The organism is Chryseobacterium scophthalmum, from assembly GCF_900143185.1.
Classification (GTDB): Bacteria; Bacteroidota; Bacteroidia; order Flavobacteriales; family Weeksellaceae; genus Chryseobacterium; species Chryseobacterium scophthalmum.
In genome coordinates, this window is the sequence record NZ_FSRQ01000004.1 from 1 (window position 1) to 115,343 (window position 115,343).

The window sequence follows — 115,343 nt, forward strand, 5'->3', positions numbered from 1 at the left end:
ATTCCGAACACAGAAGTTAAGCCCTCTAGCGCCGATGGTACTGCGAAAGCGGGAGAGTAGGTCGCCGCCAGTTTTTTTTAAAGTCTCATAGATTTATTTCTATGAGACTTTTTTTTGTTATAAACTCAGAAAATCAACAATATAGATCAATGATAATTGATAAATGATCATTGATCACTAATAAACAATAGGTAATGAATAATAAATAATAGATAATAAGGAATTTTGCCTATTGCCTATTGCCTATTGCCTATTGCCTATTGCCTATTGCCTATTGCTAATGGTTTAGGTTCGCTCCGGAGGAGCGATACGTATTAATTCTAGAATTGTAATAAGTAAAGAGATTAAAGTTGATAGAATAAACAAACTAAAGCTGAATAAATTTATTTGTCTCAATTAAACGAAAACTAATATTGAATGACTACAATTCTAGCCCGGATAGAAGCGATTACCCCGCAACATGAGATGGAGAGTTGGAGGAATTTAGAGATGGAGAAACAATGGCGTGAGGAGTAATAGTGGATAGCCGGAAATAGCTCCTGAAAATTATAGTTATTATGCTCAATGTTGTTTAATTATATTAAATATATTTAAGAATCACCATAATAGATATTATTAAATTGTTTAAAGTTTAGAAATTCGTAAATTTGCACCATGATTAAAATTGGCAATATAGAACTGCCGGAATTTCCGCTTTTGTTGGCTCCGATGGAAGATGTGAGTGACCCTCCATACAGACGTTTATGCAAATTGCATGGAGCAGATTTGATGTATTCGGAGTTTATTTCTTCTGAAGGCTTAATTCGTGATGCGATGAAGAGCAGAAAAAAGCTGGATATTTTCGATTATGAAAGACCGGTTGGAATTCAGATTTTTGGTGGTGATGAAGAGGCAATGGCGATGTCTGCAAGAATTGTAGAAACTGTAAATCCTGATTTGGTAGATATTAATTTCGGATGTCCTGTAAAAAAAGTGGTTTGTAAAGGAGCCGGTGCAGGTGTTTTGAAGGATGTTGACATGATGGTTCGTTTAACGAAAGCGGTAGTGAGTTCTACAAGTCTTCCAGTAACGGTGAAAACCCGTCTGGGATGGGACAGCAATTCTATCAATATTGATGAAGTTGCCGAACGTCTTCAGGAAACAGGAATCAAAGCTTTAACCATCCATGCGAGAACGCGTGGACAAATGTATAAAGGTGAAGCAGATTGGGAACATATTTCCAGAATTAAGCAAAATCCTAATATTGAGATTCCTATTTTCGGTAACGGAGATATAGATTCTCCCGAAAAAGCTTTAGAATATAAAAATAAATATGCGTGTGACGGTATTATGATCGGTCGTGCTGCAATTGGATATCCGTGGATTTTTAATGAAATAAAGCATTTCTTTAAAACAGGTGAAAACTTGGCTGCTCCAACTATTTCAGACAGATTATTAGCCGTTCGTCAACATGCTGAATGGAGTGCTGAATGGAAAGGTGAAAAGTTGGGATTAATTGAAATGAGACAACATTATAGCAATTATTTCCGTGGAATTCCACATTTTAAAGATTTCAGAAGAAAATTCTTAGAAGTATATACTTTGGAAGAAATGGATGCTGTTATTCATGAAACTCAGGAGTTTTACGAAGAATATCAAGCTCAACAGGCATAAAATTAAAACCCATCAGATTTTGATGGGTTTTGTTATTTTTTAAAGTTTTGTTTGAATTAATATCCTCCTTCTGAAGAAGAATCATTTTTTATAAGAGCCAATGCAGAAGAAGTTCCAATCCTTTTAACGCCTAGTTTAATCATCTTTTCTGCATCTTCTGGAGTTCTTACCCCACCTGCTGCTTTTACGGGAAGTTTACCCGCATTATCAAGCATTATTTTGATTCCTTCGAAGGTTGCTCCGTTTGGTTTTCCGTTTTCTGTTTGATAAAAACCTGTTGAAGATTTAACGAAAATATTTTCTAAATCTTTTTCATTAAAATTCTCTTCTGCCCAAGTTGAAATATTATTGGTAAGGTCTGCAATTTTTGCATCTGTCAAAGCTGCAATTTCAATAATCCATTTTGCAATTTTTTGATTCTGAATGCATAGTTGCGTGCATCTTAAAAATTCGTCTTTTACAAGCTCTAAATTTCCATTAAGATAAGCTTCGTAATTAATTACAAAATCCAATTCATCTGCTCCGTCATTGATCGCCTTGGTTGCTTGAGCCAGCTTTTCATCAAGAGAATATGTTCCTTCATGAAAACCAATTACCGTTCCTACAATTACATTAGATTTCTTTTCATTTAAAAAACTTTTAATTTCAGCAACATAATCAGGACGAATCATTACGGCAAAAATGTGATAATCTATTGCTTCCTGAGCCAAATCTTTCACAATCTGCAATGTTTCTTCCTCAGAAATTCCTGATTGCTGTGGAGTTTTTAAATAAGTTGAATCTAAATATTGAGCAATGTTCATCATAATTATACTTTCAGTTGTCTGTAAATACCTTGTTCCAAAGATATGAAAGTTTCGGTTCTTGTAACGCCTTTCAGCTTCTGAAGTTTGCTTAAAATCAGCATTAAATGATCATTGTCTTTGCATAAGACTTTCAGAAAAATAGTATAATTTCCTGTGGTGTAATGTGCTTCTACCACTTCATTTACTTCTTTCAAAGATTTTACAACCTCAGGATAGTGACTTGGCTGGTCAAGAAACATTCCGATGTATGATACTACTTTGTATCCTATTTTTCTTGGGTTCAAAAATGAGATAGAATTCTCTATAACTCCCGCTACCTCAAGCTTTTTAATTCTTTGATGCACGGCAGTGGTAGATATCCCTACTTGTTTAGATATATACGCCAAAGAACTTTTAGAATTGTCCATCAGCATATATATGATCTCTTTGTCTAGCTGATCCAATTGATAGCTCGTATTATCTTCTGTGTTTCTCATTTTTAATATTTTGTTACTTCAATTCAATTTTTTTTGAAAGCTACTAAAACAGGAAAATGGTCGCTAAAGCCACCAAGATACCTTGTTCCTGCATATGTTCTGAAAGGTCTGCCTTCAAAACCTTTATTTCTAGTACTCATACTTTCAGGATTAAAAACCTTTGCCTCCTGAAAAGATAATGTTGCATCAGCTTTAAAAAAAGAATCTGATAGCATGATCTGGTCAAAAAGTAGTCCGGATTTGTAATGAAAAGTAGAATATTTCTTAGTTGAAAACAGCTTTTGAAAAGGGTTGTGTAAAACCCTGTTCTGTGTACTGTCATAAAGAATTTTTATTAAATTCTCATCGTCCGGGTTTTGATTAAAATCTCCGCACAAAATGACATGTTCCTGATCTTTATTGATGATATTTAAAATCCTGTTGTGAATTTCATTCATAATAAAGTTTCTTTTGGGTTGATTAATGTCTTTTTCTCTCTTCGAAGGAAGGTGAGCTACAAAAACATTCATTATTTCCTCTTTGAATTTTACTTTTGCAAAGAGTACATCCCTTGTCGTGTCATAATTATCGGGTCTGTTGTCTACGATTTCAAAAAAGAAAGTGATAGCTTCAGAATCTAAGATTTCAACTTTAGACTTGTCATATAAAAGAGCAACGTCTACTTTTCGCTCATCAAGGGAATTATAATGTACAATTCCGTATTGAGAGCTGAAAGGATCAAGTTTTACCAGATCTTCTAATACCTTTTTTCCGGAAACTTCACAAAGACCGATAAGGGCAGGTAAAATTCCGTTTTCTTCCTTCATTAAACGAAAAACATGAGCAATTTTTGAAAGCTTAGTTCTGTACTTTCTGTCGTCCCAGTTTCGTAATCCTGATCTTGTAGGATCGAGTTTATGAATCTGCGGCGGATCGGGCAAAAATAAATTTTCAACATTGTAAAAAGCAAAAAGCTCCATCAACATATTTTTCTAAATTGTGACAAAATTTTAATCAAACTTATCATTAAATATATCAAGAATTTTGATGATTATAAAATCTTAAATCAAATTAATTTTTAAAATCTTAATATGTTATTACAATGATAAATAATGGGCAAATTTACAATATAAATTTCAAACAAACCCATGTATGATTCAATAAAAAATAATCCATTTAAAAGTGATATAAATGGGGTGAAAAATGTAATGAAAGGTATTATAAATGTAAAATTTTCAGTAAAAACTATTTCTCACATAAGTTTTTTTACTTATTCTAAAAGGTCGGGGCGCTTTTCTGTAGTGATTTTTACAGCTTGTTCGTGTCTCCATTCCTCTATTTTAGCGAAATTTCCACTTAAAAGTATTTTTGGAACTTCCAATCCTTTATAAGATTCAGGTCTTGTATAAATGGGAGGAGAAAGTAAATCGTCCTGAAAACTGTCTGTTAAAGCACTTTGTTCGTCATTCAAAACTCCGGGAACAAGACGGATGATAGAATCTGCCAAAACACAAGCTGCCAATTCACCACCAGTCAAAACAAAATCTCCGATTGATATTTCTTTGGTAATATGCAAATCTCTTACACGCTGATCGATTCCTTTGTAGTGACCGCACAAAAAGATCAGATTGTTTTTAATCGATAAAGTATTGGCGATTTTTTGGTTTAAAGTTTCTCCATCGGGCGTTAAATAAATGATTTCATCATATTCTCTCTGAGATTTAAGTTCAGAAATACATTTATCTATAGGCTCAATCATCATTACCATTCCAGCGCCACCACCGTAAGGTTCGTCGTCAATCTGGCGGTGTTTGTTGATTGACCAGTCTCTCAACTGATGAAAATGTACTTCTACAATACCTTTATCAACTGCTCTTTTCAAAATAGAAGTTTGAAACGGGCTTTCCATTAATTCTGGAAGCACGCTTATAATGTCAATTCTCATTGCTGCGTATTATTTTTTTGAGATGGCGAAATAATCAGACGTAAGGAAGAATCTTTATTAAAATAGCTCCACATCCAATTAAAAAATATCGCCAGTTTATTTCGGACGCTCAAAATAAGCATTAAATGTAAGAACATCCAAAAATACCAGGCTAAAAATCCCTGAAATTTTATAAATGGTAAATCTACAACGGCTCTGTGTTTTCCGATGGTTGCTAATGAACCTTGGTCTTTATACTCATATTCAACCCATTCGTTCTTGTTTTTCCTCAGAAAGTTTTTGCCTAAATTTTTTGCCTGATTGATGGCAACATTCGCAACTTGAGGATGACCTTGAGGATATTTCGGAGTTTCCATGTACGCAATATCTCCAACAGCATAAATGTTGTCGTAGCCTTTTACTTTATTAAAACGGTCGACGATATATCGATTTCTGACTAAATTTTCTGAAGGAAAACCGTCAATGACGTTTCCTGTAACTCCTGCAGCCCAGATTACATTATTCGACGGGATTTCTTTGCCACTTTTCATGTAGACTTTATTTCCGTCATAATCGGTTACGACTTCACCACTGAGGAAGTTTACTCCTAATTCTTTTAAATATTTTTCAGATTTTTCCTGAGCTTCAGGGCTCATTACGGCAAGTGGTTTTTCGGTAGAACTTACAAGAATAATTTGAAGGTGATCAAAATTCATGTAAGGATAATCTCGCGGAAGAATTTCTTTTTTCATTTCTGAAAAAGCGCCGGCTAATTCTACTCCGGTTGGCCCGCTTCCTACGATAACGATATTCCAGTTTCCATCGTCACTTCGGCTTTTTTCAAGAATCAGTTTTTCGAAAGTCATTAAAACATGATTTCTGATACTGATAGCTTCTTGTGTATTTTTCATCCCAAAAGCTTTACTTTCGAGATCTTTATTTCCGAAAAAATTGGTTTTACAACCGGTGGCGATAATTAATTTGTCGTATGTGAATTCTGCTTCGTCTGTAATGACCTTATTATTGCCCGGATCAATAGATTTTACATCCGTTAAACGAAATTGTGTATTTCTGGATTGCTGAAAGATTTTTCTGAAAGGAAAAGAAATATTGGAAGGCTCGATTCGTCCGCATGCAACCTGATAAAAAAGGGGTTGAAACATGTGGTGATTTACTCTGTCGAGAACAATTACCTTTTTATTTTTATTGTTCAGCGTTTTTGCAAGCTGCAATCCCGCAAAACCTCCTCCAATGATGATAACCTTTTCGCGTGTTTCCATAATACACAAATTTACTTATTTTATTTAGTATTTTTAGGTCTTAAAAAGTTAGTTTTGCAAAACTTTATGAGCCCTAAAAAGTACACCAAAAAAACTGCCAAAAACATCCACAAATCAAGACGAAAGAATTATTTTTTGCGTCGGAAAATTGTATTGCTCATCTTGGTGATTGCACTTATCGGAACAGGTTTATATCTAAAGCAATCAATCAGTTACTATTATGCTTTATATTTTAATAAATTCGCTCATAAGAAGCTAAAAAACAGCGAATCTGAAACTCTAAGAATTCAGAAAATTATTTCAAATAATTTGGATAAAACTTATGGTTTTGACATTTCCCATTACCAAAATAAAGAAGATATAAAATGGGATAGCTTAAGCATCGGGAATAAAACAATTCCGCTTGAATTTGTAGTGATGAGAGCAACAATGGGAAACCGAAATGCTGATAAAAATTTTGATGAATTTTGGTCTTCCGCAAAAGAGCATAACCTAATCCGTGGAGCGTATCATTTTTACAGAGCTGATGAAGATCCGGTAATCCAGGCAAACAATTTTTTGGATAATGTAAAGCTTGAAAGTGGGGATTTGCCGCCAGTTTTAGATATTGAAAAGATTCCAAAAAGTAAGTCGAAAGAAAAGTTGATTGAGGACTTAAAAATTTGGTGTAAAATTGTAGAAGAAACTTATGGTGAAAAACCTATTATTTACACCTATTATCATTATTACAAAGATTTTCTGAGAGGCGAATTTGATGGTTACCCGATCTGGCTTGCCAATTACAACGATGTTCCCGAACCTTCCCCTGAAGATCAGTGGAATTTCTGGCAATTTACAGAAAACGGAATTGTGTACGGAATCAATTCTAAAATAGATTTAAATATTTACAATGGTGGAGTTTGGTCGTTGAAAAACTTAACCTTAGATTAATTAATCTTTTCTTAATTTTTGTTAATAATTCTTAAAAAATTATTCTATAAAATCATTTTTGCGTTAAAAAATTACAGATATTTGTATTAACTAATACCTGAAAACTCGACTGCCAATATCTTGGTAGTTGCTTTTTCTGCTTTTTATAAAACTAACCATAAAAACAAAGTAACCATGAGAACAAAAATTTTATTGCTGTTTCTACTCGGATGTGTGGGAATGGTATCTGCGCAAAAAGAGACTCCCAAGCTTCATTATGATTTAAGTTTTGATAAAGATACCATTAGGGTGTCTGATTTATTAGCTAAAAAAAGTCAGATTATTCAAATAGATGTAACAGGGAAATATTTTTCAAATGGAATAAAACAAATAAAAATTTTAAAAAAACAAAATGAATTATCGGAGAATGAAGCTACTTTGAATTTTTCTCAAAAAGATATAAGTAGAATTAAAATAGATTCTTCAGATATAAAATTTAAAGAAAGTTTATATTTATCAATAAAACTAGATTCATTAAGAAAAACTGATAAAAAAATAGTTTATGGAATTGTTGGTTTAGGAAAATCTGGAGAAGAAATAAATAATAATACAGGTAATTTACAACAAATCGTAATAATTATTAAAAAAGCAAATGAAATAAAAAAAACAGAGATTGATAATGCTAAAGATACTAATGTTTATATGTATTTTGGTGAAAATAAAGTGTTGAAGGAAGATATTTTTAAGAATAAAAATGATGAAGCATCTCAAATTCTGAGAAGTGTCATCAATAATAAAGGTAAGGAGAGTTATTTTGGAGATATTATAGTTCCGAAACATAAAGAAGAATTTTATTTCTATAAATATATTGAACGAAAAGACATTAAAAAAATTAAAGAAGAATTTAAAAAGGAGCAGCATAATTTTAATAAAAGTAAAGATAGTACCAATATTAAAGAGTTTTTGAAGACAAATAAATTTATGGTTGAAAAAAAATATGACTGTGGAGATTATATATTGCAACCAAAATTAATGTATAAATTCAAAAAATTAGATGTCGAAATTAAAGATGGGTACTTTTGTGATATAAGAGTTTTTGTAGAGGATGATGAAGGAAATGAACATGTTTTTACAAATCAGATTGGGATAAGTGTTTTATTCTTTTCAAGTTTTGGTACGAGAAAGATGATGAATTATAAGAACTCTATAAGAAAAGTATCATACGATGCATATAAGGAGTACACTGATGAAAAAATGAAGTATTTATTCATTAGCTTATCTGATGTTATGAATTATAATTATAAAGTTGGGAACCATTACATTCCTCATGATATAGCTTTAGAGCTTCCTACAAAACCTGAAGAAAATCAAACTGGAAATGCTGTTTATCAAATAAAACAAGAGACTTATTTAGAAAAAATATTAGAATTAAGGGCTTATACAGATTTTCTTACTCTTTTCGGAGATTCACAAAATGGTGTGGCACAAGTTGAAGGTCGAGCTAAATTTTACTTATTTCCTTATCCTTTCCGATTTTTAGGAAGTAAAAAAACTTTAGGACAGATTGAATATTTTCCAGCTGTTTCTCCTTCTGTAAATTATTCTCGTTTTGAAAAAGATTCACGGTATGTGCAGACAAAATTAGACAGTACCAATACAAATTATGTGGTAAAAAATGATATAGATTTAGTTTAAAAACGATATTTGGTTATGGGGTTGGATTTGGAAGTTTTAAAATGGCAGAACAAGAATGCCCCGGTAAGCCTTAGCTTGTATGGTTTACTAAACTACAATATTTCTGAAATGAATATTCATACTGTAAATGATACTATTACTAAAAGTGTTAAAGCAATGGGATTTGGTGGCGGTTTGCATTTGTCTACAAAAAGGTTTAATAATTTCGGGTTTGATTACAAAGCAGAGTTTTCGTGGTATGATTTTCAGAATTTTAATACTTATCAAAGTGAAAAGATTATGTTACCACCCATTATTCCTATTTTTAGAAATGAAGCGGAAGTTTTTTATCATCCGAATGGAAATCCGAATCAGGCGATATTTGCGCGTTTAATTACTTATAATTATTTAGGAAGTTCAAATAATCAGGCATTTTATCAGTTTCAATTTGGATATAAATTTGCGATTGGCAATCGAACTGCAAGCGGAAAAGATTAATGATATAAAAAAAAACCTTCCATCCGGAAGGTTTTTTTTATATCATAAAAGATTAATCAATTACAAAGAAGAAGAATGAACCAACATATCAACCAATTTGTTTGAGTAACCCATTTCGTTGTCATACCAAGAAACAAGTTTCACAAAGTTTGGAGAAAGCATGATACCAGCATCTTTATCGAAGATAGAAGTTCTCTTATCTCCTACGAAATCCTGAGAAACTACAGCATCTTCAGTGTATCCTAAAATACCTTTCAATTCACCTTCAGAAGCAGCTTTAATTACTGCACAGATCTCTTCGTAAGAAGCACCTTTTTCAATTCTCACTGTTAAATCTACTACAGAAACGTCAACAGTTGGTACTCTGAAAGACATACCTGTTAATTTTCCGTTCAATGAAGGGATTACTTTTCCTACTGCTTTTGCAGCACCTGTAGAAGAAGGGATAATGTTATTTAGAGCAGCTCTACCACCTCTCCAGTCTTTCATTGAAGGACCGTCAACAGTTTTTTGAGTAGCCGTTGTAGCGTGTACAGTTGTCATTAAACCTTCTACGATCCCGAAGTTATCGTGAATTACTTTAGCCAAAGGAGCTAAACAGTTTGTAGTACAAGAAGCATTTGAGAAGATCTTTACATCATCTGTAAGCTCAGTGTGGTTTACACCCATTACGAACATTGGAGTATCATCTTTAGAAGGAGCAGAAAGGATTACTTTCTTAGCACCTGCAGCAATATGTTTTGCAGCACTTTCTTTATCTAAAAATAAACCAGTAGATTCTACTACATAGTCAGCACCAATTGCATCCCACTTAAGGTTGCTTGGGTCTTTCTCTGCAGTAACTCTGATTTTTTTACCGTTTACCACAAGGTCATTCCCTTCTACAGAAACTTCACCTGGGAAAACTCCGTGTACAGAATCGTATTTTAACATGTAAGCCATGTATTCCGCATTGATAAGGTCGTTGATCCCTACAACTTCGATGTTGCTTCTTTCTGTCATTGCTCTGAAAACAAGACGACCGATTCTACCAAAACCGTTAATACCTACTTTAATTGTTGACATAGTGTTTTACTTTTTTAAAAATTATATTAAATAGATTAGATTGCTAAAATTTCTGAAATTAATAAAAGATCTTTATTGATTTCATTATGTTTTTTAATGGCCTCTTCAATAGGAGTGTACGTTAAATCATTAGAACGCATTCCTGCCATTACATTGGTTTCACCATTCATTAATCCGACTACGGCTCCATAACCAAGTCTGCTTGCCAAAACTCGGTCTGCACAACTTGGTGAACCTCCTCTTTGCATATGACCTAAAACTGCTACTCGGATATCATAATCAGGAAATTCTGCTTTTGTTTTTTCTGCTAATTCATACACATTAGCAAGTTTTTCACCTTCTGCAACAACAACGATACTTGATGCTTTTCCTGTTTTTTCAGCATTTCTGAATTTTCCAAATAAATCTTCAATGCTGTCTTTTCTTTCAGGAATAAGGATATCTAAAGCTCCGGTTGCCAAACCACTGTTTAACGCAATAAATCCTGCATCACGCCCCATTACTTCAACAAAGAAAACTCTGTTGTGAGAAGTTGCTGTATCACGGATCTTATCGATAGCATCCATTGCTGTATTTAAAGCAGTATCATAACCAATGGTATTATCGGTTCCGAAAATATCGTTGTCGATCGTTCCCGGTACACCAATTACTCTGATTCCAAATTCTTCACTAAAGATTTTTGCTCCGGTAAAAGTTCCGTCTCCGCCAATACAAACTAAACCATCAATTCCTAATTTCTGGCAGTTCTCAAAAGCTTTTTGACGTCCTTCTTTGGTTCTGAATTCCACGGAACGGGCAGATTTAAGAATCGTACCACCCTGATTGATTATATTTTTTACAGAACGAGCTCCCATTTTCAGGAAATCATCGTGAATAAGACCATTGTAGCCTTCTCTTACTCCGTAACATTCGATATTATAGTAATTTGCAGTTCTTACAACTGCTCTTAATGCTGCGTTCATACCCGGAGAATCTCCTCCCGAAGTAAGAACTGCAATTTTTTTTACAGCACTTTCTTTCATCTAGTAAAAAATTTCAAACACAAATTTACGAAAACAAGTTCAGATAACTGTAGCATTTTGAGAATAACTTTAAGGAATAGGTTTTTAATATTTAGAGGAATTAATACGCTTAAATGTAATATGGTTAATCTCTTATTTTACCTCAAAAAAACACCTATGAGATAAATCTGTAATTGCGATCAATATTAAATATTTATAGCATAGTATTTCCTTCAAAAATAATTTTTTTAATATTTCTATATCATTAGAAATTAATATCTTGGAATACCAAATTTAAAATATTTAACTATGAAAAAATGTGTATTTTATGTATTCGCAGCTTTTGCGTTGTATTCTTGTTCTACTGAAGAAATGCAGACCAATGCAGTTGAAACAGAAATTGTACAGACAGATCCGCTGAGTGCAAGACAAATCAACGATCAGATCAACCAAACTACCAAAACGAAAGGAAGGTTTTCCTGGAACGAAGCTTCATCACACTTTTTGTGGAGCGGAATTGTTCAGGGAAATAAAATAGCTTCCATTGGTTTCGGAAATTCAAAAGATGATTTTGATAAAAGTAAATCTTCTAATTCGGAGGCTTTACAACAGGAAATTTTAGATGTCATTCAACAATATGAAGGGAAAAACGAGCGAGTTTTGTTAGCTTCTGATGAATTTCTAAATCAAATGGATGTTTATATCGAAAAGCAGGAAACAGTAATTGCTTTGCGAAAATTAAAATCAATCCGCTATTTCGAGCCTGCAGATTACCGCTATTTTGAAAATGAAAATAAAATCAATGGAACCGTAGCTAAATCAAGTGGAAGTTCTTCAGGTTGCGGATTGGAATCAACTGCTCTGAGTGCTTCAGATTACACTACCGTAACTCCCAACGCAAAAGCACCTTGGTCATTCGCAAAACATAATATTACCAGTGCATGGAATTACAGCACAGGAGCCGGAGTTACCATCGGATTAATCGATTCAGGAGTTTCTTTCAATCAAAGTTTGTTGAGTGGCAGTTTTAATAACGGTTCGTCTTCGGGAAGAACAATCAGTAAAAACGGAGTGTATGTAGATTCTGTTTGGCCTTGGAGTTCCGGTTACGACGGAGCGGATGATAAATGCGGTCACGGAACGAGTATGGCTTCTGCAATGGCAGCTCCGAGAAACAATCAGGGACAACCGGTTGGTGTTGCCTATAATGCAAACTTGATCTCTTATCGTGCAGCTTCTAATGTTGTTTTGGATGGTTACCACGAACAAGAAGGGGTGAAAATAGCCTTTACCAATCTTGGAAATACAGCAAGTGTGAAAATTATTTCAATGTCAATGGGACATATTTTCTCAGTCGGAAAAATTGAAGATGGTGTAAAATATGCTTATTCTAAAGGTAAACTGATTTTCTGTGCAGGTGGAACTTCTACAAACTTTACAACATTTGTCGGCGTAATTTTCCCTGCTTGGATGCCGGAAACTCAGGCAATAACAGGAGTGAAAGAAAATACTTCTAATCAGAAATGTGATGTTTGCCACTCAGGAAGTGAGATTGATTTTACCTATCAAATGGAAAGAGCTTCTGGAAATAATATTCCTGTGTTAAGTTATTATAATGCACAAACCGATTATGTAGGCGGTTCTTCTGTGGCAACTGCTTCTACTGCGGGTATTGCCGCATTGGTTTGGTCTAAAAACCCGTCATGGACGAGAGATCAGGTTTTAAATAAAATGAGACAGTCTGCAACCTATTATCCAACCAAGAATGCAGATTACGGATATGGAAATATTAATGTTTTACAAGCTGTACAGTAGATTCAAAGTTTTTAGAAGAATTATAATTTAACTAACTTTTTATTTAATAATCGGAAGAATTTATCTTCCGATTTTTTTTATGATTTCATGTTAATAACTCAGCTTTAGTTGGGTTTAAAAACTAAAGAGTATTTTTTTTTTTGTTTTTAATATATTTAATATGTTTTATTATTGCGAAAATATTTTGTATAAACATATATGTTTGGTGAGTTTAAATAAAAATATGGTATTTGGTAATTATACTTAAAATTAAAAATACGTATTTATACGCTATTAAATATATTTTATCTGTAGTAGCTTTGTCATGTGATCACAAACAAATACAGAGAAGTTTTAAAAATAATATTGAAAGATTTCAAAAATATTTAATAAACAATCTGTATAAAAAACTTAAACCATGGAGACCAGAAACCATTTAAAACGGGGCGAAATCCGAAAAGCCACAAGAGTAGGAAAATCAAAATATTAATCATGACAACAGCACAAGAATCATTAGTAGGGGGATGGACAGCGTATCACGCTCTTACGCCACAAGATCAAAAAGTATTTGACGAAGCAATGAGAGGATTTGTAGGAGTAAAATATACTCCGCAACTTGTATCTACACAATTGGTTAACGGAACTAATTACCGCTTTAAGTGTGTAGCATCTATGCCACCTTCAGAAGTTGTTTGGGATGCAATCGTAGAAATTTATAGCCCAATTGAGGGCGTACCACATGTTGTTGCAATTACAAGAATCTAATTGAAGCAATTACATATTAGAATCGGAGGATTTATCTTCCGATTTTTTTTGTGCAAAAATTTTAGTGATTATCAATCTCCTAATTGGTAATCTAAAGGCAAAAGGAATTCAATTTTATTTTTAGTAAACTCTCCCTGATTGGTCAGCATACCTGGGTTTGAGGTATTTCCGTTGGTGTAAATTTCAAAAGTATCGCTTTCAGGATGAAGAAAAGAGGTCTGTATAATTGGGATTGTAGCTTTTACAAACTGTCCTTTTTTAAACTCATAAAAATACTTTTTGAAATTGATCTGCATCATGTGATCATAATCCAGATATAATTTATTGTCTGTTTTTTTAGTATAATCAGTTTCAAGGATCTGGGTTTTTGTAATAGCAATTTTATACGGTTGCTCGCTTCTTTTTCGATTACCAATATCTAAAATATCTTCCGGAACATTCATTGTACCTTTTGATTTGAACATTTCAGCAAAATCCTTGAGCCTTTGTAATTCTTCTTCAGTAGGATATTTTGAGTTCGGAAACTTGGTGATCTGATTGACAATAAACCCTTCATCAGCAACTTTATTAGCAAAAACACTTCTGAAAAAATGAACCTGACTGCCGTCGTAAGCATTCATTCTATTCAGCTTTACTTTATCGCTGCTTTTTGTTTCCTTGAAGAAGCTTGTGCCCACAAATCGGGTTGTATTTTCATCAAAATTTGCAGAAAATTCTACAAGATTATACTCGATGGTATATCCTAAATTTTTGTTTTCGATGATTAAAGTCTGTGGAGCCTTTACTTTTAAAGTTTTACTGCTTTTATCGTAGGCAAATTTTAGCGAACGTTGATTTTTGATTCTTACATTTTCTTTATCATATCCAATGAAAGAATCCAGAAAGAAGTTTATGTAATTTTTATACGCAGCTTCTGTAAACGGAATGATCACAACTTCTTCAATTTCTTTTGATTTAATTAAAACAACTTTCAAAGTTTTGTTTAAAACTTCAGATGTATTAATTGTAAATGTTTCGTAATCATCTTTCTGAAAAACCAGACTGTTATTATTTGTTGAATTGAGGCTAAAGCTTCCGTTTGCTGAAGAAACTGTTCCTGTTTTTGTTCCGTCGAGATAGATGTTGACATTCGCAATCGGTTTGTCGATGTCATTCACAACTGTGCCTTTTATAGTTTGCGAAAAAAGCGCATAAAAAGGACAAATCATTAAGAAAAGTAATAATGTTTTTTTCATGGTAAACAATATTACTAAATTTATAGTGATAAAAAAGAGGCTGAAAAGAAAATTAATTTAACCGATTTTTACGCTCGTCATACTTAGCGAACCGCCAATTAAATCATCATTAAATAAAACTAGATCTTCCGATTTATTTTTTAAACCTAAAGAATAGATCAACGGCAAATAATGATCGGGTGTAGGAATGGCGTATTGCAGAGAAATTCCCTGCTTTTGATAATCGATAAGGTTCTGAAAATTTCCGTCGAGAAGCCAATTGTTTGTTTTTTCACGAGCTTCAATTGCCCAGTCCCAACCCGCTCCAACGGTATCAATATTTTTCCAGTCAATTAATCTTAGATTATGAACAATATTTCCGCTGCCAATAATTAAGATGCCTTTTTCTCTTAATTTTTCTAATTTTTTAGCCAAATCAAAATGATATTGAGGTGGCTTTGTATGATCAATACTCAATTGGATCACGGGAATATCAGCATTCGGATACATATGTTTAATGACCGACCAAGCTCCATGATCGAGTCCCCAATTGTGATCTTCTTCAACGATCGGATTCAAAATTTCAGCAACTTCATGGGCTAATTCAGGATTTCCGGGAGCTGGATATTGCACATCAAACAAAGCTTGCGGAAAACCACCAAAATCGTGAATCGTTTTGGGCATATCCATTGCAGTAACTTTTGTTCCGCGAGTAAACCAGTGTGCAGAAATACACAAAATCGCATTAGGTTTTGGGATCTCTTTTGCCACATTTCTAAAACCCTGAACAAACTGATTTTCTTCAATGGCATTCATCGGAGAGCCATGACCAAGAAAAAGAATCGGCATTTTCTGCGAATTTTTAAACTGGCTGCTTATATTCTGTAAATCGTTGAGATTCATTTTTACTAAGATTAAAAAAGGTTCAAGGTTAACTAATAATCCCTGAACCTTCTGATTTAAAAAACTAATTATTTCATTATTCCACGCTTTGTGGCTTGCAGAAACTTATTTTAAAATTAAGCTTGTTTTACAAACTGCAATTCACCTGCAATTTTCACTTCTTCACTTACCATTACACCACCTGCTTCAAGAGCTGCATTCCAGTTAAGACCGAAATCTTTTCTGTTGATTTTTCCTTCAAAAGAAAAACCAGCTTTTGTATTTCCCCAAGGATCAACGTTGATACCTCCGAAATCTACATCCAAAGTAATTGGTTTTGTAACTCCGTTTACGGTAAGATTTCCAGTTACAGAATTGTTAAGAGCATTAGACTCAAAAGTAATCGTTGGGTTAGCTTCTGCGTTAAAGAATTCTGCAGATTTCAGGTGATTATCTCTGTCTGTATTATGAGTAGAGATAGAGTCTACATTAATTGTGGCGGTAGTTTTTGCATTGGCAAAAGTATCGTCTTCAGCTTCGATTTCTGCATTGAAATTAGTAAAGTTACCTTTGATGTTAGAAATCATCATGTGTTTTACTTTAAAAGTAATCTCACTGTGCGCTGGGTCTAAATTCCATTTTGTAGCCATTGTATGTATTTTTTTGTTGTTATTTATAATGCAAATCTAAGCCAAGAATGATTTCCGATTCATTGATTTAGGATAAGAAATTGATTTTAATATAAATTTAATGAGAATTCTGTAGTTTTTTGTTCATTAAAGAAGTAAATCTTGTTTCAGGTTTTAAAATTCATAAATAATTAAAGAAAATAATTCTATTTTTGTTAGGCAATGGAAAATAAATCCCCGTTTTTAGACACTTTATTTCTTCTTAGAAAAGAGGGCGCACTGACTATTTTTTCAGATCTTAAAACACTGTCTAAAAAAGAGGAAAATGATGCGGAAGATTTTTTCGAATCTGAATTTGAAAAAGAAAGATTAGATTTTTTATACGATAAGATTCTATTCAATAAAGAAGCTGCCATTTGGGCTGCGAAAATTTTGTATCACAGTGCTCAGTTGTATTTAATAAGAAAAGATACGGCGAAAGATTTAGAAAAATTGATTCCTCAATATCAAGATGAAAAAGATGTTTCCTCAATTTTATCTGCAGATTTGTCGTTGAGGTTTTTACCACAATTGCTCGATGCACTTCAGGTTGCAGATTCTACAGATCCTTTGGTGAAAATGCTGGAAAATATTTTACATCAGTTTCATTATTCAGGAATTGGATCAGATCTAGATCTTGAAAAAATCAATTGGGAAGAAGAATTAAAAGACAAAACCTACCGAAAATTATATCTTGAAAGAATTGTAGAAAAGAAAGCCTATAAGCTTGCAGAAACTCCATACATCAACCAATTGCTGATCGCAGAATTTGGAATGTACAAAGATATTTTTTGGAGAGAATTAAAAATAGTAGAAAACTAATCTGTTTGTATTTCTTGGCTGAGTAGAACGCCTTTGTGAACTTAAAAACTGTTAGCTGTTAAAAAAAACTTTGCACTCTTTGCGCTAAAAAGCAAAAGCAAGAAAAAATATAAAGAAAAAAATGACTCAAAATATAGAAAAACTAAACAAAGTTCTCGCTTTTGTTAAAGACACTTTTGTCGGGAAAAATGACGTCGTAGATTTACTCGGAATCTGTTTGCTGGCAAGAGAAAATGCATTTTTGTATGGTCCTCCCGGAACCGCAAAATCTGCCATTGTAAGAACACTGGCAAATACGGTGACAGACGGTAAAAACTTCGAATATCTTTTAACCCGTTTCACAGAACCGAACGAAATTTTTGGTCCTTTTGATATCAGAAAATTAAAAGAAGGAGAATTGTTAACCAATACAGAAGGAATGATGCCTGAAGCGTCGATGGTTTTTCTGGATGAAATTTTCAATGCCAATTCGGCAATCCTAAATTCACTTTTGATGGCTTTAAATGAAAAGATTTTCAAAAGAGGAAAAGAAACAAGGAAGCTTCCTGCATTGATGTTTGTCGGTGCAAGTAACGTTCTTCCTGAGGATGAAGCTTTGAATGCGCTTTTCGATCGTTTTTTAATTAGAATTAATGTTGATAATGTAAATCCGGATCTTCTTCAACAAGTACTTTTAGCTGGTCGAAAACTCGAAAATATTCTGGAAACCAAAACTCCCGAAATCTTTTCAGATGAAATCCGAGAGCTTCAGAATTTGTGTAAAAATATAGACCTGAAACCCATTTATGAAGTTTATTTAAATACAATTATCAATCTTAGAAATACCGGGATTGCAATTTCCGATCGTAGAGCCGTGAAACTGCAAAATCTTATTGCTGCAAGTGCTTTAATTTGTGGACGAAACGAAGCGATTCTTTCAGATTTATGGGTGTTGAAACATATTTGGGATACCGAAGAGCAAATAGAAATTTTAGAAGGAATTATCAACAGAACGATTGAAAAAGACGACCACCCAAAATCTCATCCGCAAGCTTTGCAAAATAAAATCCCCAATCCTGAAGAGGTGATGAAAGATGTAAAGATCCTGATCGAAAAATGGAATAGCGGAACATTAAGTTTTGAGGAACAAAACGTGATAAAAGATAAATTAAGATATCTTCAAACGAGATGCGACTGGATCAGATACCCTGAACAAAAACAATACATTCAACAAGAAATCGAAAGTTTATGGCAGAAGATTCTTCAAACAGTATAAAAACTTTTTGGGCAGAACTTCCAAAAGCTGATGAAGATTTTCTTGGTGTAATTCGAGACTGGAAAAATGTTCAGATTGCGATGGATGAAGAAGTGATTTGGCTGAAAGGTTTTACTGATGAACAGGCGGCTTCATCGGATATTCAGCAATTGCCGAATTTTATTTTGTATGAATTGAGGGATGGACTTTTATTCAGAAAAGATGCATTGGTTCCAAGCAAAAAAATGAGAACCGCTTTGCTGTGGACTCCAATCGATAAAGCTTTAAAGCTTACTTTTCCTATTTCGAATAATAATTTTTTTGGAATTAATGAAAAGGTTGATGTCAAATTAAAATCTAGTGAGGAAGAGCAGCCTGCAATGGCTTTGCTTTGCTCAATTTCGGAAATTAAAGAAGTAATTATTACGACACCAAAATTCAAATTAGAAAAACTGGATTGGATTGTTATTAATGATAAAGCATTGTTTATGGGAACTCCATTATTAGGCTTTCCGGGAAAAACTTTTTGGTTAAAAGATGATCATCTTCTACCAACAGGTTTTGATTTTGAATTTAAAAATCTGAGTTCTTTATTGCAAAGAAAATATAATGAATGCAACGAAGATTGGCTTTTATGGAGCGAAAACGGAAGTGTTTTACCAATCAAAAAAGAAGATTTCAGAAAACTATCTGTAAGCTCATTTCGTCTGACTGAAAAATCACAAGAATGGAGTTAACCGAATATTTCCAATCTTACGAAGATTATTTCTGGGAGTGGGCGACTGATGAAGATGTTTCGAATGATTCGGATTATCAAGTCAATAATATGATTTATTTTCCAATAGTATCTTCTGTGATAGGTTATCGCGTTTATATTCTTACAATTTTAAGAGAATTACAGTTACAAGGATGGCCTCCTTTTGGGGCATTGCTTTTGGTTTTGTATGCGACTCAGGATGGTTATAAACAGTTGAGAACATTAATTGATGATCTTAAGAAGAATATTTCAAGAGAACAAACTAAAGAATTGTTTTCTGAAGCTGTTTTTCTACTCAAAAAATTGGAGATTTTAGATCATAAATATAAAACAGGACAAAACAGAGTTGTTCTTATTCAGACCTTATTCGCAGATAATAAAACTTGTCTTACTTCTAAAAAATCTCAGGAATTATACAATAGATATATCAAAATTCCGCAGCTTTTAAACGAAAGCGCCCATAAAATTGATTTGAGGTATGAAGCGTTTAGAAAAGATATTATTTCTCTTGCGGTTATTAATCGCAAATTTCCCACCACGGAATCCATTGAAAAAGCTTTGCATGGAATCATAGAAATTCCAGAGGTTGAAGAAGAAGTTATTGAAGAAGAAACAACAATAGAAACCGATAAAGATTTTATTCAGGAACTCATCGAAGAACCAAAAACTTTCCAGGTTGGAAGTTTAATTAAAAGAATATGGAGCGGACTGAAAATTCCTATGCGACATCTTTCTCCCGGTGAACAACCGATTGGCGGTGTTTCTGATATGACCAATAAAGGTGATTTCAGCAGAATGCTTTTGTCGGAATTTGCCAATGAAGATGAGGTTTTTATGAACCGTGTCGCAAATAATGAAGCTTTATACATTCAGCGTGAAATTCCGCCTGAAGAAAATGTTTTTGAAAGAATTATTTTAATAGATACTTCCCTGAAAAATTGGGGAACTCCTAAAGTTTTGTCGTTTGCATCAGCCATTGCAGTTATCAAACATCCAAAAGCTCATTCCGAATGTGAAGTTTTTGCTTTAGGACAAAATTCAATTCCGATCAAACTTGATAAAGTGGAGGAGGTGATCGATCATCTCAATATCGTAAGTCCGGTTTTGGAAGTTTCTCAGTCATTGGAAAAGTTTTTTAGTGAAGAGCATACCGAGAAAGATCTTGAAGTTTTTTTTATTACCAATCAGGAAAATTTAGAAAATCAAAAGCTACAGAAAGTCATTCACGAAAATCGGGATCGTCTAAAATTTTTGGTGACAACTTCTGCAGAAGGCGAACTGAATTTTTACAAGCATCATAAAGGAACAAGAAAACACGTTCAAAAAATCATGCTTCCGTTGCAGGAATTATGGGCAAATCCGCCAAAGAAAAATCAAAAAGGAGAAAAAAACACTTCTCTGAGAAGCAAAAAAGCAGATGTTCCTTTGAATTATCCGATTTTATTTCCAACCTCAAAAAATAGAATTGCTACATTTTTGTATGAAGGAGAGTTTTTTATTTTAAGTTCTAAAAAACAGTTGCTAAAAACTTATTTGTCAGATAATTATTACAATAAAAATTATTATGATCAGTATAAAATTCATCGGGGTTGCGAAGTTTTATTTGAAGATATTTCGGTGAGACCAAAAGGTCAGTTTGCTTTAGCTAAAAACAAACAGCATCAATTTATTTTATGCCATTATCAACGAGATAAAAAATTGATTTCTAAATTAAATTTAAATACAAAAGAATATTCTGAATTGAATTTGTCTGGACATAAAATTCCCCATCAGCATAAATTGATCTATTTTGATAAAAATTTTTATTTACATCAAATTGAAATTCCTTACAATTACAGGATAAACTTAGATGGTGATATCTCTTTAGAAGAAACTTTTGACAAGGTTAATGAAATGGATAAAAATAATTCAAAAGTTGAAACTGAACTCAATAAACTGAACAATATTGGAGTTAAAATTTTAAATAATTTCAATAATGTCGGAATCAATACTGAATTTGGATTAGTGATTTCTAATAATGAATTGACCAAGAATTATGATAATTCATTGGTTTTTTACAGGAATAAATATCCGATAAAGATTTTTGCTCAGCAAAATAAAAATAGATTTACATTTTCTGAAGGCAGCGAAATTATTACAGATTCCCGTGGAATTTTGACTTTTAAAAGCAGTAATCAAAACATTCCGGAGTTTTATATTCCATCTACAGAATCTGGCTATTTGGCTTTGGCGAGTCATACCGAATTCGGAGGTTCAGAATATTATTTGCCCGAAACCACTTTGCTGAAAATAAAAAAAATGGAAGACATGATTTTGGAATATTTAGAACCATTTATTCATCAAATTGTAGAATATGGAACTGAGAATTAAACCTTTTCCGAAAAACAATTATCCTAAAAAAGGACTTTTAATAAAAGGTTCTTCACCATTGACGTGGCTGCATGAAATGGAAATTTTAGGAATTGATTTAAATGAAGTTCGGTCATTTCCAATTCCTTCCAAAGAACCGAATATTTTGTATGGATGCTTTTTGATTTTTAAAAATTTGGCACCTTCTGAAATTGGCAAGAATTCTTATTTTCAATGTGTTGAAGACAAGCTTTTCATCCCTGAAAACACTACTTTTTATCCTAAACTCAATCCTGAAGACTGGCAAAACATCAATGCTGATTTTCTGGTGATGCATCCCGATTTCGGTTTGGTGAAATTGAATGAAGAAATTGATTGGATCTCATTAATTAATCATCCTAAACAATCTGGAGATAAGATTCGAAAACCATCAAACGGAGTAACGATTCCTCAAGAAATTAAAAGTTTTATGGTGGAAATGGATGATGACCAAGTGATGGAAGCGCTTCAAAAACCACAAACGGAAGAAGAGTGGATGAAAAACCTGCCTTTTGATATGAAAAAAGTAATGGCAGGAAATAAAAAGGAAATCGAAAAATATTTAAAATATATTGAAAAATATCCTGAAAGAGCTGTAGAATTGGGAGTTCCACTGGATGTAATGGGAACTTCAAGAGGAGATGGATTTGGTAAATTCAATTTTGGAAACTGGTTTCAAAACTTTTTTAGCGGCGGTGATAATTCTTTAGGTGAAAACTCAGGTTCTGGGAATTACCGCTGGATCTTTTTTGTTTTTATCATTTTAATTGTAGTTGCGAGAATCGGGTTTCAGTTGACTAAGGATGAAACGGAGGAACATGTGAATTCCGGGAAAGTTCAACAGCAAAACAAGATCGGAAAAATTTTGGCGTTTAAATCTGGGATTACTGATATCGATATAAAAATTGATTCTATTTACAGAAAACGAAGAGGGAAATTGATGAGCGATTTTCATGAAGCAACGAAAGAATTTCACGAAAAATCAATGGATGATGTGGTGAAAGATGTTGAGAAATATAGAATTGATGAAGGAAAAACAAAAGATTCTCTCAAAACGATTTACAATAAAAAAATAGTAAAAGTAATAACAGAAAATACAGAAAAACTACAAAATAAAATCACAGATTCTCTCAAAAAAGAAGGAAACGGAATACCAGCCGATAAAGGTGTCGTGAAAATGGTTCTCAATAAAAAACAGATTTTGATGGCTGATTCTTTAGGGAAACGCTACGGAACTATTGATCCGCCAGTTTCTAAGATGGATGAAAATTCACAGGCTTATCTTGAAGGAAATAAAGGAGAGTCAAGTGATTCTGAAAAAGTTTCCGCATCAGAGATTTTTTGGCTGATTGTTTTAATGACTGGAGCTGTAGGATTGTATTCTTTCCTTTTTAAAAAGAAAAAAATACATTTCGGTGGCGAGAATGTTCCGATAGGAATCAAAATTTTTCTCATGGTTGTTCTGATTGCTTTATTGAGCTATATTTTTTATCCGATCATCGAAATGTTTGGCTATAATTGGTTTGTCTGGATATTGATCATTTGTGTAGCTCTTCTTTTGTACAGACTTTTAAGGGAAGATAAAACCATATTAAAATCTGAAGAAAATGAATAAGCAGAAGTTTATCGATAAGTTTCTGAGAGCACTTGTGGTTTTAGCAATTATTAAAATCATTGCGATTTTTGCTGAGCTCTTTCAGAAAACATTTTGGAGTGTTATTGGAAATTTGGTGATTTTCATCGTCGTTTTAGTAATTATATTTTTTGTAATCATCGCTCTTGAAAATAAAGAAAAATCTGGAAATTCTTCAGGAAGAAAAGGTAGCGGAGGAAACTTTTATCTTGAAAATTCTTTGTTCGACAGAATTAGAAACAAATACGAAGAATTAGCCGAAAAATACATTGCTGAAAAAGATTATACAAGAGCCGCAAAAGTCTATATGAATTTGCTGAATGACAATTATCGTGGCGCAAAAACACTTGAAGATGGCGGTTTGTATAACGAAGCTGCCGTGGTCTACCTTAAAAAATTAAAAAATAGATCGGAGGCTGCGTCTTGTTTTGAAAAAGCGAAGCAATATCAAAAATCGATTGAACTGTATAAAGAACTCGAGCAAAAAGAAAAAGTGGGTGATCTTTATATACAAATTAACGATACCAAAAATGCGAATTCTTATTACCAAATGGTTGTTGATGATTATGTAAACAACGATCAAATGGTGAAAGCTTCTCTTATTTACCGCAAAAAAATGGATGTTCCGGAAGAAGCTCAGAAAATTCTTTTACAAGGTTGGGAAGAAAATAAAGATGCTTTTAATTGCTTGAATAACTATTTTGTAAATATCAATACTATTGAAGACCTGAATCATACAATTCAAAATTTATACCTCAAAACTCCTTCTGATAAGAAATTAATTTATTTGGAAGCGATGAAACATGAGTTTAATAAAGATTCAAAGCTACAGGAAACAACAAGGAATATCGCTTACGAAATCATTGCCGAAAATATAGAAAATCATTCTTCCATCATCAATGAACTGAAGCATTTCAATCCAAAAGATGAGGTGATTTTAAAAGATATTTCGAGATACAGAACAGGGAGAAATAAAATGTTTAGAAATTAATAACAATGCTGATTCGTCATTGCGAGGAGCAAACCGACGAAGCAATCTCAAAGTAAATATGATATAAAATAGATTGTTTCACGTTCGTTCGCAATGACAAAATAAAAAAACATATTAAGAAAAACAATTATCTTTGCCTCAGTAAAATTATGACAATACAAAGAGCACATATCAGTTTAAATCTATGCGATCGCCCTGTAGTAAAGGGATCGTTTGGATATGAATGGATGATATCTAATGAGGCGAAATGTGCTTTCTTTGAAAATTATTTACTGTAAACTCGTAAATATTTAATCAAAATACTGCAGAAACGCCTCGGTCATCGAGGCGTTTTTTGTGTTTTTAGGGCAGAAATTATTTAGAATGAAAAAAAATAACCATAAAAGTGAAAATAATTTAATCAACAATGAACAAATAATTAGAAAATAAGACGTGATAGGAAAACCAATGAGAGACAGTCATTTAGGTAAAATTAATATCTGTAAAATATTACGGACAGGAATTTTCTATTCTAAAAACTAATTGTAATAAACTGATTTTCAATTAGTTGATTTGGAAATAAATTTGCGGATTTAAAAATTTCATACTTACTTTGCAACCGAAAATTAAAAGCAACATGTTTTTGATCTTTTCAAAAAAACAATTTTATACAACAAGAATATAATGAAACAATTACATAACATATCTAATCAGTATTCAGGACGAGACGGACAAGAGCCGATGGGATTTGCGTGTATTCTTGATAGTGAATTTGTGGATAAAAGGTGCTTATATAAATGGGTCGGCTAATATAGCGACATGTCAAAAAATATAAAGCGCCTCCCGAAAAGAGGCGCTTTTTTTATGGTTTCTTTAGCTTATTTGGTAAAGCGTCGGTTTGTGGCACCGGAGAACAGGGTTCGATCCCCGGAGATACCCAAAAGTGTGAATGAGTGAATGGTGAATTTTGCTTCGCAAGTGAATTTTTAAAAATTGACAAGCAAGGCGAATTGACGATTGACAATTCACAAAAAATAATCTCATAGCTCAATTGGTTGGAGCATCGGTCTGATACGCCGAAGGTTGAAGGTTCGAATCCTTCTGGGATTACAAAACATAATCTTATAGCCAATTGGATAGAGCGTTGGTTTACGACACCAAAGGTTGAAGGTTCGAACCCTTCTAGGATTACAAATAGAATCTCATAGCTCAAATGGTTAGAGCACCGGTCTTTTAAACCGGGGGTTGAAAGTTCAAATCTTTCTGCGGTTACAAAAAAGAGAAAAGTGAATGGTGAATTTTGTTTCACAAGTGAACCTAAAATTGACGAGCAAAGCGGATTGACAATTCACGATTCACATAAAAAGGTCTATTGAGGTAATGGTAACCTGCCTGACTGTCGCTCAGGCACTGCGAGTTCGATTCTCGCATAGACCGCAAAGATTCACGGGAAATTTCGGATCCGACTGTCTCTCGGAGAAGATTTTTGAAGTGAACCTGCAAAACTGGAAAGATAACGGTGGTTGTTTACCCGTCTTGGACGCGGGAGGTCGCAAGTTCGAATCTTGCTTTCCAGACAATTTGCTCCATTCGTCTAATGGTTTAGGACGGCTGCCTTTCGAGCAGTAGATAAGAGTTCGATTCTCTTATGGAGTACAATAATGTGAATGGTCAATAGTGAATTTCACTTCGTAAGTGAATTTGAAAATTGATAGCAAAGGGAATTGATAATTGGTAGTTCACATAAAAGATTTCGTAGCTCAATGGTAGAGCGCTGGTCTGTTAAACCAGAAGTTGAAAGTTCGAATCTTTCCGGGATCGCAAATAACTAAATGTTAATTGTTTCAAAAGAGAGAAAGAAAAAGTTTGTCGAGAGCAGAAGATCTTTACGCCAAAAAAACACAAAAATATAGACAGGCTTTTTCTTAACTCAAAAAATGAAAATTAAAAGATGGATGAAGAAAGTTGGAAGTTTTAAACATAATATAAATTTTTAGATAAAATAAAGTTTGTCAAAGCGCAGAAGTTCTTATATCAAACATAAAATTAAGACAGGCTTTATTTTTTCAATTAGAAGCTAGATGTTAGAAACGTGATATTTCTAAAAACTATCAACTAGAAACCAACAACTAGTTAAAAAAAACGATGGTTCGCCGAAGTGGAAGAGTCGGGGCGGTCTGCAAAACCGTTGCGTAAGCTGAGTGGGTTTGAATCCCATAACCATCTCAAATAACTAAAATGAGATTAGTTCCGAAGAAAAAGAAAAGTTTGTCGAGCGTAGAAGTTCTTACATCAAACAAAAAATAAAAGACAGACTTTGTTTTCTTCAAATGAGAAATTAGATGTTAGAAATTAGAAGTTAGAATGAAAATCATTCATCTTCTATCAATTATCATCTATAAAAAAGGAAGTACGCCGAAGTTGGAGAGTCGGGGCAGACTGTAAATCTGTTGCTTCATTGCTGAGTAGGTTCGAATCCTACTACTTCCACCAACCGCTTATAATGTAAAGGAAGCATGCAGGAAATGTACTCTTGTTGTTCAGGTTCGACTCCTGGTTAGTGGTCAAAAAAAGTGAAATGTGGATACTGAATTTTACTACGCAAGTGAATTTAAAAATTGACTGCAAAGCAAATTGAAGATTCACCATTCACAAGAAAAATGCTCTATTCGTCTAACGGTTCAGGACGCCTGCCTTTCGAGCAGAAAACAAGGGTTCGATTCCCTTATAGAGTACAAAATATGAGTAATGGGTAATGGGCAATGAGTAATTATTGCCAGCATAAATTATTAAGGATGAATTTATATATAAAAACTTGCGGGAATGGCGGAACTGGTATACGCACTTGATTTAGGCTCAAGATATTGAGGGTTCGACTCCCTTTTTCCGTACAAAAGCATAATTGATAAATCATCAATAATAAATGATAAAAGCAGCAATGGTACCATTTATAACTTATCATTTATAAACTTGGAAGAGTGGTGTAGCAGGTCTGCACGTTAGTCTGAAAAACTAAAGGTACAGGTTCGATTCCTGTCTGTTCCGCAGAAATATAGTTGATAAGTCATAAATGATCAATCCAGAAAATAAAATCAATTATCATTCATCATCTATCAATTATAATTAAAACTGATTCATAGTGTAATTGGTCAGCACACAAGACTTTGACTCTTGTTGTTCAGGTTCGAGTCCTGATGAATCAACAAAAAAGTGAATGGTCAATGGTGAATTTTGCTTCGCAAATGAAATTTTTAAAAATTGCCTGCAAGGCAGATTGACTATTCACAATTCACATATTTAACAATTTAATATTTAAACAAAACATGTAGAAAAAATGGAAACGCAACAACAAACATGGCAAAATATGAAAGGAAAAATTTTCCAGCATTCTATCACACAACTGGTAGAAGAAGCCATCATCCGCGAACAGGCAAATGGATATAGATTGAAAGTTTGTGTGGGTTCAGATTCCCACGTTTACGGTGATGCCATTAATTATGCTACGGCAGTTGTCTTTATTCGTGAGGGAAAAGGAGCGTTTACCTTTATCAGAAAAGAAAGAGAAATACAGAATATCAGTATCAAAGAGCGAATGTTGAATGAGGTCAACAAATCCGTGGAAATCGCTTATGCAATTTGCTCTATTCTGGAAACTTATGATGTGGAAATGGAGGTACACGCAGACATTAACACCGACCCGGATTTTAAATCCAACGTTGCTTTGAAAGACGCAATGGGATATATTCTGGGAATGGGTTATGTGTTTAAAGCAAAACCTTACGCATTTGCAAGTTCAAATTGTGCAGATATGATGGTCTAAAATAGCTGGAAGCGGGGTGATGGGAGATGGAAGCTTCTTAACAGTATGAATTTAGCTTCCCTCATCCAGCTTCTAGCATCCATCCAAAAAAAATAAATAAAAGAACCTTTAAAAACTAGTAACCATGTATTTTTTAGTTCAGGCTAATGTATATTTAGATCCCGATCATTGTAAAATTTTTGATGCTTTGGAAGAATTAAATATTGATTATCATGTAATTAATATTCCTCCAAACTCAGAAAAAATAGACTTCGAAACAGACAGAAAAGATGTTTTCGTTTATGGTTCGGTAACGATTGCAAGATTGGCAAAACAAAATACCAATTGGTTTCCCGGTTCTTTTTACGGAGGCAATCACCTGTATGAAGTGTATTCCAAATATTATGGTGAAAACCTTTTGAATCACAAAGTTTCCATTCATAAAATTTCAGAACAATTGGTTTGGAAAAAAGGTGAAATTAAATTCATCAAACCTTACAATGAAGCTAAAATTTTCACAGGAAAAGTTTTCAGTGAAACAGAATGGAAAGATTTTGTTTTTGAAGCATTGAAAAATAGATCCAACAGAATTACAGAAGATTCTTTGGTTCAGATTTCTGAAGCAAAACTAACAATAAAAGAAGCTAGACTTTGGATCGTGGGCGGACAGATTATCGATGCAGGATATTATAAATTTAATGATAATGCGCCTTTCGAAGAAAATGTTTCAGGAGAAGGATTGAGTTTCGCCAATGAAATGATCCAGCTTTTCAATCTTGAAGAAGCTTTTGTAATGGATATTTGTTTAACAGACAGAGGTTGGAAAATTGTTGAAATAAATTGTATCAACAGTTCCGGATTTTATCCAAACACCAACGTGAAAAGTATTATCAAAGCATTGAATATTTACTTTTCCAATTAAAAAATAAATTAAAATGTTTTTATACGACAAAGTAATTGTCATAGATATCGAAGCTACATGTTGGGAAAAAGGACAAACTCCTGAAGATCAAAAAAGAGAAATTATTGAAATCGGAATTTGCAAACTCAATATGTCAGACGGAAGTATTGAAGACAAAAGAAGCTATTTGATAAAACCGACACAATCGGAAGTAAGTGAATATTGTACAGAATTGACAGGAATTACACCTGAAAAACTAGAAAAAGAAGGAATTTCTTTTAAAGAAGCCTGTTCAAATATCAAAAACAGATACAATTCCTTACGAAGAACATACGCCGGTTATGGTGGATTTGACAAATTGATTATGGAAAGTCAATGTCAAGAATTTGATGTTAAATTTCCCTTTAGTGAAACGTATCTTGATTTGAAAGTCTTGATAAGTTTAATGACCGGCGAAAAACCAATCGGACTATTGAAAGAACTTCAGACAAGAAATATAGAATTTGAAGGGAGTAATCATAATGGTGCAGATGACGCTTTTAACACAGCAAAATTATTGTATCAAGTTTTAAAAAATTAAAGCAATGGAACTCACAAATAGATTACTGTTTCTGGATGATATAAGATATCCAATTGAGGCATATCATTATACAAAACAAGATATTTTCCTCAGAAAAGACTGGCATATCGTTCGAAATTACGAGCAGTTTGTTAACAGGATTTTGGAAAAAGGACTTCCGGAAATGATTTCTTTTGACCATGACCTTGCTGATGAACATTATTTGAAACCAAATTCTCACGAATTTGTTGAAAAAACAGGCTGCGATTGTGCAAAATGGTTGGTGGAATATTGTATGGATAACTATTTAGATTTACCAAAATTCTATTGTCACTCTATGAATCCTGTTGGAAAGCAAAATATTGAGAGCCTTTTAAAAAACTTTAAAAATTTATAATGGATATTTTTAGATTAATTCAAGATATAAAAGCGCATTTGAAATTCAGCTTTGATGAGGTTGATAAATGGTTTGAAAAAGATAAAACAACATTGAATTATCAACCTTCAAATGGAGGTTGGACGGTTCAGCAGATTTTAGAACACATTTATCTCACAAACTTTTATTTGTTGATTCTTATTGAAAAAGGTTCAAAAAAAGCAATGCGAAATTATCGCAATCTTGATTTAAATCTTGAAATAGAAAACTATACTTTCAATAAAGAAAATTTTGAAAAAGTAGGTGAGTATGGTGCGTTTGAATGGATAAGACCGGAACACATGGAGCCGAGAGAAGAATTAAACTTAAATGAAATCAGAAGTTTAATTTCTCAGCAATATCATCAATGTTTAAATTATTTAGACTTGATGAAAAACGGTGAAGGTCTTCTTTGTAAAACGACAATGACCGTAAATGGATTGGGTAAAATCAATGTGTATGAATACATTTATTTTCTTTCACTTCACGCTCAGAGACACGTTACTCAGATGAAAAATAATGAATTGAGTTTAATTAAAAACTATTAAAAATGAAAAAGATAAGTACATTATTCAAAAAAGATATAAATAATTTAGCAAGAGTTGTTGACGAAATTAATCCTGAAAACAAATGGGTTTTTGATGGAAAAGCTATTGCTACACGAAAGTTTGATGGTTCTGCGTGCGCAGTAATCAACGGTAAATTATACAAAAGATATGATGCGAAAAGAGGAAAAATAGCTCCGGAAGGCGCAATTCCGTGTCAAGACGCAGATTTTGTTACCGGTCATCATCCGCATTGGGTTGCGTGTGAAATTACTAAGAACGAAGATAAATATTTTTGGGAAGGCTTCCATGCTTTGGCTGAATTGGGCAAGGTAGAAGATGGAACCTACGAACTTATTGGCGAAAAAATACAAGGAAATCCTGAAAATATAAAAGGTCATTTATTGGTTAAGCACGGAACTCATATTCTTAGTTTAGAAAGTTTAGATTTTGAATTTATCAAAAACTTCTTGAGCAATCCTGAGAATAATATGGAAGGTATTGTTTTCCATCACACAGCTGATAATCGTATGTGCAAGATCAGAAAATCTGATTTTGGTGTACGTAGAAAATTAGTAAAAGAACTTATATTTTAAAAACAAACAATTAAAAAACAAAACAAATGCAAACAAATATATTTTTTACGGCAGATCATCATTTCGGGCATGCCAATATTATAAAATTTTCCGAACGGCCTTTTGAGTCGATGGAAAAAATGAATGAAGAACTCATCAAACGCTGGAACGAAAAGATTGGAAAAGATGATATGGTCTATCACTTGGGCGATGTAAGTTTAGGAAAACCAGATTTCACGAAAGAAATTTTAGATAGATTAAATGGAAAAATTCATCTGATAAAAGGCAATCATGAATATTCTGCGCTTCGGGTTCCGGAAAGATTCGAGTGGATTAAAGATTACCACGAGCTTTATGTGGAAGACGAAAGTCATAAAATGGGCAAACAGAAAATCATGCTTTTTCATTACGCAATGCGCACCTGGAACGGTTCTCATCACGGAACATGGCAATTGTACGGTCATTCTCACGGAACTTTGCTTGATGACGAAATGAGTTTGAGTATTGATGTAGGTGTTGATTGCCATAATTTTTATCCAGTTTCTTATGAAGAAATCAAAGAATTGATGAAGAAAAAGAAATGGACGCCTCCTTTTGCGCCAAGAAATTAGCAAAGGCTGGAAGTTCGGTGATGGAAGCTAGATGTTTTTAGGAAGGTACTGAAGGTTTTCAGTATTTATCTCAAATAAAAAAACAATGTTTTTAGAAATTATTTTTCTACGCAAAAAGAATGCGCAATAAGCTTTTTACTTTGCATTATCAAAAGAACAAAACACTAAAATTTTGAAAATGAATTTTAGTCAAAATATCAGACAGGTCTTGTTGGGTGTTTCTGTATATCACCATTGCAGAATATTTTGTTGAGAAACATGATATTATTCTGTTCAACTTGATCTGAAGGTTTCAGAGGTTTTCCAAAAAATTTCACACGGCTCTATAGGTTGAAGGTTCGAGTCCTTCTATTTCCAAAATGGGAATATAGTTCAAGTGGTAGAACAATAGATTTTTTTTTGCGAGGGTTCGAATCCTTCTCTCGTTTTGAACGGGATAGCTCAGTTGGTTAGAGCACTACACTTTTAATGTAGTTTGAAAATAGACTCAAAATCTATTTTTTATTAGAGTTTGAATATCTCGTTAAAAATATTCTTCATGGAAAGTCTGGGATTTTTTCGGTTGTTGAATCAACATTTTGAAAAAGCCTGTAAGAAAAGTTTTTTTCTGAAAATGAAATTCAGTTGATGAATACATGATTATTGGACAAGTTTTTCTAAAAATGACGGTTTTCCGCGTGAGCGATGGTAGCGGATACCCCACAGTGAAGAGGCGAAAGCTGATGAACGAGGAGTAGAAGCGGACGTAGCGACCCAAGCTATTGCTTTCAGCGATGGAAAGGGACACGCCCAAAATCTGATTGATTAGAAAATAAGTTTAAAAATAGTATTCGGAAACGAATAGACTTTTTTGCAATACTTTACTTCCGCCATTTTTGGAAGAAAGAATCTTGGTTTTTCCTTTTTTAATTAAAATTAATAACACTAAAAATAAAATATGATGGTAAAAAATGTACAAATTAAAGCATATCAAGTGGGTTTGGTTTTTAAAAACCGAAACCTGATTACTATTTTGAAAGAAGGTAATTACTGGCTTTTCGGAAACAAATCTGTAGAAGTTTTTGAAACGAAAGCTCAGTTTAAAACCGGAGAAGATTTGAATCTTTTATTGAAAAATACAGATTTGGCTTCTATGATCGATGTCGTTGAGGTAAAAGACGGCGAAATTGTTTTGGTTTATGAAAACGGAATTTTTAAAGAAGTTCTAAATGTTGGTCAATATGCATTCTGGAAAGGTGTTTTGAATAGAGAATTTCAAAAAATCGACCTGACAAAAGTTGAGATTACAGAAAAAATTTCTAAAACAATTTTGGAAAATTTGAAACTCAAAAGCTTCGTAAGAAAGTTTGTTGTAGCTAATCAATATAAAGGTCTTTTGCTGATTGACGGTAAACTGACCCAGATTTTGGAAGCCGGAACCTATTATTTCTGGAACAACGAAACTTCTGTGGAAACCAAAACCATCGATACGAGAATGCAACAAATGGAGATTGCAGGTCAGGAACTTTTGACGAAAGATAAAGCGATGCTTCGTATCAATTTTTACGTGCGTTATCAGGTGGAAGATGTTGTGAAAGCCTTGATGGATAACAAAGAATACGACAAGCAGCTTTACATTTTAATGCAATTGGCTTTGCGTGAATTTGTTGGAGCTTTAACGTTGGATGAGTTGCTGTTGAAAAAAGATTCTGTAGGCAAAGAAATCCTTGAAAATTTGGGGAAGAAAGCTGAAGACTTAGGTTTAAAAGCTTCCGATGCGGGAATCCGTGATGTGATTTTGACCGGAGAAATGAAGGAAATTATGAATCAGGTTTTGATTGCTGAGAAAAAAGCTCAGGCAAACAGCATTATGAGACGTGAAGAAACCGCTTCCACAAGAAGTTTGCTGAATACTGCCAAATTAATGGAAGAAAACGAAACGCTTTGGAAGCTGAAAGAAATGGAATATATGGAAAAAATCGCCGAAAAAATTGGAGATATTACCGTTTCCGGAAACAGTAATATTGTTTCTCAGCTGAAAGAGATTTTTGCGAAATAATCAAAGACAGGTTTTCATTTTTGAAAATCTGTTTTTGCTTGTTATAACCAAGAAAGAGTCCCGAAGGGACGATTTAGCAAAGGATTGGATAAAATCCAATTAAAACTAACGTACAAATCTTATGCTTTTTTTTCATTAAGCCATTCCTCATAAGAAAGCACCCCCAATTCCGGTTTTGCATCACCTTCCAAAATCGAAATAAATTCCAGTTGATTTCCATCAGGATCATTAAAATAAATCGCCAAAGCCGGCATCCAAGCAAAAACCATTGGCTTATCAATTCCGTCTTTTAAGAAGTTGTAAGGTTTTAAATTTTTATTTTTCAAAAACTCAACAGAATAATTCAGAGTATCTTCTTTATCAGCCGTAAAAGCAAAATGCCTGGTTTGCAAATTTTCTTTCTGTTCCCACAATCCAAGCATAGATTCTTTATTTTTTCCAATCCATAAAAAAGCAATGGGACGGGTTTCATCTTTGTGAGCAAACTCCAATCCTAAAACTTCAGTGTAAAATTGAATGGTATTTTCCAAGTTGCTTACCTGAACGTGAGTTTCATATAATCCTTTGATCATTGTTTTAATTTTAATTAAGACAAAGCTAGAAAAGAGATTGCCAAAAATTTAAAATTGTTGATTCCTTTAGATAAAATGAATGATAGACAAATTGTATTTGGTAGATAGTTTATAGTTGTTTGTTTCCTTAGTCAAGTAAAGCGTAATGAATTTATTTAAACACAAGTCCCACAAATATTTTCACAAATTCCACAAGCAAAAATTATTAGTGTCATTCGTGTAAAAATTCGTGATATTGGTGTTTAAAATCAAAAAAAATAAAAACTTTTTCACAAAAAAAAATCACTACGCAAAAACACTGCGCAATACCACTCTTACTTTGCATAAGAAATCAGTGAGGAAGTGATAATCCTCCAAAAATGTTTAACTAAAAAACAGTAACCATGAAATTTAATTTTTTAAGAAAATCAAATAACGTAGTAATGAATTACGAAGGTGGAAAAGCTTACAAAATGACACCTGCAGAAGAACTATATAGTGCTGTTGTTACAACAGGATTATCAAACGCAACTTATGAAAAAGGAAATGAAAGATTGGCGAGAATCCAGTTTCTGATTCAAAAAAACAACCCAGATTTCGTTGCGAAATTGGCAGTTTATGCGAGAAAAGAGATGTATTTGCGTTCAATTCCTTTGGTTTTGACGACCGAATTGGCAAAACAAACTTCGGGTACAGACTTGGTAAGCAAAACTGTTGATGGAGTAATTCAAAGAGCTGATGAGATCACAGAATTACTGGCGTACTACCAGTTGGCAAACGAAAGAACAGAAACTAAAAAATTGAATAAACTTTCAAAGCAAATCCAAAAAGGTTTGGTGAAATCTTTCAACAAATTTGATGAATATCAATTTGCAAAGTATAACAGAAAGGGAGAAGTGACTTTGAAGGATGCTTTGTTCTTGGTTCACCCAAAAGCAAAAGATGAAGATCAGCAGACAATTTTCAACAAGATCGTCAACGACTCCTTGGAAACTCCTTATACTTGGGAAGTTGAACTTTCAATGTTGGGTCAGACAAAATTTACCGATGACGCTGAAAGAACATTAGCTTTCAAAAATAAATGGGAAGAATTGATTTTCAGCAACAAATTGGGTTATATGGCAACATTGCGAAACCTTAGAAATATTTTAGAAGCCAAAGTTTCTTCTGATGCGATGTACAAAGTTTGCAACTATTTGTCAGATGAAAAAGCGGTAAGAAACTCAAAACAATTACCATTCAGATTTTTGGCGGCGTATAGAGAATTGAAAACAATCGATTCGCCTTATTTGTCATCGATCCTAGAAGCATTGGAAGATGCGGTGATGGTGAGTGCAAAAAATATTAAAGGGTTTGGCTTCGAAACTTCGGTAGTGATCGCGGCAGACGTTTCGGGTTCGATGCAGCAACCAATTTCTCCGAGATCTAAAGTTTTGTTGTACGATATCGGTCTGTTAATGTCGATGATGTTGCAGTCGCAGTGCAAAAACGTGATCACTGGTATGTTTGGTGACCGTTGGAAAAGAGTTCCGATGCCGAAGAACGGTATCCTGAGAAATGTAGATGCATTCTACAAAAGAGAAGGTGAAGTGGGTTATTCCACAAACGGTCATCTTGTGCTTGAAGACTTGATCAACAAGCGAGAAATTGTAGACAAAATTATGTTGTTCACCGATACTCAAATGTGGGATACCGGTGGATTTACCAATGCTTTCGAAAACTCTTGGAGTCGATACAAAAAGATCAATCCGAATGCAAAATTGTATCTGTTTGATTTGGCAGGTTACGGAAAACCACCTTTGGATGTCAGAAAAAATGATGTCTATCTTATCGCAGGTTGGTCCGACAAGATTTTCGATGTACTGAATGCTTTGGAAGACAAAAAATCTGCCGTAGAAATGATTAAAAAAGTAGTGCTGTAAAAGGCACTACTTTAATTAGAATAAATTATAAGTGATAAATGTTGAGTGATTTTATACTGAATATTACTGTAATTTAGGAGCTTGATCCCGCTTTCCACTATATCTTTTTCTCCAACGCTTTTTTCAAGCCATTTCAGAAAAAGGATGCCGTTGCAATCGGGGCTAGGAATAAAAATTTAAAAAATAAACTTATGAATGAACAAGAAGTATTAAACTATTCAGATGAAGAAGTGATAAAAAGAATAATTAAATTAACTGAGGGATTAGCTAACTTTTGGAAAAGTTCTCATGGTTGGGCACCTATAAAGGCTTCTGATTTAATGTCAAAATCTAGACTAGATTGGCAAGCATCTTTAGCTAGAACTCTTAATTTATTTAGATGTGATAAGGCACAAGAAGAAGATGGGGCACTTATACTTGCTTGGGCAACATTAGGTAGCTTAGTAGAAGGAACATTAAAATTATTTTTATCTGTTTGGTATAATGATTATGAGCACACAACAACTAAAACATCATTGAAAGGATTTGAAGATACAAAAGGTGATTTAATAGAACCTGATATTTTGATGCTTGAAAAGCTAAGGCTATTCTTTGATAAAGAAATTTATCCTGCAGATATACAAAAGATATGGGATGAAGAAGGAAGACTCAATATTATTGAATGGATTCAGAAAATACAATATAAGCGTAATGCAATTCATGCATATAAGCATAGAGATATTGGAAGTTTTAAAGAATTTTTTAACGAGTTGAGAAACTATTTGATTTTTATGAGACGTTTGACCGATACTTTTCCCTATCCTGATGATATGATGTATAAACCTACTGAAATTTAGAGGTTAATCGATGCCATAAGAAAAGAAATCCTTCGACTTCCAATTGAAACAGAATCTTTTCGCTATATCGCTCGGTTTAAACTAACCAATGTCGTCCATAAGAGTTCCATCGTCAAACTTATAATTTGAATAACATTCAAAACTCTTATAACTTGTTATTTGGTTTTTAATTTAAAATAATTTCAACTGCGTAAAAAGAATACGCACCAACGCAATAATTTTGCAATAACAAATAAGTAAGTGTCGTAAAACAGAATTTCTTCGTTTTCAGGGTGGCGATGTAGGTTCGATTCCTACTCCTTGTGATAGTATAATGGTAATACTTCACCAGTAAGTCTCTGTTTGATTTTTTACCTTACTTTAAAACAACCGATGCCGTAAAAAAGAGTTCCTTCTACTTTACATTGAAATCAAAACTCTTTTTATCAATTGCTCGGTTTTAAAAAATATAAACGAATCAAGTGTCGTTTTAGGATCATACTTCGATATCTGATCTTTGGGTCGCAGGTTCGAGCCCTGCCTTTTCCTTAAAAACGGAAGAGTAGCTCAGTCGGTAGAGCAAAAGCACTGAAAGATTCTGCAATTATTACCTTGATTTAATAATAAGAGTGTCGTAGAAAAGACCTACTTCGTGGTTTAATTTTGGTTCGAGTCCAAACGATCTTGAAAAAGATTGGGAGGTCTTTCAATAGGTTACCTCTTTTAAATTTAAAAATAAAATATCAAGTGTCGTAGTATAGAAATACTTCGTTCCAGGCTTAAGATGCAGGTTCGAATCCTGTCTGTAAAATAGTAGTCTAATGGTAGGACGTAAGCGTAAAGTGTCTGTACGAAATTTACCTTGATAAAAATAAAGAGTGCCGTTAGAGAAAACTTACTTCGGTTGATCTTATGATATTGGTTCGACTCCAGAAAATAGGTCTTAATGACTTATTATTTCGTGGTTTTCTCGACTTTCGCCTCTTTTTTAATTAAAAAATAAATTACATGGAAATACCAGTAAATTTTACAGATTTTTTATATTGGCTAAAAGAACGAACAGAAAGATTTTGGAGCGAAAATACTTGCCAGAAAGGATTTTATGGAGCAAAATGGCAGCCTCTCAGTGAAAAACAAATTGATTTTATTGAATTGAAATACTCCGTCAGATTTACATCAGAACACCGTGAATTCTTGAAGATCCTCCATGCTATTGATAAAAAAGAAATTGTGGAATACGAAGATGAGGGTGAAATAATTACCGAACAATGTACTTTTTTCTACAATTGGTTGGAAGATGAAAAAGAGATTACGAAGGTTTTGAAAGAACCTTATCAATGGATGTTTGATGATATTGATTCTGTGAATAAAGTTTGGCTAAAATCATGGGGAATTAAACCAAAATCTGCTGAAAAAAGAAAAAAGATTTTTGACAAATGGTTTTCTAATGTACCAAGTTTATTACCGTTGACGGGTAGTGTATTTGTTGTAAGTGATGAAAACCTTGAGTGTAAACCAATTCTTTCAGTTAGAGGTTCTGATATTGTGACAATGGGATGGGATTTTAGAACGGGTTTATTAAATGAGATTAGAAATCATCTTGATATTTATATTGAAGTTTTTGATGAAGAAGACCAAATGTTTTATCCTGAATTATTGCCGGAAGTGCAAGAGATTTTTGATCAGAATTTTAAATATGATGAAACAAAAGACGTTCCTTATCTTAAAGAAATGATGCTATATTGGTCCTCTGGATGGTCAAGCTTTGACATGACTTATCATCCTGAAAATGCAAAAGTTCACCCAATTGTAAAAACATATATAGCTGAAGAACAAGTTTAAAAACAAAAACAAGTGTCGTAGAATAGTGTTACTTCGATTATCACGACGGGGACGCAGGTTCGAGTCCTGTCTTTTCCACAATTGAAACACAAAAATTAGATAGGAAAAGTAGCTCAGTTGGTTAGAGCACGACACACTTTTTGATTGACTGTTGCCTTGTTTGAAAAATAAAAGTGTCGTAGAGAAAAGATACTTCGTCTCACTCATGGGGAGGAATAGCGAAGTCGGTAACTCCGGCAAGGCTATCCGGTTCGACTCCGGCTTGACGTGCCCCACTTTCTTTTCTCGATTTTTTACCTTTTATCCTTTCCGAAATTCGGAAGGGATTTTTTATTGAAAGAAATGATGTTTTGTGTTTTTTTTAATCATAAGTTTGTGAGATAAAAAACTTAAATTATAATAACTATGGAAAACAAAAAAGGAGGAACGTTTTTCTTTGCGGTCATTGCGATTATTGTAGGAAGTGCTTTATGGAAACAATTTGATTTCAAAACAATGACTTTTGAAAAAGTAGGTTTAAGCGTTCTCTATTTAATTACTTTTTTATTTTGCATCTTCTTTTTAATTAGAAATGCCAGAAATAACGTTAAGAAATAGATTATTTGGGTATTATTTCCCTTTTTTCTCTAAAATTTCAATCCTTTCTAGAATGTCAGAAAGGATATTTTTTTGTTCAAAAGAAAGATAACCGGAAATTTTATAAACCTCTTTCTTTGAATGTGATTCTTTTGGAATTGAAGAAAGGTATTTTAAGTTTCCATTTTCCTTGAATAATAAAGTCTCGGAATTTTCTTCGGAAATTTTTGATTTCACTAAGAATAAAAAATCCCCCAAATTGTAATTTGATAAAAGCAATGTGTTTTCTGTGAATTCATAGATTAAATCAATATTTGCTAATGCTTTTTGCAGTGAGTTATATTTGGTATTATTCTCAAAGTTATTTTCCTGATAAGGTAAGTCAGAATTAAAAGATAATTGATATTTTTCGAAATTTTCAGGCTTATTCAAATCATCAACTGTTAACGGAACCGTTAAAAATTGGTCTAAATCAAGATTAAAATAGTGAACTACAGTAAGTAGTGTGGATATCTTGGGTTCAGAACGTCCTTCTTCATAAGCACCTATAACTCCTCTGGTTAAATCAAATAAATCTGCGAATGCTTGTTGGCTTAATCCTTTTGCTTGTCTTATTGTTTTAATATTAGCTCCGAAAAAACTCATATGTTCTAATCTTTTTTGCAAATGTAATATTAATTCTAATTAATTTGCTAATAATATTTGCAATTTGATTAAATTTTATTATATTTGTGTACAATCAGTCATAATTAAATGAATAAGTGAAGTTTTTAGATTATAAAGCTTTAATTATTTTATTTAATGGGGGTATTTATTGTTAATTGATTAATTTAAAAAAAACGCATATGACCTACCAAGAATTTTTAACAATAGCTTTTTCGCCGGTTAATACGGTTTTAAGCATGCTGCTCATTTTGTCTGTGATTTATTGGCTTTTCACCATCATCACAGGTTTAGATATTGATGTAGGAATTGACGCTGACGCTGACTTTGATACTGATGTAAACGGTCCGGATGGTCATGTTCATGTTCCGGATGATGCTTCAGGTTGGCTTCAGTTTTTGAAATTTCTGAATCTGGATATTGTACCAATCACTTATTTTCTCACGTTGTCACTTTTGTTAACATGGTTGGGTTCATTCTATATTGAAGTGTTTTTTTCTTTTGGACTTTGGGTTTCTGCATTGATTGTGATTCCGATGTTTTTCATAAGCATGTTGTTGACGAAATTGATTTTAAAGCCATTAAATCCCTTTTTCAGAGAAATCAATTATAAAGGAGAGGTTTCACACGATTTTCTGGGTCGACAAGGAAGAATGAAATCAACCATTCACGGAACTAAAACCGGAATGCTCGAAGTTTTTGTTGAAAAAGATCCTATGATTTTAATGGTGAGAAGTAAAGATGGTGAGGTGATCAACCACGGAACGATAGTGTATATTGTTGACGAAGATCGAGAGAAAAGAATCTATTATGTAGCGGAAGAAATTCGCTTTTAAATTGAAAATAAAAAATACAAATTCATGATGAAATTTCGTTTCTCCGTCCCTAAAGGGAGCTAAATTTCTTGGGAAACTTATCAAAATTACTCCCTTTAGGGTTGGGGAAATGATTTTGATAAATTTAAATAAATTAAAAACACATTAAAATAAATAAACTATAAAAATATGAATACACCTTTGATTGTTGGAATTGTTGTCGTTGTGGTAGCATCTTTAGGATTGATTTTCTGGATCTTATCAATGTATAAAAAAACTGTTCAGGGAATTGTAATTTTAAGAACGGGGTATGGGGGAACGAAAGTTTTCTTCAATGCGGGAATCGTTATTCCGGTCATTCATAGAATGGAATCGATGGATATTTCCGTTAAAAAACTGGAAATTGCCCGAGAAGGAAGAGCAGGATTGATCTGTAAAGATAATATGAGAGCCGATATTCAGGTGGCTTTCTTTATCAGAGTTAATAAATCGGCGGATGATATTGTGAATGTGGGGCAGACGATTGGTTGCCAGAGAGCTTCTGATATCAATACGTTGAGAGAATTATTTGAAGCTAAATTTTCTGAAGCCTTGAAAACGGTAGGTAAAAAGTTTGAATTTATTGAATTGTATGAAGCAAGAAGTGAATTCCGTCAGGAAATTTTAGATATTATCGGAACAGATTTGAATGGTTATGTTTTAGATGACTGTGCGATTGATTATTTAGAGCAGACAAAGATCGAGAATTTAGATAAAGATAATATTTTAGATTCAGAAGGTATTAAGAAGATCACTGAATTAACGGCTAATCAAAATATTAAAGCCAATCAGGTTCGCAGAGATGAAGAAAAAATCATCACTAAACAAAATGTTGAGGCTCGTGAAGCTATTTTAGAACTGGAAAAACAATTGGCTGAAAAAGAAGAATCTCAAAAAAGAGAAGTTGCTAATATTAGATCCCGTGAAAATGCTGAGATCTTAAAAGTAACTGAAGAAGAACGTTTAAAATATGAAACTGTTCGAATTGCAACGGAAGAAAAACTTCAAATCGCTGAAGAAAATAAACAAAGACAAGTTGTTATAGCAGCTAAAAATAAAGAACGTGCCGATCTCGTGGAAACTGAAAGAGTACAGAAAGACCAAATGTTGGAAGCAACAGAAAGAGAAAGAATTGTTTCTTTGGCTCAGATCGAAAAGGAAAAAGCGATCGAATTGGAGAAGAAAAATATTCAGGATGCGATTCGTGAGCGTTTGACAATGGAAAAAACGGTTGTTGAAGAGCAGCAGGGAATTAAAGATCTGGAAGCATTCAAAACTGCCGACAGAACAAAACAAGTGGAAATTACTTTGGCAACCCAAGAAGCTGAAAAGAAATTGATCCAGGAAACAAGAGCAGCAGAATCAAGAAAATTATCTGCTGAGAAAGATGCTCAGAAATACGTCATCGAAGCTCAGGCAAAAAGAGATGCTGCTGAAAAAGAAGCAGAAGCTCGTAAGATCATTGCTGATGCAAAAGCAAAAGAAGAAGCAACGGTTGGTCTATCTGAAGCTCAGGTGCTTCATGCAAAAGCGGATGCTGCCGAAAGACAGGGGATCGTTGAGTCGATCGTAATTGAGAAAAAAGCGGAAGCTGAAAGAAAAGAGGGTATTGCTCAAGCTGAAGTGATCAAAGAAAAAGCATTTGCTGAAGCTGCCGGAATTACCGAAAAAGCTGAAGCAATGAAAAAATTAAACGATGCAGGAAAAGATCATGAAGAGTTCCGATTGACTTTAGCCAAAGAAAAAGAAGTGGAGTTGGCGCAGATCTCAATCCAAAAAGATATAGCACAGGCTCAGGCTGGAGTTTTAGCGGAAGCATTCAAGTCTGCAAAAATTGACATCGTTGGTGGTGATAATACCTTCTTTGATAATGTGATTCGTCAGGTTTCTGCTGGGAAAGGTTTAGATAAATTCATCAGTCACAGTGAAAATGCGACTTTAGTAAAAGAAAATTTACTGGGTGACGGTGAAAACATCATCGGCAAAGTAATGGGAATGGTTGAAAAATACAATGTTTCCTCAGAAGATATCAAAAATATGAGCATTGCAAGTCTTATTTTCAAACTCAACGGCGTAGCCAATCAGCAAGAGAGAGGACTTCTAGAAAGAGCAATGGATATGGCTAAAAATCTTGGAATCGACCAGAAACCGATCAGATAACTAAAAGAATTTTCTCAAAGTCCTAAATGGACGATTTAACAAAGGGTAGGATAAGATCCTATCAATAAAATTAAGTAAAACTCTCATTGTATAATTTTCAATGATACTTTGAGAGTTTTTTTAATATAAATTTTAAAAATTTAATCATTAAGGTATTAAGTTCAGAAAATCAATAGATTTTTTATAAGCGTGAACCTAAAAGCGAAGCTAAACTTAATGACTCTTAAGTGTTTAATAAACCTTAATGATTAAAAAAATGTTTTTAAAAGTATGATGGTAGTCTAAAATCTAGCATCTAACATCTAATATCTAAAATATGTCAGAAACATTAAATTCAGGGACATACGAAATAATCCAGAACCGATTGAATGAGCAGAAAAATGATCTCATTCAAAGGCTTCAGAAGCTAAATGAAAACCGTAAAGAAATTTTCGGCGGCGTAGATTTTTCACTCATCGCCAACGAAAGAATTTCTACGGAGCACAATTGCGTTGCCAAAGATATTTTTTCACTAAAAGATATTTTGATTTTTGGTTCTAATGCACATTTGGGTTTACAGACCGAAATCAACATAACCGATGTTTTTTCAATTTATAAAATAAATAATGATCGTTTTGAACCGCAAGACTCTTCTTTAATTGGAGATGAAATTTTTATTGACGAGTTCAAAAACCTCTATAAATATTACAGAAATACATTTTTTGCACGCTTTCATTTTACTGAAAACTATCTGTATATGGTTTTCCAGTTGTCGGAAAGTACATCCGATATCAAGGCTTTTAAATGGCTGATCAAAGAGGATAAATTAATTTATATTGATTCTCGAAGTGCTTCGGAAGTAACTTATCCGCCACAACATGGTTTTGCATGGACGAAAGCAACCAGAGATATGCAGCGAAGCGGAAAATTTCCACATGTTTCTTTGGCTGATAAAGTTTTTGTGGAGTCTATTGGCGGCGATATCACGATAAAAATTGAAGACAATACCGATTCAGGAAAAGGAATTTATTCTGAAGATGTTGTTCATAAAGATCAGAACCTCGACGATGCCGAAATTCATTTTTGTGATCTTGATAATCTTGTTTTATTTAAAATTAAACCTTATCAGGAATCTGAGCGTTATTTTATTTATAATCATAAAGAAAAAATTGTTTCAAGAGTTGATACCTTGAAGTATTCGGCGGTTTTGCTTCCGGAAAATCAGGGCGTTCTTTTCTCGAACGGTTATGCTTTGCAGACGGGAGGTTTAAAGGTGATTTCTCAGGATCAGAATAAACTTCATTATCTGAAAACGATTCCTGAACCGAATGGTGAAAATTTTATGTATGTTTTTTATGATGATAAAACGAATAATTATCAGCTGATTTCGTACAATATCATTACACAAACTATCGAGACACCGATTCGTTGCAGCGGTTTTTCTATTTTAAGTGATGGAAGATTAATTTATCTAAGAGAAACTCTCGAAACCACAAAACATCATTTAGCTCAGATTTGGCAGACTCCATATTCAAAAGAATTGTTGCCAAATACCGAAAAATCAGACACGCTTCTTTACAAAATCGGGAATAAAGATATTGTAAGAGTGATGGCTGAAAGTCAGGAATTGATTACACTTTTAAATAAAAAAGATTCTTACAGCGGATTGTACGATGATATTGTCAAGCTTTCCACAACGATTTTAGATGCGTATTATTTTCTTGGTGATGATGAGGTTGAAAATCTCGATCAGCCTTTAAAAGAAATCAGGAATATCGCTCATTCTGCCATTAATGAATACGAAAAAGTTGTCGAGCAGAAGAAAAATACTTCTGAAGCGGTTGAAAAAATCAAAGCAGCGGTTGAGAAAATTTTAGATGATACTAAAAGAATTAACTACTCTCAACTGACGGAATATATTGATATGCTTTCGCAAATCAGAGCTTTTCGTGGTGAAATTACCGGAGCAAGAGATCTGAAATATGTTGATGTTGCTGTTCTTGATTCTTTAGAGAAATCACTTTCAGAGCGTTCTGAGGAACTTTCAAATGCCTGTGTGAATTTCCTGCTTCAGGAAGATTCTTTGTTGCCTTATCAAAACAGAGCACAGCAGATTTCTGAAAATATCATCAATTTACAGAAAGCAATTGACGCCAAAACAATTGAGGAAGAAATCAATAATTTATCTGGGCAACTTGAACTTTTGGTGGATATTGTCAACAATTTAAAAATTGAAGATACATCACAATCTACGCAGATTATTGAAAATATTTCGGTGATTTTTGCAAGGTTAAATCAGGAGAGATTAGAGCTTTCAAAAAGGAAAAGAGAAATTTCCGGTAAAGAATTGTCTGCAGATTTTCAGGCACAAATGACATTGTTTGATCAGTCGGTAATTAATTTTCTTGAATTATCTCAAACTCCCGAAAAATGTGATGAATATTTAACCAAACTTTCCATTCAGTTGGAAGAAATGGAAACAAAATTTGTTGATTTTGATGAATTTATTCAAAAGATTGGTGAAAAAAGGGAAGAAGTTTACGGGCATTTTCAAAATAAAAGAGTTCAGCTAACAGAATTCCGAAACAAGCGTACGCAGAGTTTGTATGATTCTGCACAACGAATTTTAAAATCTATTCAGACTAAAGGTGAATCTTTTGGTTCTGAAAACGAAATCAACGGCTATTTTGCGACCGATTTAATGGTGGAGAAAGTGAGAGATATTTCCCGTCAGTTGATGGAATTTGAAGATTCTGCCAAAGCGGAAGAAATTCAGACTTTGCTGAAAACTTCTCAGCAGGAGGCAGTCAGAAAACTTAAAGATAAAAAGGAAATTTATGCAGACGGAGATAATGTAATTGCTTTAGGTGACTATAAATTTGCAGTAAACCGTCAGAAATTAGATCTTACTTTAGTGTTAAGAAATGCTCAGTATTATTATCATTTGACAGGAACTGCATTTTATGAACCTTTAAATTTTGAAACAATTTCAGATTATAAAGAAGTCTGGAATCAGGAATATATTTCAGAAAATCAAAGTGTAAAACGTTTCGAATATTTAGCGTGGAATGTTTTTTCAAACAATAGAAATATTAATACAGAAGAACAAAACCGAAGCGCAATTCAGCAATTTATGACGGAGCATTTTGGTGAAGGTTTGGTGAAAGGAATTCATGATGAAGATGCTTTGATAATAGTTTCAAAACTTCAGCAGATGCACAATGAATTAGGGTTGATGCAGTTTACGCCGAAAGAAAGAGCTTTAGCGCAATTATTCTGGTATTTTCTGAATCAGGAAAAAAAAGAATATTACCAAAAGCAGTTTGAAGCAGCGAATTTAATTTCAAAATCATTTATAACAGATAAAGGTTTTCAATATTTAAATGAAGAATTGTCGAATGAAATAAAATTATTTGCTCACAATAATCATTTTTTTGCTGAAGTAAATTTTCTGAATTCTGCAATTTATCTGAAAAGAGAAAACAAATCAGCATTCTTAGTTTCTGAAAAAGCAGGTTTACTACATGAATCATTTTTAAAAGATTTAAAGGAAAAAGGAAAAGATCTTGAGTTTGTTGATCAGCTGAATGCTTTGAAACAATATCCTGCAGCTTGTTTTTCTATTGCAGAAAGTGCATTGAATGCGTTTCTATTTAATTCAGATTCAAATTTCGAAGAGGATATTAAAAAAGAAGCTGCTGTATTTTTTGTGACCCAGAATTTTGATGCCAAAAATATTCTTCACATTGCTTATGAAACGGTTCTTGAAGGTTTAAAATCTTTAGAAAAAGATCTTAATTATACTTTGAATTATTATGAGTTTTCTTCCCGATTATCCAATTTCAATGAAGTCGTTGTTCCGAAATACAAACAGCTTCAGGAATTGAAAGCAAAATGGGTGAATGATAAAAAGAAAGCACTGAAAATAGATACTTTCAAATCGCAGGTTTTAAGTTCATTTGTAAGAAACAGATTGATTAACGATGTTTATTTTCCGTTGATTGGAGCTAATTTAGCTAAACAATTAGGAACAACTGGAAACGATAAACGTACCGACAGAATGGGAATGTTGCTTCTCGTTTCACCTCCAGGTTATGGAAAAACTACGTTAATGGAATATATGGCAGATCGAATGGGATTGGTTTTTATGAAAATCAACGGTCCGTCAATCGGTCACGATATTGTTTCCACAGACCCAAATGAAGCAAAAAATGCCGGAGCAAAACAGGAGCTTGAAAAGCTGAATTTAGCTTTGGAAATGGGTGATAATGTGATGTTGTATTTGGATGATATTCAACATTGTAATCCTGAATTTTTACAGAAATTTATTTCTTTAGCAGATGGACAAAGGAAAATTGAAGGAATTTATAATGGTGAAAGCAAAACCTATGATTTAAGGTCAAAACGTTTCTGTTTGGTGATGGCTGGAAATCCATACACAGAAAGTGGCGAAAAATTCAGAATTCCGGATATGTTGGCAAACCGTTCTGATACATATAATTTAGGTGAAATTTCCGGCAGTAAAACTGAATTGTTTGATTTAAGTTTGATTGAAAATTCACTGATGTCAAACGATTATCTTACCCGATTGACTCAGTTTGGAATGGAAAATCTATATCATTTGTATGATAGTGTTCAGTCTAGTTCGCCGAACGTAGATTTGGCTGGAAATTTTAGTTCAAATGAAATTTCTGATTTCAGAAAAGTGGTTGAAAATATTTTGAAAGTAAGAGATGTTGTTTTAAAAGTGAATAAGCAATACATCACTTCTGCGGCAATGTCTGATGATTATCGAAACGAACCGTCTTTCAAATTGCAAGGTTCTTACCGAAATATGAATAAGTTGATCACACAGATTCAACCGATTTTAAAAGAGGAAGAAGTAACGCAGATTGTTTTGAATCATTACCAAAATGAATCTCAGACATTGACAACCGGAGCAGAATCGAACATGCTTAAACTAAAAGAATTAATGAATATTCTTTCGGAAGATGAAGCTTTGCGTTGGGAAGAAATCAAGAAAACTTTTGTTAAAAATAAAACGATAAAAGGTTTAGGTGATAATGACCGAATGACGCAGGTGATTGCGCTATTAGCCCAGTTTAGTGAAGGTCTTGATGGAATAAAAGATGTTCTGAATAAGAACTAAAAACAACAAAAAACACTACATTGAGTAGTGTTTTTTGTTTTCTATTAGTAGCTTTGAAGCTCTTCTTCCAGTAATTTTTTCCACTTGGAAAAAGTTGTTCGGCTGATGTTATATTTTTTCGACATAAAGCTTGTAGAGAAATCGTGTTTTTTCTGATAATTCAAAAGCTTCATCATGGTTTTCTTGTCATAAGTTTTAAGCTGCTGATTGGTTTTTGAAGTTTCTTTACATTGCTTAAAAAGTTTTTCATTCAGCTTTAAAATCTCTTCCGTAGAATCTAATCTGCCTAATTGTTCTCTTATTTTCGGGCATTCTAGCTTTTCGGGATGTTGTTTTTGTAAAAGATCTTGGTAGATCCTGTTGTAATTTGGTCTCATAAATATAGTGTGGTTTGGTTATTTTATCTTTTCTTTTGAATCCAGCGGTGAAGGGTGCTCTTCGGAATAGAGTATTCTTTGATTACTTCTGCCTGAGTCATTTCTCCGGATTCGATCCTGTCCAGAATGAAATTTTTTATTTCCTGAGTGTAAATGTTTTTTCTGAACTGCGGTGCTTTTTCAGATTTTGGAGTGTCGGTTTTATTCACAGCTGAAGGTGGAGCATACAATATCAGATGTGAACTGTATAATCTGAAGAAATCATATTCCAACAGCTTGCTCCATCTCAAAAGAATGTCGGTTTCTATGGATTTGCTTTCATATATTTTCTCCACAAACTCTTCATCTTTTGCAAGAAAATTACAGATTCTTTCTATGGAAATGTTTTTATCATCTACCATTTCCTTGATATAATTACCTATGTGTATGTTTTTGTATAACATTTACTAATAATAGCTTTTTTTTAAATTAATCGCATTTTGTATGGTAAAGGAATGATTACGAGCCTTGTAGGAAATTATGAAACAATTTCTACATGATTTTGAGTTGCTCTAAAAAGTGGCTGCATCATTACTTTACAATCTTTTAATAATTAATTGGTTGTAAAAAATTGATTTTCAGCAATTTGTGTTTTGTGATTGGTTTTGTAAACAAGATTTAACTGAGCTCAAAAATTCAATAATAAAACTCTTTAAAGTGATTTAATAGAGTTTTAATACCATTTAAATTTATAAAGCATATTTTCTGTTTTAATTATGTTGACTTAACATAATAATATCCAAATATCCGTTATACTAACCTTGTTTATTCCCCAAAATTAAAAAAAAATAAGAACAAATCATAATTATTTATTTAGATATATGTTAATAATATTTAATTTATATTGAAAATAGATTGTTAAAAGAGGGATTAATAAAGAATATTTAAAATTCATATTGTTTCTTTCTTGTACATTTTCAATGCAATACAATTCGCTGGATGATGAATATTTTCTATTATTTATTTAATAAGTGTTATTTTTGCTAAAATAAAAAATAAATTCGATTTTAATAAGATTTGATTAATTATAGTTTATAAATATACTATATTTTGTTTTGATAATGAATTTATATAATTTTTAATAATTTTATAATATTTTATTATGCAGTCTCTTGCCTTATTTGATTTCTCAAAAAAAATAAATCTTAAAAATGAAATCTTAGCCGGTTTTACTGTTGCAATGACTATGATTCCTGAATCGCTTTCATTTGCAATTTTGGCGGGACTTTCTCCACTTACCGGATTATATGCCGCTTTCATGATGGGTTTGGTCACTGCAGTTTTAGGCGGTCGTCCCGGAATGGTTTCCGGTGGAGCAGGAGCAACAATCGTTGTTTTGATTGCATTAATAAAATCTCATGGAGTAGAATATCTCTTTGCAACGGTAGTTCTTGCAGGAATTTTACAGCTGTTGGTCGGGGTTTTCAAACTCGGGAAATTTGTACGGTTAATTCCTCAACCTGTAATGTACGGTTTTCTAAATGGTTTGGCGGTCATTATTTTTATGGCGCAAGTAGAGCAATTTAAAATTGTTGATGCAAATGGAGTAGTGGGTTGGTTGCAAGGTTCTTCATTGTATGTAATGTTGGGTTTAACGGCTTTAACGATTGCTGTTGTTTATTTTTTTCCAAAAATCACAAAAGTAGTTCCGGCTTCTTTAGTTGCTATATTAGTTGTCTTTGGAGTTGTTTTAGGCTTTGGAATTAATACAAAAACGGTTGCTGACATTGCTCATATTAGCGGTAGTTTGCCGAGCTTTCATATTCCCAAACTTCCTTTTTCATTAGAAACTTTACAGATTATTTTCCCTTATGCTATGATTATGGCAGGTGTTGGATTGATCGAATCACTCTTAACTTTATCAATGGTTGACGAAATTACTAATTCAAAAGGTAGTGCAAATAAAGAATCTGTTGCTCAGGGTTTAGCAAATATTACCAACGGATTCTTCGGCGGAATGGGTGGTTGTGCGATGGTTGCACAGACTTTAGTCAACTTAAATGCAGGTTCAAGAGCTAGACTTTCAGGAATTATTGCTTCCATCACAATCTTAATTATCATTCTTGTCGGAGCTCCATTTATTGAAAAAATACCAATGGCGGCTTTGGTAGGTGTAATGATGATGGTTGCAATCAGTACTTTTCAGTGGGTTTCAATTCAGATTGTCAACAAAATGCCAAAATCTGATATTTTTGTTGGAATTACAGTGGCTTTAATTACGATTGTTCTTCACAATTTGGCATTGGCTGTTTTGGTAGGAGTTGTTATTTCTGCCTTGGTTTTTGCTTGGGATAATGCCAAAAGAATTCGTGCAAGAAAATTTACTGATGAAAACGGAGTTAAACATTACGAAATTTTCGGACCCTTATTCTTCGGTTCTGTTACAGCTTTTACAGATAAGTTTGAACCGGATAACGATCCCGAACAAGTTGTCATCGATTTCAAAGAAAGCCGAATTGTTGACATGAGCGCAATCGATGCTTTAGATAAATTATCAAAAAAATACGCTCAACAAAATAAAAAAATACATTTAAAACATCTCAGCGAAGACTGCCGAAAAATGTTGAAAAACGCAGAAGCTGTTATTGAAGTAAATATTCAGGACGATCCAACGTATAAAGTAATGCCTGAAAAGTAGGAGCGCTTTTGAGTTTGAGGGTTGGAGCGTTTGAGAATTGTAGGGTATTGGTTATTGCGAGGAGCAAAGCGACGAAGCAATCTCATGAAAACCTGTCTAATCAGTGGAGTTAAGATTCATTTAATTCATTATTTCTGATACAAATCATTCTAATTTCATTTTAGAACACATTAATATAAAGTTTTCAAAAGTAAAATTTTATATCGTTCGTCTTTAATTAAAATCTTAAAAAATCTTAAAAAAAATCAAGATTGAATGAAAAATTTTATCTTTGAAAGGAATTGAAAAATAAAACACTAAGTGATGATTAGAAAATATAAAATATTTAAAAAAATCTTTTTCAATTAAAGCTAAAAACAATTAACTTATACTATTTTGAAAACAGATATCGACATTCACAAGCATGATCATTTTTCGTTTGATCTGTGGCTTACTTTAATAAAATCTCACCCTGAATTTAAAGCAAAAAGAGTTGAGCTTTTTTCTTCGTTTTTTAATGTGGAAAAACCCATCGGTGAAGTTGAAAAAGCGGTGAAATATTATGATGATCTCTGCAATAATATTAATGAGGTAATTGGTGGGAATGTAGATACTTTTGAGATTTATTTATTGATTTTAAATTCATTGAATGTCGATATAAAGCAATTGAATCAGGCAAATCTTAATGAGTTTTACCAGAAAAGTGAAGATTTGTTTTTAGAATATAAACCGGTGGTGATTTTTGATGAATTACACAATTTTTTTGATGAAATTAAAGATCAGGGAAAAACCATCAATATTCTGAGCAATACAGGTTTCATCAAAGGTAAAACCATGCGAAAGTTTTTGATGAACGAAAATCTTGATCAATACATCGATTTTCATATTTATTCTGACGAAATTAAATGTTCTAAACCCAATCCTTTGGTTTTTCAGGAAGTGAAAAATCAGATCAGAAATCAGGAACTTCAAATGGAGCAGATTTTGCATATTGGCGATAATCCGATTGCTGATTATAAAGGCGCAAAAGATTTCGGATTCAGTGCACACCTACTCAAACACCAAATATAATTATGAACAAGCGTTACAGTTTACATAAAATAGATTCTGCAGAGGAATTTACTTTTTCGCCTGCAGAATACAGCTATTTCAAATATGGCGATAAATTTTTTGCAGAAAAGTTTGCGAAAGAACTTTTTGATGGGTTTATCAATCAACATCAGGAAATTTTAGATACCGATAAAGAGATTGTGGTTTTGCCAAGTCCTTACATGGCGATTCCTACCGCATCAAATTTTTTGTGTTTTTACTTTAAAAAACATCTTGATTTTTATCTTTTTCAAAAAGGGAAAAAGTCGAGTGTGTTATCTAAGATCAATAGAAATCATACCTATACTACAGATTACGGAAATCTTAGTTTTGAAGACCGTAAAAATCTGATTGCTAACGATACTTATTATTTAGATAAAGATTTTTTGAGAGAAAAACTCTGCATTTTTATCGATGATATTAAAATTACAGGAAGCCACGAATACACGGTAAATAAAATTCTCGATCAATATGCAGTAAACGCAGATTTTCTCTTCATGTATTACGCCGAATTGACCAATTTTGATATCGATCCTAAAATTGAAAACTTCTTTAATTATTATACGGTGAAAGATGTTGAGGACGTTGTAGAGGTGATGTCTAAAGAAAGTTTCCAGTTTAATACACGAATTGTAAAATATATTTTAGGTTTAAATTCCGAAAATTTTGAGTATCTTACCTCAAATGTAAAAAAACAACATACCGATGATTTAATCGAGCTTGCGATAAGTAACAATTATCATTTAATAAAAGAATACGAAAATAACATAAACACTTTAACACAAACAGAAATCTATTATGGCAATTAACTTACAGAAAGGGCAAAGAGAAAATATAAATGCACCAAAATTTACCATCGGATTAGGATGGGATATCAATAATACATCTACAGGTGGAGCTTTCGATTTGGATGCTTCTTTATTCTTGTTAAATGACAGCAAAAAACTGGTTTCAGATAACCACTTTATTTTTTATAACAATCTTGAGTCTCCGGATAAAGCGGTAGTTCACTCTGGTGATAATTTAACAGGTGACGGTGATGGTGATGATGAGCAAATCAAAATAGATTTAACTAAAATAGATTCTGCAGTACAGGAAATTACAGTTGTGGTAACCATTCACGATGCAGATGCAAGAAGACAAAACTTCGGACAGGTAAGAAATTCTTTCATCAGAATTTTCAATACTGATACCAATGAAGAGATTTTGAAATATGAATTAGACGAAGATTTCTCTATCGAAACTGCAGTAGAATTCGGAAGAATCTACAATAGAAACGGAGAATGGAAATTTGAAGCTGTAGGAAGCGGCCAGAGAGACGGTCTGGATAAATTTGTATCAATGTATCAATAATCATTATTATGGATAATCAAAATCAGCCAATTGACCCATCATTGCAGTCAATTGAGCCATTAAAAACTTTCGAACCGACTCCGATGCCGTCTCAGCCGAGCCAGGCAAATCCTTCAACGCCACCGGTTTTGATGGATAGAGATGGGAATGTAAATTTGAATCAGATTCAGGATGCAGATCGTGCAAAATATGAAATGGTTGCTAATGCGATTGACGAAACCAACCCAGGATCTATCGTTAATTTCGGTTCAGAATTACAGAAAACTTTAGCCAATCAGAGTGATAGTTTCTTAGGTAATGTAAGAAGATCAAATTCTGGTGAAGTTGGAGAATTGATCAATAATTTATTGATTGAATTGAATTACGTCGACGTAGATGAAATCAATAATGGTGGAGTAAAAGGTTTTTTAAGCAAAATTCCTTTTATGAAAAAGATGTTGACGCAGGTTGACAATCTTTTCGCTAAATACGATAAAATTACAAGCAATATCGATCAGATTTCACATAAAGTAAACGCAGGAATCATTACTTCTACAAAAGATAATGCAGTTTTACAGACTATTTTCGACAGCAACGTCAATTCAATTAAAGCAATTGAAGATCTTGTGATTGCCGGAAATCTAAGAATGGAAAAAGCGGCTTTAGAATTAGCAGATATGGAAACGAATGTTCAGAATTTTGCTGATTATCAGATTGCTGATAAGAGAGATTTTATCAACAGATTAGACAGAAGATTGGCAGATTTGAAGGTCGTTCGTTTGATTATGATGCAGTCTCTTCCCCAGATCAGACTGGTGCAAAATAACAACGTTTCAATTGCTGAAAAAGCACAGACAATTCTTACCACAACTTTACCGGTTTGGAAAAATCAGCTTTCTTTAGCAGTTGCAATGCACAGACAACAGCAGAATATTGAGATTCAGCAGAAAGTTTCGCAAACAACTGAAGATATTTTAAGAAAAAATGCAGAACGTTTGGGTCAGAATTCAAGAAATGTAGCAAGAGCAAACGAACAGACGATTGTTTCTGCTGAAACCTTGAAAGAAACAACTGCAATGTTGATCAATACTTTGAATGAAGTAAAACAGATTCAGAAACAAGGTACTGAAAGCAGAAGAAAACTGGATCAGGATCTTCAGACTTTAGAACACGAATTAAAAGCAAACATCAGAGGGTAATAAGACGGTAAAAAGGTGAATGAGGAGGTTGCGATCATAATGTCTCAAAGCAAAAGAAGATTAACAAGGCTTAAACTTCTGGCTAATTTCTTTGAAAATGTTGATATCATTGCGATTTATATTAAAACTGATATCATCCATAATTTATTCAACGAAAATCAGACGTTGGATTTCAATAAATTAGAGCTTTTTCACCTGCAATATACCGACAGTCTTATCGAATTGTTGACCAAAATAAAAAAGAAAAAGGAAAACGATTTGCTGGCTGTTATTAACGAAATTAATATCAACAACCGATACATTGCTTCTTTCGAAGAAAAAAAGACTGATAGTTTTGAAACCGACAGGAAGATCTACAGCGGAATTTTTTCTGAACATCTAAGAAATCTGTATAAAGATCTTACCGAAAACAGAGCAACTCTAAACTGGAATGATGTACTTTATTTTCATAAAAAATATGCAGCAGAATTTTACAGAACAGAAGTGGATGAGGATAAACTGAAACCTCAATCTGCTCCGTTTTATCAGTATCAGGATTATTGTATCGAAAGGAAATTGTTGGGAAAACTCAATATACAGAATTTTAAAGTGCGTTTTGTCTGCGGATATCGTATTGAAAGAGATGAATATGAGTTGTTTAAGATTTTTCAGACTGATGAGCATTTTATTTTCAATGTAGAAGAAAAAAAAATGTATCTGATAGATGATGAAGATTTAGAATCATTAAATACGAATGAAAATGAATCTAATCAGATCTCGATCATTAATCAGCTGAAAAGGAAAAATGAAGACCTCAACGAAACTATGGAATTTAGGAAAAAAGAGCTTTCGGCAGATGTAACTGCGGTTTTGAAAGACTATCTCAGAAACATTGAAAGCGTTGATATTATGAGTAAGATATTTGATGTGAACGAAGAAACCAATATTCTTCGGGCAATGCTTAATTTAAATTTAAATAATTAAAAAAGTAAAAAGTAAAAAGTAAAAAGTTTATTTTCTACTCTATATTTTTAAGTATGTAAATTTTCTTAGCTGAGTGGAACGCCTTTGCGAACGAAAATATGCAGAACAGATTTAACAAAAATCTTTGCGGGCTTTGCGTTTAAATTAAATTGAGCAATGAAGCAGAGATTCAAAAAATAACTAAAAAAAAAGAAATAATGGCTATTAACTTACAAAAAGGTCAGAGAATAAACCTTACTAAAGAAAACGGGACTACACTTTCCCAGGCTTGCGTAGGAATCAACTGGGGTGCTATCGAGAAGAAAAGTTTCTTCGGTGGAACTTCAAAAGAAGCAGTAGACTTAGACGGAAGCTGTATTTTATACGATTCAAACAAAAATGCAACTGAAGTAATTTATTTTGGAAACCTTAAATCTAAAAACGGTTCTGTAAAACACAGCGGTGATGATTTAACGGGTGATGTGAATGGTGATGACGGATTAGACAACGAAGTAATCACCGTAGATTTTTCTAATTTAGATCCTGCTGTTGAGCATGTAGCAATGGTTTTACACAGCTACAGAGGTCAGGATTTCGGTACAATTCCTTTTGCATCGATTAGAATTTACGAAGGAACTCCAACAAACGTAAGAGAGGTTTTTGCTAAATATGATATTGCCAATGATAAATCTTTCAGCGGACATGTATCAATGGTGATGGGAGTTTTCTATAAGAGAAACGGTGAATGGAAATTCAACGCAATCGGAGATGCAACTTCAGACAAAAAACTGGAACAAACGGTACAGACCGTTCAGCAAAAATATTTGTAAAATAATTTTATTCAATAGGAGCGGGCTTTAGCCCGTTTTAAATAATGAAATCTTCTTTTGGCTTTAGCAAAAACCTATTTATTGAAATCATTATTTTATTGAAATGAAAATTAGATTTAAATTAGCAATACCTGTATATTTACGGCTATTGCTTTTATCATATAATAAACAGAATTAACGTGGAAAAATACAATATTTTAGAACTGCACCCTGGTTTGGTGTGGGGGTTTGCGATAACGGTTGTTATCATGTTGCTTCTCGATTTGGGAGTATTCAATAAAAAAAGTCATGAGGTTTCTTCAAAAGAGGCTACAATCTGGTCAATTGTCTGGATCTCGCTGTCTATGGTTTTTTCAGGAGTTGTGTATTGGGTTTTCAATACAGACGGAACTCCGGAAAGTCACGCAATTGCGGTAGAAAAATTTACACAATATCAAGCTGCATATTGGATTGAGAAGGCACTTTCTGTAGATAATCTCTTCGTATTTATATTGGTTTTTGGTTTCTTTAAAGTTCCAAAATTCTTACACCACAAGGTTTTATTTTGGGGAATTATCGGGGCGCTTGTTTTTAGAGCCATCTTTATTTTTGCAGGAGTTGAATTAATTGATTTGACTTATTTGCCTGAAATGAATGTTTTTGGTCACGCAGTGAAAATCAATGTTGTGATGACGCTTTTTGGGTTATTCCTTATTTATGCGGGAATCAAATCTTGGGGTGACGGCGGAGACGATGAAGATGAAGATTACAGCAATACAGCAGGAGCAAAACTGATCAAGAGTTTCTGGAAAGTTTCAGATAACTATGATGGCGACAAGTTTTTTACAGTGAAAAACGGAGTTAAGATGGCAACACCTTTATTGGTTGTTGTTGGGGTAATTGAGTTTACAGACGTTCTTTTTGCAGTAGATTCTATTCCTGCGATTTTTGCGATTTCAAAAGATCCGTTTATCCTTTATACTTCAAATATTTTTGCAATTTTAGGATTAAGATCTTTATATTTCTTGTTGGCAAACTTCATTCACATGTTCAGCAAGCTACCTTATGGTTTGGCAATTATTTTGGCATTTATCGGTGTTAAGATGTTAATTGCTCCTTGGTATCATATCTCATCTCCGGTTTCATTAGGAATTGTAGGTGGAGTTTTGGTGCTTTCGGTACTTATTTCTATCATGTTTCCCGACAAGGAAGATGACGAAGTAAAAGAATAACTAAATAAAATTAAAACATAGAAGGCTTTACAAATTGTAAAGCCTTTTTTATTTCTTATTTTCACCATCAACCATCAACCATCAACCATCAACTATCAACCATCAACTTTACTTATATTTCAACAGCTTATTAATCTTCTTTCTCGTCTGCAGTGAAACTTTATACGCTTCATCTCTGAGTTTCTGGATTTTTCCGACTGGTTGAAAGATTTCAGCGCTTTCAAAAGGATTAAAAGAGAGAAGTTCATTTTCGCAACCTTTAGGATTAAGCAATGAGCCCTTTTCAATTTTAATTTCTCCAATTTTGATGAAAGGAGAGTTTTTCCATTCAACATTGAGTCTATTAATGGGTTGATCTTTCAGATCATAACAAAACTGAATATAAACCTCCGCTAAATAATCATGAGTTCTGCAAAAGCTTTCAATAGCTTCTTTTACAGAATCTTTTTTACCAAAATTTTTCTCTATGTTTTTGGGGCTTACTTTAATTTTAATCATTTTGTCATCAAAACGATAAGCTCCTACAGAATGATATTCAAAAGAAAGCATGAAATTATTTTTGTTTAAAAGAAGCTTCCAAATATTTTTCAGAAAAGATGGGTTTAAAGTAAAAGGAATGACTTTGTAAATCTGCTTTAAAACCGAAAAAGAATTGCTCCATTTTTTTACAAAAAACCGATTGACAGAAGTAAACAATTTCAAAAATACAGAAACAGAATTCACCGGAAACAATGGAAAATTTACCAACGGATAATTTGAAATCGTTCTCCCCGAATCGTCTTTTATTTTAATGGCAAAACCATACGCGGGAAAGTCTTTCTTGTTTTTATTAATCTTCAGATGTGCGTTAGACAATCTTGCAGTAATTTCGTATTTATCACTGTCAAAAACAGTTTTTAAATCATTCGGAATATCTTTGTTGATGATAAATTCACCTTTCAAAACAGCATAGGTTTTTGCATGAGCATTTCTTGTGGCATAATTTACGTCACTTATTGTAGATGAGTATTCTACAAAATCGGCAATGCTCTTTTTGGTCTCTTCCAAGAGTTGTTTTTCTTCATAGCTAAGTTTTTCAAAGTTCTTATTATATTTTAACGGATTTGGCATATAGTTTTTAAAACTCAATGATAACGCCAAGTTTTTTAATTTACGTTACGAGAATATTAAACATTTTTTAATGTTTTTAGTGCTGTAAACAGAAGCGATAATAAAAAGCTGGAAGCTTGATGTTTGAAGCTGGAAGTTTATCATTTATGATATGTTTATTTCAATTATCAATTATGATTTATCATTTATGCATAAACCTTATCTTTGTAAAAAAAATTATGGGAGTAGCAGATTTGTTATTTAAGAAGAAAAAAGAATTGGCAGAGAAAAACCTGAAAGACGGTCAGGAATATATGGTTGAATATGGTAAAAGGGAAAGCGTAGTGCAGTTACCAAGCGGATTACAGTACGAAATCATTACCGAAGGTGATGGCCCGAAACCAGGTCCAAAATCTATGGTAAAATGCCATTACCACGGAACAACAATTGCAGGAAAAGTTTTCGACAGTTCTGTAAAAAGAGGAACTCCAGCTTCATTTCCATTGAATAAAGTAATCAAGGGATGGACAGAAGCACTTCAATTAATGCCTGTAGGAAGTAAATGGAGATTGATTATTCCACCTCATTTGGCTTATGGAGATCAGCAGATTAGCAAAGAAATCGGACCAAACTCTACTTTGGTATTTCAGGTAGAATTATTGGATATTAAATAATCCGGTTCTTAAAAATAAATTAAAATTCATCTGTTTTCAGGTGGATTTTTTTATTTGTGCTATCTTAGTAATAAGATTCATATTTCCCTTAATTGAATTTTTAATGAAAAAACTTTACTTTATTTTTGCCGTTTTTATTTTGTTGACTTCCTGTGTTTCAAAGAAAAATCAGGTTATAAAACAGAATATTTTGACTTTGAGAGACAGCTATTGTAAGGCGCCTTTCAAGTATAATTATGAAAATAAATTACCTTCTTATAATTCAGATTCTATCATTGCAGCGAATCAACAACTGAAAAGTACTTTTTCTGATCAGAGTATTTTGGTTTTAAATGCCTTGGATAATTTAGATGAAGTGAATGAAATTGTAAAACTGAAGAAAGATTCATCATTAAATTCTCAGGTAAAAGTTTTGCAATTAAAGATGAAAATCAACAGCAAAATTACAATTGCACTTACTGAATTGGATGCTGTTGCTGCAGAATTCGATTGTGAAGGAGAACGTGTTGCGCAAATTGGAAATTATGTTGATAATCTAAACGATTCCCGGAATAATAAACTCATTTTATACTCAATTGCAGCAGGAGCTGTCGCCTCAATTGCAGGCGGAATTGTAAAAGATGAGGGTTGGAGCAGTGCAATAGATATTTCCGGAGGTGCTTTGGGAGCCGGCTTTGGTTTGGCAACCTTAAATCCGAAAGGTAAAAAAGTTGAATTTATACATCAAAGAAATTTATTGCGAGATATCTGGAACGAAAGACTGGAATCTCCCAATTTTCCACCTTTTATTTGGTATATGTACACCGAAAAAAGATTTTCAAACAAAGAACAGCATTCTATTATTTCAAGCATGAAACAACGATGGCTGCATTATCAGTTTGATGATGATCAGAATAAAGCCGATCAGTCGGTTATTTTCAAAGATGGAGGTCTTTACAGAGCAGATGATCTTCACAATCGTGCAGCGATGCTTAATCAGATGCAGTCGGCAACCCGAACAATTAATCAGATTATTAATTATCTGTTGTTAGATTTAGATAAATTGATTTTATAATTTTGAATAGTAAATATTTGAATGTCTAAATTTGCTTTAATCTACTTTAAAGAATGTCGGAATTAAAAAAAATCAGAGAGAGGCAAAATCTTACTCAGGAAGAATTAGCTGAAAAGTCAGGAATTTCGGTAAGAACAATTCAACGGATTGAGGCGGGTACAATTCCGAAAGGTTATACACTAAAAACGTTGGCTACAAGTCTTGATGTTTCTGAAAAAGATTTATTGATTTCTGAGACGATAAAAGAAGAAATTGCAGTTGATGAAATTATTATTGTAACAGAAAATAGCGATGCTTTTAACTCCGGTTTAATCAAAATGATTAATCTTTCCACACTTCCAGTAGCATGGCTTCCGATTGCTAATTTTTTGCCGCCATTATTGATTATGCTTTTCACAAAAAATAAATCTCAAATTGTAAAACAAATCATTTCACTTCAAATATTTTTAGCTATTATTTCGCCTATTATTTTTATGTTGATTGCATTATTAAAGCTAGGTTCAGAATCTGTTATGATCACAATGATTTTCTTGGTATTGGCAAATGTTTACATTATTTTGAGAAACACTTACGAAATTGATAAGAGACAAAATCTCTATTATAAATTGAATTTCAATATTATATAAACATGACAGATGAATGTCGGGTTTTTGTCGGGTTCTTTTTTTGACTTACAATCAATTAATTCTGAATCTTTGTCAAAAATTAATCAATGACAAAAAAACTTAACATCAGTATTTTTATTCTCTTCTTTTTCTTCGGAAACTTCAATGCTCAAATCGATAAAAATTCACCATTATTTTTAGAATTAAAAAAACAGGACAGTCTTTTTTTTGAACGTGGTTTTAATAATTGTGACATCGCATATCTTGAAAAATCAGTAGATGAAAATCTGAAATTTTATCACGATAGAGGTGGTTTTCAGGATAAGAAATTATTTCTCGAAAGAACGAAACAGAATATCTGTTCAAACCCAGCTCAAAAACCAATTCGTAAAGTCATTGAAAGTAGTTTGGAAGTTTTTCCATTATACAATAACGGTGAATTGTACGGCGCAATACAAACCGGAGAGCATCAGTTTTATATTCGTGAAAAAAACAAACAGGATGTTTTAGGGGGGAAAGCAAAATTTACCTCAGTCTGGATTAAGAAAAACGGCAACTGGGTTTTGAGTGACGTTCTAAGTTATGATCATCAATAACCGTTTTATTTAGCAAAAATTAAATTCAATAGTTTTCATCAAATTAATTGCAATTAATAATCTAATTGTAATTAATTTTGTTACAATTAAAATATTTGTATCTTTGCAGAGTAATTATGAATAATACAAGATTTGCTACGGCGATACATATCATGACTTTGTTGTCAAAATTTCCTCAGGAGTGGCTTACTTCTGATTGGCTTGCCGGAAGTATTAATGTAAATCCTGTAATTGTTCGTAAAGAGATTGGTGTTTTAAAAGAAGCCGGTTTGATTATTAGCCGAAAAGGGAAAGAAGGAGGAAGTCAGTTAGCAAAAAACGCTTCTGACATTAGTATTTCTGAAATTTATTCAGCGGTGAAAAATTCAGAAGTTTTAGGTAAAAAAAATAACGATCCTAATCCGGCTTGTCCTGTAGGGAAAAATATCAATACTCATCTAGGACAACTTTTTACAGAAACAGATTTGATGGTCTGTCAGTTTTTAGGAAATAAGTCTTTAAAAGAATTTACCGAACAATTCGAGTAAAATTTTTTGACTTAAAATGTAACAAAATTTATTACAATTAATTTAAATAAAAATATTATGAAAAAAGTAGCCGTAATCGGTGCAACAGGATTTGTGGGAACACAAGTAGTAAAAGAACTTGAAAACAGAGGTTTTGAAGTGAAAGCAATCGTAAGAGATGCATCGAAAGTAAATGAAACTGAAAACGTAAAAGCAAAAAGCGTTGATGTAAATAATGTAGACGACTTAGCAGAAGCTTTGAAAGGAAATGATGCTGTAATCAACACCTTTAATGCAGGTTGGACGAATCCTAATCTTTACAATGATTTTCTAAACGGTTCAATCAATATCGAAAAAGCAGTTGAAAAATCAGGGGTGAAAAGATTTATTACAGTTGGTGGAGCAGGAAGCTTATTCATCGACGGAAATCAATTGGTTGACGGACCAGATTTTCCGGCAGATATCAAACCAGGAGCAACTGCGGCAAGAGATTATCTAAATAAAATCAAAGAAAATACAACTTTAGATTGGACTTTTTTCAGCCCTGCAATCGAAATGCATCCAGGAACAGCAGGAATCAGAACAGGAAAATACAGAACTGCTCTTGAAAATCCTGTATTCAATGAAGAGGGGAGAAGCGTACTTTCTGTAGAAGATGTTGCTGTTGTTTTGGTTGATGAACTGGAAGAAAACAATCACATCCGTGAAAGATTCACCGCAGCGTATTAATTATTTTGAGAGTCCCAAAGGGACGACTTAACAAAGCATCGGATAAAATCCGATGAAAACCGATACAATAATTATAAAAGTTTCGGCGGCACCTTTGGTGCCGCCGAAACCTTTTATACAAATAAATTATTTTATAAACTCATAAACAACTTCGGATTTACCGGAGCATTGTTTTTGTGTACTTCATAATGCAAATGCGGTCCTGTAGAACGTCCTGAATTCCCTGATTTTGCAATCACTTGCCCAACTTTCACTTTCTCATTGGTTTTTGCAACCAATTGTGAAAGGTGACCGTAAAGTGTTGCTAATCCGTTTCCGTGAGATACAATCACGCAGTTTCCATAACCGCCTTTTTGTCCTGAGAAAATTACAGTTCCGGCTGCAGTTGCAACAACATCAGATCCGAAAGGAACGGCAATATCCAAACCTTTGTGAAACTGCATTTGATCAGCTTCTGCAGGAGGATTGTTTTTTTCTGTTGCAGCTTTAGAAACAGCTACATTTTTAGCATTTGAAGTTGTTGGAGCGACAGAAGTTGTACTTGCTGTTTTTGGAGTCACCATTACTTTTATTTCTCTCTTATTTCCGTAACTGTCGGTTACTTCTATAATTTTTTCTACCGGTTCAGCTTTTACTTCAGGTTTTGGAGTTGCTGCGACAGCGACTGGAGCTGAAGTAGGTTTTACCGATGCATACACTGTTTTAAAAGGAATAGGGTTTTTTCTGATTCCGAAATTGGATGAAATATAGCCTTCAGTAGGCATTCCTAGAGGAACCTGCATCAGTTTTTTCTGCAGATCCATCAGATATTGGCTGTATCTGTTTGATTGTTTTGCCAGATAAATTGAGTTTGAAATACTGTCGTTATCAAGAACCATCAACTTTTCGTTCTTAATATCTTTTGATTTTAGAAAAGAATTCAGTTGAGAAACCGTTTGATCTACCAAGCCAAGATCTGTTTTCATTTTCAGATAATCAACGCTGTCTTTTTCTGTATTTATTTTTACCAAATTTACTTCATAGTTTTTGTCATCTTTCTCCGAAAACAATTTGGCAATGAAAATACTTTGTGCAAAAACGACCAGTGAAAGTCCTCCAATAAGAACTGTTACTTTCTTTTTGCTGCCTAAAAATTTCTTCATTTTTCTTTCTCTTAGAATTTAAAAAGGTTTTAAGGGTGCAAATTTAGGTAAAAATAAACTTTAAGCATTATTCTTAACAAAAATTTAGAAATTATTGTAATAAACGTATTTTTAGATATTTAATTGTGCGAGAGTGTTAAATTTTTCAAAAAATGATTGATGTTGGGTGATATAAAGTTTCGATATTTCTCGGTTTTAATATATTTGCAAATCACATTTCAATTATGGCGAAAAAGAAAACCAACTCAGAATCTACTTCTAAAAAAACCAAAAATGACGTTGCAGTTGGCGTTGTTGGTAGCGGAAGTTTTGCAACAGCAATTGTAAAAATGCTTGTTGAAAATTGCAAAACCGTGCATTGGTGTGTTAGAAATGAGTTTGTAAAAGGAGCAATTGAACTGCGTGGACACAATCCTACATATCTTACTGCAGTTAATTTCAATCTTAAAAATTTAAAATTAACAACTGATGTCAACGAGTTGGTGACAGCTTGTGATGTTGTAGTTTTGGCAACTCCATCTATTTATCTTTCAGATACTTTAGATAAAATGACGTGTGAGTATAAAGACAAAATTTTTGTTTCTGCAATTAAAGGGATTATTCCAAAAGTGAACGATGTGGTTGCGCATTATTTAAAAGAAGAATTTCAAATAGGATTCAGAAATCAGGCAGTCATTGCGGGACCGTGTCACGCTGAAGAAGTTGCGATGGAAAGACTTTCTTATCTTACGGTGGCAACTGTGGAAGACGAAGTTTCTGAAAAACTGGTTAATATTTTCAATTCAGATTTCATCAAAGTAAATTCCAGCAAAGATATTTTAGGAAACGAGTACAGTGCGATTCTTAAAAATATTTTCGCAATCGGAGCCGGTATTGCAAGCGGTTTGGGCTATGGTGATAACTTTACGGCTGTTTTTGTATCGAATGCGATTAGAGAGATGGAAACCTTCCTTGAAGCGATTTATGAAGCTCCTAGAGATGTTAATGAAAGTGCATATTTGGGAGATTTACTGGTTACAGCATATTCATTGTTTTCAAGAAACAGAAACTTAGGAAATCTTATCGGAAAAGGATACACGGTGAAATCTGCAATTCAGTCGATGAACATGGTTGCAGAAGGATATTATGCTGCAGATTCTATTTACAAAACAGCAAAACAGAAAAAATTAGAATTACCGATTATTGATACCGTTTACGGAATTTTGTATGAAGGTAAAAATGCTGAAAAACAATTTAGAAAACTAACGGCAAAGCTGAATTAGAATTAATTTTATTTTAAAAATATTAAAAACATCAGTGATTTTCATTGGTGTTTTTTTGTTTAAATATATCGCTTCTATTATTTGAAATTGATAATTTCCATCGTCTTCGCTGGGCTGATAATAATTTTATTTTCGGCACAGAATTAAATAGTTAAATCTTATTTTAATCTAAAACTTTTCCCGAAATTCGTATTAAAATTCACACAATGCCACATTCAATTACCAATAGAACGCCTAAGCCAAAATATGATATTGTGCTTATAGGAGGCGGAATTATGAGTGTTACTTTAGCCACTTTACTTCACGAATTTGATCCCAATTTAGATATTGCTATTTTCGAAAGGCTCGGAAGATTTGCCAAAGAAAGTACTGCTGCATGGAACAATGCAGGAACTGGTCACTCTGCATTTTGTGAACTCAATTATACACCCCAAAAAGAAGACGGAAGTATAGATATTTCAAAAGCTGAAAAAATTGCAGAACAGTTTGAAATTTCAAAACAATTTTGGTCTTATTTGGTTGACAAAAAATACATTCAGAATCCTCAGGAATTTATTAATTCTTGCGCTCACATGAGTTTGGTTTTTGGTGAAAAAGATGCAGAATATCTTAGAGAAAGACATGAAGCAATGAAAAATTCACCTTTGTTTTCAGAAATGGAATTTTCTACCGATCATGATACTTTGAGAGAATGGATTCCTTTGGTAATGAGCAAAAGAAATCAGTCCGAAGTTTTGGCAGCCACAAAAATGAATATAGGGACTGATGTTAATTTTGGGACATTGACCCGAAAAATGGGACGTCATCTTGTAGAAGATTCTCATGTAGAAGTTTTCTTGTATCACGAAGTAAAAGATATCGATCCCAGAGAAAATGGGAAATGGGAAATGAAAGTAAAAGATCGCATCAACAATCATAAACAGGAAGTTGTTGCAGATTTTGTTTTCATTGGCGCAGGAGGTTATGCATTGCCTTTGCTCGACAGTTCTGATATTAAAGAAAGTGCAGGTTACGGCGGTTTTCCGGTTTCCGGGGAATGGTTGGTTACACATAATCAGGAATTGGTAGCGCAACATCAGGCAAAAGTTTATACTCAAGCGACAGTTGATGCACCGCCAATGTCTGTTCCGCATTTGGATTTGAGAATTATTGATGGGAAAAAAGCGTTGCTTTTTGGTCCTTTTGCTGGTTTTTCAACGAAATTTTTGAAAGAAGGAAGTTATCTTGATTTACCCGAAAGTGTCAATACCAAAAATCTCCGCTCTTTATTTGGAGCTTGGTGGCACAATATTCCGTTGACAAAATATCTGATTCAGCAGGTTGCGATGACAAAAGCTCAAAGAATACAACATTTAAGAGAATTTGTAAAAGATGCGAAAGAAGAAGACTGGGAACTGAAAGTTGCCGGACAACGTGTTCAGATTATCAAAAAAGATGATAAATTAGGAGGTAAATTAGAATTCGGAACCGAGGTTGTTGTAAATGATAAAGGAACGATTGCCTCACTTTTAGGAGCTTCTCCGGGAGCGTCAACTGCAGTTTTTGCAATGTTGAATGTTTTAGAAAAATGTTTTCCTGAAAAACTAAAAGGAGAATGGAAAGATAAATTGTTGGAAATGATCCCGTCATACGGACAAAAATTATCCGAAAATCCTGAACTGGCAAAAAGAATGAGAGCTCACAGCAAAGAAAAATTGGAGCTTAAGCATTAAATATAAGTGATAAGTAATGGGTAATAAGTAATTTTGTAAAGTTATTTATTGCCCATTATCAATTAATCATTACTCATACCAAGATGGAAGTTATTTCAAAACCGATTATTGCGAAGGAAATCCTTGAAGCTCTTCAGACAAAAATTGAAGAAGAAAAGCAGGTGATTGTACATTGCTGTTTTCCTGCGTCACCGTTTTTGGGAAATTTAATCAGAATTTGGAATACCACTTACCTTGTTGATAATAGTTCCAGTCATAAAAGTAAACTTATTCACGCTGAAAATATTACAATTTACCCGAACTGGACGGTTGTTCCGTTTATGAAAGATTTTTGGTTCACATTAGTATTTTCAGGCTTACCAAAAGATTGCAAAAGCTTTGATTTTAAAGAAATAATTCCGGAAGAAGGTGGTTTTTTTGTGAAATCTATCAAAAGAAATTCATCAGATATTTACCGCATAAAAATTTCAGAATAAAATTTTCTGCCATTTCCAATGAAATCAGGAAGAATGAGAAATCTTTTACCAATTAATTAAACTAAAATGAAGAAAATTATATTTGTACTCTTAGCGATATTTCCTCTTCTTGTGTTTTCTCAGAAAAAGAAATTGTCAAGTTTTAAGAAGCCTGAAAGAAAATCAATTATTCATACAAGTTCAGATCCTGAAAAACTTGAAATAGAAAAATTTCAGAAAGATTTGAATAAGGAATATTTAAATCCAAAAGAAAGTCCTTTACGTGGTGATAATTTTAAAAATTTTAAGGCACATCCTTTCTTTCCGATTGATTTAAAATACCGTGTAACGGCTGATTTTGTTAAAAATGAAAACCCTGAACCTTTTGATTTACCCACTTCTTCAGGGAAATCGAAATCGTACCAGGAATACGGGAAGGCTCATTTTACAATTGACGGAAGATCTTATACTTTAACGATCTATCAAAGTTTAGATCTGATGAAAATGGAAAAATATAAGGATCATCTTTTCTTGCCTTTTCGTGATGAAACCAATCAAAAACAAACTTACGGCGGAGGAAAATATATGGATTTAAAAATCCCAAAAGGCAACACGATTGCGTTAGATTTTAATCAGTCTTATCAACCTTTCTGTGCCTATAATGCTTATGATTACAATTGCCCGATTGTTCCTGAAGAAAATAAACTTCCGGTAGAAATAAAAGCGGGCGTAATGTACAACGATATTTATCATCATTAAACTATGGTTGATTTACAGTTTTTTAAACCGAAAGATTTATCTGAATTAAATTATGAGCTTGATGAAATTCAGGCGCAGTTTTCAGCTTTGCCAAATCAGGCTTTGGAAAGAATTGAAGGAAGAAATCAAAATGATGATTTTTTTGCGTACCCGATTACTATTTTTTCTGATGAAAAAACTGCTGGTTTTTGTGTGTTAGATTTTGGGAATGATAAATTAGAATTAACTGATAATCACAATTCGGTTTTACTTCGATCGTTGTCTATAAATCCTGAATTTCAGGGAAAAGGAATTGGAAAATCTGTGATGATTGTGCTTGATGATTTTATTAAAGAACATTTTAAAGACTGCAATGAAATTGTCTTGTCTGTCAATGAAAGAAATGATTTGGCTTTTCAAATTTATGCGAAAAAAGGATATGTTTATGCCGGCAAAAAAATAGACGGAAGAAGCGGACCTCAGTTTGTGATGTCTAAAATTTTAGATTAATTTAAAAATCAAACAGCCAGTTTGGCGTGATACTTTCAATTGGTTTTAAACATCATTAAAATCAAAATATGGAAGTTTCATTAAGAAATCAGGTTGCCATTGTTACAGGCGCATCAAGCGGAATCGGAACCGGAATTGCAAAATCTATCGCTTCGGCCGGAGCAACAGTAATCATCAATCATTCATCTGAAAAATCTAAAGATGAAGCCCAAAAAGTTTTAGACGAAATTCAGAAAAACGGCGGAAACGGAATGGTTTACCAATGCGATGTTTCTAAAGAAAATCAGGTGGTAAAAATGTTTTCAGACGTAATTTCAGAATACGGAACAGTTGATATTTTAATTAATAATGCCGGAATTCAGAAAGATGCCAAATTTATCGATATGACTTTGGAAGAGTGGGATACGGTAATGGGCGTGAATTTGCGTGGTCATTTTTTATGTTCAAGAGAAGCTATTAAAGAATTTCTCCGCCGGGGAATCGATACAACACGTTCTGTTGCCTGTGGAAAAATCATTCATATCAGTTCGGTACACGAAATTATTCCTTGGGCGGGTCATGCAAATTATGCAGCAAGTAAAGGTGCTATAAAAATGCTGATGCAGACTTTGGCTCAGGAACATGGAGCAGATAAGATCAGGGTCAATTCTATTTGTCCGGGTGCGATTCAAACGCCGATTAATAAAGATGCGTGGGAAACTCCGGAAGCGATGAATGATTTAATGAAGTTAATTCCGTATAACAGAATTGGTCAACCTGAAGATGTTGGAAATTTGGCAGCATTTTTAGCGAGTGATCTTGCAGATTATATTTCCGGAACGAGTATTTTCATCGATGGCGGAATGACCAGTCTGGAAAGTTTTTCAAACGGCGGATAATTTATTCGAAAATCTGCTGAATGATTTCGAGTGAATTGGGCGTTTTAAAATCGGTAATGTGATAATGATAATAAACCAGCACACTGTCTAAAAAGGTTTTTCTCATAGCTTGCGGAATTTTTATTTGATAAGGATCTTGAGAGGATAAAATCAATTTCCATAAAAGAGAATTTTCACTATCAAATAGGTGGTGGCTTCCAAGGTTTGAAAAAGTTCCTGTTTCGGGATCCAAATAATTCCCATCTCCTAAAAGTGGGGAAACACCTTGGATTTTTAAAATTTTAACCAAAAGAATAAGGTGAGAACGGTAATTCTGTTGACTGAGCTCAAAGATAAACTCATCAATCGTGTGAAAGATGATCTGATTTTGATTCTCATTTCTTAAAATCTGATTCAAAAAATCGGCAATAAAAAATATAACCGTATTGGCTTTAATGTCTGCGTAAACATCATTTACTTCTATGAGTTCAAATTTTGAAACGGTTTGAATTCCGCTGCTTTTCCCTGTATTAACAGAAAAATTAAGCTTATTTAAAGGAAGTAAAAATGCTTTTTTCTTATTTTTTTTACTGTAAATTCCTTTTAGAAAATAGGTTTGAAAACCATCTTCTTCGGTGAAACAATGGAGAACTGCATCGTTTTCTCCATATTTGATGTATGAAAGTAAGAATCCGTCTTGTGAAGTCATTAATTAACTACTGCTATTTTTGCTGTAGCTTTATCTGAACCGTCTTCGTTGGTCATCAAAACAAAATAAATTCCCGAAGCCACTCTTTTTCCTTTCTGGTTATTAAGATTCCATTCGTAATATCCGGTTCTTGCAACGGCAGAATGTACAAGATTTCCGGCTGCATCGGTAATTCTGATGTTTGTTTTTTCAGCCAAACCTTTGATGGTTACATTACCTTTAAACTGAGAATAAACCACAGGGTTCGGATAAACCAAAACATTTCCAAAGTCTTTAGTCACATCTGCAACATCACCTTGGTAAGTAACAATTCCGTCAAAAGTCACAAAATAAACTTTGCCTGTTTTTTTATCAACTTTAATATCGGTAACGGTATTCGTTGGAAGTGGAGAATTATCTTTATTGAAAAATTTTATAGTTTTTTCTCCGTTTGCAGATAAATAATAAACACCTCCGTCTTCTACAGATACCCATTTCTGGTTTCCGCCATCTACTTCAATATGTAAAATAGCAGCATCTCTGAAAAGTTCTTCGGCCAGTCCGCCTTGTTCGATGACAATAGATTCAAATTGTGGATCGTTTTTAATCTCAGCTGCTGCATTAGGAAGTATTCTTAAACCCAGCTCAGTTCCAACCCAAGCATCTCCAGATTTATCCATCGCAAAAGAGACCGTATTTGCAGGAATATTGTTTGATTGATCTAAATAATATTCTGTATCGTCTGAAAAGCTAGCTGTTTTCTTGGTGTCGTAAGCTAAAAAATTGACTGTTTTAGGAATAGGTATCCATAATAAATCATTACTGAAAACAGGAAATTGAATACCAGTACTCGTATTCATGTCTCTTATAATAAAATCATCAGTAGCTCTGTCATATAACGCAAGAGAAGATTTAGTTGCAATACCAGTAAAAGCAATAGTAGCAAAAATATTGTTCTGATCATCTGAAGTAAAACCAACCGGACGGTTGATATATTGGCTATCTGCACCAACTAAGTATCTTTTAGAAAACTCAAAGTCTTTTGAGCCAGAGTTGTATTTCATTTTATAAATACCATATCCTGTAGGAGAAAAGTAATTGGTAAAAAATACTTCGTTTGTATTGGCAGGATCTGGAAATGCATCTACAACATTAAATTCTGTCGTGCTTCCTACAAAATAAGATGAGTAGACCCATTCGGTTCCGGTAAAATAATAAAATCCTGGATTTTTCGGATTAAACTGAGCCTCATTATATCCGTTTGCTCTAATTCCTGTAGAAACTAAAAGCTGATTATCATTAAATAATCTTATTTTATAAGAGTCATTAAAATAAGGGCCATCTGGTTTGTATGAAATATTATCATCGGTCTTAACTCCGGATACTTTAGTTCCACCGTAAACTTTAGAGCCAATCGTTGTTGCGGTATTACAAGCTTCTCCCACACTTGTGCTTCCACCAAAATTTCCATTTGTGTTATACGTATAGATTCTGCTACCGTCTGTAATAATGATATTGTTTGAATTAACAACGATATCATTAATACTTCCAAAAGTTTGGGCAAGAGGGGTTGATGTTCCGCTATTGTAAATATAAGTTGTTGTTGCAGATGAAAAAGCTAAAACAGATTCTGAATCAATATCTGTGAAATTTCCAGCCATTTCTGTTGTCCAAGTTGTGAAAACAGGAAAGGTAGTATTCAGTTCATGGCTTTTTAATCCGGTATTGGTTACGGAAAAAACTTTATTTCCAAGAATGGTAGCTTCATTGCTGGCTTCGAAATTTCCTCCTGCCATGAAAAATGCAGAATCACCAAATTCTTTTTTTCTTAAATCAAAAATAGAAACCCCATAACCCACAGAAACTGTTGCCCGATCTCCGGTAATTGAGATATGATTAATTTTTTTGCTTCCGTTATATCCTGTTGCAATTGGGATATCCACAACATACGTTATACCTTGTGGAGTAATAATGTCTAATGCTCCGTTTTGATATCCTACCAAACCGATTTTTGTTTGCGGATTATAATCAAAAGAGGAAATTTTCACATCATGAAGACCATTGGCTTTAGATAATTTTGTGATTTCTCCTGTTGAAATTGTATAATAAAAAATCCCGTTTTCTGTGGCAGCAACGATTTTTCCGTTATCTTCTTTCATAGCCAAAACATTGTTGTAAGAGAACAAGTCTGCCCATTTTTTTGAAGAAATATTCTGCGCATTTACAAACTGCAACGATGCGAAAATACCAAAAGAAAGTAATGAGATTTTTTTCATATTATACTGTTATACTGCTGTCGATTGCCTGGTTGTTCCAGGAAATCTGTTTTATATTTTTGTTTGAATCAAAAAAGAAATCTATTCTGCCTAAAAGAAGACCTGCCCAACCTACTTGGTTTACCAAAACGTTTTTCCCTTGTCTGTTCTTAAAGGTTTGAGGTTCCGGTAAAAAAGTATGCGTGTGACCTCCCAAAATTAAGTCAATATTTTCTGTTTTTGAGGCTAAAATTTTATCACTTATTTTTTCGGGTTCGTCTTTGTAGTCATATCCGATGTGTGAAAGGCAAATAACAAGGTCGCATTTTTTCTCATTTTTAAGAAAATTAGAGTAATGTTGCGCCACGTCAATAGGATCAGACCAAATGGTTTCTCCGTACTGTTTTTTTCCAACTAAACCATCTAACTGAATTCCGACTCCGAAAATTCCGACTTTGATACCGTTTTTGTTGAATATTTTATACTGCGAAGTTTTTCCGTCGAGAATTGTGTTTTTAAAATCATAATTCGAACAGATAAAAGGAAACTCTGCATTAGGCAAAACCTTCAGAAAACCATCTAAACCATTATCAAAATCATGATTTCCCATTGTGGATGCATCATATTTCATCATCGACATCAGTTTAAACTCCAGTTCTCCTCCGAAAAAGTTGAAATACGGTGTTCCCTGAAAAATATCTCCGGAATCCAGCAACAAAAGATTGCTTTCTTCACTTCTTATTTTTTGTATTAAACTTGCTCTTCTCGCAAAACCACCCTGATTAGGATTTTTGGTATAACTTTCGTCAAAAGGTTCTATTCTGCTGTGTTGATCGTTGGTATGAAGAATCGTTAATTTGTGGGCAGATTTGAAAGAATTTAAACTCAATTCTTCTGCCATCATCAAATTGGGAGCTAAAGTCATTGCTAAAGTTCCGCCACCTATTGTTTTTAAAAAACTCTTTCTATTCATTATTTCTTCCCAATAAAATTTAAACGAATATCTTCCTTCGGATTGATTTTAGCATTTTTCTTAAAATAATCGATAAATAAATCTCTCAATTTAATTCCTGTAGGAATCGATTCTCCTTTGCTGAAAAATTTCATATTATCACCTCCCAAAGCCAGATAATCAGACGTTGCAATATAATAATCCTGAGTTGGATTTACCACTTTTCCGTTAATTAAAGTTTTGGTTAATTGTCCGTTATTGGTTTCTATGTATAAATGAGAAACCGGATTATTTACCTGAGTTTTTGCGTAATAATCAAACAATCCCTGCAAATCTGAACCTTTCATTTTTACAATGATCACTTCATTTTCAAAAGGCATAACTTCGAAAACATTCTTCAGAAGAATGTCTCCTTTTCCAATCGTAGTACGGATTCCACCGATATTGATTAGGGCAGCATCTACGTTTTTATTGAGATTCGCTTTTGTCCAAACATCTGCTCCGTCAAAAGTGTAATCAGCTAAAAGGTTTCCCAAATTGCTGTTGTCTCCTTCTTTTGTGAGATTTACTTGCGTGTAAGAGATTTTTTGATTCATCTCTTTGTTGAGTTTCAGAGTGTAAGGCTCGATAAATTTCGCAAAACCTTCATCGTCCTTCAGCTCTTTATTAATAGAAATGTTCTTCTGTGTCTGCACATTGGCAACCTGCAACGATGTCGTTTTACAGGCTGTAAGTGATAACAAGGCAATTCCTAGCAATAAGAATTTATTTTGCATAATATCTTTAGTATATGCAAATATAATTATATGTATAATAAAATAGGATTAAATATTGTAAATTCTTGTATGAATTGATTAAATTTGGGGAAAATAATTCGAACAGATGAGCATTTTAAAAGGAGTAGGTGTTGCTTTGGTTACACCCTTTAATGAAGATTTATCCGTAGATTTCGAAAGTTTAACAAAACTTGTTGAGTACAACATCGAAAACGGAACCAACTATTTGGTAGTATTGGGAACTACAGCTGAAGCTGCTACACTTTCTTCAGACGAGAAGAAACAGGTAGTTGAGCACATCATTAAGGTGAATAATAAACGTCTTCCTTTGGTTTTAGGAATTGGCGGAAACAATACTCTTGAAGTCAAACAGCAAATCGAAGAGACTGATTTATCTGATTTTACGGCTGTTTTATCAGTGTCTCCTTATTATAACAAACCTAATCAGGAAGGGCTTTACCAGCATTATAAAATGTTGGCTTCTACCGGAAAGAATATTATCATTTACAACGTTCCTTCAAGAACCGGACAAAATGTAGAAGCTGAAACTACTTTGCGTTTGGCAAATGAATTCCCGAATTTATTCTTAATTAAAGAAGCTGCACCTAATATTCTTCAATATTTTGATATTTTGAGAAAAAAACCTGAAGGTTTTAATTTAGTTTCTGGTGATGATGAATATACACTTCCTGTAACTTTAGCAGGTGGAGCAGGAGTAATTTCTGTGATCGGGCAAGGTTATCCAAAAGAATTTTCTACAATGGTTCAGCTGGCCTTTGATAAAAAAGTGGATGAAGCTTATGAAATTCACAACAAATTAGTGGAGATCACAAGACTGATTTTTGCAGAAGGAAACCCTTGCGGAATTAAAATTGTTTTGGCAGAAAAAGGATTGATCAAAAATTATTTGAGACTTCCATTGGTTCCTGCTTCAGAAGGGCTTTATGCGAAAATAAAAGCTGAAATGGCGAAAATATAATATTTATTAAATATCAAATTTTACGCTCTGTTTGTCATGCTGAAAGCATCTCTACAATCTAGCTTAGATTCCTACGGAATGACAAACTTTGCGTTTTAATCTATAATAAGAGTGAAAAGTATAATGCTTTTCACTTTTTTAATCTAAAATTTTTAACACATGAGTCACATTAGTTTTTAGTTACTATGTTTGAAAACAGTTTAGAACACGTTAGTTTTGAAAATCTTTGATTTTCGTCTTACGTGTTCTTAATATTTTCAAAGTAAATGAACTGAAAAAACTTAAGTGTTCTAATGTGTCAAATGATTTTTTAAATTTATCAAGTATGAAATTAATCAAAGCAACAGAAGAAAATATTCCTTTAATTCAGGATCTAGCCAAAAGATCTTGGGAGAATGCCTACGCAGAAATTTTATCTATTGAGCAGATGGAATACATGTTAAATACAATGTATTCTCAATCTGAAATTTCAACTCATCTGAAAAATCCTGATTATCACTATTATCTTGTTTTTGATGAAAATTCAAACGAATATGACGGATTTATTGGTTTTGAAAATCATTACGAAGAAAACACAACAAAGCTTCACCGAATTTATCTAGTTCCAGAAAGTAAAGGAAAGGGTTTAGGTAAAAAAACGCTTGAGTTTTTAAACGAAAAAACTTTAGAAAGTGGGGATAACAGAATTATTCTGAATGTCAATAAGCATAATTCAGCGAAGAGATTTTACGAATCTCAAGGGTATAAAGTATATGATGAAGGTGTTTTTGATATTGGAAATGGATATGTGATGGACGATTATTTGATGGAATTTGTTCTGTAATTCTTATTCAACAATATTTTTCGTTGCAAATTGGCTCAATTTTAAAACTCGTATAACATCGTCTTTTTTGGAAGGAAGAATCAAATTTTTATGTTCTTCTTCAGGTTGTTTGTATACATTGGTCTTCTTATCCCAAAATTGATAATCAAAAAAATCTTTGTCCCAATTTATTACAAATATCTTTGATTTTTCTACAGACTCAGAGATTTCAATTTTTTTGAAATCTACGGGTGTTGCTTTTATAATTGTTTTGCTTTCTGTTTCAATGAATATTGGTTTTTCATTTCGCAGATATATGATGACTTGTTCGTAACCGCCTCTGTTATCTTTTGAATAGTCTAAGATTTTGACTGCCTGATTACCCTTCTTGAAAACATCAATATTTTCATCTTGTCCATATTTCTTAACCTTAGCAATTTTATCCGAAGGAACTTTATAAATCATTAAGCTCTCGTCATTATTTATATCCAAAACAGTTTTTTCAATTTCAGAAATAATATTTTTGTTTTGAGCATGAATATTTATTATTGAAATAAAGAAAAGGGCGGTTGAAAATATTTGTTTCATCATAACAATTTTTGGATTTTAATTTTAAGAAATCTTACTCCACTTATTTTTCCCTTTATAATTTTGGATATAATAATTTTTAATGATCTGATGATCAGTTCCTGATAAATGTGGATCTATTTCTAAGATTTTGTCGACCATTTTTTTTGTGGTTTTAATGATTGGAGCATCATTCACCAAATCCAGTCTTTTAAAATCAACGACACCGCTTTGCTGAGTTCCCAAAATATCACCTGGACCACGCAATTGCATATCGACCTCAGAAATTTTAAAACCATCATTGGTTTCCGTCATCGTTCTGATCCTTGTCCGGCTTTCTGCAGACATTTTATCCGAAGTCATCAAAATACAGTAGCTCTGTTCGGCACCTCTTCCCACTCTTCCACGAAGTTGGTGAAGCTGAGAAAGACCAAATCTTTCAGCACTTTCAATTACCATAACTGAAGCATTTGGAACATTTACACCAACTTCAATTACGGTTGTTGCGACCATAATTTGCGACTTTCCTGACGCAAAATAATTCATCGCGGCATCTTTTTCATCGGGTTTCATTTTACCGTGAAGCATCGTTACCTCATAATTCGAAAAGTTGTCCATAATATGCTCTAAACCTTCCATCAGATTTTTATAATCTAATGTTTCAGATTCTTCAATCAATGGATAAACAAAGTAGATCTGTCTGCCTTTTCGTATTTCTTCATGACAGAAATGATAAACATAAGTTCTGTCTTTTTCTCTTCGATGAGCGGTAATGATCGCTTTTCTCCCAACCGGCATTTCATCAATTACAGAAACATCGAGATCCGAATAAAAGCTCATTGCCAAAGTTCTAGGAATCGGAGTTGCGGTCATGACCAAAATATGAGGCGGAATTTTATTTTTAGCCCACAGTTTAGCTCTTTGAGCGACCCCAAATCGATGTTGCTCGTCGATAATTGCCAATCCAAGATTTTTAAATTTCACTTTATCTTCCAAAACAGCATGAGTTCCTACCAAAATAGAAAGCTCACCATTTTCTAATTCATTGTGAATAACCTTTCTTGCGGAAGCTTTTACCGAACCCGTCAAAAGGCTGACTTTAATTTCTGTGTCTTTTAATAGATCTTTAATTCCGTTGTAATGTTGCTGTGCCAAAATTTCCGTTGGAGCCATCAGACAGCTCTGAAAACCATTGTCTAAGGCGATCAGCATTGTTAATAAAGCGACCATTGTTTTTCCTGAACCTACATCGCCCTGCAAAAGTCGGTTCATTTGGATCGGCTTTTTCATATCCATTCGAATTTCCTTTAAAACTCTTTTTTGAGCTCCTGTAAGTTCAAAAGGAAGATGTTTTTCATAAAAACCGGTAAAATGATCACCGACGATCGGAAACGGATTTCCTACAGATTGTGTTTTATGATGAAGTTTTTTTAAAGCATATCCTAGCTGAAAGAAAAATGATTCTTCAAACTTCAGTCGCTGATTCGCCTTTTCAAAATAATCTAAATTTTTTGGAAAATGAATGTTTAAAAAAGTCTGTTGCCTCGATAAAAACTTCATCGAACTCATTATAGATTCCGGAAGATTTTCCTGAATAAGATTAGGAATCTCTTTGCAGATATTTCTCAGAATTACCTGAAAGAATTTTTGGTTTAAACCTCTTTTCGTCAGTTTTTCAGAACTGGGATAAATAGGTCTTAATCTGTTGTCTTTTTCTTTGTTCTCATCAAGTTCAATTTCCGGATGCGGCATCGAGAACTGATTGTTAAAAGCATTGATTTTCCCGAAAATAAAAACTTCGCGATTGACAGGAAGTTGTTCTTTCAGCCATTTCGAATACTGAAACCAAACCAAATCCATACTTCCGGTGTCATCATTGAATTTTGCGGTCAGTCTTTTTACTTTTCCGGTGAGGATCTCCTGCACATTCGAAATTTTTCCTTTCAGCTGAATTTCAAGATTGCTTTCCTGAAGTCCGTTTACTTTGTAAACTTTGTTTTTATCTAAATACCGGATCGGGTAGAAATTGAGAAGATCTTCCACAATAGAAATTCCCAACACATTTTTAATGAGTTTGGCTCGTTCAGGACCGATTCCTTTTACATATTCTATAGGAGTTTCTAAAGTCATTTTCAGGGGTTTCGAGATGTCTGTTTTGAGTTTTCTATCCGTGTTTGAATGAAAAAATAAAAGCTCGAATTTCGGTAAAATAAAAAAGACTTCCAAAAAAATGGAAGCCTTAATTATATGTTTTAAAACGATTAATCTTTTATTTTAGATCTGAATTTCTTCTGATAATCTTCCCAATCTTGCTTGGTTTTTACTTTTTTGTATAAATCTTTCGATATAAAATCAAGATAAGGTTCTAATTCTTTTGCAGATAATTCGCCTTGTAACATCGTGATGGGATTTCCTTTGTCATCAAGAAAAACCGTACTTGGAACTGCATTTACATTCATGAATTGCGTAAATTCATGAAGTGAATTTCTTCCTTTCTTGTGGGAAGTATTGTCATTAGAAAATTTTCTTCCGAAGATTTCTATTGTTCGTTTGTCTTCTGCGTCAAATTTTACAGGGTAATAATTTTCATTTAAAAACTCATAAATTATGGGATTTCCATACGTTTTTTTATCCATGATTTTGCATGGGCCACACCAATCTGCATAAAAATCGATGATGATTTTTTTAGGTTGTGTTTTCTGTGCATTTAATGCTTCTTCAATCGTCATCCATTTTACCTGCGCAAAACTGAAGCTGATAATGAAAAGAAAAAGTAGGGTGGATATTTTTTTCATGATTTGATGTTTAAATGAAAAGCAAACTCTATTTTACCTCCTGCATAAGCTTTTTAATGAATGGTGATATCAAAATCAGTACCACACCGGCAATTAATGCATAAATAGCAAGCTGATAATAACCATCTGTATAAGACTGTAATTTAGATACTAAATCATTTCCTGTATTTGATTTTGAAATTTCAGCACCCAGTTTTCCTGCTGCTAACTGACCAAATGCACTTGCTAAAAACCAAAGCCCCATCATCATTCCGAATAATCTTTTTGGAGATAATTTGGTAATGATCGACATTCCGATCGGGCCTAAACAAAGTTCTCCGATGGTTGTAATAAGATAAGCGAATGCAAAAACATTCAGTGAAGTAATTCCCTCTACATTAGCAAAAAACTTGGTGTAATAAAATATATAAAATGAAGCAGAAAGGAATAAAAATCCGATTCCGAACTTGATTAATGTATTCGGTTCTAATTTTTTCTTAGCCAACCAAAGCCAAAGTAGCCCAATAATTGGACTTAAAATAATAACAAAAAGAGTATTTGAACTGTTGTTAACCACATTAGGATCCATATTAAACCCTAATAAATTGTGATCTAAATTATCTTTGGCAAACAGAGATAAAGAACCTCCACTTTGCTCATAAATCGCATTGAATAAGAAATAGAAAAATATAAAAGCAAATGCTGCAATTAATTTTTTCTGAAGACCTGAAATTTTTAATCTGATTAATTCATAAATAAAATATCCTACAGCAACAGTTCCTATTGTGTACATGAAATAATCTGTATAATCCGTATTTTTTACCATGATGAAAATCAACGGAATACTTAAAATAGAAAGTGCATAAACACCGATTTCTCTTATTTTTCTTTTTCCCGGTTCCATATTTATTAATGGAGAATTACCTATTGGACCTAAGTTTTTCTTGGTAAAAAGGAAAGTAAGTAATCCGATAACCATTACTACAGCTGCTGCAAGGAAGCATAAAGTCCAAGAATGGTATTTTCCTAAATAAATACAAAGAGCACCCCCTAAAAGTCCACCAATGTTAATTCCGGCATAGAACATTCCGTATCCTGCGTCTCTTCTCGGATCTTTTTCATCGTACAATTCTCCTACCATTGATGAAACATTGGGTTTGAAGAATCCTGTTCCGATAATGGAGAATGCAATTCCATAATAAAATAAATCTTTTGGAGAAAAAGCAATCAATAAATTACCTAAAATCATGACAATTCCGCCGAAAAACAGTGATTTTTTAAACCCTAAAATTTTATCGGCAAAAATACCGCCTATGAAGGTGAAAGCATATACAAAAGCCTGGATTGCACCATATTGAAGATTGGCTACATCATCTTTTAATAAAAGCTGATCTACCATGAAAAACGTAAGAACACCCCTCATTCCGTAAAAACAGAATCTTTCCCACATCTCGACGGTAAAAAGTGTCCATAATTGTTTTGGGTATTTTCCTTTGAAATTTTGTATTTCTTCTAAAGTTTGGTTCATAATTAAGATAATTAGTAATATGTAATTTATGAAATTGTTTAAGATTGTTGTTTTTTGTCTTCCTGATCAAGCTCAAAACGAATTCTGTCTTGGTCAATAATTTGTTTTAATTCTTCTTCTTTCGGAAGGTACAATAAATATTTGCTTGCAAATAGATTGTTTTTGTCATTTAAAACAGAATATTTTACAATAGTTTCGTCTTTTTCAGAACATAAAAGAATTCCGATAGTTGGATTGTCGTCTTCACCTCGTTTAAGATCATCATACATTCTTACGTACATATCGATTTGACCGATGTCTTGATGTGAAAGTTCTCCTGTTTTTAAATCAATAATAACGAAGCATTTCAGAATATAATTATAGAAAACTAAATCTATGTAAAAATCTGAAGTGTCTGTGGAGATATGTTGTTGCCTTGCTACGAAAGCGAAACCTTTTCCAAATTCTAAAAGAAACTTTTGGATATGATCGATAATTCCGGTTTCAATTTCTTTTTCTGAAATTTTTTCGTCAGATTTTATCCCTAAAAACTCAAAAATATAAGGATCTTTTAAAACACTACGAATGGTTTCGTGTGAGGATTTTTTATGCTGTAAAACTCTTTCGTAAGCAAGAGAATTGATTTGTCTTTTTAAATCCCGATAGTTCCAGTTATTTTGGATTGATTCATTAATATAATAATTCATTTTATCTGAATTATCTAACCTTATTAACAATCTATAATGTGTCCAGCTCAATTGTTGACGCAATGCGTCAACAATTGGGAAAGCCTGATAAAACTTTCGCATATTGGAAAGATTTGTATAATCAAAACCTTTCCCAAATTCTAAAGTAAGTTTTTTTGAAAGGTTTTTTAAAGTATATTTTCCGTATTCTGCCCTTTCTTTTCCTTTTTGTTCGTCTTCAACAATTAATTGTCCGATTTGCCAGTAAGTTAATAATAGAGTAGAATTCGCAATACGAAAAACTTTTTCGCGCGATTGATTAATAATTTCCTTTATGGATTGAAACAAAGAATCTTCAGAAACTTCCATCTTACGAATGTAAAAAAAACCTCTGAAAAAATCAGAGGTTTAGATATTATTTTTAAATACTTTTTATTTTACGCCATGCATCATTTTGCTGATGAATTTGCTTAGTAAAAGAAGCAATAATCCACAAGCAATCACAAATCCTGAAATGTATGTGAATACTTGTCCTGCTCCCAAAGTTTCTACAATAGAAGCTAAGAATCCTCCGATGAAGTTAGCGATTGATGAAGCCAACATCCAAACTGCCATCAAGATTGAAGCTAATTTTGGTGGAGATAGTTTTGTAACAACCGATAAACCTACCGGTGAAAGACAAAGTTCACCAATTGTGTGTAGTAAATAGGTCATAATCAACCACATAATTCCTGCTTTGTTTGCGATGTCAGCAATGTCCCCGTTAGAATTTCTCTCTGCAACAGCTCCAAGCATAAACCAGAAACCAAGTCCTAAGATAATCATACCAACACCCATTTTTACAGGAGTAGAAAGTTTTTTACCTAATTTAGAACTCCAGAATATTGCAAATAATGGTGCTAATGTTACAATGAAAATAGGGTTAACCGACTGAAACCAAGATGTTGGGATTTCAAATCCGAAAACAGTTCTGTTGATAAATTTATCTGTATATAAAGATAAAGACGATCCAGCCTGTTCGAAACCAGCCCAAAAGAATACTGCAAATAAGAATAAAATAAAGATTACTGTAATTCTTTGTCCTTCTTCAGGTTTAGTTAAAGGTTTTCCTGTTACTGGGTTGATAGATTGCCCTTCAGTAGTTGCTTTGTCTTCAGTTCCTGTTGTTTTTACAGGTTTTGTACCTAAATCTCCCAAATATTTTTGAGCAAAAATATTAAATACAACCTGACCTAAAAACATTCCGATACCCGCTGTAAGGAAACCGTATCTATATCCATAAGCAATAGAACCGTCTGAATTGGTTGTTGCAAAAAGATTATCTGTAAAATATCCGATAATGAAAGGTGCAATTAAAGCTCCCAAGTTAATTCCCATGTAGAAAATAGAGAATGCAGAATCTCTTCTGTCGTCCCCATCTGGATAAAGACCTCCCACTAAAGTCGAAATGTTAGGTTTAAAGAAACCATTTCCGATGATCAGTAAGGCCAAACCAATGTAAAGCCCGGTTGTAGAATTCATTCCGAATAAAACAAACTGCCCAATCATCATGGTGATACCACCGATTGTAATTGCTAAACGTTTTCCTAAAAATTTATCGGCAAGCCAACCTCCGATAAGCGGTGTAAAATAAACAAGACCGGTGAAGTAACCATATAATAAGGTTGCATTCTGCTCGTCCATTCCTAATCCTCCTTCAATTAATTTCTTAGTTAAATAAAGGATCAAAATTGCACGCATTCCGTAATAAGAAAAACGCTCCCACATCTCGGTGAAGAACAAAAGGTACAAGCCTTTAGGATGTCCTTTCTTCTGTACTGTATCCATATTTGATTGTTAAATTTCTGTTAAGACCCACAAATATAGTTTTTTTTGGGTTTTTGGCAAGGTTTTATTTCGTTTTTAAAATAAAAAAGCCGCAGAATCATCTACGGCTGTTTATTTCGAATTTCAGGAGGTTAATTTACACCCTTTTCTTTCATGATTTTATTAAGCCTTTTTAATATTGAAAGCCCCAGTAAAGTCGCTAGAAGCAACAATCCAAAATTTACAATGAAGAAATTAGCTTTATTGTCATAATCGTACCAGAAGCTCGCTAAAACTCCGGAAAGTTTGTTTCCGATTGATGTTGAAAGGAAGAAACCACCCATCATCAAAGCTGTTAATCTTGGTGGTGAAAGTTTTGAAACCAAAGATAATCCCATTGGCGACAAACAAAGTTCTCCTACAGTGATTACTCCATACGCTGCAACCAGCCATAAAGCTGATACTTTTACTAAACCGTTTTGTCCGGCATAAACAGCTCCAACCATTACTAAACATGATAGTGCGGAGATAAACAATCCTAAAACAATTTTTGAAGGAGTACTCGGTTCTTTCCCTTTTCTTCGAAGCATCATAAAAAATGCAACGACAACTGGAGTCAATAGAATTACCCAACCTGGATTAATCGACTGGAATAATTCTGTGTTGTAAAGATTTACCGTTTGTGAAGGATTGGCTTCCAATTTTGCTTTGTCTGCGTCAGAAACATTTCTGAAATAAATATCTTTTCCTTGCTCTTTTAAAGCTTTGCCATTTTCATCTTTTTTTACCTGATATTGATCATCGTAGACAGAAACTTCTTTATCCAGATAATCTTTTTTATCAACCAAGAAAATTGATTCTAAAGGTTTTTCTACAGCTGCAGGAACGGTTCTTTCAGTATAATAATTTGCCCAACGTGTTAAAGCGGTTCCGTTTTGTTTGAAAACTGCCCAAAACATTAAGCTTACCGCAAAAATTGCCAATAATGCTCCGATTGGTTTTTTGTCTTCCGCATTTGCCTTTACATAAAGCATTACATAAAAATAAATTACCGGAATACAAGCGAAAATAAATGCATCTGTACTGTCACTTCCAAAAATATTATTTGGGATAAACCATCCGACAAGTCCGAAAATTACTGCAGGTAAAAATACTTTTACCAAAACATCAGAAATTTTGGTGTCTCCTTCTTGTGCAGGTTTCAAAACATTTGCCTGAAGAATATGCTGTCTTCCGATGGTGAAAACCAAAAGTCCTACAAACATTCCGACTCCCGCGGTCATAAATGCGGGTCCCCATCCGTATTTGTTACGCATGAAAGCAGCAATAATATTACAGACAAAAGCTCCAATGTTGATTCCCATGTAGAAAATATTGTATCCTGCATCTTTATTCGCTTTATAAGGTTCTTCGTTGTATAAATTTCCTAACAATGTAGAAATACTAGGTTTAAAAAATCCGTTTCCAATGATAATTAAAGCTAATGAAGCATAAAATAAAGGTAATTCTTTAAAAAAACCAATTCCGAGATAACCCAGTCCCATCAAGAATCCGCCAATGTAGATTGCTTTGATGTATCCTAAAACTCTGTCGGCTAAAAATCCACCTAAAAATGGTGTCAAGTAAGTTAATGCGATAAAAGTTCCGAAAATATCATCAGCGCTTTTATCATCAAAAGCCAATCCACCTTTTTCACTGTCGATCATGTACAGCACAAAAATTCCGAGGATTAAATAATAGCCGAAACGCTCCCACATTTCTGTGAAAAATAGATAGGGAAGCCCTTTAGGATGTTTGGTTTTCATGTATAAGATTTTTACAATTTCACAAATATAAAATTTTAAAAACAATATTTGAATTTTATTAACTTTGAGTAAAATAAAAACGAATTATGAATACAATATTTCATTTATCCTCTGCCGACGAAATTAATGAAGATTTGATAAAAAGTATAAAAGCTGCATATAAAAAGAAACCTATTTCTATAACAATTGAAGAGGATGTATATATTCCTGAATGGCAAAAAGAAGAGGTAAGAAGAAGAGCGCAATATGCAAAAGAAAATCCTGAATCACTTCTTGATTTTGATGATTTTATAGAAAGTTTTGAGAAAAAACTATTGAATGAAAAAAGCTAAAGTCGTTATTACCCAGAATGCTGATTTTGATTTAAAGGAGATTGCCGATTGGTATAACACAAAAGATAAAAAGCTAATTTGGGTATTCTTAAAAGATTTCAAAGAAAAAGTAAAATACATTTCAGTAAATCCTTTAGCCTGTGAAGTTAGATATGAAAATTTTAGAATATTTAAGAAAATTTCCCTTTGGCATTCATTATTTCTACAACGAACACAAAAATTTAATTGAAATATATTCTGTTTTTCATACTTCGAGAAACCCTGAACAGTGGAAAGAGAGAAAATAAAAGATCCGAATCTTATGTGAGACTCGGATCTTTTTTATTATTTAATTCAGATAAAATCTTAAAGATTTTCCAAAATAAAATCTGTCATTTTTTGGTACAGTTGTGGTCTTGTTTGTCCACCATAAATTCCGTGGTTTTTATCAGGATAAGCCATAAATTCAAACTGTTTTTTGTTTTGGATTAAAGCTTCAGAAAATTCCATAGAATTTTGGAAATGTACGTTGTCATCGGCTGTTCCGTGGATCAATAAGAATTTACCTTTCAACAAATTTGCATAAGTTGTAGGTGAATTATCATCGTAACCTGCAGGATTTTCCTGTGGAGTTAATAAAAATCTTTCGGTGTAAACAGAATCATAATATCTCCAGTTGGTAACCGGTGCAACAGCGATTCCTGCTTTGAAAACATCGGCACCTTTTGTCATTGCCAAACTTGCCATATATCCTCCAAAGCTCCATCCGAAGATTCCGATTCTTGTTTTATCGATATATTTTTGATTTCCTAACCATTTTGCTGCAACAATTTGATCTTCAATCTCATATTTACCTAAATTCTTATACGTTACTTTCTTGAATTTAGCCCCTTTATAACCAGTTCCACGTCCGTCTACACAAGCAATGATGTATCCTTTTTGAGCCAACATTTCAAACCAAAGTGCATTTCCGTTGTCCCAAGAATTGGAAACCTGTTGAGAACCAGGACCAGAATATTGGTACATAAATAACGGGTATTTTTTATTTGGATCAAAGTTTTTAGGCTTAATAATCCAGGCATTCATCTGATCTCCCGCAGCATTTGGAATCGTAATAAATTCTTTTACTGAAAAATTATCTGACTGTAATTTTTTAAGCTGATCGTCATTATTCTGAAGTTCTCTCAACTGCTTTCCGTTACCGTCTTTCAAAACAAAAGTGTAAGGTTTTGCTGCTGTAGAAGAAGTTTCAATGAAATAATTATAATTTTTGCTGAAGTTTGCGGCATTGTTTCCTTCCGCATTAGAAATCAGCTGCGATTTTCCATTCTGAATATTGATTTTAGAAACCACTTTGTTGATGCTTCCTTTTTCTGTAGTCTGAACGAAAATTTCCTGAGATTTAGGATTGTAACCGTAATATTCTGTCACTTCCCAATTTCCTTTTGTAACTTGTTTTTTCAGCTTTCCATCTTTGTCAAACCAATACAAATGACGGAAACCATCTCTTTCTGAAGCCCAAAGAAAACTGTTGTCTTCAAGGAATTCTAACGTTACATTGTCTGTATCGATCCACTTGTCATCAGTTTCTGTAAACAGTTTTTTTGCTTCACCTGTTTTGGTATTTACTTTCAAAATATCAGACGCATTTTGCGTTCTTTGTGAAGTAATCAAAACAATTTCATCTGCATTCGCGGTCTGAATAACGTTTGGAATGTAATAGTTTTTAAAATTGTCAAGATTTACTTTTGTCTTTTTTCCGTCTGCTAAATGATAAATATGTGCTGTTGCAACAGAGTTTTTTTCTCCCGCTTTCGGGTATTTATAACGCATTTCGGTAGGGTAAAGTGACTTTCCGTAGATAGGAATGTAAATTTCCGGAACATCAGTTTCAACCAATTTTACAAATAAAATGTCTGCAGAGTTTTTTGTCCATTCATATAATCTTGCATGTCCAAATTCTTCTTCATACACCCAGTCTGCTAAACCATTCAAAACTTTATTTTTTAAACCATGTTCTGTAATCTGAGTGATTTTTCCTGAATTTAAATCCTGATAAAATAAATTATTATCAACAATGAAAGCAATTTTGCTAGCATCTGGAGAAAATCTCGGTTCCTGTACTGGTTTTCCATCATTTAAACTTAAAATCTTACCAGATTTCAAATCTTTAACATCATAAACACCTAAAAAAGAATGCCTGTAAATAGGCTGACTTTCTTTTAACAAAAGTATTTTAGATTCATCATCAGAAAATTCATAGCTCTCAAAATTTCCATCAACCAGATTTCCTTCTTTCTGAGAAGTTTTGTAAGAATATTTTGCAATTCCGCCTTGCTCGATGACCAAATAATTTTCACCGTTTTTCATAGATGCAATTCCGGCAATGCCTTTGCCACGGTAGTATCCTGAATATATTTTGTCTAAAGTGATTTCCTGTGACGTAGCATTTTGAAATGCCGCAATAACAGTAAGGGTAAGTAAGAATTTTTTCATTGCTTAATTTAAAGAATTTCAAAGATAATAATTTTATTAATCTGATAAGAAAAAGCTTTTGTTGTAATGTTTTGGCAAAAGAATTGAATATATTTTATAATCAAAGAAAAATAATTATGGAAACTAATAAAAAACTTAATCGTTATGATCTAAAAGATCAAGTAGTAATTACAGGATTTTCAAACTTTAATGAAGCTGAAAATTATGTACAAAAAGAAGGCGGAGAATTAGTAGAGATAGCTTTTAAAGATGGAAATGATAATCCGCAGATTACTAATGAAGCAGGAATTATTGAGAAAAAACTCCATTATTTTGTAGAAGCAGGTCCTGAATATAAATTTATACATTCTTCTGATCCCGGTTTTAAACAATATGCAGGTGAACTTCAGAAGATAAAAGCAAGCATGGATAAAACGGGTCCTGAAGAAAGATATTTTGCGAATTTTGAAATTGAAAACACAGAAGACCCAATCATCGTTATTAAAAATGATCATTTAGAATCGGTAACTTCAAGAGAACGATCAAAATATCTGAAACATGCTTGTGTTTATGAAATCGGTGTTTCGAAACCCAAATCTTAAAATTTAAATATCATGAGCAAGACAAAATATTCTGAAAAAGCTCAGGAAAAAGTAGGAAAAGTGATGAAGGAGTTTAAAGAAGGTGAATTAAAATCTTCCTCGGGAGAAAAAGTTACTAACAGAAAACAAGCCGTTGCAATCGGTATTTCTGAGGCTAAAGAAGCTGGTTTGAAAGTTCCCAAGCAGAAAAAGAAAAAAGACTAAAATAAAAATCGGTTTGAAATACTCAAACCGATTTTTATTTGGATTAACCCAAAATGTAGTTTTTTAAAATTACGCTTTATGATTATATAAAATGCTGTAATATTCGTCTGCCATTCTATCGCTGTTGAAATTTTGCTTTACATCTTTCATAGAATTCTGTTGTATTTTTCGCCATTTATCAGGTTGATCGTAATAGATTGGTAGAATTTCGTTTTCAAGAAGTTCATATAATTTGTTGAAATCATATCGATCCTGTTCATAAATACTCATATTCATGTAATCTGCTTTCGGAACAACGAAAGAATTTTCGCCATGTTTTGCAAATTCCGGAATCCAGCCATCGTCTGTAGAAAGGTTGACAGAACCGTTCATTGCAGCGGTCATTCCTGATGTTCCTGAAGCTTCTCTTGGAACCCTCGGATTATTTAACCATAAATCTGAGCCTTGTTTTAAAGATTTACTTAAAGCCAATTCATATCCTGTTAAAACCGCCATATTTTTGTGGTTTTTACTTTCCTCTACCAGAACATTGAATGTGGAAATCGAAGAATAATCCATCGGATAAGGTTTTCCTGCCCAAATAATCTGAACCGGATATTTTGGATTGTTGAGTAGTTTCCTGAATTTTTCTTTATCCTGTAAAAGCAAATCTGCTCTTTTATAACCCGCAAACCTTCTCGCCCAAACGATTGTAAATATATTGGGATCAAATAAATTTCCGCTTTGATCGGCTACAATTTTGAATAGTCTTTTCTTTAAAATTTTCTTTCTGTAATCGAAAAGAGTATCGTTTTTTTCGTCTTTAGAATTGTAAAGTTCTTTGTCGCCCCAATATTTAAATTCCTGAGCGTTGGTAATCGATTTGATTTCACAGATTCCGGGATATTTACTCCACATCGCTCTGGAAACTTCACCATGTAACTTTGAAACACCATTTGCAATTCTTGCCATTTTCAAAGCACAAAGTGAATGGTTGAAAAGTTCACCATCAGAACCTTCAAGTTTTTTTGCTTCTTCCATGCTTAAACCTGAAAAATAAGACATGTCGTAGCATAATTTAAGATTGTGCTTTTCATTTCCGGCTTCTTCGGGAGTGTGTGTCGTAAAAACCAGTTTTTCTTTTACTTTCTGAATGTCTCCGTTGTATTTTTTCAATAAATGAAACGCAGCAGGAAGTCCGTGAGCTTCATTAAGATGATAAACATCTCGGTCGATATTCATTTCATCTAAAAGTTTTGCACCACCTTTTCCAAGAAGAATGTACTGTGCCAGTTTTGTAGATTCGTTGGCGTCGTAAAGTCTATGGCAAATTGTTTTGGAGATGTGATCGTTTTCCGGTACATCTGTGGAAAGAAAAAACATCGGTGCCGTGTTGAAAATTTCAGGATCAAGATACCAAACTTTCACCCAAACCGGAGCGCTGTGGATTTCAATTTGAAACTTTATACCTGTATCTTCAAGAAAACTGTACATTTTTCTCGTCCACGTTGGTTGTAAAGTCTGATCATGATTTCTCGCCTGATCGTAATACCCGAATTTCCATAAAATTCCGATCCCGATAAGATCCTGATTAAGGTTGTAGGCACTTCTCATGTGAGATCCGGCTAAAAAACCTAAACCTCCGGAATATATTTTTAAAACCTGCTCAAGAGCAAATTCCATTGAAAAATAAGCGACTTTTTCAGCATATTTTGGATTGATACTGAAGGGTATTTTGAAATTTCTGAAATCCATAAAATCATTGTTTGTGTTAAACAAAGTAAAGGTATCGATTAAGAAAACAAACTCTGTATTAATTATATGATAAATTATTTTAAAAGAGACTTTTTGAATCTTATTTTTAACTACCTTTAAGTGTAAATTTTTGATTATCAAAAGCTTTCAGTTTGAACCGTGAAAACATGTGTCATTATTAACTTTTAAAAGACCACACATGAAAAGAGCATTTTCTGATGAAGATTTAATAAAAAATCTCAGCCTGTATCATCTCAATCGGCATTTGAAGAAAAAGCCGATGGAAAAATATCATCGAAAAATTGATGAGTCAAAACTTCATGACCGTGAAAAATATAAGAAAAAAGCAGAAATTTTATTGCTTAACTCTTTTATGCACCATTTTCCGGAAGTTACCTTTGAAAATCTTACCTGCGAAAGTCCGGATTTTATTGCCACTCTTAACGAAAAAAAGATAGGAATAGAATTAACGGAAGTGATCAATCATCTTGAAATGAAAAAGGTGGAAAGTAACTTAAATAAGATTTTCCGTCAGGCAGAAATATTACTCGAACAAGAAGACACTACGAAATATCGTGGTGTTTATTTTTTAGAATTTCATACAAATATTAAGTTTGATTCTCTGGAACATCAGCAGGAAATTATTTTAAATATTTACAAAAGCATTAAAAAAGGAAAACCTGTTGGCTGTGTAAAAAACATCAGAAAATCTTCTCACCGCAGAAATGTTTTTATTACGTATGAATATAATATGAGCCTTTTTGATGAATTATGCTCTGAGAAAATCATTGAACTGATCGAAAAAAAGAACGAAAAGTTTCCATATTATGATACTTCTGTTGATGAATGTTGGCTGGTTATTGTTTCAGATATGAATTCTATTGCATCGCGATATACCTTCATTCAAGACAGGGAACATTTAGCTGAGGTAAAAAGCCCTTTTCATAAGATTTTTCACCTTGAAAACCTTTGTGGAAATATGACTAGTATTAAATAGTTTTAATGAATGAGTGTGAATAATTTAATTTGGTTCTTGTTTTATTAATAAATATTTTGTTTTTGTCATTATTTGGTGAGATTAATTAAATTTAGTTATATTTGATATACTTTAACTAATAATCAATTAGATATGAAAAAAACTCTACTATTCATTCTTTTTTGTATTTCACAAAGTTTTTATTCACAGGCAGATTGTTCTACTGCTTTAGCTGTTTGTGGAAATTCTAATATTACGTACAATCCCACTGGAATTGGCTTGGTTGATGAAACATTGGGTGGCTGTCTCACAGAAGGAGAACACAATTCAATATGGTATAAATTAACGATTGCAACCGGTGGTACACTTACTTTTGATTTGGTCCCTACCAATCCCAATGCAGATTATGATTGGGCGATGTATGGGCCAAATGTTACATGCGCAAGTTTAGGTGCGCCTATTCGATGTAATGCAGCAACGGTAATAGGAGTGGGTGCTTCCACAGGATTGAATATGACGAGCACGATATTAAGTGCTGCGGGAGGTTCTCCTACTCCTTATTGTCGGTATTTAGATGTAGTTGCAGGAGAAACATATTATTTATATTTAGATAACTGGGTTGGTGCAGGTGGAAGTACAACAGCTCCTTTTTCTCTAACTTGGGGTGGAACGGCTACTTTAGCTTCTCCTTTTACGGATCCTGTTTTACAGCCAAATCCATTTGTACCACCAGGAATTCCTGCGGCTAACCCGAATAACCCACGTGAGATTCTTATTTGTTCAAGTCCCGCTTTGTTTGATTTCAGTACACTTACTCCAGGAATCTTAAACGGAAACCCAAATTTTATTGTTACTTATCATACATCACAGAATGATGCGCTTTCGGGAGCAAGTCCTATTACTGCTCCTTTAATTGTGAATACAACAACAACTTATTATTATAGTATTCATTATCAAGATCCAGCGAGCCCTAATAATGCACTTAATTCTTGCCGACAAATCGGTGCTTTTAAATTTAAATTAGGAAATATTACAGCGAATGACGCAACAATTTTTGCATGTAACAATAATAAAAAAGGTCAGGGAACATTTAACTTAACCACAGCGAATGTTTTTGGAGGTACAAATGTTACAATAACTTATTATCCTACATTGGCAAATCTAAATGCAGGAACAGGGCAAATTGCCAATCCTAGTCAATATGTTTCTGCAGAAGGAGTTGTTTATGCTTATGTGAAAACAACAGACGGTTGTTCAGATTATGCAGTAATTACTTTACGTTTCTACCCGGAAGTTGTAGTGAATGATGCTACTTTGAGAGCTTGTACATTTGATGTCAATCTTAAAACGGCTTCTTTTAATCTTACAACAGCTTCAGTGACGGCTCAGACAGGAACTACAAAAAAATATTATCCATTTCTTACCGATGCAACGAATGGAACTAACGAAATTTCAAACTTCACAAACTATATTTCTCCAAATGGAGTGGTTTATGTAAGAGTTATAGACGGAAACGGATGTTATGGTATTGCAAAAATTAAATTAGAAGTAATTCCTCCAGTGTACTCTACGGTTTTAAAAGATAAAACAATTTGTATTGAAGACAAAACCACTTTGGATGCAGGAGCAGGCTTTGATGGCTATGAGTGGAGTACAGGTGCAACTACGCAAACTATTTCTAATGTGGGAGTTGGAACGTATTGGGTGAAATTAAAAACCGGAGATTGTATCATTCTGCAAAACGTAAAAGTATATTCTTCAGAACAACCGGTTATTACAAGTGTTGATATTTCTAATACGACTATAACAATTAATGTAAATGGAGGAAAAGCTCCTTACCAATATTCAATGGATGGTATCGCTTGGCAAGATTCTAACGTATTTACGAATATAAAAAGAGGAGATCACAAAATCTACGTGAAAGATGCTTACGATTGTGAACCAATAGAAATCGGAATTGTTGTTCCAAATCTGGTGAATGTTATCACTCCAAACGGAGACGGCATCAATGATGTGATAGATTATTCTGCTTTGGCAAACAAACAGAATTTGATCTTCAATGTTTTTGATAGATACGGAAATAAAATTTTCCAAGCAGATAAAATGAATAATTATAAATGGGACGGAACTGCAGGTAATAAAAAAGTTCCTACCGGAAATTATTGGTATTCTGTGTCATGGAATGAAAATGACAAAAAAGGAACACCAATTAAATACTCAGGTTGGGTATTGTTGAAAAACAGAGAATAATTAGAAATGATTAAATATGACAAAAGCCATCTTGCGAAAGATGGCTTTTGTTAATTAAAAACCTTTGTATCTTTAAAGTAATCAGAGAGATAAAGTATTTTTCCGCATTCTGAAAATTGTATGATGGTACAGATCTCATTGGCATAACTTCCTTTTCCGGATATGTTGCCTAAAGAGTTGGTTTGGTAAAAATATTTGTTATTTCCCAGATTGAAAATTTCGGAAACACTCCATTCGATCTTTTCGTATCTTCTGAAAATAGCTCTGAATAGTGCTAAGATTCTGCTTTTCCCTGAAATTTCTTTTGTAGGCGGAATCCAAATCACAGTTTCATCAGTAAACCATTTTTCAAGCTTTTCAATGTTTAAGGAATTCAAATCCTGCATAAAATGGCTAATCTTACAATTCATAGGTTGCAATTTACATTTATATACGTGAAAAATCTTAAATTGGTTTTAAATAAAATATTAAACATTTATCATGAAAGATCTATTTATTAAAAGATTTGAATACTATAAAATGCTCGGCGACAAATCATTTGCACAACTTTCAGATGAGCAGATTTTCTGGCAGTTCAATGAAGAAAGTAATTCCATTGCGGTGATTGTGAAGCATGTTGCAGGAAACATGCTGTCGAGATGGACGAATTTTTTAACGGAGGATGGTGAAAAATCCTGGAGAAACCGTGATGAAGAATTCGTAAATACTTTTAAATCGAAAGATGAGGTTTTAGACTATTGGGAAAAAGGCTGGAGTTGTCTTTTTGATGCTTTGAGTCAAATTAATGATGAAAATTTATATTCAAAAATTTATATAAGAAACGAGGCGCATTCGGTGATTGATGCGGTTTTCAGACAATTGGCACATTATCCTTATCATATCGGTCAGATTGTTTTTATTGCTAAAATGATGAAAAATGAAGACTGGAAAACGCTTTCTATTGCAAGAAATAAATCTCAGGATTTTAATAATGAAATGAAAGATAAATTCTCTGAAAAATGAAGAATTTCGCCATAAATAAAAATAAAGGGATTATTTCGGAGGAGTTTTTAAATAAGAATATTTTAGATTTTCCTTCTGCCTGCAAATATGTTTCAGAATTGCCATACAAAAGGAATTCAGATAAAAATAACATTAAATGTATTTTTGATGACTTGGGTGGAACTTGCAGTACAAAACATGCGGCACTGAGAAAATTGGCACTTGAAAATCATCAGTCGAATGTGAAATTAATTCTCGGGATTTTTAAAATGGATGCGGAATATACTTTTAAAATTAAAAATACTTTAGACAAGTTTAATTTAAATTATATTCCCGAAGCTCACAATTATCTCAAAATTGATGATGAATATTTTGATTTTACAAAACCTAATTCGGAATATTCACAATTTAAAAATAAATTACTGGTTGAAAAGAAGATAGAATACAATGAAATTATGACCGAAAAAGTTTTGTTTCATAAACGTTTTCTTGAAAATTGGCTTTCTGATGAAAATCTTTCTTACAGTCTGGATGAAATTTGGGAGATAAGAGAACAGTGTATCAAAGATTTACAAAAAAGTGATGAGGCAGAGATTCAAAATTCATCTTCTGTTTGTTTTGCAAATAGTCCTGATGTAAGAGACGATTATAAACTATAGACCAAATCAATTTAAAATTCATATTAAATTGATTATCTTTGCACCCACAAAATTCAGGAAAATAAATGTCTCACTTTCATAGAACTGCCGCATTTCATACTCTTGGCTGCAAATTAAACTTTGCGGAAACATCTACTATTGCCCGTCAATTAACAGATGCAGGTTATGATAAGGTAAGTTTTGATGATAGAGCAGATATTTATGTAATCAATACTTGTTCGGTTACCGAAAACGCCGACCGTGAATGTAAACTTCACGTAAAAAGAGCAATGAAAGCCAATCCTGAAGGTCTGGTCGTAATTGTTGGATGTTATGCACAGCTGAAACCTGAAGAAATTTCACAAATCACGGGGGTAGATTTGGTTCTTGGAGCCAAAGAAAAATTCAATATTTTAAGCTATCTCGACGATTTAGAAAAATCTGAAAGCGAAGGTGTTGTTCATTCATGTGAAATCGAAGAAACTGATTTTTTTATCGGAAGTTATTCCATTGGTGACAGAACCAGAGCTTTTTTGAAAGTTCAGGATGGTTGTGATTACAAATGTACGTACTGTACAATTCCTTTAGCAAGAGGTATTTCCCGTTCAGATACTATCGAAAATGTATTGAAAAACGCCAGAGAAATTGCCGAAAGAGACATCAAAGAAATTGTTTTAACAGGTGTGAATATCGGTGATTACGGTAAAGGTGAGTTTGGAAATAAAAGACACGAACATACTTTTTTAGATTTAATTTCTGAACTTAATCAAGTTGAAGGAATTGAAAGAATCCGTATTTCTTCTATTGAGCCTAATCTTTTGAAAGATGAAAGCATCGAATTGGTTTCTAAAAGCAAGAGTTTTGTACCGCATTTTCATATCCCTTTGCAATCGGGAAGTGATGAATTGCTGAAAAAAATGAAGCGTCGTTATCTTACCAAATTGTATAACGACAGGGTTAATAAAATCCGCGAAGTAATGCCCGATGCGGCAATTGGTGTAGATGTTATTGTTGGTTTCCCTGGTGAAACCGAAGAATTATTCATGGAAACGTATAACTTCCTGAATGAACTCCCTATTTCATATCTTCATGTATTTACTTATTCTGAAAGAGAAAATACTGAAGCGGCAGGAATGCAGGGTGTTGTTCCGATTCCGGAAAGAAAAAAACGTAATAAAATGCTTAGAATTCTTTCTGAAAAGAAAAAAATGGCATTTTATCAGACTCAATTAGGAAAGACGCTTCCCGTTCTTTGGGAGCACGAAAATAAAGACGGCAAAATGTACGGCTTCACAGAAAACTATGTGAGGGTGCAAAAAGATTTTGACCAGGCTTCAGTAAATCAAATTGAATTTCTAAATTTAGAAAAAATCCTGTCAGATGGCACGGTTTCTGTGCAATCGTCTTACGAAAGTTTTTTAGCAAAAGCATAGTCTGTTTGCTATATTTCCACTAAATTTATTCTTTAACGTTTTAAATCTATATTCTTATGAGAGATAAGTTCTTATCTTGGGGAATTGTATTGGTAGCTGCAACATGGGTTGTGGCGTTACTGATCAAAGCACATTATTGGATTCCTACGCTGTTAACAGCAATTTACGCATTAGGAGTTTATAATTCTTACCAATCAAAACACGCAATTCTGAGGAATTTTCCTGTTTTGGGATATTTCAGGTATTTTTTTGAAGGTATTTCACCTGAAATGCAGCAGTATTTCATTGAAAGAGAAACAGACGGAAAACCATTTCCCAGAAACCAACGTTCTGCAGTGTATAGACGTTCAAAAAATATTAGCGACACCGTTCCTTTTGGAACTCAGTTAGAAGTAAATCATAGAAAATATGAAGGAATTAAGCATTCTATTTATGCTAAATCTCCAAAAGAAGAACTTCCGAGAGTTTGGGTAGGAGGTGAGCAGTGTACTCAGCCTTATCATGCTTCGTTGTTTAATATTTCAGCAATGAGTTTTGGTGCATTGAGTGACAGAGCTCAAATTTCGTTAAATAAAGGGGCAAAAAAAGGGAATTTTTATCATAATACAGGAGAAGGAGGGATCTCACCTCACCATTTAGAAGGAGGAGATTTATGCTGGCAAATAGGAACCGGATATTTCGGCTGTAGAGATGATGAAGGAAAATTTAATCCTGAATTATTCACAAAATATTCTACTCTTCCAAGTGTAAAAATGATTGAGATTAAATTATCTCAAGGTGCAAAACCTGGTCATGGTGGAGTTTTACCGGGTGTGAAAAACACTCCCGAAATTGCTAAAATACGCCACGTACAACCCGGTCTTACTATTATTTCTCCGCCTTCGCATTCATCTTTTTCTGATGCTGCAGGATTGTTGAGGTTTGTACAGCAGTTAAGAGAACTTTCTGGTGGAAAACCTGTTGGTTTTAAGCTTTGTATTGGTGATACCAAAGAGTTTGAAGATATTTGCGTTCAGATGAATGTTCTGAAAATTTATCCTGATTTTATTACCATCGACGGAGCAGAAGGAGGAACCGGAGCTGCGCCACCAGAGTTTTCTGATGGAGTAGGGATGCCTTTAGAACCTGCTTTAATATTTGTAAATCGTACACTAAGAAATTATAATCTTAGAAATAAATTACGCGTAATAGCCAGCGGAAAAGTATTGACAAGTTTAGATATTTTGCGAGCGGTTGCAATGGGAGCAGACATGTGTAATAATGCACGAGGATTTATGTTTTCTCTTGGCTGTATTCAGGCTTTGAGATGTAATAACAACAATTGTCCGACGGGTGTAGCGACGCAAGATAAAATGTTGATTAAAGGGCTTGATGTGACTGATAAAGCAGAAAGAGTATATCATTTCCACAAAAATACTTTACATACGTGTAACGAGTTGATTGCTGCTGCAGGAAGAAGCTCTTATGAAGAAGTTGATGCAAGTATGTTTATGCGAGGTGATGAGTTTGAGCATCTTTCAGATAAATATTTCCCGGATATTTTAGGGAATGTGAGATAAAAAAAAAGCGCTTCAAATTACTTTGAAGCGCTTTTTTTACTATTTGTTATTGACCTGTAGGTCTTAGATTTGCTTTGTAAATCTGGAAACTAAATACAAAACAATTATTTTGTAGTGAATATCCTGTATAGTTATAATGTGCATTTCTACCAAAAGCAGCTTTTGACGGAACAATAATTACTCCTTGTAAATTGTAAGGATTTTCATCGGGTAAATTTTCAAAACCTTTAAAATATCTTAGACCCTCTTTTAGGCCTGCTATTTCATAATAGCTACTGTTTTGACCAGCTGCAGTTCTTACGCTCTTTTTTACAAAATAAAACATAGGATCAGTTACGGGAGAACCGCTTCCGTCTATATTGTTTAAAAGAGTTCCCGCTCCTCCAAAAGAAATATTTCCGTCTGTATCTGTAGCAAGATAATAATTAGCTCTCATCATTGTTCTTATCTGAGTAGAATCTCCTATTGTTACACCCGTTGAAGGAGGAGTGCTGTCTTCAGGCTGTGCTCCGGTTCTTTTGATGTAAATAACTCCGGATGGAAGTGTTTGAGGGCTCAGTTGAGATAATTTTTTCTCATTATCATCAGCAGCATCTGATGTGAAAGCTTTTATGTTTCCTTGCGTATCCAAGTAGTTGTTATCCATAAATTTCTGAATAGCCTGCTCGTCATAAGAGTTTCTTACATTGATGTCTTCCGGTTCTACGAAAGTTTCCACTTCATCATCCTTTTTACAAGCTGCGAAACACAACGATCCTGCAAGGATATACAAAAATATTTTTTTCATTTCAAAAACTTTAATTACTTTACAAATAATATAACGACAAAAGTATAAAAAAATATGAGAATAGATAAATTTTTATGGAGCATTCGTTTTTATAAAACAAGATCGGTATCTGCAGATGAAATAAAAAAGAACAGAGTTTCTATCGGAACCTCGGTTGTGAAGTCCTCCAAAGAAGTAAAAGAAGGAGATGTTATTAAAATTCGCAAGAATCAAATCGAATATAAAATTAAAGTAATACAGATCCCTAAAAGTAGAATTGGAGCTAAGTTAGTTCCGCTTCATATCAAAGATGTGACAGATAAAGATCAGTATGAGCAATTAATGATGAGAAAAATGTCTCAGGAGTATTATCGAAACAGAGGAGAAGGTAGGCCTACCAAAAAAGACAGAAGAGATATGGATGATTATGTAGAAAATGATGTCACTGCAGATTTTACAGATTGGGATGATTTTTTTGGTGAAGATGGCAGTGATACTGAAACCAATGACTAAACCAATTTATGAAAAGGAAAAGCTCTAGAGATAGAGCTTTTCTATTATCTCCTGAATAATGTCTTCGGGATTTTTATTATCTGTATTAATGCTGAATTGTGCCTTGCTGTAATAAACATTTCTCTCAAATAAATGTTTAGCAATAAATTCAGGGATGTCTTCATCAGCAATTTTTGCAATTAAAGGTCTTTTTTCTTTCTGCTTTGAAATTCTTTCTGCTAAAGTAGCGATTGAAGCTCTTAGAAAAACACTCTTCGAATTATTATTAATAATTTCCATATTATTATAATAAACCGGTGTTCCTCCACCCAGACTCAAAACGATGTTTTCTTGGCTGGCTAAAATTTCCTCCAAAGTTTCTCTTTCTAGCTTTCTAAAGTAAATTTCTCCCTTTTTTTCGAAGATTTCGGGAATGGTCAATTTATTTCGACGAGAAATCTCTTTGTCGAGGTCAATTAATTTAAAATTTATTTTATCGCTTAATATTTTGGAAATGTGAGATTTGCCACTCCCCATGTATCCTACTAGTGAAATTATCATGAAAATATTTTAAACAAATTTGCGAAAAAGTTTTGAGATAATGAAAAAAGTTATATCTTTGCACCACTAAAAACAAGGGACATTACTTAACAATGAAACTTGATAATAAAGTGACCGACTCGGTAGCTCAGCTGGTAGAGCAATACACTTTTAATGTATGGGTCCTGGGTTCGAATCCCAGCCGGGTCACTAGCGAAAAATTACTAGATTTTTGTAATTTTATTGCCTGTGTGGTGAAATTGGTAGACACGCCATCTTGAGGGGGTGGTTTCCTAAGGATGTGCTGGTTCGAGTCCAGTCGCAGGCACTGCAGAAAAAAATATTTAATTAATCATTGATATTTTATAAAATTAATTTTATATTTGTCGTCGTTAATTTGATGTGACCGACTCGGTAGCTCAGCTGGTAGAGCAATACACTTTTAATGTATGGGTCCTGGGTTCGAATCCCAGCCGGGTCACAAGTTTACTGAAAAGTAAATTTTTTTCATATTAATATTTTGTGATTTGGTGTTCAAAGGCTTCCTTCAGGAAGCCTTTGATTTTTGTATTAATCCAAATGCATATTGTCAATCAATCTTACTCCGTCTACATCAACTACGATAAAGGCTCTGTAAGAATTTCCATCTTCTTTTTGATTGGTTTCTTTTAATGTACTTTCATCAGCAATTAAAAAATATTCTAATTTCATGTTTTTTTGATGAGAAAAAATTTCGTCTACATTTTCTTTAATGTTAAAAACTGAAGTGTTTTTAAACCATTCTTTAACTTTTGTTAGTGTTTCAAAAATTATTTTAGCATCCTCTTTTCTGGTTTCGGTGAGACGCTGGTTTCTTGAGCTTAAAGCTAAACCGTTTTCTGCTCTGTAAATAGAAACTCCTTTTATTTTAATAGGAAGTTGCTTTTTCTCGACCATTTTTTTGATAATAGCTAATTGCTGGAAATCTTTTTCTCCAAAATAAGCGTTATCTGGTTTTACTTGTCTGAAAAGTTCTTCAACTACAGTTCCTACCCCGTCAAAATGCCCCGGTCTTGATTTTCCTTCCATTTCGTTTTCCAAACCATCATAATCGTAACGCTGGCTTTCTGTTTTTTCAGGATAAATATCTTCAACTTGAGGAAGATAAACAGCATCTACAAGTTCTGAATTTTTGAGAATGAAGATGTCACGATCGGTATCTCTTGGGTATTTTTCGAGATCTTCGGCATTGTTAAACTGTGTAGGATTTACAAAAATTGAAGAAATGACCAGGTCATTTTCTTTTCTTGCAGCTTCGTATAATGACAGGTGCCCATTGTGTAAAGCTCCCATTGTTGGCGCAAAACCTATTTTTTTGCCCATTTCCTTCTGTCTTTCTATAAAATCCTGAAGTGTTTTTTTGTTTTTTAGAACTTCCATAGTTTATTTTAATAACAATTCAAAAATACTAATATTAAGATATTTATTTTTAGTTTTCCAGCAATATCTTAAGAACTATCGTAAAAAAATGTTAATTAGGATAATGTTGAATGTTTTTTCGTAATTTTGCATATTAAGCGTTATTTAAAAATTATATAAAAAATTATATGCCCAATCAGAAAATACTGTACATTACCACAGAGATGTACCCTTATCAGGAAGATACAAATTTAGCAGCGGTGGTAAACAAAATGGCACTTAAAATGCACCAAGAAGGCAATGATGTAAGAGTTTTTATGCCAAGATTCGGACAGATAAGTGAGAGGAAATTCCAACTTCATGAAGTAATTCGTCTTTCGGGGATGAATATTATTATCAACGATTTAGATCAGCCTTTAATTATTAAAGTTGCTTCGCTTCCGGGTGAGAGACTACAGGTTTATTTCATTGATAACGAAGAATACTTTAAAAGAAAACAATATTATTTTGATGACGAAGGAGTAGCGTTTGATGATAATGACGAGAGAGCTATATTCTTTGCACGCGGTGTGATAGAAACAATCAAAAAACTAAACTGGGTTCCAGATGTTATTCACTTAAACGGGTGGATGTCTTCTTTCGTGCCTATTTATTTGAAAACATATTACAAATCTGATACTTACTTCAAAGATGCTAAAATTGTACTTTCATTATATAATGAGAAGGATGCAGCTTTGGCAGGAAATGTAGGTGAGAAACTTCAGTTTGATAATATTTCAGATTTAAATGCGTTAAATAAACCAAGCTTCGAGAGTTTCGTAATCGAAAGTATGAATTATGTAGACGAAGTTGTAAAAGGAGATGAGTTTTTGAACGGTGATCTTGATAAAGGTTTTAATGAAACTACTACTTCAAAATCTGAATACCTAGATGTAGACTCTATCAGTAAATTATATTAATATACATTTTGATGATTTATAATATTAGAAAAATTTTCACCATTCTTTCTGTAATGTTTTTAGGTGGTGTATTGGTTTATAACTGCGAACCGGAACCAGATTCTTTAGGTGAACAGCTATTTTTGAATGGTGCAGCAGAAGGAGTAGAATCTTCTTATGATCTTATTGCCTATAATATTAAGAATAATGATACCATAAGAACGGATGCATTTAAATTATTAGATATTGTTAGTTCTGGTTCAGTTTCTTCCACAGCGGTTTTGGGAGCTTTTAATGAAAGCCAGTTTGGGATGCAGAGAGCTTCTTATTTTACTCAAGTGAGATTACCTTCTTATAATCCTGATTTTGGAACTAATGCAGTGGTAGACTCTGTAGTTTTGGTTCTTAAACCTATTGTGTCTTTAGATTCTCTTACAACTACTACAAACGAAAGTTATGTTTATCCGGATGGAAATGTTGATGCCAAAAAAGTTGTCAATACATATCCAATTAAAAAATTCGGTAAAGCAAAATTTAACGGAGGTAAGCTTACTCTTCAAGTAAATGAAGTGACTGAATTTATGAATGGAGTTAACGATATCGTTTATTCTAATAGAAACTTCGATACAAATACCACAGCTTTAGGTTCAAAAGAAATTAAAAATGGAAGTGTAAGCTCTGTTGTTATTACAAAAGATTCTGATAACACTGAATTATTTACTTCATCAACACCTGTATTGAGAATTCAATTGACACCGTCTGTTTTCCAATCTAAAATTATTAATAAGAAAGGACAGCCAGAATTAAATGATGTTTCAAATTTTATAAGACATTTCAGAGGCTTGAAAGTTTCTGTTGTTGAAAACGACGGGTACTTATTCCAGTTTACACCAAATGATATGCAGCTTATCATGTATTATAAGAATGATAAGCTTGTAGATAATGTTAATACTAGACCTCAAACAAAATATGAGTTTGCTGTAAAAGGTTCAAATATGCATTCTGCTTATTATGAGTATGATAGAACTAATACTGTAATGAATAATTATGCTTTTGGGAATACAACAATTGGAGATAAAAAATTGTATGCACAAGGAATGGGGGGTAATTCTATTGGTATAAAATTCAAAAAAGAAGAGATTGATAAACTGAAACAACTGTATCAAAATGATAAAGCTGCTATTATTAGTGCAAAAATCAGAATATATACTGATAAGTCAGAATGGTCTAATCCTTATGCGAAACCTACAGAATTTACGATTGTTCAAAGAGATAAAGACTCTAGCGGAAAAGAAACAACAGCATTTACTACTGATTATACTTCTCTGGGAGCTTTGTTTATTCCTTTAAGAGCTTATGATTTAGATAAGAACCCTGCTTATTATGATTTTACAGTAACACAATCTTTAAAAGACATTGTTGAATCGGGTGCTGCTTATAATGATAAATATTTCAAGATAGATCTTGCTAAGTTTGTACCTAATGCTTCTGGTGGTACTGCAGGATATAATTACACTACAAGAGCATTTTCTATGGGAAGAACTGTTTTTGTTGGTTCAGACAATTCGAACGAGAACAAAATTCAGTTAAAAGTTACTTACGGTACAAAAAAATAAAAACATTAAAAAATACATTTGAATAAAATATGTGCGGAATAGTTGGTTATACAGGTTTTCAGGATGCTTATGATATCGTTATCAATGGTCTTAGAAGATTAGAATATAGAGGTTACGACAGTGCCGGAATTGTTTTAGAAAATACTGCCAACAGCTTTAGTGTTGAAAAAACCAAAGGAAAAGTTGATGATTTGGTTAATATTTCTCATAATTTAAAGGGAACTGCAAAAATAGGAATGGGACATACACGTTGGGCAACCCACGGTGTACCAAGTGATAGAAACTCGCATCCCCATGTTTCTAATAACGGGAAAATAGCACTTGTACATAATGGTATTATTGAAAATTATGATACAATTAAAACAATGCTTACCGAGAAAGGATTCACTTTCAAGTCAGAAACAGATACAGAAGTTTTAGTTAATCTTATTCAGTATTTTACAGAGCTAAATTCTGAAACAGATTTTCCTGAAGCAGTAAGATATGCATTAAATGAAGTTTATGGTGCTTATGCTATTACAGTAATGCACGAAGATTATCCTGGACTTTTGGTTGTAGCGAGATTAGGATCTCCGTTGGCAATCGGAATTGGTGATAAAGAATATTTTATCGCATCTGATGCTTCTCCTTTTGTTGAATTTACAAAAGAAGCAATTTATCTTGAAGAAGGCCATATGGCGACTATATCATTAGAAGGCGGTGTGGATATCAGAACAATTACAGAAAATTCTAAAATAATTCCTGAAATTCAAGAATTAAAATTAAGCTTAGAGCAGATAGAAAAAGGTGGATATGAGCATTTTATGCTTAAAGAAATCTTTGAACAGCCAAAATCTATCCACGATACAATGAGAGGAAGGCTTATTGTGAATGAAGGAGTTATTAAAATGGCGGGAATTTGGGATCATGTAGAGAAATTCAAAAACGCTAATAGAATCATCATCATTGCTTGTGGTACTTCATGGCACGCAGGTCTTATTGGTGAATATTTAATTGAAGAATTTGCAAGAGTTCCTGTTGAAGTGGAGTATGCTTCTGAGTTTAGATATAGAAACCCTATTATTACAGATAAAGATGTAGTAATTGCTATCTCTCAATCGGGAGAAACTGCAGATACAATGGCTGCTTTAAAATTAGCTAAGGAAAAAGGTGCATTTATATATGGTATATGTAATGTAGTAGATTCTTCTATTGCTAGAATTACAGATGCAGGATCTTATACTCATGCAGGACCAGAAATTGGTGTTGCTTCTACAAAAGCATTTACAGCTCAGTTGACTATCCTTTCTTTAATTGCATTAAAATTAGGAAAACACAACGGTAACTTAGGAAATGCTGAATTTATGAGTCTTATCTCTGAGTTGAATGCACTTCCTAAGAAAATTGAAGAAGTTTTAGAGGGTACTCATGAGCTTACTCAAAATATTGCAAAAGACTTTATCAATGCAACCAATTTCCTTTACTTAGGAAGAGGTTACAATTATCCAGCTGCTTTGGAAGGAGCTCTTAAATTAAAAGAGATTTCTTACATCCATGCAGAAGGATATCCTGCGGCAGAGATGAAGCACGGTCCGATTGCTCTAATTGACGAAAACATGCCAATTGTTATTATTGCTCCTAAAAAAGGCCACTATGATAAGATTGTAAGTAATGTACAGGAAATTAAAGCTAGAAAAGGTAAAGTAATTGCGGTTGTAAATAAAGGAGATACGCAGGTTAGCGCAATGGCAGACTATGTGATTGAAATTCCTGAAACATCAGAATGTTTTTCTCCAATAGTAGCTTCAGTGCCTTTACAACTACTTGCTTATTATATAGCAGTATATAGAGGTGCCAATGTAGACCAGCCAAGGAATCTTGCAAAATCAGTAACTGTAGAATAAAAAGTACTTGGAAATAAAATAAGTTTAGTTTTTTTTCGTTATTCTAAAAAAAATCTTAAAAGTTTCTTAAAAAAATTATATATTTACGGCTTAATTATAAAAATTAACATGAAAAGGATATTTCTTTTATTATTGTCTGCGTCGGTAGCATCGGTATCTTGTTCAGGTGGTGGATCTTCTTCTGTAGGGAAGCCTGGAACAAAAGGAGAATTGATACCTAGAGAAAAAACAAAATCATTTGTTGCACAAAGACCTTATGGTATGGTGGCAATTCCTGGCGGTTCTTTTATTGCTGGTATGGCCGATGAATCATTTACCAATAATGGTGAAACTGCACCTTTGAAAACTGTAACTGTTGCTCCTTTCTTTATGGATGAAGCAGAAACTACTAATGCAGAATACAGGGTTTTCATTAATTATGTAAGAGATTCTATTGCTAGAACGATGCTTGCTGAAGCAGCAGGTGAAGGCGGCGATGGTGGTGGAAGAGGCGCAAGCATCGGAGACTATGCTTATCTTGCTAAAAAAGAAGAAAACCTTACACCATATCAGGAATATCTTGAAGGAGCTGGAGGTAGAGATGATGGATTCGATGCAAGCAAAAAACTAGACTGGAAAATTCCATTACATTGGAATACTTCAAAATATCCAGATGTAGAATATGCAGAAGTTCTTGAATCTATGTACTTACCTGCATCTTCTAGAGTAGGTAGTGAAAGACTTATTGATGTTAGTAAACTAAAATATGGTTATAGATGGGGTGATATGGATGTTGCTATCGCTGATAACGAAAGAGGGGTAAACTTCTTAAGAAGCGAAAGTATTGCAATCTATCCAGATACAACAGTTTGGGTAAATGATTTCCACTTTACTTATAACGAGCCTTTATTTGAACAGTATTTCTGGCACAAAGCTTACAAAGATTATCCTGTTGTTGGGGTAACTTGGGATCAGGCAAGAGCATACTGTGACTTCAGAACTAAATTAAAGTCTGATTATAACGAAAGCTTGAAAAGAAAACAACAAAGACCTTTACGATTCCGTCTTCCTAACGAAATGGAATGGGAATATGCTGCAAGAGGTGGAAAACAAAATGCAACTTACCCATGGGGTGGTCCTTATTTAATGGATGATAGAGGTTGTTATTTAGCAAACTTCAAGCCAAAAAGAGGTAGCTATATGGAAGATGAGAAAAAAGGTACTTATACTTATACTGCTCCTGTAAAAAAATTCAAAAAGAATACTTTCGGATTATTTGATATGGCAGGTAACGTATCTGAGTGGACGGATTCAGGATATAACAATTCTGCATACGGATTCTCTTCTACTTTAAATCCTACTATTAAATCTAAAGCGGATAACAAAAAATCTGTAAGAGGAGGTTCTTGGAAAGATGTTGGTTATATGTTGATGACAGGTGCAAGAGACTGGGAAAACAAAGATTCTGCAAGAAGTTATATCGGTTTCAGAACGGTACAAGATATTCCTGAAGCTGCTGTTAAAGCGAAAAGAGTTAACAGATAATTTTACTTAGATTATTTATTATCAATTTATAACACTTAAAAAAAACTAACTTATATGTTTAAGACTAAAGATGCTTGGATGAATTTCTTCTATTCATTCGGTGCTGCAATTGTAATTCTTGGAGCTTGGCTTAAAATTACTCACATTACCTTGGGACCAATTAACGGAAACATCGCTCTTACAGTAGGGCTTGTAACTGAGGCAATTATCTTTATCATTTTTGCATTCGACCCTCCTGCTGCTGAAGAGTCGTACCACTGGGAAAATGTTTATCCTGAATTGTTGGATAAGCATGCAAATCCAAATCCTTTACATTCAAATATTTCTGCAAAGAACACAGTTGATCATTTTGCGGAATTAGAAAACTCTCTTTCAGGTAAGTTAGATAAAATGCTTCAGGATGCTAAACTTGACGTACAATTATTTGATAGACTAAGAACAGGGATTGACAAATTCTCAAGCTCAGTAGACCAAATCAACCAAACTGTTGACGTATCTGCTTCTACACACAAATATAATGACCAGTTAAATAAAGCTGCTTCACACATGGAAAGCATGAATGCTCTTTATGCAATGCAGTTAGAAAACGGTCAGAGACAGTCAGATTTTGCTAAAAAATATGTTGATGATATGCAAAAATCAGCAGAGCAATCTGAGAAATTTAATCAAGAATTACAAGGTTTAACAACTAACTTAAACAGTTTAAACAGAGTTTACGGTGGTATGTTAACTGCTATGAAGTCATAATTCCCTAACCATTATTTTAAACAAAAACTAAAGAAAAGAGAATGGCAAAAGGAAAACAGACTCCACGTCAGAAGATGATCAACCTGATGTATTTGGTGTTCATCGCTATGATGGCCCTAAATATCGATGTTGAAATCATCAGATCATATTATGATTCTACAAGAGCCTTAAATGATACAAGACACTTGACAGAGCAGAAAAATGAAGATATTTTTGAAAAAACATTAGAAGCAAAAGCTCAGCAAGTACCAGATACTTATGCAACACCTTGGGAACAGTATAAAGCACTGAAAGCTAAAATCGATGCATTGGTAAAATCGGCTGAAGAAATTAAAGTTGTTTTGAAGAAGCAATCAGACTTCCATGATAAAGATCCTAAAACAGGAAAAGATATGGACGTAAGTGAAAACTTCTCAGCATTGAACAATAATGAAGCTACAACTGAATATTTCTTTAAAGATGGCGACGAAAATTCACCTTCTGCAAAAGCTTTAGAGCTTAAAAAGCAATTGGATGATGTAAGATCTTATATTGTAGCTACTTTTGGAAGTGATCCACAATTATTAAAATTAGTTGAAAGAGCAAATAAATCAATCATTGCAGAGTATCCTGCTGGAAAATCTCCAAATGGTAAAACTTGGTTTCAGAATAAATTCTATCACCAGCCTCTTATTGCTGCGATTTCAAATCTAGAGATTATTCAGAATGATGCAAGAAACGTGCAATCAGATGCATTGGCGTTAATGCTTCAGGAAAAAGTAGATGCTAGTATCAAATTTACAAGCTATGAAGCGATTGTTTCTGCACCTACAGATGTTCAGGCTGGTAAGAAAGCTGAAGCTATTGTTATGTTAGGTAACTATTCTAACAGTAGTAAAATCAGCATCAGCGGTGTAAGCAGACAAGAAAACGGTAAAGGATATCTTCCTTTAAATACCGGAGGTATTGGCGAGAAAAAGATTGGCGGTGTAATTACTTTAACGGATGCTACAGGAAAAGCTCAACAATTCCCGTTCACGCATACATATAATGTAATCGCTGGTCCTCAACAGGTAAAACTAGAACAGGGGCTATTGCTTTCTGCTGATAAGATGAATGTAATGTATAGAGGATTAGAAAACCCTGTTACAGGATCTATTCTTGGTGCAGACAATGCTAAATTATCTTTATCTGCTCCAGGAGCAGTTGTTAAGAATACTGGTAAAGGTAAATGGGATGTTATTCCTTCTACTGGAAATATTGTGAAATTAACTCTATCAGGTACAGATCCTACTGGGAAAACAGTATCTCAAGTGTTTGAATATAGAATTAAAGGAGTTCCTAGACCGCAAGGTCAAATCAGAGGTAAAGCTGTTAATTTTATGCCTGTTGGTTCTATTCCTAATCAGATTGTTGCTGCGGCATTACCTGATTTTGATTTCCCAGTTTCTTTCACTGTTAACAGTTTCATTTTGAAACTTCCAGGAAGAGCAGGTACTATGATTCAGGGTAACTCATTATCTTCTGCAGAAGGGTTAATCAGAAATCTTAGACCAGGTGATGTTGTTCAGATTTATGATATCCAAGCTACGGCTACTGGACTTGGTAATCAACGATTGAAAGAAATATCACCAGTTATTATCAATGTTCAATAACATTAATTTGTAAATTCATATTATGAAAAAATATATTAGCAGTCTTTTAGTATTAGCTTCTGGGTTTGCATTCTCTCAGACTATTCTAAATGCTTCTTCACCAGAAGAATTCAGACAGATGAGAGCTGAAAATATGAAAAAAGTAGGAGATACTGTTATCAGCAATAAAATAACCCCACTTGAATATGGCTTTGTAGATGAAAAAGACATCTTGAAAAGTATGATGGTTTGGGAAATAATTGACCTTAATGATAAGATTAATCAGCCGTTCTATTATGATAATCCTAATGGATTATTGTCTAAAACGACAAGATCTTTGTATCAGATTTTATTAGATGCAGCTTTATCTGGCCAGATTGATGAAGTTTATGAAGATGAAAACTTTTCTACTAAATCTACTCCTGAAGCAATTAAAAAGAAGTTAGAGAGTGAAAGAATTGATGATGAATTAATTGAAATCATTAACTCTGGAAGAACTCCTACGGAGGCTGAAAAAAAACAATATGTAGATTTAATTAGAACAACTACTGATAAAGTAAAAGTTCTAAAGATTATGGGGATGTGGTTCATCGACAAAAGAGATGGTATGATGAAATACAGACCTATTGGTATTGCTGCAATGGGACCAGATCCAACTTCAATTGGAAGAATTGGACCAGATGGTCAGCCTTTAGCAGGAGCCGATGAATTAGTTGATTTATTTTGGGTATATTATCCAAAAGCGAGAGATATTTTAGCAAACAATTATGTATTCAACAGAGCAAATTCGTCAGCGGATTTATCTTTTGATGACATAATCAATGCAAGAAGATTCTCTTCAATCATCTACAAATCAAGCAACGGTCTTGGTGATGGTACTATTAAAGATTATGTTCCTAGAAATGCTGAAGAGCAATTGGCTGAAAGTCAAAGAATCAAGGATCAGATTCTTCAAATGGAAAACGATATGTGGAATTACTAAATTTCACTTGATATTTATAAAAAACCTGAGTACATTTACTCAGGTTTTTTTATTATACAATCGCCTTTTACATAGTTGTGGTAAATGATTGTGTATGACTTTTAAATAAAATCTTTTATATGAAAAATGTAGATTACATCATCGTTGGTGATGGTTATGCGGCTTTATTTTTTGCTCATCAGTTACTTTTAAATAATAAATCATTTGTAATTTTCTCGGAAGGAAAGAAAAGTGCTTCACAAATTTCTGCAGGAATTATTAATCCTGTAGTTTTAAAAAAGTTTACTACATTTTGGTTAGCACAGGAACAAATTGACTTTCTGAAAAAATCTTTGAAAGAAATTGAATCTTATACAGGCGAAAATTATTTAATAGAATCTCCTATTCACAGAATTTTTCATGATGAGAACGAACAGAAACTTTGGCTTAAAAAATCGGCGAATGATGACCTAAAAAACTTTTTAGATGAAAATTTCGATCATTTAAATGGTGTAAAAAACGACTTTCAGGCTGGAAAGGTTAATCAGTCAGCAAGACTAAATGTTAAAGGATTTTTTGCGGGTTTATTGAGGTTTTTAGAAAATAAAGGAAATTTAATTAAAGAGAAATTCGATTATTCTGAAATTGATACTTCAAATTCTACTTATAAAGATTTTAGCTTTAAAAATATTTTGTTCTGCGAAGGAATGGGAGTAAAAGAAAATCCATACTTTGCAAACATTGCTGTTAACCCAAACAAAGGCCATCACATTCGTGTCAAACTTTCTGAAGCTATTCAGCAAGATATTACCATCAAGAAAAAACATTTTTTATTTCCTTTAGACAATAATCTTCATTTTTATGGTGGAACATACGACCGTGAACAATTACATCATGAAATAGATAATTCTGCAGTTGAGCAATTACAAAAAGGGCTTTCAGAATTTTATCCGAATGATTTTGAAATTAAAGAAATTCATTTTGGCTTCAGACCAACAGTAAAAGATAGAAGACCTATTTTAGGAAGGCATTTTCAGCATTCCAATTTGTATGTATTTAACGGTTTGGGAGCTCGAGGAATTCTTAATGGATGTTTTTTCTCAAAAACCTTATTTGATTATATTGAAAATAATATTCCATTACCTAAAGAAATTTCAATCGATAGATTTTAAAGAAAAAAGACGCTTAATAAAGCGTCTTTTCTTATTATTGTAAAGCCATTTTCTTGGTTGGCTGATCTTTTTTTGCATGAAACAAAACCATATCAGCATCTTTTTTTAAGAAGGTGACTTCATATTTGGTTTCAGTAAATTGATATTTATTATCATCTGTAGAAAAACTGGGGTTTTCTATATTTTTTTTAAGCTCATAGCTTTGTCCGTTTAGTCTCACCACAACAATATTTTTAGTGTTATTGGTGATAATTTCCATTTCATCACCGTGGCGGTCAGTAACAGTTGCCTTTGTAATATCATCTTGAGATGTAGGTGTTTCCTGCTTTACATTGGCAGTTTCGGGATCTTTAGCGGAATGTGTACACGCTGATAATGTGAGGATTATAAAAAATCCAAGTAAAAAATTCTTCATTTGTAATTTTGGTTTTTAAGGTTTTTCTAATATATTGCTTTGGTCGTGTAAAATTACAATTATTTCTTATTAAAAAATGTTAATTTTTAATAATTTAAATAATTTAATCACTATTTATGAGTTTATTTTAATGTTAAATATAATCAACTGCTTCTCTCATTCGTTTTTCAGCCGATTTCAAGAAGAGTTAAATTTTGTTAATAGTGAATCGACTATTAAAATCTAAGCATACATTTGCATCTTGAAATGAGAAACTATATCGTATATTTTTTGACTAGCCTTTTTCTGCTTTTTATGGTGGAAAGCAAGCTTAATGTCAAAACTTTGCGTAATGACTTTTCGGGTCATATTGCTCATAATTATCCAAATAAGATTGATCAGACCAATCAATCAGGAGCTAAATTTTCAGTTCAGCAAATAACAAATACTACCGACGGTTTTTCGATAGAATTGGCTGAAGATGATTTTCAGTTTTCAGATACAGTTCAGGCAATTATCGTTTTTGCCAGTGTATTTGGGTTAATTTATTCATTTGGATTATTATTCAAAAAAAGGTTTAAACCCTCAATTTCCGAATTTTTACAGCACTTCAATTCTGTAAAAACATTTATTCTGATTCGTTCTATCAGAATCTAAAATTTCATTTTCCGATTTTCTTTTTTGTTCCAGAACCGGAACAAAAAAATGTTGCGTTGTGCTTTGAATGATTTTACAATGTAATTATTTCCAGAATTATTTATTCAAATTAAACTTTTTAACGATTTATACCACTCTAAAATTATGATGAAAAGAGTTGTCTCAGGTGCTGTCTTAAGCGCTGTTCTCTTACTGTTTAGCTGTAACGAGAAAAAAGAAGAAAAACAAGAAGATTCAGTGTATCCGGTGACTTCACCTGTAAAAATGGATACGATTATTAACAAAGATTTTGTCGCGCAGATTCAGTCGGTAAAAAACATTGAAATTCGTGCTCAGGAAAAAGGTTTCCTTGAGAAAATCTATGTAGACGAAGGTCAATACGTAAAGGCTGGACAAACATTATTCAGAATTATGCCTCAATTGTATCAGGCAGAATTATTAAAAGCAAAAGCTGAAGTTGAGCAGGCTTCAATTGAGCTGAGAAATGCAAGCACATTAGCCAACAACGATATTGTTTCTAAAAACGAAAGATTAATGGCTAAAGCTAAATTGGATGCTGCGAATGCTGAAATGAAATTAGCTCAAATCCATCTTTCATTTACAGATATTAAGGCTCCGTTCTCTGGAGTAATTGACAGAATTCCTTTAAAGTTGGGAAGTTTAGTGGATGAAGGTGATCTTTTGACGACGCTTTCAGACAACACAGATATTTACAGTTATTTTAATGTTTCCGAACCTGAATATCTTACTTATCAGAAGAATGTTGCAGACCGAGGAAATCAGAATGTGAATCTGGTCATGGCAAACGGAGATTTATTTAATCAGACCGGACAAATTCAAACAATCGAGGGACAGTTTGATAATGAAACTGGAAATATCGCTTTTAGAGCAAAGTTTCCAAATCCTGAAAAGCTATTAAGAAACGGTGAAACAGGAAAAATCCGAATGACTTTACCGTTGAAGAACGCTCTAATCATTCCCCAGAAAGCAACGTACGAAATTCAGGATCAGAAATATGTTTTTGTTGTCGATAAAAATGGGGTAGCAAAATCTAAAAATATTAAAGTTGCCTATGAACTTCCAGATATTTACGTTGTTGCATCTGGTCTTTCAGGTGGTGATAAAATCTTGTTGGAAGGAGTTCAGAAAGTGAAAGACGACCAAAAAGTAAAAGTGAAATTCCAGGATCCGAAGAAAGTTCTTCAATCTTTAAAATTAAAAGCAGAGTAAAAATAAATGATAATTGATAAGCGATCATTGATCCATCATTCATCATTAATAATTTATCATTTATAATTATTTTTATGTTTAAAAAATTCATACGCAGACCTGTTCTGTCGATTGTAATCTCTTTGATTATCGTTTTTATGGGAGTTTTATCGTTAATGAAACTTCCTATTACTCAGTTTCCTGCAATTTCACCACCAAAAGTAAATATTACGGCAACTTATCCGGGTGCGAATAACGAATTATTGATTAAATCTGTAGTTATTCCTTTGGAAAGAGGGCTAAATGGCCTTCCGGGAATGAAATATATGACTTCCGATGCCGGAAATGATGGTGAAACTTCCATTCAGGTGGTGTTTGATCTGGGAACTGACCCGAATGTTGCGGCTGTTAATGTTCAGAACCGTGTTTCTTCGGTAGTGAATAAACTTCCACCTTTGGTAGTTCGCGAAGGGGTAAAAATTACCCGTGAAGAACCCAATATGTTGATGTACATTAACTTGTACAGTGACGATCCTAAAGCTGACCAAAAATTCCTTTTCAACTATGCAGATATCAATGTAATGTCTGAATTGAGAAGGGTAAGTGGAGTTGGTTTTGCCGACATTTTGGGAACCAGAGAATATGCAATGCGTATTTGGTTGAAACCTGATAGATTAACGGCTTACAATATTTCAGCCGATGAAGTAATGGAAGCTTTAAACCAACAAAGTTTGGAAGCTTCTCCAGGAAAAACAGGTGAAA

105 protein-coding genes, 18 tRNA genes and 1 rRNA gene (1 of these 124 running past the window's edge) are annotated in these 115,343 nt (G+C 33.3%); 90 read left to right on the top strand and 34 right to left on the bottom strand.

Features of this window, described 5'->3' with window-relative positions; translation table 11 throughout:
- Positions 1 to 73 (top strand): 5S ribosomal RNA (gene rrf, locus BUR17_RS21295); the annotation flags it as partial.
- Positions 74 to 654: 581 nt separating this feature from the next.
- A complete protein-coding gene (gene dusB / locus BUR17_RS16610) occupies positions 655 to 1,653 on the top strand; it encodes a tRNA dihydrouridine synthase DusB (RefSeq protein ID WP_074231728.1) in 999 nt (332 codons plus the stop codon).
- A gap of 56 nt (positions 1,654 to 1,709) precedes the next feature.
- Here dusB and deoC read toward each other — a convergent pair whose 3' ends face one another.
- The 5 genes from deoC to BUR17_RS16635 form a co-directional block, all read right to left on the bottom strand.
- Positions 1,710 to 2,459, bottom strand: a complete 750-nt coding sequence (gene deoC, locus BUR17_RS16615) for a deoxyribose-phosphate aldolase (RefSeq protein ID WP_074231729.1) — start codon at positions 2,457 to 2,459, stop codon at positions 1,710 to 1,712.
- 2 nt (positions 2,460 to 2,461) lie between these two features.
- Positions 2,462 to 2,935 (bottom strand): Lrp/AsnC ligand binding domain-containing protein, encoded by a 474-nt coding sequence (locus tag BUR17_RS16620; RefSeq protein ID WP_074231730.1) that lies wholly within the window; start codon positions 2,933 to 2,935, stop codon positions 2,462 to 2,464.
- Positions 2,936 to 2,958: 23 nt separating this feature from the next.
- A complete protein-coding gene (locus BUR17_RS16625) occupies positions 2,959 to 3,894 on the bottom strand; it encodes an endonuclease/exonuclease/phosphatase family protein (RefSeq protein ID WP_084550763.1) in 936 nt (311 codons plus the stop codon).
- 290 nt (positions 3,895 to 4,184) lie between these two features.
- Positions 4,185 to 4,859, bottom strand: a complete 675-nt coding sequence (gene trmD / locus BUR17_RS16630; RefSeq protein WP_074231732.1) for a tRNA (guanosine(37)-N1)-methyltransferase TrmD — start codon at positions 4,857 to 4,859, stop codon at positions 4,185 to 4,187.
- A complete protein-coding gene (locus BUR17_RS16635) occupies positions 4,856 to 6,118 on the bottom strand; it encodes an NAD(P)/FAD-dependent oxidoreductase (RefSeq protein ID WP_074231733.1) in 1,263 nt (420 codons plus the stop codon). Before BUR17_RS16635 ends, trmD begins: the two co-directional genes overlap by 4 nt.
- Positions 6,119 to 6,184: 66 nt before the next feature.
- Between BUR17_RS16635 and BUR17_RS16640 the strand changes: the two genes are divergently transcribed.
- From BUR17_RS16640 to BUR17_RS16650, 3 genes are all read left to right on the top strand, one after another.
- Positions 6,185 to 7,048 (top strand): glycoside hydrolase family 25 protein, encoded by an 864-nt coding sequence (locus tag BUR17_RS16640; protein ID WP_084550724.1) that lies wholly within the window; start codon positions 6,185 to 6,187, stop codon positions 7,046 to 7,048.
- A 174-nt stretch (positions 7,049 to 7,222) separates the two neighbouring features.
- Positions 7,223 to 8,722: a hypothetical protein gene (locus BUR17_RS16645; RefSeq protein ID WP_143747613.1), complete on the top strand. Its 1,500-nt coding sequence runs from the start codon at positions 7,223 to 7,225 to the stop codon at positions 8,720 to 8,722.
- A 15-nt stretch (positions 8,723 to 8,737) separates the two neighbouring features.
- On the top strand, positions 8,738 to 9,199 hold the full coding sequence (locus BUR17_RS16650; protein ID WP_074231735.1) for a hypothetical protein: 462 nt from the start codon (positions 8,738 to 8,740) through the stop codon (positions 9,197 to 9,199).
- 60 nt (positions 9,200 to 9,259) lie between these two features.
- Here BUR17_RS16650 and gap read toward each other — a convergent pair whose 3' ends face one another.
- Positions 9,260 to 10,264, bottom strand: a complete 1,005-nt coding sequence (gene gap, locus BUR17_RS16655; protein WP_066679504.1) for a type I glyceraldehyde-3-phosphate dehydrogenase — start codon at positions 10,262 to 10,264, stop codon at positions 9,260 to 9,262.
- A gap of 35 nt (positions 10,265 to 10,299) precedes the next feature.
- On the bottom strand, positions 10,300 to 11,286 hold the full coding sequence (gene pfkA / locus BUR17_RS16660; RefSeq protein WP_074231736.1) for a 6-phosphofructokinase: 987 nt from the start codon (positions 11,284 to 11,286) through the stop codon (positions 10,300 to 10,302).
- 288 nt (positions 11,287 to 11,574) lie between these two features.
- Here pfkA and BUR17_RS16665 point away from each other — a divergent pair, with 288 nt between their 5' ends.
- Together BUR17_RS16665 and BUR17_RS16670 are read left to right on the top strand one after the other, a co-directional pair.
- Positions 11,575 to 13,080, top strand: a complete 1,506-nt coding sequence (locus BUR17_RS16665; protein ID WP_074231737.1) for a S8 family peptidase — start codon at positions 11,575 to 11,577, stop codon at positions 13,078 to 13,080.
- Positions 13,081 to 13,551: 471 nt separating this feature from the next.
- A complete protein-coding gene (locus tag BUR17_RS16670) occupies positions 13,552 to 13,824 on the top strand; it encodes a hypothetical protein (RefSeq protein ID WP_074231738.1) in 273 nt (90 codons plus the stop codon).
- Between the two features lie 71 nt (positions 13,825 to 13,895).
- Here the strand turns inward: BUR17_RS16670 and BUR17_RS16675 are convergent, their stop codons facing one another.
- From BUR17_RS16675 to BUR17_RS16685, 3 genes are all read right to left on the bottom strand, one after another.
- Positions 13,896 to 15,059 carry a carboxypeptidase-like regulatory domain-containing protein gene (locus BUR17_RS16675; RefSeq protein WP_074231739.1) on the bottom strand — a complete coding sequence of 388 codons (1,164 nt, stop codon included), beginning with the start codon at positions 15,057 to 15,059 and terminating at the stop codon, positions 13,896 to 13,898.
- A gap of 57 nt (positions 15,060 to 15,116) precedes the next feature.
- Positions 15,117 to 15,941: a 4,5-DOPA-extradiol-dioxygenase gene (gene ygiD, locus BUR17_RS16680; protein WP_074231740.1), complete on the bottom strand. Its 825-nt coding sequence runs from the start codon at positions 15,939 to 15,941 to the stop codon at positions 15,117 to 15,119.
- A 116-nt stretch (positions 15,942 to 16,057) separates the two neighbouring features.
- Positions 16,058 to 16,570 (bottom strand): YceI family protein, encoded by a 513-nt coding sequence (locus BUR17_RS16685; protein ID WP_074231741.1) that lies wholly within the window; start codon positions 16,568 to 16,570, stop codon positions 16,058 to 16,060.
- A 201-nt stretch (positions 16,571 to 16,771) separates the two neighbouring features.
- Between BUR17_RS16685 and BUR17_RS16690 the strand changes: the two genes are divergently transcribed.
- The 29 genes from BUR17_RS16690 to BUR17_RS16815 all read left to right on the top strand — a co-directional run bounded on the left by BUR17_RS16690 (position 16,772) and on the right by BUR17_RS16815 (position 33,835).
- Complete coding sequence (locus BUR17_RS16690; RefSeq protein ID WP_074231742.1) at positions 16,772 to 17,410, top strand: hypothetical protein; 639 nt, start codon at positions 16,772 to 16,774, stop codon at positions 17,408 to 17,410.
- Between the two features lie 121 nt (positions 17,411 to 17,531).
- Positions 17,532 to 18,665 (top strand): AAA family ATPase, encoded by a 1,134-nt coding sequence (locus BUR17_RS16695; RefSeq protein ID WP_074231743.1) that lies wholly within the window; start codon positions 17,532 to 17,534, stop codon positions 18,663 to 18,665.
- Entirely contained in the window at positions 18,638 to 19,381 is a 744-nt protein-coding gene (locus tag BUR17_RS16700) for a hypothetical protein (protein ID WP_074231744.1), read from the top strand. The genes BUR17_RS16695 and BUR17_RS16700 overlap by 28 nt, the downstream gene beginning before the upstream one ends.
- Positions 19,372 to 21,771: a hypothetical protein gene (locus BUR17_RS16705; RefSeq protein ID WP_074231745.1), complete on the top strand. Its 2,400-nt coding sequence runs from the start codon at positions 19,372 to 19,374 to the stop codon at positions 21,769 to 21,771. The genes BUR17_RS16700 and BUR17_RS16705 overlap by 10 nt, the downstream gene beginning before the upstream one ends.
- Positions 21,755 to 23,404: a hypothetical protein gene (locus tag BUR17_RS16710; protein ID WP_074231746.1), complete on the top strand. Its 1,650-nt coding sequence runs from the start codon at positions 21,755 to 21,757 to the stop codon at positions 23,402 to 23,404. The genes BUR17_RS16705 and BUR17_RS16710 overlap by 17 nt, the downstream gene beginning before the upstream one ends.
- Positions 23,397 to 24,413, top strand: a complete 1,017-nt coding sequence (locus tag BUR17_RS16715) for a tetratricopeptide repeat protein (protein ID WP_074231747.1) — start codon at positions 23,397 to 23,399, stop codon at positions 24,411 to 24,413. The genes BUR17_RS16710 and BUR17_RS16715 overlap by 8 nt, the downstream gene beginning before the upstream one ends.
- Before the next feature lie 851 nt (positions 24,414 to 25,264).
- Positions 25,265 to 25,332, top strand: a tRNA-His gene (locus BUR17_RS16725).
- 96 nt (positions 25,333 to 25,428) lie between these two features.
- Positions 25,429 to 25,502 (top strand) — tRNA-Ile (locus BUR17_RS16730).
- Positions 25,503 to 25,510: 8 nt separating this feature from the next.
- Positions 25,511 to 25,583 (top strand) — tRNA-Arg (locus BUR17_RS16735).
- 7 nt (positions 25,584 to 25,590) lie between these two features.
- Positions 25,591 to 25,664 (top strand) — tRNA-Lys (locus BUR17_RS16740).
- A 94-nt stretch (positions 25,665 to 25,758) separates the two neighbouring features.
- Positions 25,759 to 25,829, top strand: a tRNA-Asp gene (locus tag BUR17_RS20775).
- Positions 25,830 to 25,897: 68 nt separating this feature from the next.
- Positions 25,898 to 25,969: transfer RNA gene (locus BUR17_RS20780), tRNA-Pro, on the top strand.
- 6 nt (positions 25,970 to 25,975) lie between these two features.
- Positions 25,976 to 26,048 (top strand) — tRNA-Glu (locus tag BUR17_RS16745).
- Between the two features lie 93 nt (positions 26,049 to 26,141).
- Positions 26,142 to 26,213: transfer RNA gene (locus BUR17_RS16750), tRNA-Asn, on the top strand.
- A 323-nt stretch (positions 26,214 to 26,536) separates the two neighbouring features.
- Positions 26,537 to 26,618: transfer RNA gene (locus BUR17_RS20785), tRNA-Cys, on the top strand.
- A gap of 180 nt (positions 26,619 to 26,798) precedes the next feature.
- Positions 26,799 to 26,885 (top strand) — tRNA-Tyr (locus tag BUR17_RS16755).
- A 169-nt stretch (positions 26,886 to 27,054) separates the two neighbouring features.
- A tRNA-Glu gene (locus tag BUR17_RS16760) sits at positions 27,055 to 27,127 on the top strand.
- Positions 27,128 to 27,209: 82 nt separating this feature from the next.
- A tRNA-Leu gene (locus BUR17_RS16765) sits at positions 27,210 to 27,283 on the top strand.
- A gap of 81 nt (positions 27,284 to 27,364) precedes the next feature.
- Positions 27,365 to 27,437: transfer RNA gene (locus BUR17_RS16770), tRNA-Phe, on the top strand.
- 85 nt (positions 27,438 to 27,522) lie between these two features.
- Positions 27,523 to 27,595 (top strand) — tRNA-Gln (locus tag BUR17_RS16775).
- A gap of 131 nt (positions 27,596 to 27,726) precedes the next feature.
- Positions 27,727 to 28,212, top strand: coding sequence for a ribonuclease H-like YkuK family protein (locus BUR17_RS16780; RefSeq protein ID WP_074231749.1), 486 nt, complete (start codon positions 27,727 to 27,729; stop codon positions 28,210 to 28,212).
- A 124-nt stretch (positions 28,213 to 28,336) separates the two neighbouring features.
- Positions 28,337 to 29,113: an ATP-grasp domain-containing protein gene (locus tag BUR17_RS16785; protein ID WP_074231750.1), complete on the top strand. Its 777-nt coding sequence runs from the start codon at positions 28,337 to 28,339 to the stop codon at positions 29,111 to 29,113.
- A 13-nt stretch (positions 29,114 to 29,126) separates the two neighbouring features.
- Positions 29,127 to 29,672: a 3'-5' exonuclease gene (locus BUR17_RS16790; RefSeq protein ID WP_074231751.1), complete on the top strand. Its 546-nt coding sequence runs from the start codon at positions 29,127 to 29,129 to the stop codon at positions 29,670 to 29,672.
- A gap of 4 nt (positions 29,673 to 29,676) precedes the next feature.
- Positions 29,677 to 30,048: a cyclic-phosphate processing receiver domain-containing protein gene (locus BUR17_RS16795; protein ID WP_084550727.1), complete on the top strand. Its 372-nt coding sequence runs from the start codon at positions 29,677 to 29,679 to the stop codon at positions 30,046 to 30,048.
- Positions 30,048 to 30,614 (top strand): DinB family protein, encoded by a 567-nt coding sequence (locus BUR17_RS16800; protein ID WP_074231752.1) that lies wholly within the window; start codon positions 30,048 to 30,050, stop codon positions 30,612 to 30,614. Before BUR17_RS16795 ends, BUR17_RS16800 begins: the two co-directional genes overlap by 1 nt.
- Before the next feature lie 2 nt (positions 30,615 to 30,616).
- Entirely contained in the window at positions 30,617 to 31,207 is a 591-nt protein-coding gene (locus tag BUR17_RS16805; protein ID WP_074231753.1) for an RNA ligase 1 family protein, read from the top strand.
- A gap of 26 nt (positions 31,208 to 31,233) precedes the next feature.
- Positions 31,234 to 31,797 (top strand): metallophosphoesterase family protein, encoded by a 564-nt coding sequence (locus BUR17_RS16810; RefSeq protein ID WP_074231754.1) that lies wholly within the window; start codon positions 31,234 to 31,236, stop codon positions 31,795 to 31,797.
- Positions 31,798 to 32,158: 361 nt separating this feature from the next.
- Positions 32,159 to 32,222, top strand: a tRNA-OTHER gene (locus tag BUR17_RS20790).
- Positions 32,223 to 32,734: 512 nt separating this feature from the next.
- Positions 32,735 to 33,835: a slipin family protein gene (locus BUR17_RS16815; RefSeq protein WP_228418819.1), complete on the top strand. Its 1,101-nt coding sequence runs from the start codon at positions 32,735 to 32,737 to the stop codon at positions 33,833 to 33,835.
- 119 nt (positions 33,836 to 33,954) lie between these two features.
- Here the strand turns inward: BUR17_RS16815 and BUR17_RS16820 are convergent, their stop codons facing one another.
- Entirely contained in the window at positions 33,955 to 34,407 is a 453-nt protein-coding gene (locus BUR17_RS16820; protein WP_074231755.1) for a VOC family protein, read from the bottom strand.
- Positions 34,408 to 34,790: 383 nt separating this feature from the next.
- Between BUR17_RS16820 and BUR17_RS16825 the strand changes: the two genes are divergently transcribed.
- From BUR17_RS16825 to BUR17_RS16840, 4 genes are all read left to right on the top strand, one after another.
- Positions 34,791 to 36,308 (top strand): TROVE domain-containing protein, encoded by a 1,518-nt coding sequence (locus BUR17_RS16825; RefSeq protein WP_074231756.1) that lies wholly within the window; start codon positions 34,791 to 34,793, stop codon positions 36,306 to 36,308.
- Between the two features lie 191 nt (positions 36,309 to 36,499).
- Positions 36,500 to 37,144: a hypothetical protein gene (locus BUR17_RS16830; RefSeq protein ID WP_074231757.1), complete on the top strand. Its 645-nt coding sequence runs from the start codon at positions 36,500 to 36,502 to the stop codon at positions 37,142 to 37,144.
- A 987-nt stretch (positions 37,145 to 38,131) separates the two neighbouring features.
- A complete protein-coding gene (locus BUR17_RS16835) occupies positions 38,132 to 38,965 on the top strand; it encodes a hypothetical protein (RefSeq protein WP_074231758.1) in 834 nt (277 codons plus the stop codon).
- A gap of 405 nt (positions 38,966 to 39,370) precedes the next feature.
- Entirely contained in the window at positions 39,371 to 39,562 is a 192-nt protein-coding gene (locus BUR17_RS16840) for a hypothetical protein (RefSeq protein WP_074231759.1), read from the top strand.
- A gap of 12 nt (positions 39,563 to 39,574) precedes the next feature.
- Here BUR17_RS16840 and BUR17_RS16845 read toward each other — a convergent pair whose 3' ends face one another.
- Entirely contained in the window at positions 39,575 to 40,186 is a 612-nt protein-coding gene (locus BUR17_RS16845; protein WP_074231760.1) for a helix-turn-helix domain-containing protein, read from the bottom strand.
- A gap of 200 nt (positions 40,187 to 40,386) precedes the next feature.
- On the opposite strand from BUR17_RS16845, the gene BUR17_RS16850 reads away from it, so the two are divergent.
- The 3 genes from BUR17_RS16850 to BUR17_RS16860 all read left to right on the top strand — a co-directional run bounded on the left by BUR17_RS16850 (position 40,387) and on the right by BUR17_RS16860 (position 48,346).
- Positions 40,387 to 41,040 carry a hypothetical protein gene (locus BUR17_RS16850; RefSeq protein WP_074231761.1) on the top strand — a complete coding sequence of 218 codons (654 nt, stop codon included), beginning with the start codon at positions 40,387 to 40,389 and terminating at the stop codon, positions 41,038 to 41,040.
- Between the two features lie 168 nt (positions 41,041 to 41,208).
- Positions 41,209 to 43,218, top strand: a complete 2,010-nt coding sequence (locus tag BUR17_RS16855; protein WP_074231762.1) for an SPFH domain-containing protein — start codon at positions 41,209 to 41,211, stop codon at positions 43,216 to 43,218.
- A gap of 316 nt (positions 43,219 to 43,534) precedes the next feature.
- Entirely contained in the window at positions 43,535 to 48,346 is a 4,812-nt protein-coding gene (locus tag BUR17_RS16860) for a DNA repair ATPase (protein ID WP_074231763.1), read from the top strand.
- 44 nt (positions 48,347 to 48,390) lie between these two features.
- Here BUR17_RS16860 and BUR17_RS16865 read toward each other — a convergent pair whose 3' ends face one another.
- Both BUR17_RS16865 and BUR17_RS16870 read right to left on the bottom strand, forming a co-directional pair.
- The gene (locus BUR17_RS16865) at positions 48,391 to 48,723 is read right to left on the bottom strand and encodes a hypothetical protein (protein ID WP_074231764.1); all 333 of its coding nucleotides are present in this window, start codon (positions 48,721 to 48,723) and stop codon (positions 48,391 to 48,393) included.
- Positions 48,724 to 48,746: 23 nt separating this feature from the next.
- Positions 48,747 to 49,166, bottom strand: coding sequence for a transposase (locus tag BUR17_RS16870; protein WP_074231765.1), 420 nt, complete (start codon positions 49,164 to 49,166; stop codon positions 48,747 to 48,749).
- Positions 49,167 to 49,864: 698 nt separating this feature from the next.
- On the opposite strand from BUR17_RS16870, the gene BUR17_RS16875 reads away from it, so the two are divergent.
- The 8 genes from BUR17_RS16875 to BUR17_RS16910 all read left to right on the top strand — a co-directional run bounded on the left by BUR17_RS16875 (position 49,865) and on the right by BUR17_RS16910 (position 57,982).
- Positions 49,865 to 51,400 (top strand): SulP family inorganic anion transporter, encoded by a 1,536-nt coding sequence (locus tag BUR17_RS16875; protein WP_074231766.1) that lies wholly within the window; start codon positions 49,865 to 49,867, stop codon positions 51,398 to 51,400.
- Between the two features lie 375 nt (positions 51,401 to 51,775).
- Complete coding sequence (locus BUR17_RS16880) at positions 51,776 to 52,450, top strand: HAD family hydrolase (protein ID WP_074231767.1); 675 nt, start codon at positions 51,776 to 51,778, stop codon at positions 52,448 to 52,450.
- Between the two features lie 2 nt (positions 52,451 to 52,452).
- Entirely contained in the window at positions 52,453 to 53,277 is an 825-nt protein-coding gene (locus tag BUR17_RS16885; protein WP_074231768.1) for a phosphoribosyltransferase family protein, read from the top strand.
- Entirely contained in the window at positions 53,267 to 53,821 is a 555-nt protein-coding gene (locus BUR17_RS16890; RefSeq protein ID WP_074231769.1) for a TerD family protein, read from the top strand. The genes BUR17_RS16885 and BUR17_RS16890 overlap by 11 nt, the downstream gene beginning before the upstream one ends.
- Before the next feature lie 8 nt (positions 53,822 to 53,829).
- On the top strand, positions 53,830 to 54,999 hold the full coding sequence (locus tag BUR17_RS16895) for a toxic anion resistance protein (protein ID WP_228418821.1): 1,170 nt from the start codon (positions 53,830 to 53,832) through the stop codon (positions 54,997 to 54,999).
- Positions 55,000 to 55,014: 15 nt separating this feature from the next.
- Positions 55,015 to 55,962, top strand: coding sequence for a hypothetical protein (locus tag BUR17_RS16900; protein WP_143747614.1), 948 nt, complete (start codon positions 55,015 to 55,017; stop codon positions 55,960 to 55,962).
- A 197-nt stretch (positions 55,963 to 56,159) separates the two neighbouring features.
- Positions 56,160 to 56,771, top strand: a complete 612-nt coding sequence (locus BUR17_RS16905; protein ID WP_074231915.1) for a TerD family protein — start codon at positions 56,160 to 56,162, stop codon at positions 56,769 to 56,771.
- 179 nt (positions 56,772 to 56,950) lie between these two features.
- On the top strand, positions 56,951 to 57,982 hold the full coding sequence (locus BUR17_RS16910; RefSeq protein ID WP_074231771.1) for a TerC/Alx family metal homeostasis membrane protein: 1,032 nt from the start codon (positions 56,951 to 56,953) through the stop codon (positions 57,980 to 57,982).
- A 108-nt stretch (positions 57,983 to 58,090) separates the two neighbouring features.
- Here BUR17_RS16910 and BUR17_RS16915 read toward each other — a convergent pair whose 3' ends face one another.
- Positions 58,091 to 59,092, bottom strand: coding sequence for a catalase family protein (locus tag BUR17_RS16915; RefSeq protein ID WP_074231772.1), 1,002 nt, complete (start codon positions 59,090 to 59,092; stop codon positions 58,091 to 58,093).
- A gap of 218 nt (positions 59,093 to 59,310) precedes the next feature.
- Here BUR17_RS16915 and BUR17_RS16920 point away from each other — a divergent pair, with 218 nt between their 5' ends.
- The 6 genes from BUR17_RS16920 (at position 59,311) to BUR17_RS16945 (ending at position 63,235) form a co-directional block, all read left to right on the top strand.
- Entirely contained in the window at positions 59,311 to 59,745 is a 435-nt protein-coding gene (locus tag BUR17_RS16920) for an FKBP-type peptidyl-prolyl cis-trans isomerase (protein ID WP_074231773.1), read from the top strand.
- Between the two features lie 103 nt (positions 59,746 to 59,848).
- Positions 59,849 to 60,799, top strand: coding sequence for a hypothetical protein (locus tag BUR17_RS16925; RefSeq protein ID WP_074231774.1), 951 nt, complete (start codon positions 59,849 to 59,851; stop codon positions 60,797 to 60,799).
- A gap of 53 nt (positions 60,800 to 60,852) precedes the next feature.
- Positions 60,853 to 61,425: a helix-turn-helix domain-containing protein gene (locus tag BUR17_RS16930; RefSeq protein WP_074231775.1), complete on the top strand. Its 573-nt coding sequence runs from the start codon at positions 60,853 to 60,855 to the stop codon at positions 61,423 to 61,425.
- Positions 61,426 to 61,511: 86 nt separating this feature from the next.
- Entirely contained in the window at positions 61,512 to 62,000 is a 489-nt protein-coding gene (locus BUR17_RS16935) for a nuclear transport factor 2 family protein (RefSeq protein ID WP_074231776.1), read from the top strand.
- 116 nt (positions 62,001 to 62,116) lie between these two features.
- Entirely contained in the window at positions 62,117 to 62,527 is a 411-nt protein-coding gene (locus BUR17_RS16940) for an Rrf2 family transcriptional regulator (RefSeq protein WP_074231777.1), read from the top strand.
- Between the two features lie 57 nt (positions 62,528 to 62,584).
- Positions 62,585 to 63,235 carry an NAD(P)-dependent oxidoreductase gene (locus BUR17_RS16945; protein WP_074231778.1) on the top strand — a complete coding sequence of 217 codons (651 nt, stop codon included), beginning with the start codon at positions 62,585 to 62,587 and terminating at the stop codon, positions 63,233 to 63,235.
- A gap of 131 nt (positions 63,236 to 63,366) precedes the next feature.
- Here the strand turns inward: BUR17_RS16945 and BUR17_RS16950 are convergent, their stop codons facing one another.
- Positions 63,367 to 64,377: a M23 family metallopeptidase gene (locus BUR17_RS16950; protein WP_084550731.1), complete on the bottom strand. Its 1,011-nt coding sequence runs from the start codon at positions 64,375 to 64,377 to the stop codon at positions 63,367 to 63,369.
- Between the two features lie 224 nt (positions 64,378 to 64,601).
- Between BUR17_RS16950 and BUR17_RS16955 the strand changes: the two genes are divergently transcribed.
- From BUR17_RS16955 to BUR17_RS16980, 6 genes are all read left to right on the top strand, one after another.
- The gene (locus tag BUR17_RS16955; protein WP_074231779.1) at positions 64,602 to 65,639 is read left to right on the top strand and encodes an NAD(P)H-dependent glycerol-3-phosphate dehydrogenase; all 1,038 of its coding nucleotides are present in this window, start codon (positions 64,602 to 64,604) and stop codon (positions 65,637 to 65,639) included.
- Between the two features lie 206 nt (positions 65,640 to 65,845).
- On the top strand, positions 65,846 to 67,351 hold the full coding sequence (gene mqo, locus BUR17_RS16960; protein WP_074231780.1) for a malate dehydrogenase (quinone): 1,506 nt from the start codon (positions 65,846 to 65,848) through the stop codon (positions 67,349 to 67,351).
- A gap of 83 nt (positions 67,352 to 67,434) precedes the next feature.
- Positions 67,435 to 67,827 carry a hypothetical protein gene (locus BUR17_RS16965; RefSeq protein ID WP_074231781.1) on the top strand — a complete coding sequence of 131 codons (393 nt, stop codon included), beginning with the start codon at positions 67,435 to 67,437 and terminating at the stop codon, positions 67,825 to 67,827.
- A gap of 66 nt (positions 67,828 to 67,893) precedes the next feature.
- Positions 67,894 to 68,565 (top strand): DUF1684 domain-containing protein, encoded by a 672-nt coding sequence (locus BUR17_RS16970; RefSeq protein WP_074231782.1) that lies wholly within the window; start codon positions 67,894 to 67,896, stop codon positions 68,563 to 68,565.
- A 3-nt stretch (positions 68,566 to 68,568) separates the two neighbouring features.
- On the top strand, positions 68,569 to 69,054 hold the full coding sequence (locus BUR17_RS16975) for a GNAT family N-acetyltransferase (RefSeq protein ID WP_074231783.1): 486 nt from the start codon (positions 68,569 to 68,571) through the stop codon (positions 69,052 to 69,054).
- A 68-nt stretch (positions 69,055 to 69,122) separates the two neighbouring features.
- Positions 69,123 to 69,932: a glucose 1-dehydrogenase gene (locus BUR17_RS16980; RefSeq protein WP_074231784.1), complete on the top strand. Its 810-nt coding sequence runs from the start codon at positions 69,123 to 69,125 to the stop codon at positions 69,930 to 69,932.
- Position 69,933: 1 nt separating this feature from the next.
- On the opposite strand, the gene recO is transcribed toward BUR17_RS16980, so the two are convergent.
- The 4 genes from recO to BUR17_RS17000 are packed head-to-tail and all read right to left on the bottom strand — an operon-like array spanning position 69,934 to position 74,582.
- Entirely contained in the window at positions 69,934 to 70,620 is a 687-nt protein-coding gene (recO, locus tag BUR17_RS16985) for a DNA repair protein RecO (protein WP_074231785.1), read from the bottom strand.
- Positions 70,620 to 72,875 (bottom strand): type IX secretion system anionic LPS delivery protein PorZ, encoded by a 2,256-nt coding sequence (gene porZ / locus BUR17_RS16990; protein ID WP_074231786.1) that lies wholly within the window; start codon positions 72,873 to 72,875, stop codon positions 70,620 to 70,622. Before porZ ends, recO begins: the two co-directional genes overlap by 1 nt.
- Position 72,876: 1 nt before the next feature.
- Positions 72,877 to 73,827, bottom strand: a complete 951-nt coding sequence (locus BUR17_RS16995; RefSeq protein WP_074231787.1) for a bifunctional metallophosphatase/5'-nucleotidase — start codon at positions 73,825 to 73,827, stop codon at positions 72,877 to 72,879.
- Positions 73,827 to 74,582 (bottom strand): 5'-nucleotidase C-terminal domain-containing protein, encoded by a 756-nt coding sequence (locus BUR17_RS17000; protein WP_074231788.1) that lies wholly within the window; start codon positions 74,580 to 74,582, stop codon positions 73,827 to 73,829. Before BUR17_RS17000 ends, BUR17_RS16995 begins: the two co-directional genes overlap by 1 nt.
- A gap of 106 nt (positions 74,583 to 74,688) precedes the next feature.
- Here BUR17_RS17000 and dapA point away from each other — a divergent pair, with 106 nt between their 5' ends.
- Positions 74,689 to 75,561, top strand: coding sequence for a 4-hydroxy-tetrahydrodipicolinate synthase (dapA, locus tag BUR17_RS17005; protein WP_074231789.1), 873 nt, complete (start codon positions 74,689 to 74,691; stop codon positions 75,559 to 75,561).
- Positions 75,562 to 75,886: 325 nt separating this feature from the next.
- A complete protein-coding gene (locus tag BUR17_RS17010) occupies positions 75,887 to 76,384 on the top strand; it encodes a GNAT family N-acetyltransferase (RefSeq protein WP_074231917.1) in 498 nt (165 codons plus the stop codon).
- Between the two features lie 3 nt (positions 76,385 to 76,387).
- On the opposite strand, the gene BUR17_RS17015 is transcribed toward BUR17_RS17010, so the two are convergent.
- The 7 genes from BUR17_RS17015 to BUR17_RS17045 form a co-directional block, all read right to left on the bottom strand.
- Entirely contained in the window at positions 76,388 to 76,951 is a 564-nt protein-coding gene (locus tag BUR17_RS17015) for a hypothetical protein (RefSeq protein WP_143747615.1), read from the bottom strand.
- A gap of 24 nt (positions 76,952 to 76,975) precedes the next feature.
- The gene (gene recG, locus BUR17_RS17020) at positions 76,976 to 79,066 is read right to left on the bottom strand and encodes an ATP-dependent DNA helicase RecG (RefSeq protein WP_143747619.1); all 2,091 of its coding nucleotides are present in this window, start codon (positions 79,064 to 79,066) and stop codon (positions 76,976 to 76,978) included.
- Positions 79,067 to 79,191: 125 nt separating this feature from the next.
- Positions 79,192 to 79,725 carry a thioredoxin family protein gene (locus BUR17_RS17025; protein ID WP_074231791.1) on the bottom strand — a complete coding sequence of 178 codons (534 nt, stop codon included), beginning with the start codon at positions 79,723 to 79,725 and terminating at the stop codon, positions 79,192 to 79,194.
- 28 nt (positions 79,726 to 79,753) lie between these two features.
- The gene (locus BUR17_RS17030) at positions 79,754 to 81,232 is read right to left on the bottom strand and encodes a peptide MFS transporter (protein WP_074231792.1); all 1,479 of its coding nucleotides are present in this window, start codon (positions 81,230 to 81,232) and stop codon (positions 79,754 to 79,756) included.
- Between the two features lie 38 nt (positions 81,233 to 81,270).
- A complete protein-coding gene (locus tag BUR17_RS17035) occupies positions 81,271 to 82,266 on the bottom strand; it encodes a PDDEXK nuclease domain-containing protein (RefSeq protein ID WP_074231793.1) in 996 nt (331 codons plus the stop codon).
- A gap of 63 nt (positions 82,267 to 82,329) precedes the next feature.
- Positions 82,330 to 83,724, bottom strand: coding sequence for a peptide MFS transporter (locus BUR17_RS17040; protein ID WP_074231794.1), 1,395 nt, complete (start codon positions 83,722 to 83,724; stop codon positions 82,330 to 82,332).
- A 131-nt stretch (positions 83,725 to 83,855) separates the two neighbouring features.
- Positions 83,856 to 85,508 carry a peptide MFS transporter gene (locus tag BUR17_RS17045; protein ID WP_074231795.1) on the bottom strand — a complete coding sequence of 551 codons (1,653 nt, stop codon included), beginning with the start codon at positions 85,506 to 85,508 and terminating at the stop codon, positions 83,856 to 83,858.
- Positions 85,509 to 85,594: 86 nt separating this feature from the next.
- Between BUR17_RS17045 and BUR17_RS17050 the strand changes: the two genes are divergently transcribed.
- Both BUR17_RS17050 and BUR17_RS17055 read left to right on the top strand, forming a co-directional pair.
- Entirely contained in the window at positions 85,595 to 85,840 is a 246-nt protein-coding gene (locus tag BUR17_RS17050; RefSeq protein WP_074231796.1) for a hypothetical protein, read from the top strand.
- Entirely contained in the window at positions 85,827 to 86,069 is a 243-nt protein-coding gene (locus tag BUR17_RS17055) for a hypothetical protein (RefSeq protein WP_074231797.1), read from the top strand. The genes BUR17_RS17050 and BUR17_RS17055 overlap by 14 nt, the downstream gene beginning before the upstream one ends.
- A gap of 116 nt (positions 86,070 to 86,185) precedes the next feature.
- Here BUR17_RS17055 and BUR17_RS17060 read toward each other — a convergent pair whose 3' ends face one another.
- A complete protein-coding gene (locus tag BUR17_RS17060) occupies positions 86,186 to 88,315 on the bottom strand; it encodes a S9 family peptidase (RefSeq protein WP_074231798.1) in 2,130 nt (709 codons plus the stop codon).
- A gap of 116 nt (positions 88,316 to 88,431) precedes the next feature.
- Here BUR17_RS17060 and BUR17_RS21085 point away from each other — a divergent pair, with 116 nt between their 5' ends.
- Together BUR17_RS21085 and BUR17_RS17070 are read left to right on the top strand one after the other, a co-directional pair.
- Complete coding sequence (locus BUR17_RS21085; protein WP_074231919.1) at positions 88,432 to 88,896, top strand: hypothetical protein; 465 nt, start codon at positions 88,432 to 88,434, stop codon at positions 88,894 to 88,896.
- A gap of 12 nt (positions 88,897 to 88,908) precedes the next feature.
- Positions 88,909 to 89,100 (top strand): DUF6496 domain-containing protein, encoded by a 192-nt coding sequence (locus BUR17_RS17070; protein ID WP_074231799.1) that lies wholly within the window; start codon positions 88,909 to 88,911, stop codon positions 89,098 to 89,100.
- A 69-nt stretch (positions 89,101 to 89,169) separates the two neighbouring features.
- On the opposite strand, the gene glgP is transcribed toward BUR17_RS17070, so the two are convergent.
- On the bottom strand, positions 89,170 to 90,834 hold the full coding sequence (glgP, locus tag BUR17_RS17075; RefSeq protein ID WP_074231800.1) for an alpha-glucan family phosphorylase: 1,665 nt from the start codon (positions 90,832 to 90,834) through the stop codon (positions 89,170 to 89,172).
- Between the two features lie 199 nt (positions 90,835 to 91,033).
- On the opposite strand from glgP, the gene BUR17_RS17080 reads away from it, so the two are divergent.
- On the top strand, positions 91,034 to 91,831 hold the full coding sequence (locus BUR17_RS17080; protein ID WP_074231801.1) for a hypothetical protein: 798 nt from the start codon (positions 91,034 to 91,036) through the stop codon (positions 91,829 to 91,831).
- 132 nt (positions 91,832 to 91,963) lie between these two features.
- Positions 91,964 to 94,060 carry a T9SS type B sorting domain-containing protein gene (locus tag BUR17_RS17085; protein ID WP_074231802.1) on the top strand — a complete coding sequence of 699 codons (2,097 nt, stop codon included), beginning with the start codon at positions 91,964 to 91,966 and terminating at the stop codon, positions 94,058 to 94,060.
- A gap of 50 nt (positions 94,061 to 94,110) precedes the next feature.
- On the opposite strand, the gene BUR17_RS17090 is transcribed toward BUR17_RS17085, so the two are convergent.
- Positions 94,111 to 94,470 (bottom strand): nuclear transport factor 2 family protein, encoded by a 360-nt coding sequence (locus BUR17_RS17090; RefSeq protein WP_084550735.1) that lies wholly within the window; start codon positions 94,468 to 94,470, stop codon positions 94,111 to 94,113.
- Positions 94,471 to 94,540: 70 nt separating this feature from the next.
- On the opposite strand from BUR17_RS17090, the gene BUR17_RS17095 reads away from it, so the two are divergent.
- The 4 genes from BUR17_RS17095 (at position 94,541) to BUR17_RS17110 (ending at position 98,671) form a co-directional block, all read left to right on the top strand.
- Positions 94,541 to 95,062 carry a DUF1572 domain-containing protein gene (locus tag BUR17_RS17095; protein WP_074231804.1) on the top strand — a complete coding sequence of 174 codons (522 nt, stop codon included), beginning with the start codon at positions 94,541 to 94,543 and terminating at the stop codon, positions 95,060 to 95,062.
- Entirely contained in the window at positions 95,059 to 95,700 is a 642-nt protein-coding gene (locus tag BUR17_RS17100) for a hypothetical protein (RefSeq protein ID WP_074231805.1), read from the top strand. The genes BUR17_RS17095 and BUR17_RS17100 overlap by 4 nt, the downstream gene beginning before the upstream one ends.
- Before the next feature lie 65 nt (positions 95,701 to 95,765).
- Positions 95,766 to 97,112, top strand: a complete 1,347-nt coding sequence (mtaB, locus tag BUR17_RS17105) for a tRNA (N(6)-L-threonylcarbamoyladenosine(37)-C(2))-methylthiotransferase MtaB (RefSeq protein ID WP_074231806.1) — start codon at positions 95,766 to 95,768, stop codon at positions 97,110 to 97,112.
- A gap of 56 nt (positions 97,113 to 97,168) precedes the next feature.
- Positions 97,169 to 98,671 (top strand): FMN-binding glutamate synthase family protein, encoded by a 1,503-nt coding sequence (locus BUR17_RS17110; protein ID WP_074231807.1) that lies wholly within the window; start codon positions 97,169 to 97,171, stop codon positions 98,669 to 98,671.
- Positions 98,672 to 98,717: 46 nt separating this feature from the next.
- Here BUR17_RS17110 and BUR17_RS17115 read toward each other — a convergent pair whose 3' ends face one another.
- Positions 98,718 to 99,458 carry a hypothetical protein gene (locus BUR17_RS17115; protein ID WP_074231808.1) on the bottom strand — a complete coding sequence of 247 codons (741 nt, stop codon included), beginning with the start codon at positions 99,456 to 99,458 and terminating at the stop codon, positions 98,718 to 98,720.
- A gap of 54 nt (positions 99,459 to 99,512) precedes the next feature.
- Here BUR17_RS17115 and BUR17_RS17120 point away from each other — a divergent pair, with 54 nt between their 5' ends.
- Positions 99,513 to 99,950: an RNA-binding S4 domain-containing protein gene (locus BUR17_RS17120; RefSeq protein ID WP_074231809.1), complete on the top strand. Its 438-nt coding sequence runs from the start codon at positions 99,513 to 99,515 to the stop codon at positions 99,948 to 99,950.
- A gap of 24 nt (positions 99,951 to 99,974) precedes the next feature.
- Here the strand turns inward: BUR17_RS17120 and BUR17_RS17125 are convergent, their stop codons facing one another.
- A complete protein-coding gene (locus tag BUR17_RS17125) occupies positions 99,975 to 100,490 on the bottom strand; it encodes a shikimate kinase (RefSeq protein WP_074231810.1) in 516 nt (171 codons plus the stop codon).
- 116 nt (positions 100,491 to 100,606) lie between these two features.
- Between BUR17_RS17125 and BUR17_RS17130 the strand changes: the two genes are divergently transcribed.
- The 3 genes from BUR17_RS17130 to BUR17_RS17140 all read left to right on the top strand — a co-directional run bounded on the left by BUR17_RS17130 (position 100,607) and on the right by BUR17_RS17140 (position 100,950).
- Positions 100,607 to 100,679, top strand: a tRNA-Lys gene (locus tag BUR17_RS17130).
- A gap of 35 nt (positions 100,680 to 100,714) precedes the next feature.
- Positions 100,715 to 100,797, top strand: a tRNA-Leu gene (locus BUR17_RS17135).
- Positions 100,798 to 100,877: 80 nt separating this feature from the next.
- Positions 100,878 to 100,950 (top strand) — tRNA-Lys (locus BUR17_RS17140).
- 89 nt (positions 100,951 to 101,039) lie between these two features.
- Here BUR17_RS17140 and panC read toward each other — a convergent pair.
- Positions 101,040 to 101,888, bottom strand: a complete 849-nt coding sequence (panC, locus tag BUR17_RS17145; protein WP_074231811.1) for a pantoate--beta-alanine ligase — start codon at positions 101,886 to 101,888, stop codon at positions 101,040 to 101,042.
- Positions 101,889 to 102,055: 167 nt separating this feature from the next.
- Between panC and BUR17_RS17150 the strand changes: the two genes are divergently transcribed.
- The 8 genes from BUR17_RS17150 to BUR17_RS17185 all read left to right on the top strand — a co-directional run bounded on the left by BUR17_RS17150 (position 102,056) and on the right by BUR17_RS17185 (position 112,321).
- Complete coding sequence (locus tag BUR17_RS17150) at positions 102,056 to 102,826, top strand: glycogen/starch synthase (protein ID WP_074231812.1); 771 nt, start codon at positions 102,056 to 102,058, stop codon at positions 102,824 to 102,826.
- Between the two features lie 11 nt (positions 102,827 to 102,837).
- Positions 102,838 to 104,421 carry a DUF4270 family protein gene (locus BUR17_RS17155; protein ID WP_074231813.1) on the top strand — a complete coding sequence of 528 codons (1,584 nt, stop codon included), beginning with the start codon at positions 102,838 to 102,840 and terminating at the stop codon, positions 104,419 to 104,421.
- Positions 104,422 to 104,450: 29 nt separating this feature from the next.
- Positions 104,451 to 106,304 carry a glutamine--fructose-6-phosphate transaminase (isomerizing) gene (gene glmS / locus BUR17_RS17160; RefSeq protein ID WP_074231814.1) on the top strand — a complete coding sequence of 618 codons (1,854 nt, stop codon included), beginning with the start codon at positions 104,451 to 104,453 and terminating at the stop codon, positions 106,302 to 106,304.
- A 108-nt stretch (positions 106,305 to 106,412) separates the two neighbouring features.
- A complete protein-coding gene (porK, locus tag BUR17_RS17165) occupies positions 106,413 to 107,828 on the top strand; it encodes a T9SS ring complex lipoprotein PorK/GldK (RefSeq protein ID WP_074231815.1) in 1,416 nt (471 codons plus the stop codon).
- A 54-nt stretch (positions 107,829 to 107,882) separates the two neighbouring features.
- Complete coding sequence (gene porL, locus BUR17_RS17170; protein WP_074231816.1) at positions 107,883 to 108,575, top strand: type IX secretion system motor protein PorL/GldL; 693 nt, start codon at positions 107,883 to 107,885, stop codon at positions 108,573 to 108,575.
- Positions 108,576 to 108,616: 41 nt separating this feature from the next.
- Complete coding sequence (gene porM / locus BUR17_RS17175; RefSeq protein WP_074231817.1) at positions 108,617 to 110,209, top strand: type IX secretion system motor protein PorM/GldM; 1,593 nt, start codon at positions 108,617 to 108,619, stop codon at positions 110,207 to 110,209.
- A gap of 22 nt (positions 110,210 to 110,231) precedes the next feature.
- Positions 110,232 to 111,170 (top strand): type IX secretion system ring subunit PorN/GldN, encoded by a 939-nt coding sequence (gene porN, locus BUR17_RS17180; protein ID WP_074231818.1) that lies wholly within the window; start codon positions 110,232 to 110,234, stop codon positions 111,168 to 111,170.
- 119 nt (positions 111,171 to 111,289) lie between these two features.
- The gene (locus BUR17_RS17185; RefSeq protein ID WP_074231819.1) at positions 111,290 to 112,321 is read left to right on the top strand and encodes an NAD(P)/FAD-dependent oxidoreductase; all 1,032 of its coding nucleotides are present in this window, start codon (positions 111,290 to 111,292) and stop codon (positions 112,319 to 112,321) included.
- Between the two features lie 34 nt (positions 112,322 to 112,355).
- Here the strand turns inward: BUR17_RS17185 and BUR17_RS17190 are convergent, their stop codons facing one another.
- Complete coding sequence (locus BUR17_RS17190) at positions 112,356 to 112,736, bottom strand: hypothetical protein (RefSeq protein WP_074231820.1); 381 nt, start codon at positions 112,734 to 112,736, stop codon at positions 112,356 to 112,358.
- A 246-nt stretch (positions 112,737 to 112,982) separates the two neighbouring features.
- On the opposite strand from BUR17_RS17190, the gene BUR17_RS17195 reads away from it, so the two are divergent.
- The 3 genes from BUR17_RS17195 to BUR17_RS17205 form a co-directional block, all read left to right on the top strand.
- On the top strand, positions 112,983 to 113,372 hold the full coding sequence (locus BUR17_RS17195; RefSeq protein ID WP_074231821.1) for a hypothetical protein: 390 nt from the start codon (positions 112,983 to 112,985) through the stop codon (positions 113,370 to 113,372).
- Between the two features lie 147 nt (positions 113,373 to 113,519).
- Positions 113,520 to 114,602: an efflux RND transporter periplasmic adaptor subunit gene (locus tag BUR17_RS17200; RefSeq protein ID WP_074231920.1), complete on the top strand. Its 1,083-nt coding sequence runs from the start codon at positions 113,520 to 113,522 to the stop codon at positions 114,600 to 114,602.
- Positions 114,603 to 114,676: 74 nt separating this feature from the next.
- Positions 114,677 to 115,343: the 5' end (the start) of an efflux RND transporter permease subunit gene (locus BUR17_RS17205; RefSeq protein WP_074231822.1), read on the top strand. Its footprint extends 2,528 nt past the window's final position; only the first 667 of its 3,195 coding nucleotides appear in the window; the start codon lies at positions 114,677 to 114,679; its stop codon lies beyond the right edge, outside the window.

What these genes read in the sequence shown, in the direction of transcription:
- BUR17_RS17045 (WP_074231795.1), bottom strand. Translation starts at nt 85,508, where the DNA reads ATGAAAACCAAACATCCTAAAGGGCTTCCCTATCTATTTTTCACAGAA.
- BUR17_RS17030 (WP_074231792.1), bottom strand. Translation starts at nt 81,232, where the DNA reads ATGAACCAAACTTTAGAAGAAATACAAAATTTCAAAGGAAAATACCCA.
- BUR17_RS16870 (WP_074231765.1), bottom strand. Translation starts at nt 49,166, where the DNA reads ATGTTATACAAAAACATACACATAGGTAATTATATCAAGGAAATGGTA.
- mtaB (WP_074231806.1), top strand. Translation starts at nt 95,766, where the DNA reads ATGTCTCACTTTCATAGAACTGCCGCATTTCATACTCTTGGCTGCAAA.
- trmD (WP_074231732.1), bottom strand. Translation starts at nt 4,859, where the DNA reads ATGAGAATTGACATTATAAGCGTGCTTCCAGAATTAATGGAAAGCCCG.
- BUR17_RS16915 (WP_074231772.1), bottom strand. Translation starts at nt 59,092, where the DNA reads ATGCCAAATCCGTTAAAATATAATAAGAACTTTGAAAAACTTAGCTAT.
- BUR17_RS16885 (WP_074231768.1), top strand. Translation starts at nt 52,453, where the DNA reads ATGAACAAGCGTTACAGTTTACATAAAATAGATTCTGCAGAGGAATTT.
- BUR17_RS17070 (WP_074231799.1), top strand. Translation starts at nt 88,909, where the DNA reads ATGAGCAAGACAAAATATTCTGAAAAAGCTCAGGAAAAAGTAGGAAAA.
- BUR17_RS16670 (WP_074231738.1), top strand. Translation starts at nt 13,552, where the DNA reads ATGACAACAGCACAAGAATCATTAGTAGGGGGATGGACAGCGTATCAC.
- BUR17_RS16930 (WP_074231775.1), top strand. Translation starts at nt 60,853, where the DNA reads ATGTCGGAATTAAAAAAAATCAGAGAGAGGCAAAATCTTACTCAGGAA.
- BUR17_RS16830 (WP_074231757.1), top strand. Translation starts at nt 36,500, where the DNA reads ATGAATGAACAAGAAGTATTAAACTATTCAGATGAAGAAGTGATAAAA.
- BUR17_RS16920 (WP_074231773.1), top strand. Translation starts at nt 59,311, where the DNA reads ATGGGAGTAGCAGATTTGTTATTTAAGAAGAAAAAAGAATTGGCAGAG.
- BUR17_RS16715 (WP_074231747.1), top strand. Translation starts at nt 23,397, where the DNA reads ATGAATAAGCAGAAGTTTATCGATAAGTTTCTGAGAGCACTTGTGGTT.
- BUR17_RS16865 (WP_074231764.1), bottom strand. Translation starts at nt 48,723, where the DNA reads ATGAGACCAAATTACAACAGGATCTACCAAGATCTTTTACAAAAACAA.
- mqo (WP_074231780.1), top strand. Translation starts at nt 65,846, where the DNA reads ATGCCACATTCAATTACCAATAGAACGCCTAAGCCAAAATATGATATT.
- BUR17_RS16625 (WP_084550763.1), bottom strand. Translation starts at nt 3,894, where the DNA reads ATGGAGCTTTTTGCTTTTTACAATGTTGAAAATTTATTTTTGCCCGAT.
- BUR17_RS16995 (WP_074231787.1), bottom strand. Translation starts at nt 73,827, where the DNA reads ATGAATAGAAAGAGTTTTTTAAAAACAATAGGTGGCGGAACTTTAGCA.
- BUR17_RS16955 (WP_074231779.1), top strand. Translation starts at nt 64,602, where the DNA reads ATGGCGAAAAAGAAAACCAACTCAGAATCTACTTCTAAAAAAACCAAA.
- BUR17_RS16695 (WP_074231743.1), top strand. Translation starts at nt 17,532, where the DNA reads ATGACTCAAAATATAGAAAAACTAAACAAAGTTCTCGCTTTTGTTAAA.
- BUR17_RS16970 (WP_074231782.1), top strand. Translation starts at nt 67,894, where the DNA reads ATGAAGAAAATTATATTTGTACTCTTAGCGATATTTCCTCTTCTTGTG.
- BUR17_RS17015 (WP_143747615.1), bottom strand. Translation starts at nt 76,951, where the DNA reads ATGAAACAAATATTTTCAACCGCCCTTTTCTTTATTTCAATAATAAAT.
- BUR17_RS16945 (WP_074231778.1), top strand. Translation starts at nt 62,585, where the DNA reads ATGAAAAAAGTAGCCGTAATCGGTGCAACAGGATTTGTGGGAACACAA.
- BUR17_RS16685 (WP_074231741.1), bottom strand. Translation starts at nt 16,570, where the DNA reads ATGGCTACAAAATGGAATTTAGACCCAGCGCACAGTGAGATTACTTTT.
- BUR17_RS17060 (WP_074231798.1), bottom strand. Translation starts at nt 88,315, where the DNA reads ATGAAAAAATTCTTACTTACCCTTACTGTTATTGCGGCATTTCAAAAT.
- BUR17_RS17080 (WP_074231801.1), top strand. Translation starts at nt 91,034, where the DNA reads ATGAAAAGAGCATTTTCTGATGAAGATTTAATAAAAAATCTCAGCCTG.
- BUR17_RS16705 (WP_074231745.1), top strand. Translation starts at nt 19,372, where the DNA reads ATGGAGTTAACCGAATATTTCCAATCTTACGAAGATTATTTCTGGGAG.
- porM (WP_074231817.1), top strand. Translation starts at nt 108,617, where the DNA reads ATGGCAAAAGGAAAACAGACTCCACGTCAGAAGATGATCAACCTGATG.
- BUR17_RS16645 (WP_143747613.1), top strand. Translation starts at nt 7,223, where the DNA reads ATGAGAACAAAAATTTTATTGCTGTTTCTACTCGGATGTGTGGGAATG.
- BUR17_RS17040 (WP_074231794.1), bottom strand. Translation starts at nt 83,724, where the DNA reads ATGGATACAGTACAGAAGAAAGGACATCCTAAAGGCTTGTACCTTTTG.
- BUR17_RS17000 (WP_074231788.1), bottom strand. Translation starts at nt 74,582, where the DNA reads ATGCAAAATAAATTCTTATTGCTAGGAATTGCCTTGTTATCACTTACA.
- BUR17_RS17190 (WP_074231820.1), bottom strand. Translation starts at nt 112,736, where the DNA reads ATGAAGAATTTTTTACTTGGATTTTTTATAATCCTCACATTATCAGCG.
- BUR17_RS17090 (WP_084550735.1), bottom strand. Translation starts at nt 94,470, where the DNA reads ATGAATTGTAAGATTAGCCATTTTATGCAGGATTTGAATTCCTTAAAC.
- BUR17_RS17150 (WP_074231812.1), top strand. Translation starts at nt 102,056, where the DNA reads ATGCCCAATCAGAAAATACTGTACATTACCACAGAGATGTACCCTTAT.
- BUR17_RS17085 (WP_074231802.1), top strand. Translation starts at nt 91,964, where the DNA reads ATGAAAAAAACTCTACTATTCATTCTTTTTTGTATTTCACAAAGTTTT.
- BUR17_RS16620 (WP_074231730.1), bottom strand. Translation starts at nt 2,935, where the DNA reads ATGAGAAACACAGAAGATAATACGAGCTATCAATTGGATCAGCTAGAC.
- BUR17_RS16815 (WP_228418819.1), top strand. Translation starts at nt 32,735, where the DNA reads ATGATGGTAAAAAATGTACAAATTAAAGCATATCAAGTGGGTTTGGTT.
- BUR17_RS16935 (WP_074231776.1), top strand. Translation starts at nt 61,512, where the DNA reads ATGACAAAAAAACTTAACATCAGTATTTTTATTCTCTTCTTTTTCTTC.
- BUR17_RS16700 (WP_074231744.1), top strand. Translation starts at nt 18,638, where the DNA reads ATGGCAGAAGATTCTTCAAACAGTATAAAAACTTTTTGGGCAGAACTT.
- BUR17_RS16785 (WP_074231750.1), top strand. Translation starts at nt 28,337, where the DNA reads ATGTATTTTTTAGTTCAGGCTAATGTATATTTAGATCCCGATCATTGT.
- BUR17_RS16860 (WP_074231763.1), top strand. Translation starts at nt 43,535, where the DNA reads ATGTCAGAAACATTAAATTCAGGGACATACGAAATAATCCAGAACCGA.
- panC (WP_074231811.1), bottom strand. Translation starts at nt 101,888, where the DNA reads ATGGAAGTTCTAAAAAACAAAAAAACACTTCAGGATTTTATAGAAAGA.
- porK (WP_074231815.1), top strand. Translation starts at nt 106,413, where the DNA reads ATGAAAAGGATATTTCTTTTATTATTGTCTGCGTCGGTAGCATCGGTA.
- BUR17_RS16850 (WP_074231761.1), top strand. Translation starts at nt 40,387, where the DNA reads ATGACCTACCAAGAATTTTTAACAATAGCTTTTTCGCCGGTTAATACG.
- glgP (WP_074231800.1), bottom strand. Translation starts at nt 90,834, where the DNA reads ATGGATTTCAGAAATTTCAAAATACCCTTCAGTATCAATCCAAAATAT.
- BUR17_RS16925 (WP_074231774.1), top strand. Translation starts at nt 59,849, where the DNA reads ATGAAAAAACTTTACTTTATTTTTGCCGTTTTTATTTTGTTGACTTCC.
- gap (WP_066679504.1), bottom strand. Translation starts at nt 10,264, where the DNA reads ATGTCAACAATTAAAGTAGGTATTAACGGTTTTGGTAGAATCGGTCGT.
- BUR17_RS17055 (WP_074231797.1), top strand. Translation starts at nt 85,827, where the DNA reads ATGAAAAAAGCTAAAGTCGTTATTACCCAGAATGCTGATTTTGATTTA.
- BUR17_RS16800 (WP_074231752.1), top strand. Translation starts at nt 30,048, where the DNA reads ATGGATATTTTTAGATTAATTCAAGATATAAAAGCGCATTTGAAATTC.
- BUR17_RS16875 (WP_074231766.1), top strand. Translation starts at nt 49,865, where the DNA reads ATGCAGTCTCTTGCCTTATTTGATTTCTCAAAAAAAATAAATCTTAAA.
- BUR17_RS21085 (WP_074231919.1), top strand. Translation starts at nt 88,432, where the DNA reads ATGGAAACTAATAAAAAACTTAATCGTTATGATCTAAAAGATCAAGTA.
- BUR17_RS16780 (WP_074231749.1), top strand. Translation starts at nt 27,727, where the DNA reads ATGGAAACGCAACAACAAACATGGCAAAATATGAAAGGAAAAATTTTC.
- BUR17_RS17095 (WP_074231804.1), top strand. Translation starts at nt 94,541, where the DNA reads ATGAAAGATCTATTTATTAAAAGATTTGAATACTATAAAATGCTCGGC.
- BUR17_RS16905 (WP_074231915.1), top strand. Translation starts at nt 56,160, where the DNA reads ATGGCTATTAACTTACAAAAAGGTCAGAGAATAAACCTTACTAAAGAA.
- BUR17_RS16845 (WP_074231760.1), bottom strand. Translation starts at nt 40,186, where the DNA reads ATGAGTTTTTTCGGAGCTAATATTAAAACAATAAGACAAGCAAAAGGA.
- BUR17_RS17050 (WP_074231796.1), top strand. Translation starts at nt 85,595, where the DNA reads ATGAATACAATATTTCATTTATCCTCTGCCGACGAAATTAATGAAGAT.
- BUR17_RS16690 (WP_074231742.1), top strand. Translation starts at nt 16,772, where the DNA reads ATGGAAAATAAATCCCCGTTTTTAGACACTTTATTTCTTCTTAGAAAA.
- pfkA (WP_074231736.1), bottom strand. Translation starts at nt 11,286, where the DNA reads ATGAAAGAAAGTGCTGTAAAAAAAATTGCAGTTCTTACTTCGGGAGGA.
- porZ (WP_074231786.1), bottom strand. Translation starts at nt 72,875, where the DNA reads ATGAAAAAAATCTCATTACTTTCTTTTGGTATTTTCGCATCGTTGCAG.
- BUR17_RS17035 (WP_074231793.1), bottom strand. Translation starts at nt 82,266, where the DNA reads ATGGAAGTTTCTGAAGATTCTTTGTTTCAATCCATAAAGGAAATTATT.
- BUR17_RS16820 (WP_074231755.1), bottom strand. Translation starts at nt 34,407, where the DNA reads ATGATCAAAGGATTATATGAAACTCACGTTCAGGTAAGCAACTTGGAA.
- BUR17_RS16890 (WP_074231769.1), top strand. Translation starts at nt 53,267, where the DNA reads ATGGCAATTAACTTACAGAAAGGGCAAAGAGAAAATATAAATGCACCA.
- BUR17_RS17200 (WP_074231920.1), top strand. Translation starts at nt 113,520, where the DNA reads ATGAAAAGAGTTGTCTCAGGTGCTGTCTTAAGCGCTGTTCTCTTACTG.
- BUR17_RS16950 (WP_084550731.1), bottom strand. Translation starts at nt 64,377, where the DNA reads ATGAAGAAATTTTTAGGCAGCAAAAAGAAAGTAACAGTTCTTATTGGA.
- BUR17_RS17025 (WP_074231791.1), bottom strand. Translation starts at nt 79,725, where the DNA reads ATGAAAAAAATATCCACCCTACTTTTTCTTTTCATTATCAGCTTCAGT.
- ygiD (WP_074231740.1), bottom strand. Translation starts at nt 15,941, where the DNA reads ATGAATCTCAACGATTTACAGAATATAAGCAGCCAGTTTAAAAATTCG.
- BUR17_RS16980 (WP_074231784.1), top strand. Translation starts at nt 69,123, where the DNA reads ATGGAAGTTTCATTAAGAAATCAGGTTGCCATTGTTACAGGCGCATCA.
- BUR17_RS17185 (WP_074231819.1), top strand. Translation starts at nt 111,290, where the DNA reads ATGAAAAATGTAGATTACATCATCGTTGGTGATGGTTATGCGGCTTTA.
- recO (WP_074231785.1), bottom strand. Translation starts at nt 70,620, where the DNA reads ATGACTTCACAAGACGGATTCTTACTTTCATACATCAAATATGGAGAA.
- BUR17_RS16665 (WP_074231737.1), top strand. Translation starts at nt 11,575, where the DNA reads ATGAAAAAATGTGTATTTTATGTATTCGCAGCTTTTGCGTTGTATTCT.
- BUR17_RS16710 (WP_074231746.1), top strand. Translation starts at nt 21,755, where the DNA reads ATGGAACTGAGAATTAAACCTTTTCCGAAAAACAATTATCCTAAAAAA.
- BUR17_RS16640 (WP_084550724.1), top strand. Translation starts at nt 6,185, where the DNA reads ATGAGCCCTAAAAAGTACACCAAAAAAACTGCCAAAAACATCCACAAA.
- deoC (WP_074231729.1), bottom strand. Translation starts at nt 2,459, where the DNA reads ATGATGAACATTGCTCAATATTTAGATTCAACTTATTTAAAAACTCCA.
- BUR17_RS16975 (WP_074231783.1), top strand. Translation starts at nt 68,569, where the DNA reads ATGGTTGATTTACAGTTTTTTAAACCGAAAGATTTATCTGAATTAAAT.
- porN (WP_074231818.1), top strand. Translation starts at nt 110,232, where the DNA reads ATGAAAAAATATATTAGCAGTCTTTTAGTATTAGCTTCTGGGTTTGCA.
- BUR17_RS17120 (WP_074231809.1), top strand. Translation starts at nt 99,513, where the DNA reads ATGAGAATAGATAAATTTTTATGGAGCATTCGTTTTTATAAAACAAGA.
- dapA (WP_074231789.1), top strand. Translation starts at nt 74,689, where the DNA reads ATGAGCATTTTAAAAGGAGTAGGTGTTGCTTTGGTTACACCCTTTAAT.
- BUR17_RS16790 (WP_074231751.1), top strand. Translation starts at nt 29,127, where the DNA reads ATGTTTTTATACGACAAAGTAATTGTCATAGATATCGAAGCTACATGT.
- BUR17_RS17100 (WP_074231805.1), top strand. Translation starts at nt 95,059, where the DNA reads ATGAAGAATTTCGCCATAAATAAAAATAAAGGGATTATTTCGGAGGAG.
- BUR17_RS16825 (WP_074231756.1), top strand. Translation starts at nt 34,791, where the DNA reads ATGAAATTTAATTTTTTAAGAAAATCAAATAACGTAGTAATGAATTAC.
- BUR17_RS16940 (WP_074231777.1), top strand. Translation starts at nt 62,117, where the DNA reads ATGAATAATACAAGATTTGCTACGGCGATACATATCATGACTTTGTTG.
- BUR17_RS16810 (WP_074231754.1), top strand. Translation starts at nt 31,234, where the DNA reads ATGCAAACAAATATATTTTTTACGGCAGATCATCATTTCGGGCATGCC.
- BUR17_RS16840 (WP_074231759.1), top strand. Translation starts at nt 39,371, where the DNA reads ATGGAAAACAAAAAAGGAGGAACGTTTTTCTTTGCGGTCATTGCGATT.
- BUR17_RS16895 (WP_228418821.1), top strand. Translation starts at nt 53,830, where the DNA reads ATGGATAATCAAAATCAGCCAATTGACCCATCATTGCAGTCAATTGAG.
- BUR17_RS16675 (WP_074231739.1), bottom strand. Translation starts at nt 15,059, where the DNA reads ATGAAAAAAACATTATTACTTTTCTTAATGATTTGTCCTTTTTATGCG.
- BUR17_RS17125 (WP_074231810.1), bottom strand. Translation starts at nt 100,490, where the DNA reads ATGATAATTTCACTAGTAGGATACATGGGGAGTGGCAAATCTCACATT.
- BUR17_RS16635 (WP_074231733.1), bottom strand. Translation starts at nt 6,118, where the DNA reads ATGGAAACACGCGAAAAGGTTATCATCATTGGAGGAGGTTTTGCGGGA.
- dusB (WP_074231728.1), top strand. Translation starts at nt 655, where the DNA reads ATGATTAAAATTGGCAATATAGAACTGCCGGAATTTCCGCTTTTGTTG.
- BUR17_RS17110 (WP_074231807.1), top strand. Translation starts at nt 97,169, where the DNA reads ATGAGAGATAAGTTCTTATCTTGGGGAATTGTATTGGTAGCTGCAACA.
- BUR17_RS17155 (WP_074231813.1), top strand. Translation starts at nt 102,838, where the DNA reads ATGATTTATAATATTAGAAAAATTTTCACCATTCTTTCTGTAATGTTT.
- BUR17_RS17010 (WP_074231917.1), top strand. Translation starts at nt 75,887, where the DNA reads ATGAAATTAATCAAAGCAACAGAAGAAAATATTCCTTTAATTCAGGAT.
- BUR17_RS16855 (WP_074231762.1), top strand. Translation starts at nt 41,209, where the DNA reads ATGAATACACCTTTGATTGTTGGAATTGTTGTCGTTGTGGTAGCATCT.
- BUR17_RS16835 (WP_074231758.1), top strand. Translation starts at nt 38,132, where the DNA reads ATGGAAATACCAGTAAATTTTACAGATTTTTTATATTGGCTAAAAGAA.
- BUR17_RS16965 (WP_074231781.1), top strand. Translation starts at nt 67,435, where the DNA reads ATGGAAGTTATTTCAAAACCGATTATTGCGAAGGAAATCCTTGAAGCT.
- BUR17_RS16805 (WP_074231753.1), top strand. Translation starts at nt 30,617, where the DNA reads ATGAAAAAGATAAGTACATTATTCAAAAAAGATATAAATAATTTAGCA.
- porL (WP_074231816.1), top strand. Translation starts at nt 107,883, where the DNA reads ATGTTTAAGACTAAAGATGCTTGGATGAATTTCTTCTATTCATTCGGT.
- BUR17_RS16650 (WP_074231735.1), top strand. Translation starts at nt 8,738, where the DNA reads ATGGGGTTGGATTTGGAAGTTTTAAAATGGCAGAACAAGAATGCCCCG.
- BUR17_RS17195 (WP_074231821.1), top strand. Translation starts at nt 112,983, where the DNA reads ATGAGAAACTATATCGTATATTTTTTGACTAGCCTTTTTCTGCTTTTT.
- BUR17_RS16795 (WP_084550727.1), top strand. Translation starts at nt 29,677, where the DNA reads ATGGAACTCACAAATAGATTACTGTTTCTGGATGATATAAGATATCCA.
- glmS (WP_074231814.1), top strand. Translation starts at nt 104,451, where the DNA reads ATGTGCGGAATAGTTGGTTATACAGGTTTTCAGGATGCTTATGATATC.
- BUR17_RS17115 (WP_074231808.1), bottom strand. Translation starts at nt 99,458, where the DNA reads ATGAAAAAAATATTTTTGTATATCCTTGCAGGATCGTTGTGTTTCGCA.